Origin of the sequence: Streptomyces sp. VRA16 Mangrove soil (assembly GCF_017377775.1) — a bacterium.
Classification (GTDB): Bacteria; Actinomycetota; Actinomycetes; order Streptomycetales; family Streptomycetaceae; genus Streptomyces.
Window position 1 is genome coordinate 1 of the sequence record NZ_JAFVLN010000024.1, and the last position, 109,425, is coordinate 109,425.

A 109,425-nucleotide genomic window follows, 5' to 3' on the forward strand; every position below is an offset into this window, starting at 1 on the left:
GCCGACCCGGCCCCGGACGCCCGCCCGGCTCCAAGAACCGGCACCCCACAACCCGCTACGACGTCGGCAAGACCCTGAAACGCCCCGCCACCCTCACCGAACGTGACCAGCGATGTTAAGGAACAAGTTCAAGCGGGGACGCCGTCGGCGTCCATGATCATGCGGGCCACGTGCAGCGCCAGGTAGGACACCTCGTCCTCGCTCAGCTGCGCCCCGAGCCGCAGCTCGACGATGGTCGCCAGCCGCTGCGCGGTGTGGGTGGCCTCCGGATAGTGCTGGCGGATGCCCTTGCCGATCGTGGACTCGTGGCCCTTCAGCTGGCGGTGCTGCTGGATCCGTACGAAGAGGTAGCGCACGTGCGTGATGAACCGCGCCGCGCTCAGCGACTTCTGCGAGTTGTCGAGGCCGTACTCCTCCGCCACGATCGCCAGCATCTGCTGGATGACCCCGGTCATCGTGTACGTGAAGGAGAGATCGCCCGACGCGAAGCCGGCGTTGACCAGGTGCAGCGCCAGGGCCGTCGCCTCGGAGGGGTCGAGCTTCGGGTCCACGTGCTCGTTGATGGCCGCCAGCAGCCGCTGCGCCTGGGCGTACTCCGTCGCGTACAGGGCCTGCGCCTCGGCGGCCAGCGGGTACTCGACGACGACGCCGCGCGCGGCCCGGTCGAGGGCGCCCGCGACGTGGTCGGCGACCGCGATGGCCAGCGTGGGGCGGGTGGACTCGCGCCCCTCGACCCCGACCTCGTCGAGCGCGAGCACGACGGCCCGCAGGACGTCCTCACCGATCAGGGAGAACGCCTCGGCGAGATGGTCGGGGTCGCGGCCGTCGGCCGGGACGAAGACACGCACGATCAGCGCGGGGTCGATCGGCTTGCCCTGCCGGGAGCTGAACCCGATGCCGCGCCCGGTGAGGATGACCTCCTGACCCTTGTCGTCACGCGCGAGGACCACGTTGTTGTTGAGGACACGCAGCGCCTCCACCGGCCCTCCTTCCCGTTCATGACCCGACGGCCGTCCGATGTCGTCCATGGACGCCCGCCGACACCTGCCGACGTCTGATTTCTATCGATGATCCCGTATCGTCCGGCGTCCGCGCCAACGCCGCGGGTCACCGACAGGGACGCGCACGCCCCTTTGGGGACGTGCGCGTCTGAGCGGGTGCGGTGGCTACCGGCGGACGGTCACCACCGGGTCGCCGGTCGAGACGTGCACACCGGTGCGCGGCTCGACCGCGGCGAACTCCGCGGTGTTGGTGACGGTCATGAGGGTGACGGTCGGGTGCTCCGCGGCGCGTACGGCGTCGAGGTCGACCTCGACGAGCACGTCACCCGCGGTGACCTTCTGGCCGGTCTCGACGCGCACGTCGAAGCCCTCGCCCTTCATCTTCACCGTGTCGATGCCGACGTGGATGAGCACCTCGATGCCGTCCACGGTGCGGATGCCGAAGGCGTGGCCGGTGTCGACGACGGTGACCAGCTCACCGTCGACCGGGGCGACGACGTGGCCGTCGTCCGGCTCGATGCCCAGACCGCCGCCGAGCACGCCGGAGGCGAAGACCGGGTCGCTGACCTCGTCGAGGCCGATGGTGCGGCCGGCGACCGGCGCCGCGAGCTCGAAGCCCGTACCGGTGGACTCGGCGGCGGGGGCGGCCGGGGCGCTCTCCTCGGTCGCCGGGGCGTCGTCGCCGCGCTCGGCGGCCTCGGCCGCGTCCCGCTCGGCGTTGAACGCGGCGCGCTCCTCCTTGGTGCGGAAGTCGGAGAAGTAGACGAGCGCCATCGAGACGAAGAAGGACGCGGTGATCGCGATGATGTACTTCACCATCGGGTCGAAGACCGGGATGGTCAGCAGCGAGGTGAAGGCGAAGGCGTCGGTGTTCACGCCGCCGAGCACACCCACGATCACACCGCCGACGAGACAGCCGACGAGCATGCGCGGGTAGATCCGCTTGAAGCGCAGGTGGATGCCGTAGAGCGAGGGCTCGGAGATACCGCCGAACAGACCCGCGGCCAGTGCGCCGGTCGCGGTCTGGCGCATCTCCTTCTCACGGTGGCGGAAGGAGAGCAGCAGCACACCGGCGGTGGCGCCGAAGCAGGCGAAGTTCCACGCGCCCATGGGGCCCTGGATGAAGTCGTAGCCGAGGACGCTGATGTTCTGCAGCATGAGCGCGTTCAGCGGCCAGTGCAGGCCCAGCGGCACCAGGAACGGGTACAGCAGCGGAATGATGATCGCGAAGACGATCGGCGCGTTGTTGTTGAGCCAGGACAGGCCGTCGCCGAGGCCGTTGCCGGCCCAGATGCCCAGCGGGCCGATGAGGAAGGCCGTCACCGGGATCATGATCAGCATGCTGAAGAACGGCACGAAGACCATGTGCACGGACTCGGGGAAGATCCGCTGCAGGCCCTTGTAGACCAGGGCGAGCACGGCGACCATCAGCAGCGGCACGAAGACCTGGCCGCCGTAGTCGTTGAGCTGCATCGGCATGCCGAAGACGTGCGCCACGTACTCCGTGGTGCCGAGCGTCTCGTTGGTGTGCGAGGTGACCCCGGGCACCTTGTCGCTCATCATGCCGGTGAAGTTCGGGGTCATCACCGCCGCCATCACGGCGGCGCCGACCCACGGGTCGACCTTCAGCTTCTTGGCCGCGTTGTACGCGACGAAGATCGGCAGGAAGTAGAGCACCGAGCGCCACATGGCGTCGACGAAGACCCAGGTCGCCGACTTGTCCGCGGCGCGGAAGTCGATCACGCCGAAGGCGTCGAGGGCGGAGGCGATCGCGATGATCAGCGAGGAGCCGAGCAGTACGCCCATCAGCGGGCGGAACGAGTCCGAGAGGTACTCGAAGACGTTGTCGACCCAGGCGAAGCGGCCGCGGCCCTTGGCCCGGATCTCGGCCTTGACCTCGGCGTCCGACTTGGCCTGCTGCTTACCGCTGCCGACCATCGCCGGCAGGTTGGTGATCTCGGAGTAGACGCGGGCGACCGCGCCGCCGATCACGATCTGGAAGCGGTCACCGGACTGCGGCACGGTCCCCATGACGCCGTCGAGCTTGTCGAGCGCCTTCTGGTCGACCTTGGCCCCGTCGTGGAGCTGGAAGCGGAGCCGCGTCGCACAGTGCGTGAGGCTCTCGATGTTGTCGGGTCCGCCGACGCCACGGAGGATCTCCTCCGCGAGCGCGTTGCGCCCCTGTACGGGTGTGCTCATGATGCTTCCTCGCATCTCGGGTTCTCGCTGTCTCGCACCGGCCCCGCTCACCGGGTTTCGAGGCAACAAAAAAGGCCCGGGATGCGCCAACGGCGCTTCCCAGGCCTTGCCTCACCTACGAGGACGGCGACGTCCTCGGGGAGTAACAACCCTGTGATCGGAATCGATCGACGCCACCCTAACACCGTGTAAGGAGACCGTGAAGGCCTCTGTGATCAGGCGCACGAAAACACCCCCCTGACCGGGTTTCCCAGGTCAGGGGGGTGTCTCTGGCGGTAGCGGAGGGATTTGAACCCTCGGTGAGTTTCCCCACACTCGCTTTCGAGGCGAGCTCCTTCGGCCGCTCGGACACGCTACCGAGAGGAACTCTAGCCCATGGTGGGCCGTGCTCTGAAATCCGTATCTCTCACCGGTCCCTGAAGAAGCGAGTGAGGGGTTCGGCGCACTCCTCGGGCAGGACTTCGGAGATCACTTCGGGGCGGTGGTTGAGCCGCCGGTCGCGGATCACGTCCCAGAGCGAACCGGCCGCCCCGGCCTTGTCGTCACGGGCTCCGTAGACGACGCGGTCGAGGCGGGACTGGACGATCGCGCCGGCGCACATCGTGCACGGTTCCAGGGTGACGACGAGCGTGCAGCCCGTCAGCCGCCACTCTCCGACGGCCTCGGCCGCCCGCCGGACGGCCAGGACCTCGGCGTGTGCCGTGGGGTCGCCGGTGAGCTCGCGTTCGTTGTGGGCGGTGGCGAGCACCGTCGTGCCGTCCGGGGCGAGCAGGACGGCGCCGACGGGTACGTCGCCGCCCGCCGCGGCGAGCCCGGCCTCGGCCAGGGCCTGCCGCATGGCGGGCTTCCAGGGGTCACGTACGGGATCGGGGATCTCGGGGGGTGTCACGGCGAGGAATGTAACCCCGCGTGCGGTCAGCGCACGGTTTCGAGGACCTCCGCGGCACCCAGTGCGTCGGCGATCTCGCTCAGGGCGTCCGCCCCGTCGAGCGCGAGCAGTTCCTTCTCGGAGACGCCGAGGTCGGCGAGGATCTCGGTGTCCCCGATCGGCCCCGACGGCACGGCGTCGGAGCCCGCGGCCCCGTCGTCGTCCTCCTCCTGGTCGTCGGCGGACGCCTCCGGTTCGCCGTCCTCGGTGCCGTCCAGATCGAGGGCATCGAGTTCGTCGTCGTCGGCGGCGTCCGGATCCTTGCCGAGCAGTTCGTCGGTGAGCAGGATCTCGCCGTAACTGCTGCGGGCTGCGGCGGCGGCGTCCGAGATGTAGATGCGAGGGTCTTCCTCGCCGTCCACCCGGACGACGCCGAACCACGCGTCCTCCTGTTCGATGAAGACGAGGACCGTGTCGTCCTCCGCGTCGGCCTCGGCCGCCGCTTCGCGGGCCAGGTCGGACAGGTCCGACAGGGTCTCCACGTCGTCGAGCTCTGTGTCGCTCGCTTCCCACCCGTCTTCGGTGCGCGCGAGCAGTGCGGCGAAGTACACCGTGACTCTCCCACTGGTCTCAGGTGTGCCGGTCGGGGGTCCCCCCGGCGGAGTCTTTGGCGGACGGAGTGCAGTTCAAGCCCCGCCCACTCGGAATCGTGGCAGAAAGTACGCCGTCAGGAGAGGTCTTCCGTGCGCTGTGTTGGCGTCGCGTCCTCGATCGACCGCGCGCACGGGGGTCTTGTGTGAGGCGCGTCACCTGCGCGGCACTGCTGAGTCGCCGGATGTGCCACCGGGCGGGGCGGGCGTGCGCCGGGCCGTGCACCCGCCGCGCCCCGTCGTGTCACCAGCGGAACGTACGCATCCGCATCTGCTGACGCATCCGCGCCGCCCGCGCGCGGCGCGGCTGGACCCGGGCCCGCAGCTCGCGGGCCTCGGTCAGTTCCCGCAGGAACACCGCGCGGCGGCGCCTTCGTTCGGCGTCCGTCTCGGGCGCGGAACGCTCGGCCGCCGTGTCGTGCCCGGCGTCCGGCTCCTGCTGCTCTCGGCGCTTCTGGTCCGGCATGGGCCACACCACCACCCCAGTCGACGGTCCTTCCCATTGTCCCCCGTCCCTCGGGTTTCCCCCGGGGCGCGCCTTTGATGCCCCGTGCGACGCCTGTGCGCGGGGGAGCCGCCGCCCTGGGGCCCGGTTACTGTTGATGACATGCGGATCCACGTCGTCGACCACCCGCTGGTGGCGCACAAACTCACCACGCTGCGCGACAAGCGCACCGACTCCCCGACCTTCCGGCGCCTGGCCGACGAACTGGTCACCCTGCTCGCCTACGAGGCGACCCGGGACGTGCGCACCGAGCAGGTCGACATCGAGACCCCGGTCTCGCGGACGACCGGCGTCAAGCTGTCGTACCCGCGCCCGCTGGTGGTGCCGATCCTGCGTGCGGGCCTCGGCATGCTCGACGGCATGGTGCGGCTGCTGCCGACCGCCGAGGTGGGCTTCCTCGGCATGGTCCGCAACGAGGAGACGCTGGAGGCGTCCACGTACGCCACGCGCATGCCGGACGACCTCTCCGGCCGCCAGGTCTACGTCCTCGACCCGATGCTCGCCACGGGCGGCACGCTCGTCGCGGCGATCCGCGAGCTCATCAAGCGCGGTGCGGACGACGTCACCGCCGTGGTGCTGCTGGCCGCGCCGGAGGGTGTCGAGATCATGGAGCGCGAGCTGGCGGGGACGCCGGTGACCGTGGTCACCGCCTCCGTCGACGAGCGGCTCAACGAGAGCGGGTACATCGTGCCGGGGCTCGGCGACGCGGGCGACCGCATGTACGGGGCCGCCGAGTAACTCGGCCCCGCCACGACGCGTGAAGCCGCGGACGGGTCTGCTCGATTGCCGAGCGGACCCGTCCGCGGCTTTTGCCTTACGGAGCGCAGCTCGGGGACGCCGAGGCGGACGGGCCGGGGTGGGTCAGGGCCGTGAGGGCCTTGTCGGCGTCCTTCTTCGGGGTCAGGCCCTTGAAGGACGTGCCGATGATCAGGTCCACCTCGGCCGGCTTGGGGCGGGTGTCCGTCTTCAGCTCGGCGCCCGCCAGCTGCGTGCCGAGGACCGGGAGCGCCGCGTCGGACGCGGTCTTCGCGCCGAGCAGTATCCCGATGCCCTTGACCTTCTTGTCGTACGCCTTGGTCGCGTTGCCGACGTCCCCGATCGCGAAGCCGCGCTTCTTCAGTTCGTCGGCGGTGTCCTTGGCCAGGCCGCCGCGCGTCGTCGCGTTGAGGACATTGACCGTGATCTTCGCGGGGGCGGGCAGCTTCGCCGCGGCCTTGCCGGGGGACGGGGACGCGCTCGGCTGCTTCGTGCAGCGGGCGGGGCCGGGGCCTGCGGCGCTGGCCTTGTCGCCGCCCGTGAAGACATCGACGAGCTGGAACGATCCCCAGCCGATCAGGCCGATCGCCGCGACGGACGCGACGACGGCGAGCACGATCCTGGTACGCGAGCGGCCGCGCCGCATCCGGGGGTACTTGTCCCCCGTGATGCGGTATTTGCCGCCCATGCCGGGGGGAGTGAGCATGCTCATGGGCGCAGCGTAGTGCCGCTCGACGGCGATGCCTATTAAATGATCAGCGGAGTCCGCTCAGTCCAACCCGAAAGGGCCAATCGGGACAGCGGGACGCTTTCCGGTGTCAGCCGAGTTCGAGGACGCGGGCGTGCAGCACCTGGCGCTGCTGGAGCGCGGCGCGGACGGCGCGGTGCAGCCCGTCCTCCAGGTACAGATCGCCCTGCCACTTCACGACGTGCGCGAAGAGATCGCCGTAGAACGTCGAGTCCTCGGCGAGCAGGGTCTCCAGGTCGAGCTGGCCCTTGGTCGTCACCAACTGATCGAGGCGGACCGGGCGCGGCGCGACGTCCGCCCACTGCCGGGTGCTTTCCCGGCCGTGGTCGGGGTACGGCCGGCCGTTTCCGATGCGCTTGAAGATCACACGGAAAGCCTACCGGGCGAGGCTCTCCGGGCGCAGCCATGGAGACGGAGTGCAACCCTGGGAAATAACGCCCTGAACCTGGGCGAAATGGGAACACTCAAACCCGGGACAGGGGCCTGAAATGAGTGACAGCGAGCCGATAGCGGGCGGGCAGGAGAGTGGCGCGGACCCGTCCGGGGGAGTGCCGGGCGCCCCGTTGACGGACGGTGCGCCGGGGACGGAGCGGACGGAAGGGGTGAAGGGGACGGTGGGGACGGCCGGGGCGGCGGGGGCGGAAGAAGCGGCCGGGGCGCAGGCGGCGGAGGCCGGGGCCACGCGGACCGCGGCGCCCGTCCACCCCGAGACCGTCACCACAGCCCCCGCACTGCCCGCCGAGGCCCTGGAGATCGCCGCCGGGTACGCGTTCACCGGCCCCGCGCTCGACCTCGGCGCGCTGCTGTGGGACGGCCGATGTCACGCGGACGCCCAGATCCGCATCCCGCTGCCGATGCTCAACCGGCACGGCCTCGTCGCGGGCGCCACCGGCACCGGCAAGACCAAGACCCTCCAGCTGATCGCGGAACAGCTGGCCGCGCAGGGCGTCCCCGTCTTCCTCGCCGACATCAAGGGCGACGTCTCCGGGATCTCGGCGCCCGGCGAGGAGGGCGACAAGGTGCGCGGGCGGGCCACGGAGGTCGGCCAGGACTGGCAGGCCACCGGTTTCCCCTGCGAGTTCTACGCGCTCGGCGGCATCGGCACCGGCATCCCGCTGCGGGCCACCGTCACCAGCTTCGGCCCGGTCCTGCTCTCGAAGGTGCTCCAGCTCAACCAGACCCAGGAGCAGTCGCTCGGCCTGATCTTCCACTACGCGGACCAGAAGGGCCTGGAGCTCGTCGACCTGAAGGATCTGCGGGCCGTCGTCACCTTCCTCACCTCCGACGAGGGCAAGCCCGAGCTGAAGACGATCGGCGGTCTGTCGACCGTGACGGCCGGGGTGATCCTGCGCGCGCTGACCGCGTTCGAGGCGCAGGGCATGGGCGACTTCTTCGGTGAGCCGGAGTTCGACACCAGCGAACTGCTGCGGACCGCTCCCGACGGACGGGGCCTGGTCTCCGTACTGGAGCTGCCCGCCGTGCAGGACAAGCCGCAGTTGTTCTCCACGTTCCTGATGTGGCTGCTGGCCGATCTGTTCCAGCGGCTGCCCGAGGTCGGCGACGTCGAGAAGCCGAAGCTCGTCTTCTTCTTCGACGAGGCGCACCTCCTGTTCAACGGGGCGTCCAAGGCGTTCCTCGAAGCGATCACACAGACCGTGCGGCTGATCCGGTCCAAGGGCGTCGGCATCTTCTTCGTGACGCAGACCCCCAAGGACGTGCCCGGCGACGTCCTCGCCCAGCTCGGCAACCGCGTCCAGCACGCGCTGCGCGCCTTCACGCCCGACGACCAGAAGGCGCTGAAGGCGACCGTGAAGACGTTCCCGAACTCGGCGTACGACCTGGAGGAGGTCCTCACCTCGCTCGGCACCGGTGAGGCCGTGATCACCGTGCTCAGCGAGAAGGGCGCGCCGACCCCGGTCGCGGCGACCCGGCTGCGGGCGCCCGAGTCGCTGATGGGGCCGGTGGCGGCGGGCGCGCTGGACGCGGCGGTGAAGGGGTCGCTGCTGTACTCGCGGTACGCGGACGCGGTGGACCGTGAGTCGGCGTACGAGAAGCTGACCGCCCAGGAGGCGGAGACCGCGGCCCGCAAACAGGCGGAGGCGGAGGCCGTCGAGGCCGAGAAGGCGGCGAAGGCGGCGGCGAGGGCGAAGCCCGCGCAGCAGGACGCGTCCGTCGTCGACCAGGTCGTGGGCAGCGGCATCTTCAAGTCGCTCGCGCGGTCGGTGGGGACCCAGCTGGGGCGGGAGATCTCCCGGTCGATCTTCGGTACGCGCAGGCGCTGAGCCCCGGCCCGCCGTCCGGCGGGCCGGGGCCGTCACTCAGCGGTCGGTCTCCTTTTCCTGCCGGGCCTGGGGCTGAGCGGGCTGCTGAGGCTTCGGCGGCCGCTGTTCGGCGCGTGTGTCGCGGGCCGCTTCCGCGCGCAGCAGGGCGCGCAGTACCGCGTACGGGTCCATGGGCATGGGGAAGTACGTCCTTTCACTGCTGACGGGGGTGGTCCGGGTGGTGGCCGGGACCGTCAGCAGCGCAGGACGACGGTGCGCAGGGCGCGGTGCGGAAGGTGGGCGGAGGGTTCGGCGGCGCCGGAGGCGGGCGGCGCGGTGACGGGCCGCGGGCGGCGCGGCGGCGGGGCCGTGAGCAGCCGGGTGGGATGTCCTGTGGGCAGGCGGAGCGTGGCCGCGGGGGCGTCCTGGTGCGCGTCGCCGGGTTCGCAGGAGGCGATGGCCGCCGGGGGCGGGGCCGCGGCGTCGGCGGGCGGCGCGGCCAGCGGCGCCAGCAGCAGGGCGAGGACGACAAAGACCAGGTGGAGCGCGCGGACCCGGGCGCGGGCACGGGGGCCCGGCGCGGCGGGGGACGGAACGGCGGCGCTCATGCGTCGACTTGTCCCCCGGACACGCCCGTGACGCAATCACCGGCGCGCCTTTTCCGCCCTCATGGGCTACCGGCGCGTCACCGTGCTGACGCGCCGCCCGTCTTCGCGGCCTTGGCGGCGGCCTTCATCTCCTGCTTGTGCGCGCGGACCTTGACGAGGGACTCGGGCCCGGTGATGTCGGCGACGGACCTGAACGCCTTCGCCTCGCCGTAGTCGCCGGCCGCCTCGCGCCAGCCCTTGGGGCGCACGCCGAGCTGCTTGCCGAGCAGGGCCAGGAAGATCTGGGCCTTCTGCTGACCGAAGCCGGGCAGCTCGTTCAGGCGGGCGAGGAGCTCCTTGCCGGTGCCGACGCCCTCCCAGACGGCGGCGGCGTCACCGTCGTAGTGCTCGACGAGGTACGCGCACAGCTGCTGGATCCGCTTGGCCATGGAGCCCGGGTAGCGGTGCACGGCGGGCTTCGCGGAGAGCAGCGCGGCGAACTCCTCGGGGTCCCGGGCGGCGATCTCGTGCGCGTCCAGGTCGTCGGCGCCGAGCCGGTCGGCGATGGTGCGCGGCCCCGCGAACGCCCACTCCATCGGCACCTGCTGGTCGAGGAGCATCCCCACCAGCGCGGCGAGCGGGCTGCGGCCGAGCAGTTCGTCGGCGGCGGGGTCCTGGGCCAGGTGGAGGGTGACGTCCATACGTCGATGATCGCGCGGCGGGTGCCGGGGCGCCCGTCGGCCCCCCCGGGCCGCTCAGGACTGCGCGATGAGCAGCGCGGACGCCGTCACGCCGACCGTCACGATCACCCCGCGCAGCACCAGCGGCGACAGCCGCCGCCCGAGCCGCGCGCCGATCAGGCCGCCCGCCGTGGAGCCGGCGGCGATCAGCGCGGCCACGGTCCAGTCGACGTCGGCGACGGCGATGAAGACGATCGCGGCGACGCCGTTGACGATCGACGCGAGGACGTTCTTGGCGGCGTTCAGTCGCTGCAGGTCGTCGCGGAGCACGGCGCCGAACATGCCCATGAGCAGCACGCCCTGGGCCGCGCCGAAGTAGCCGCCGTAGACGCCGGTGCCCAGCACGCCGAGCCACATGGGCAGCCCGCCGTCGGGGCGGGAGGCGGCCGCACGCTCCCGCCGGTTCTTCATCCACCGGTTGAGGCGCGGCTGGAGCAGGACGAGGACGCACGCGGTGAGGATCAGCACGGGCACGACCGCGCGGAACGCGGCGTCGGGCAGTCGCAGCAGGAGCAGCGCCCCGACGAGCCCGCCGAGCAGCGACGCGGCACCGAAGCGCAGCAACCGCCGCCGCTGGCCGCGCAGTTCGCGCCGGTAGCCGTAGGCGGCGCTGAGCACGCCCGGCACCAGGCCGATGTTGTTCGAGACGTTGGCGAGCACCGGCGGATACCCGAACGCGAGCAGGGTCGGGAAGGTGATCAGGGTGCCGGAGCCGACCACCGCGTTCATGCCGCCCGCGGCCAGTCCCGCGGCGCCGATCGCGACCGCTTCCACCACGTCCACGCAGCTCCACCGATCCTCTTGCAACGGGTCGGCACCCGCCGGGAGTTCGCGACCTCCGAGGCGGGTTGCCGCCCTTGGGGCCGTCCCGCGGACGATGCTCCGCCGTGGAGCGGACCCAAGTCAATCCTCGGGTTTTCTTGCACATCCCCAAGCTGTAGCTTCGCCCTCGTGACCCTCGACGACCTCCGCGTCTTCGTCGCCGTCTGCCGCGCGGGCAGTCTCAGCGCCGTCGCACGCGAGCTCTCCTGCACGCAGTCCGCGGTGAGCCAGCACGTGAAACGGCTGGAGAAGGAGACCGGCGTCGGCCTGCTCGAACGGCACGCGCGCGGGGTCGTGCCCACGGCGGCCGGCCGCATCCTGCGCGCCGCCGCGGCCGACGGGATCGGCGCCCTCGACGAGGCGCTGCGCCGCCTGGACGACCTGGCGCGCGGCGAGAGCGGCTCGGTCCGCGTGACGACCGGCGCCACCTCGGTACGGCACTTCATGGCGCAGGCGATCGTCGCGTACCGGCATGCGAACCCGCAGGTCAGCCTGGAGTTCCAGACGGTCAGCTCCAGCCGCAGCTGCTTCGAGGCGCTGGCCGCGCACGACCTGGACCTGGCGTGGATCACCATGGGGCCCACCGAGCGGGGCATAGAGCTGCGCCCGGTGGTCGAGCTGCCGTGGGTCCTCGCCGTCCAGGAGCACGACCCGCTGGCCGCCGAACCGGCCGTGGCACCCGCGGACCTGGCCGCCTCGGCGCAGCTCATCCTGCCGCCCGAGCACTCCACCTCCCGCTCCCACCTCGACGACCGGTTCGCCGAACTGGGCATCGCGGGCGCGACCGGCGCGGGCACCGGCATCGCCGACTGGGACACCGCCGTGCACCTCGCGGAACTCGGCCTCGGCCACGCCGTCGTCCCCGACCTGCCGGGCCTGCGCGGTCCCGGCCACCCGGGGCTCGCCCTGCTTCCCGTCCCCTGTCTCCCCCCGCTCCAGGTCGGCTGGGCGGTGCGCCGCTGGGCCGCGCTCTCACCGCCCGCCCGCGCCTTCGCCGACCTGGTGGAGCGCACCTGCCCCGGGATTCCGGCGCGTCCGAACGGGTGAGGCCGTCTCGCGCGCTCCGGGTGGCCCGGCCACGCTGACTGCATGACCACCACACACCACCTCACGGCCCTGGCCGAGGACCATCTGGCCGCCGCCCGCACGGCCGACCACGGCCGCAGCGCCGAGCTGATCCTGCACGAGGACCAGCTGCGGCAGAGCGTCATCGCCCTGGTCGAGGGCTCGGCCCTGGAGGAGCACAACGCCCCGCCCGCGGCCGGCCTCCAGGTCCTGACCGGCCGGGTCAGGCTCACCGCCGTCTCCGGTGACGTCGAGCTCGGCCCCGGCGATCTGCACGCGATCCCGCGCGAGCGGCACGGGCTGACGGCGCTGACCGACGCGGTCGTCCTGCTGACCGTGGTGACGGCCTGAGCCCACCGCTCACCGGGCGCGACGACGGGGGCCCGCTCCCGGACGCCGAGCACCTCGACGCCCGGCGTCCGGTCGTACGGATCGTCGGCCGGCACCGCGTCGACCCCGGCCCGGTCCGCGTCGAAGATCAGCAGGGCCCCGCTGTCGTCGGCCCGCGGACCGGCCCTCGGCTCTTCTGGCCCTGAGTCCTACGCCGGCATCACGCCATGGATGCGGGAGAGGGTGAAGACGCGTTCCGCTTCGCGCAGGTGGCACCAGGCGTCGAGGTAGGGCGGGTCGAGTTCCAGGTCGCTGAGGGTACGTACGGTCCGGTTGCCCGAGGCGGCGATGTACTCGACGGTGATGGCCGCACCGGTGTCGATGGCATGGGCGACCTGGCGGACGTCGCTGTACGACAGGTGCTTCGCGTACCCGGCGACGATCTCTTCGGTGTCCGTCGCGAAAGGCACCCCGCTGCCGAACGGGTCGGGTTCCGGCGCGATCGGCGGCGCCTTGAGCAGCCGCTCGGCCAGAACGTCCAGCCCGGCGTCGGCGGGTGTGTCCGGGGTACGGGTGGCGGTGGTCCGGGGGCCGCGCTGCCCGCTGTTCCTTCGCGGGGGCGAGACGGCGGCGGCGGCCCGCTGCGGCGGGAGTTTCTCGATGCGTACGGTTCCCTCGGCGGTCTCGGCGACCGGGGCGTAACCCTCGGAGCGGAGCGCGGCGAGCGTCTTCGCGGGTGGGCTGCTGCTGACCAGAACCGTCGGTGCGAGCTGCCGCAGCCCGAGCCGGGAGAGGGCGCGGTGGGCGGCGAGTTCGGCCAGGAGCGCGGGTTCGTCGCCGTGGATGACGCAGGCCGCGGGGGCGATGCGCACCCGTCCGTGGCCTCGTGCGGTGTCGGCGATGAGATAGGTCAGCGGCTGTGGCAGGGCTGTGGCGGAGCAGTTCGCCAGGTCGGCGGTGATGTCGTCCGGGGTGCGGCCGGCGTCCAGGGCCCGCCGGACACTGCCGGCGCTGAACCGCCAGACCGACGCCGTGCCGCGGGTCTCCAGGTCGGCCACCGAATCCAGGAGCGCGGCGAGTCGGGCGGACGGGGTGCCGGTGACGACGGCGGTGAGGTCGGCGCCGATCCGGGCCGTCGTGGTCGCGGGAGGCAGCAGCCGCCGGGTCGTCATGTCGAGCTCGTCGTCGGCGTGGGCCGCCAGGTGCACGCCGAACGGGGACAGCGCACCCCGTGCCAGCACGCCGAGCAGTTCAGCCTCGCGGATCAAGGCGCTGAACGGGGCCGTGTCCTCGGGCGAGGCATCGTCGGCGAGCGGGCGGTGCCAGCCCACGAGCGGCCCCAGCTCCGAGGCGACCTGCACGCCCTGCCCTGCCGGCAGCCCCGCTGCCGCGGTGAGCAGCCCGTGGCGGGCCTGCACGCAGCCGCCGCAGGGCGGCGCACCGGCGAGCGCGGGGAGTGCTCTGTCGTCTGCGTCGCGGGCCCGGGTGGGGGTGAGCGGCAGGTCCCGCCATACCCGGAGCAGTACGGCGAGTTGTTCTGCGGGCTCCTGCTCGGTCCAGGCGTCGTACGCCTCGGTGGGAGCGATGCGATCGCCGTCGCGGGCCAGCAGCCCGGCGGCGTACGCCGTCTCCAGGGCGATGCGTACGACGGCGTCGTCCGCCTGGGCGGCCTTGCCGAGCCGGGCCAGTTCACGTGCTCCGATCCCGCCTGACTTCAGCCGGGCCAAAGGGGCGGCCGCGCAGATCGACAGGACGCGGGCGGCATGAGCCACGAACGAGGCGCCGGCCACCGCGGCCTCCCGCTCCACCTCCGAGGCGCTGACGGCCGCCGTGCGCGCGACGGGCGGCAGAGGTTCGAACGGAGCGTGCCAGTCCGGGCCCCGCAGAGCCAGGGCCACTTCGGCCGGCATCCGGGCGGGCCCGTACCGGCGACGGTCCTGGAGCAGCAGCCCGCGGTCGAGCGCCCATCGGGCGTCCGGTCGGGGGGTAGGGCCCGGAGACCCGAACACGGTGAACTCCGGCTGACACGACGTGGACCTGGATCGCTCCTCCAGCAACTTCCGGGTGGCCGCCGGTGCCCGAGCCACCAACGCGGCGACCCGTTCCGCGTCACTGTGATGCTCCACCAGGGCCGCGAGCCGCTGCTGTTTGCTGCCGGGCGGCTTGATACCCAGGGACGCCAGCATGCCGCGCAGTTCCTCCGAGGTGGTGCCCGCCAGCAGCTCTTCCAGCGGGGCTTCCAGCCCCAGGGGCGTGCTCCATGCCTGCCGCAGGGGCGACGGCATGTGCAGCGTCCCCTGGCTGTCGTGCCACACGAGCGCCCGGTCCGACAGGGCCTCCAGGGTCGTGTCCAGCGCGTGTCCGGCCGCAGGGGACGTCGAGCCGAGCAACTCCGCGAGGCTGTCCCTGGTCGCTCGCGCACCCAGGGCTGCCAGCGCCTCGGCGACCTGCAGACACGGCAGGGTGAGTTGCGGCAGGACGAGTGCCACGGCCCCCGGGCGTTGGAGACGGTCCGCCAGCTCTCCCAGCGAGCGTGGTTCCGGAGAGGAAGCGGCGTCCTTGCGTGCGGCGAGCACGCGTGCGAGGCGGGAGCTGTCGAGTCGGCTCAGCCAAGTCGCAAGCGTCGATCGGGACTTCATGAGGGATGCACCTCGGCAGACGTGGAACGTGTGACGGGCCGACCGAAGCCGCTTCGGCCGAGCTCAAGAATGGCGCAGTTCCATGATCCGCAGATGCTGTGCCGACCGTAGGCGTCCTGACCTGCGGTGGGTCTGAGGCGGCTCGGTCTGCCGGACGGCCCCGGACGCGCGTGCGCGAGACCAGAACGAAACGGACTACCACCGCTGGAAAGAGCTCCTGGCCGCTGCCGGCGTGCGTGACGGTCGGCTTCACGATGCTCGGCACACCGCCGGGACTGTGAAACTGAGACGGACAACGACGAAGGCCCGAACCGTTCATACGGTCCGGGCCTTCTGCCGGCGGAGGATACGAGATTCGAACTCGTGAGGGGTTGCCCCCAACACGCTTTCCAAGCGTGCGCCCTAGGCCTCTAGGCGAATCCTCCGCTGGAGACATTACATGACCGGAGCGAGTGCTCGCGAACTCGTTCCCACCGGCCAGAGCATGTACTCTGTGCGGAGCCCCTCACGTGGCGCTATCTGACTGAACTCCCCCAGGGCCGGAAGGCAGCAAGGGTAGGTTGGCTCTGGCGGGTGCGTGGGGGGCGTTTGCGTGCCCGGGGGCGCGGGCGGGACCGGTTGTCAGTGGGCGCCTATAACCTCGTATGCGTGTCGTCTCTCGCGCTGTACCGCCGCTATCGCCCGGAGTCGTTCGCCGAGGTCATCGGACAGGAGCATGTCACTGATCCGTTGCAGCAGGCGCTGCGGAACAACCGGGTCAATCACGCGTACCTGTTCAGCGGCCCGCGCGGCTGTGGCAAGACGACCAGCGCGCGCATCCTGGCCCGCTGTCTGAACTGCGAGCAGGGACCCACCCCGACGCCGTGCGGCGCGTGCCAGTCCTGCCAGGACCTCGCGCGCAACGGACCGGGTTCGATCGACGTCATCGAGATCGACGCCGCGTCGCACGGTGGTGTGGACGACGCCCGTGACCTGCGCGAGAAGGCATTCTTCGGGCCCGCGAGCAGCCGGTACAAGATCTACATCATCGACGAGGCCCACATGGTCACGTCGGCGGGGTTCAACGCCCTGCTGAAGGTCGTAGAGGAGCCCCCGGAGCACCTCAAGTTCATCTTCGCGACCACGGAGCCCGAGAAGGTCATCGGGACGATCCGGTCCAGGACCCACCACTACCCCTTCCGGCTCGTGCCGCCCGGCACGCTGCGCGAGTACCTGGGCGAGGTGTGCGGCAAGGAGGACATCCCCGTCGCGGACGGCGTGCTGCCGCTCGTCGTGCGCGCGGGCGCGGGGTCGGTGCGTGACTCCATGTCCGTCATGGACCAGCTCCTCGCCGGCGCCGGCGAGGAGGGTGTGACGTACGCGATGGCCACCGGCCTGCTCGGTTACACCGAGGGATCGCTGCTCGACGCCGTCGTCGAGGCCTTCGCCACCGGGGACGGGGCGGCGGCCTTCGAGGTCGTGGACCGCGTCATCGAGGGCGGCAACGACCCGCGCCGGTTCGTCACGGACCTGCTGGAGCGGCTGCGGGACCTCGTCATCCTGGCCGCCGTTCCGGACGCCGCGGAGAAGGGCCTCATCGATGCCCCGGCCGATGTCGTCGAGCGGATGCAGGCGCAGGCGTCGACGTTCGGCGCCGCCGAGCTCAGCCGCGCCGCCGACCTCGTCAACCAGGGCCTGACCGAGATGCGCGGCGCCAACTCGCCGCGCCTCCAGCTGGAGCTGATCTGCGCGCGCGTGCTGCTGCCCGCCGCGTACGACGACGAGCGCTCCGTCATGGCCCGCCTGGAGCGCATCGAGCGCGGCGGCGTCTTCACACCGGGCGGGCAGGGGCCAGGGCCTTCGATGGCCTACGTTCCCGGGCCCGACGCCCATGCGGCGCCCGCCGCCGCGCCGGGGCCGATGGTGCCGCCGGGCGGCGGTCCCGCGGCGGCCCGCGCGGCCGTGCGGGGCGGCGGCGCTCCTGCCGCACCCCAGGCCCCGGCCCCCCAGACGCCTCAGGCACCCCAGCCTCCCCCAGCTCCCCAGCCTGCTCAGCCGCAGGCCCCGGCGCCCGCTCCCGCCCCGGCCGCGGCGCCCGCCCCCGCTCCCGCGTCCGCCCCGGCTCCGGAAGCCCAGCCTCCGGCCGCCGCGCCGCAGGCCCCGGGCGCCTGGCCGACGGCGGCCCCCGCGGGCGGTGGCCGCAGGCCCGGTGGCTGGCCCACGGCGGCGGCCGCCGGTTCCGGGCAGCCGCCCGCGCCGCAGCAGCCCGCACCCGCCGCCGCACCGGCGCCCGCGCCCGCGGCCCCCGAGCCCGCCCCGGCGGCCGCGCCCGCGCCCATGGCGGCGCCCCCGGCCGGCGGCCCGGACCCCCGCACCCTGTGGCCGAACATCCTGGAGGCGGTCAAGAACAAGCGCCGCTTCACCTGGATGCTGATCAGCCAGAACGCCCAGGTGACAGGCTTCGACGGCACCACCCTCCAGCTCGGGTTCGTGAACGCGGGCGCGCGTGACCGGTTCGCGAGCAGCGGCGGCGAAGAGGTGCTGAAGGCGGCCCTGGCCGAGCAGTTCAACGTCCAGTGGAAGATCGACGCGGTCGTCGACGCCTCGGGCGGCTCCGCGCCCGCCCCGGCCGGTGGCTTCGGCGGCGGCGGTGGCTACGGAGGCGGTGGCTATGGAGGCGGTGGGTACGCCCCCGCTCCCGCGCCCCAGCCCGCAGCCCCGCAGCCCTCGGCGCCCCAGCCCTCGGCCCAGGCATCCGCCCCGGCCGCGGCCGTGTCGGCGCCCGCCGCTCCGGCACCGCCTGCGGCCCCCGTCCGCCAGCCGGTCTCGGTGGAGGACGACACCCCGGAGGACGACGACCCGGACCTGGACGAGAACGCCCTGTCGGGCCACGAGCTGATCGTCCGCGAGCTGGGCGCGACCGTGGTCGAGGAGTTCACGAACGAGTAGCCCGGCGCCCCGCCCGCACAATGCGCCGGGACACCCGCATTCCGGGCCGCTCCCTGGAGAAACGTACGAACGCCGCCCCGCCCCGCCTTGGGAAGCCCCTACAAGGGCACGGTCCCGCGCCGGATAGGCTGACGGTGTGAAGGTCCTCGTCATCGGCAGCGGCGCCCGCGAACACGCCCTGTGCCGCTCTCTGTCCCTCGACCCCGACGTCTCCGCCCTGTACTGCGCTCCCGGCAACGCAGGCATCGCCGAGGTCGCCGAGCTGCACGCGGTCGACGCCCTCGACGGCGCGGCAGTCGCCGCTCTCGCCAAGAAGCTGGAGGCCGACCTCGTCGTCGTGGGCCCGGAGGCCCCGCTGGTGGCGGGCGTCGCCGACGCCGTGCGCGAGGCCGGGATCCCCGTCTTCGGCCCGTCCGGCGAAGCCGCGCAGCTGGAAGGCTCCAAGGCGTTCGCCAAGGACGTCATGGCCGGCGCCGGTGTGCCGACCGCCCGCTCCTACGTCTGCACCACGCCCGCCGAGGTCGACGAGGCGCTGGACGCCTTCGGTGCCCCGTACGTCGTCAAGGACGACGGGCTCGCCGCGGGCAAGGGCGTCGTCGTCACCGACGACATCGAGGCGGCCCGCGCCCACGCGAACGCCTGCGACCGCGTCGTCATCGAGGAGTTCCTCGACGGCCCCGAGGTGTCGCTGTTCGCGATCACCGACGGCACCACGGTCGTCCCGCTCCAGCCCGCCCAGGACTTCAAGCGCGCTCTCGACGGCGACGAGGGTCCCAACACCGGCGGCATGGGCGCGTACTCGCCGCTTCCGTGGGCCGACCCGAAGCTGGTCCAGGAGGTCCTGGAGACGGTTCTGCAGCCGACCGTCGACGAGATGGCGCACCGCGGCACCCCGTTCTCCGGTCTGCTCTACGCGGGCCTGGCGATCACCAGCCGCGGCGTCCGCGTCATCGAGTTCAACGCCCGCTTCGGCGACCCGGAGACCCAGGTCGTCCTGGCCCGCCTCCGCACCCCGCTGGCCGGTGTCCTGCTGGCCTCCGCGAACGGCACGCTGGCCGACCTGGAGCCGCTGCGCTGGAGCGACGACGCGGCCGTCACCGTGGTCGTCGCCTCGCACAACTACCCGGGCACCCCGCGCACCGGTGACCCGATCACCGGGCTCGACGAGGTGGCCGCACAGGATGCCCCGAACGCGTACGTCCTGCACGCCGGGACCAAGCGCGACGGCGAGAACGGGCCGGTCGTGAGCGCGGGTGGCCGTGTGCTCTCCGTCACAGCGGTCGGCGGCGATCTGACGCAGGCCCGCGAGCGCGCGTACGCCGCCGTGGCCCGCATCGGCCTCGACGGTTCCCAGTACCGCACCGACATCGCCGCGAAGGCGGCGGCCGAAAGCTGAAAACAGCTGACGGCAACCGGCGCAGCCACACAGGCGCCGGGCGGGAGTCACCCTCTCCCGCCCGGCGCCTTTGTGTCACCCACCTTTAGCCAAAGCCATTCCATCGGGTGACCGATGGCCCATCCGGCTGACGATGCCCCGTGTCCCAACTAGGGTGCGGCGCACGGAGTTAGGGCATCCGCGTCCGGGGACAGAGCCCGACAGAGGCAGACAGAACCAGACGGACCACCGGCATTGCGATGTCAGTGGTGGGTGCCACAGTGGGGGAGTGAGCAACGCCACCAGTGTTCCGTCGTGGGCCCAGGTCCGCGGCCGGACAAGAGGCAAAGGCAGCAGGGGGTGACATCGGTCGTGTCCGGTTTTGGTGCGGAGGTCGGCGCGCAGACGGCGCGTTCCCGGGCCCTCGCCGTGCTGCGCATCCGCGGCAGGGCGACGGCGCTCGCATTGCTGCCCGCGGCCGCCTCCGTGGTGCTGCTCGCGGGTGGCTCCACCGGCCATCTGACGGGCGGGAGTTGGGACGTCGCGCGCATCGTGGTCTCCGTGGTCGCGGTGGTCGTGCTGCTCGCCGCGGCGGGCGTCGCGCTCGTCGTCGCGCGGGCCCGCCCCGCGGTCAGTCCGACGGTCCCGATCGCCGAGGAGACCGCCCCCGACCTGTACCGGCTGGTGCGCGACCTGGCCGACCGGCTCGATGTGCCGGCACCGTCGGCCATAGCGCTCACCCCGGACTGCGACAGCTGGCTGGAGGACCGGACGCACCCGGCGCACGGCCCGCCCGGCGGCGGCCCCGACATATCCGCGGCCGCTCCGGTCGCCCCTGTTCTCGTCATCGGCTCCCCGTTCCTGTGGTGGATGCGCGTGGGCGAGCTGCGCGCGGTCCTCGCCCCGGTCGTCGCCGGTACGGGCCCCTCGGCCCACCCCGACATAGCCGCGGCCCGGCGCTTCGTGCGCGGTCTGGACGCCGCCGTGGCGGTCGCCGCCGCCCCCGAGCGCGGTCCGCTCGCCCGCACCGTCCTGAAGGGTGTCGGCTGGGTCGCCCGCCGGATGCTGAGCGGCTGCCGGATCCACGCCGCCGAGATGGAGCGCGGTGTCGCCGCGGCCGCCGCCGAGCGTGCCCAGGCTGTGGACTACGGCCTGCGGATCGTCGCCCAGGAGCAGGTCGGGCTCGCGTACGCGGGCTGGGACCGGCTGCTGACCCGGGTCGCGCTGCCCGCCTGGCGGATGGGCCGCTGGCCGTCCCGTCTTGACGCGGGCGTGGTCGCCGCCCTCACCGAGCTCTCCCGCCGCGACCGCCTGGCCGCGCAGAACGGGACGTTCGCCTCCCGGCTCGGCGAGCGCCCCGCCTGCGATCTGCTCGAAGAGCCCGGAGCCGTCGACGAGGCGGCCTCGCTGCTCGCCGCCCGCCTCTTCCACGGCGGCCCCGCCGAGTCAGGACCGGACTGGGCCCCGGTGGACTGGCAGGAGTATCCGGACGAGGTCGTGGACCGTAAGTGGCGCACCGACGCCGCCCGGCTGCACCGGGTCCTGGACGCGCTGGGCGTGCCCGGCGCGGCCACCCCCGCGACGGCCCCCGACGGCCCGACCCTCGCCCGGGTCCTCGACCACCTGACACTCCCCGCCGAGGCGGCGCTTCCCGGTGAGGCCGGGTCGACCGCTGAGGCCGGGTCGACCGCTGAGGCCGGGCTTCCCGGTGAGGTCGGGTCGATCGCTGAGGCCGGGCTTCCCGGTGAGGTCGGGTCGACTGCCGAGGCCGGGGCGACTGCTGAGGCGGCGCTTCCCGGTGAGGCCGGGCTCCTTGGTGAGGTCGGGTCGACCGCTGAGGCCGGGCTTCCCGGCGAGGCCGGGTCGATCGCCGAGGCCGGACCGACCGCTGAGGCCGGGCTCCCTGGTGAGGCCGGACCGACCGCTGAGGCCGGGCTCCTTGGCGAGGTCGGGGCGACCGCCGAGGTCGGGTCGACCGCTGAGGCCGCGCTCCTCGGTGAGGCCGGACCGACGGCAGAGGCCGGGCCGACGGCCGAGGCCACGCGGACCGCCGAAGCCGGGTCGACCGCAGAGGCCACGCTGCCCGCCGGGACCCCGGGCACCGCCGACAGCACGGAGCCCCCCGCTCCGAGCGCCGCCGAGCCCGTCCCCCGCACCGGCGCGGACGGCGTCGACCTCGCCCAGGGCACCGACCTCGCCCCGGGCATCGCCCCCAGCACCGGCCCCGACCTCGCCCCCACCCTCGGCGCCGACCTCGCCCAGGGCACCGACCCCGCCCCCGGCACCGACCCCATCCTCGGCGCCGACCCCACCCTCGGCACTGACCTGGCCGCCGGCGCCGACCTGGCCCCCGCCCCCAACCCCGCCCCCGATCCCGACCCCGACCTCGACCTCGTCGACCCGGACGCCGGGCTCGGGCTGGACGCCGACCTTGACCCCGCGCCCCGCCCCGAGGTCGACACCCTCTCCGCCGGGCTCAGTGCGGAGCTGGCCCGCGAGGAGCTGGAGCGCCCCGCGCCCCCCGTCGCCGCGGCGGGGCAGGGCCCGGACGGCGCACTGTGGGACGAGGGGGCGCTCCCCCTCTTCCCGCTCCAACCCCCGCGCAGCGGGCGCGAGTTGCTGGCCGACCACGTCACCGCGATGGTCTGCTGCGCCGCGGTGGACACGGCCGGCGCGACCCCCGGCCTGGACTGGCTGGACGGCCCGTCGCTGCTGGTCGAGGGCGAGCGGGCGGCCGACCTCGCGCCCCGCGTCGTGAGCCTGGTGGAGGACGGCGACCCCGAGCCGCTCAAGGACTGGCTGGCCCGTCTCGGCATCCGTCCGGAGAAGCCCGTACGCCTGGTATGACCCCGTGCGTGCCGAAGCGCGCCCCGGAGGGAAACGTTCCAGTCTCGTCAATTCACGACGAACGGTGACGGAGTGCGTGCGTAATGTGATGTGCTGGGACCGGTCGCGGACACAACAGACGGGCGCGGCTGAAGGGCGCGGCACCACGACGCGACGAGCGGGCACACGCACCGGTACGCCGGAGCGGGTGCACCGGACGGATGCGCCGGACGGCGACGTCCGCGCGTCGGCTCGGGGGAGCGAGGGAGGGGAACAGGCATGGCGCAGGGGCCGGACAGGGCAGGGCACCCGGAGGACGAGGCGCGGCAGGACGCCGCACCCCCGCCGCAGCCCCCGCGTGCGCGCACACCCCGCTGGGAGTCCGGCGCGATGGCGCACGCCGTCAGCGACCCCTTCGGGCAGGGGCCGCTGCCCTGGCTGCGCAGCAGCGACCACTACTTCGACGACACGGGCCAGGTCGTGCCCTGGTACGTGGACGTGGAGCACGCCCCGCAGCCCGGCTCCACCAACAGCACCACGATCCCCAAGCCCCGTACCACGGGCCCCCGTTCGGCCGACGACGTGCACCGCCAGATCAAGGGCTTCACCTCCACCGGAGCGGCCGCGCCCGGCGAGGCGATCGACTTCCACATCACGGTCGACCCGCCCCAGCAGTTCACCGTGGACATCTACCGGATCGGGCACTACGGCGGCGACGGCGCGGCCAAGATCACCACGAGCCCCCGGCTCTCCGGCATCGTGCAGCCCCCGCCGCTGTCGGCGGACCGCACGGTCTCCTGCCATCACTGGTGGCAGTCCTGGCGTCTGCAGATCCCGTCGTTCTGGAACGTGGGGGCGTACGTGGCGGTCCTGACGACCGCCGACGGGTACCGCTCGCACGTCCCCTTCACGGTCCGCGACACGAACCCCGCCGATCTGCTGCTGCTCCTGCCGGACATCACGTGGCAGGCGTACAACCTCTACCCGGAGGACGGCCGCACCGGCGCCAGCCTCTACCACGCGTGGGACGAGGAAGGCCGGCTGCTCGGCGAGAGCGAGGCCGCGATCACGGTCTCCTTCGACCGCCCGTACGCGGGCGCGGGCCTGCCCCTGCACGTCGGTCACGCCTACGACTTCATCCGCTGGGCCGAGCGGTACGGCTACGACCTGGCGTACGCGGACGCGCGCGATCTGCACGCGGGCCGCATCGACCCGACTCGGTACCGCGGCCTGGTCTTCCCCGGCCACGACGAGTACTGGTCGGCGAACATGCGCCGTACCACCGAGCTGGCCCGCGAGCACGGCACCTCGCTCGTCTTCCTCTCCGCCAACACCATGTACTGGCAGGTGGAGTTGGGCCCGTCCCCGTCCGGCGTCCCGGACCGCCTCCTCACCTGCCGCAAGCGCAGGGGCCCCGGAAAGCCGGCCCTGTGGCGGGAGATCGACAGACCCGAGCAGCAGCTCCTCGGCATCCAGTACGCGGGCCGGGTCCCCGAGCCGCACCCCCTGGTCGTGCGGAACGCGGACCACTGGCTGTGGGAGGCGACGGGGGCGCACGAGGGCGACGAGATCGAGGGCCTGGTCGCCGGTGAGGCCGACCGCTACTTCCCGCGGACGGCGCTGCCCGAGCACCAGGACCGGATACTCCTGGCCCATTCCCCGTACCGCGACGGCGACAAGGTCCGCCGTCATCAGGAGACATCGTTGTACCGGGCGCCGTCCGGCGCCCTGGTCTTCGCGTCCGGGACGTTCGCCTGGTCCCCGGCCCTGGACCGCCCCGGGCACGTGGACCCCCGTATCCAGCGGGCGACGGCCAACCTCCTCGACCGCATCTGCAAACGGGACTGAGGTCACAGACCGCACCGCGACCCGTGGCCAAAATCCATCCCCCTGTACGGGACAATCAGAGGTACTCGTACAGAACCACGGGGAGGAACCATGTCCGGATTCGTCGAAAAGCCCGAGCCGCTTCAGGTGCCGGGCCTGGTGCATCTCCACACCGGCAAGGTGCGGGACCTGTACCGCAACGAGGCGGGCGACCTCGTGATGGTCGCCACCGACCGCATGTCCGCGTACGACTGGGTGCTGCCCAGCCTCATCCCGGACAAGGGCCGGGTCCTCACCCAGCTCTCGCTGTGGTGGTTCGAGCAGCTGCGCGACCTGATCCCGAACCACGTCATCTCCACGGACCTGCCGGCCGGCGCCCCCGCCGACTGGGCGGGCCGCACCATGATCTGCAAGAACCTGGACATGGTCCCGGTCGAGGCGGTCGCCCGCGGCTATCTGACCGGCTCGGGCCTGGTCGAGTACAACGAGTCCCGTACGGTCTGCGGCCTCGCCCTGCCCGAGGGGCTCGAGGACGGCTCGGAGCTGCCCGCGCCGATCTTCACGCCCGCCACGAAGGCCGAGGTCGGCGAGCACGACGAGAACGTCAGCTACGAGGAAGTGGCCCGTCAGGTCGGCGCCGACACGGCCGCCCAGCTGCGCCAGGCCACGCTCGCCGTCTACAGCCGGGCCCGGGACATCGCGCGTGAGCGCGGCATCATCCTCGCGGACACCAAGTTCGAGTTCGGTTTCGACAAGGCGGGCGACGGCGAGCCCACGCTGGTCCTCGCCGACGAGGTGCTCACCCCGGACTCGTCCCGCTTCTGGCCGGCCGACCAGTGGCAGCCGGGCCGCGCCCAGCCGAGCTACGACAAGCAGTTCGTGCGGGACTGGCTGACCTCCCCGGCCTCCGGCTGGGACCGCAAGAGCGAGCAGCCGCCGCCGGCCCTCCCGGACGACGTCGTCGCGGCGACGCGCGGCAAGTACATCGAGGCGTACGAGCTGCTGACCGGCCTGAGCTGGGAATGAGAGAAGGCCCCCGGTCAGTGACCGGGGGCCTTCTTCGTGGAGCGAACGACGAGGTTCGAACTCGCGACCTCAACCTTGGCAAGGTTGCGCTCTACCAACTGAGCTACGTTCGCAAGCGCCGCTTTCGCAGTGCTGCTGCGCCGTGGCGCGACGCCAACTATACCCAACCTCGCTCGCGTGCGAGACGCACCGCCGCGTGACGGTTCTCGGCGCCCAGCTTCGAGACGGCCGACGAGAGGTAGTTGCGGACCGTGCCCGGGGAGAGCGCGGCCCGCTCGGCGATCTCCGCGACGGGCGCCCCGTCGGCCGCGAACTCCAGGACCTCGGCCTCGCGCGCGGTCAGCGGGGAGTCGCCCGCGGAGATCGCGTCGGCCGCCAACTCCGGGTCCACATAACGGTTTCCGGCGTGCACGGTACGGATGATCTCGGCGAGCCGCTGTGCGCTCACCGTCTTCGGCACGAACCCGCGCACCCCCGCGGCCAGGGCTCTCTTCAGATGTCCGGGCCGCCCGTGGCTGGTCACGATCATGGTCCGGCAGCCGGGCAGCTCCTCCCGGATCGATGTGGCCACCCTCACACCGTCGGCCCCCGGCATCTCCAGATCGAGCACGGCGACATCGGGCCGGTGCGCCCGCGCCATGGCGAGCGCCTCGGGCCCGGTGGCGGCCTCGGCGACGACGACGAGATCGTCCTCGAGCGCGAGGAGCGCGGCGAGGGCGCCGCGGATGAGGTGCTCGTCGTCGGCGAGCAGGACGCGCAGAGTCATCGGCGTGCCCCCTGTACGTCTCCCTGCCGCGAGCGGGGGTTCCGCACGGCGAAACGAGCGGACCCAGGCCCAGGCCCATCCCCAGGCCCAGCCCCATCCTCAGGCCCAGGCCCAGGCCCAGCCCCATCCTCAGGCCCAGGCCCAGCCCCATCCTCAGGCCCAGCCCCACCCCCACCGCCCACCACAGGCGCCCCCACCGTCACCGGCACAGCAGCCACCACCCGGAACACCCCTTCTCCGGCGAACCCCGCATCCAGGCTCCCGTCCACCCCGGCGAGCCGCTCCCGCAGCCCGGCGAGCCCGGACCCGACACCGCCCTCGGCGCCGGCCGCGCCCTCGGCCCCGTCGTTCTCCACGGTCAGCACCACTCCTTCGTCCCCGCGCTCCAACGACACCCGGCAGGCCGCCGCGTCCCCGTGCCGCAGCACGTTCGTCGCGGCCTCCCGCACCACCCAGGCCAGCGCCGACTGCACTTCGCCGGGCAGCCCGGCCGGGTCCCCCGTCACCGTGCAGGCGATCCCGGCCGCGTCCAACACCCCTTGCGCTCCGACGAGTTCGACAGCCAGGTCGACCTCGCGGTATCCGCGGACGACATCGCGTACGTCCTTCTGCGACTCCCGCGCGATCCGCTGCACCTCGACCATCTGTGCCACGGCCGCCTCGACGTCGCCGCGCCGCGCGAGCTGCGCCGCCAGCTCGCTCTTCAGCGCGACGACGGAGAGATTGCGGCCCATGACGTCGTGCAGGTCCCGCCCGAACCGCAGCCGCTCCTCGGCGACGGCGAGCCGGGCCTTGGTCTCGCGGGCGCGCTCGGACTCCCACATCACGGAGAGGTTCCAGGCGCTGCAGCGCACGGTGAGCAGTTGCAGCGGCACGCTGAGCACCAGGACGACGGCCACGCCGACGAGTTGGCCGACCTCGGCCCCCGCCGCGGCGAACAGTCCGATCGTCGCGGCGGTGGCGAAAGCCCCGTGCCGGACGAACGTACGGACCGGCACGATCAGCGCGTGGGCGCAGCCGAACGGCATCACGGCGAAGAGCAGCGGCAGCACGAACAGGCCGTCGTCGGAGCTGCCGGTGGCGACGAGCGCAGCGAGCAGCCCGAGCGCGGCGAGGAGGAGCGCCGCCGCCGTCCTGGTGTGCCCGCGCGGCACGGGGCCGCGCCCGAGGTACGCGTCGAGCGCGCTGCTCAGATGGACGTGGCCGACGACGCACTGGGCCACGTTCACCCCGGCCAGGCAGGCGCCGAGGGTGTATGCGAGGCCGTCGTGGCGGAGTGTCCCGGCGAGTGCGGTGCCCGACCAGGCCACCAGGTACAGCCAGTTCATGGCGCGGAGCATGGTCCGGGTCTGCCACTCGACCCGCTCCACCTTGCTGCGGTCCCGCCACCGTCGCCGAACGCGCACCCCTACCGCCCTCCCCGCCTCACCGCCGCGGCTCCCACCGGAACCGCTTCCGCACAGCAAACACGGCGACGGCGATCCAGGCCACCGCCACGGCGGCGGCCCGCACGGCCTCCCCGCCGGACAGCGTGCCGCCCCAGCCGCCCCGCACCAGGGTGAGCGCCGACGTCAGCGGCAGCACCTCGCACACGGAGGCCAGTTTGTCGGGCAGCACCTCCAGGGGCACCACGGCGCCGGAGGCGAACATCGACACGATCAGCATCGGCATCGCGGCGACCTGCGCGCTCTCCACACTGCGGCTGAACACGGTGGTGTACGCGGCGAGCGCGACGCACAACGGAATGCCCAGCACGAGCCCCAGCAGCACCAGTTGGGGCGCCTCGGGCGCGCCCGCGTCCAGCGCCGTCGCGCACACGACGGCCGCCGCCCCGCACTGCGCGAGCCCGATCACGACGGACGGCACCGCGGCCCCGGCGAGGATCTCGGCGTCGCGCAGCTCCCCGGTGCGCAGCCGCTTGAGGACGAGTTCCTCGCGCCGTGCCGCGTACACGCTCACCAGCGAGCTGTATACGGCGAACAGCAGCGAGAAGGCGATCGTCGACGAGATCAGTACGACGCCGAGATTCAGCCCGGCGTCCAACAGATCGGACTCGTCGACGGACCGGGAGACGCTGAACGGCAGCACGAGCGGCACGAACACCGCTGTGAACAGCACGCCCTTGCTCCGCCCGAGCAGGGTGAACTCGGCCCGCGTGAGCGCCTTGAGCCGCCCCGCCGGGGTCGTCGTCATCGTCGTACCGACCGTGCTCACACCGCCACCGCCTCTTCGTGGGTCTGCTCCTGCCGCGCGTCCCGCGCGATCCGCAGGAACGCCTCCTCCAGGGACGCCCCGCGCACATCGAGCCGACGCAGCTCCACGCCCGCGTCCCGCGCCCACACCAGGAGCCCGGTCGCGGCCCGCTGGAGTTCGCCGGTGCGCAGCCGGACGCTCTGTCCCTCGACGGTGTGCCCGGTGACCCCGAGCGGGCCGAGCGGCGGCAGGTCGCCGAGGAGATAGCCGTCGGGCAGGTCGAACGAGATGTGCGCGGGCTGCGCGGCGACGACCTCGGCGACGGTGCCCTCGGCGGCGATCCGCCCCTCGTGCAGGATCGCGAGCCGGTCGGCGAGCTCCTCGGCCTCTTCGAGGTAGTGCGTGGTCAGCAGCACGGTGGTGCCGTCGGCGCGCAGCCGGCGCACCAGCTCCCAGGTGTCCTGGCGGCCCTCGGCGTCGAGCCCGGTCGTCGGCTCGTCGAGGAAGAGCACCTCGGGCCGCCCGATCAGCGCGAGCGCCAGGTCGAGCCGCCGCTTCTCCCCGCCGGACAGCTGCTTGACCCGCACCCGGGTCCGCCCGCCGAGCCCGACCATCTCCAGGGCCTCGCCGGCCGGGCGGGCCCCGCTGGTGCAGCCGGCCCACATCCGGACGGTCTCGGCGACGTTCAGTTCGCCGGGGAACCCGCCCTCCTGGAGCATCACGCCGATCCGCGGGCGCACGGCGTCGCGCTCGGTGCGCGGGTCGTGGCCGAGGACCCGCACCCGCCCGCCGGCCGGGGCCGCGAGTCCTTCGAGGAGTTCGACGGTGGAGGTCTTTCCCGCGCCGTTCGTGCCGAGAAGGGCGAAGAGCTCGCCGCGGCCCACGGAGAAACTCACTCCGCGCACCGCCTCGAACGAGCCCCGTCCGGTGTCCCCGTACACGCGGCGCAGATCAGTGACATCGATCACGCGCTCGTTGCTGGTCATGTCTCCAGCGTTCCGGCGGCCGGGGCCCGGCGGCAGTGCGCGGTGTCATCACCCCGCATGACAAATGTCAGAAGCGGCCCGGGAAACGCCGGAGGCCCGGATCCTCAAGGGATCCGGGCCTCCGGAACTGGAGCGAACGACGAGGTTCGAACTCGCGACCTCAACCTTGGCAAGGTTGCGCTCTACCAACTGAGCTACGTTCGCATTTTCCCGACCGGCACGTATCTGAAAAGACACGGTCCAGGCGGTGCGTGCATCAGCCTACCGCACCCCGAAGAGTGATCGGTACGCGATGCAGAGCGGGTGACAGGAATTGCACACTGCGCCTTCCCCCTGGAAGGGGGATGTTCTGCTACTGAACTACACCCGCATCTCCGTGAGGTTCGGCCTGTCGGCCTCGCCCCTCGGCGTGCTTCAGACTCTAGCCGACCGCCGGGGGTGCAGCGCAAGTCGGTTGCCGCGTGGGGCTTCTGACGGCCGACGGGCGAGGCGGGACTCTCGGCGCACGTCCTAGTGGGCCTTGGCGAACTCCTCGTAGATGCGCTTCGGGATGCGGCCGCGCGGCGGCACGTCCAGCTGGTTCGAGCGGGCCCAGGCGCGGACGGCGGCCGGGTCCGGGCTCACCGCGGTGTGCGTGAACGCCTTGCCGGTGCGGCCCGAGCGCTTGCGTCCGGCCTCCAGGTACGGGGCCAGCGCCTTGCGGAGCTGTTTCGCATTGGCTTGATTGAGGTCGATCTCGTACGACCTGCCGTCGAGACCGAAGGCGACCGTTTCCGCCGCTTCCGAGCCGTCGATGTCGTCAAAGAGAGTGACCACGACACGCTGCGCCACGAATATCGGTCCCTTCGTCCGGCATCCCCGCTTTGACGTGCGGCGATGTCGACTGTTCTGCCCTTGTCCAGCAGTTGTCAGGCAAAGGTCGGGCAATGTTGCGGCCCGGGTTCAGGCCTGTTGCCGGTATCTGCCATTTCCTTTTTACCCTGCCTGACATTGTGCTGGGAAGACCAGTCAAAAACCTCCGCGTGTCCGGCCCGGTTGATATCCGGTGTCTTTCCCTTAATTTTTCGTGCGCGTCTCATGTCGTTGCCGTAACGTGACCCGGCTCTCGTAGATTCCTACCGTCTACGCGAGTAGAAGATTTGGGCGGGTACTCTGAACAGACCTGCTCAGCACCACACACCGGGAGTGCCAGTGGCACGCGTCGTAGTCGACGTCATGCTCAAGCCGGAGATCCTCGACCCCCAGGGCCAGGCGGTGCAGCGTGCGCTGCCGCGCCTCGGTTTCGACGGCATCTCCGACGTACGTCAGGGAAAGCGTTTCGAGCTCGAAGTGGACGGGCCGGTGGATGACGCCGCGCTCGCCCGTATCCACGAGCTGGCGGAAACCTTCCTCGCCAACACAGTGATCGAGAACTTCACGGTCAAGGTCGAAGAAGCCGCGGAGCTCGCGGCGGGAGCCGAAAAGTGACCGCTCGTATTGGCGTCGTCACCTTTCCGGGTTCCCTCGACGATCGGGACACGCAGCGCGCGATCCGCCTGGCGGGCGCCGAGCCGGTTGCTCTCTGGCACAAGGACAAGGACCTGAAGCAGGTCGACGCGGTGGTCCTGCCCGGCGGTTTCTCCTACGGCGATTACCTGCGCGCGGGCGCCATTTCGCGCTTCTCGCCGGTCATGGAGACCGTGATCGACCAGGCGCAGGCCGGCCTTCCGGTGCTGGGTATCTGCAACGGGTTCCAGGTCCTCACCGAGGCCCACCTGCTCCCCGGCGGCATGCTCGGCAACGACCACCTGCACTTCATCTGCCGCGACCAGAAGCTGCGGGTGGAGAACGCGGACACGGCCTGGACGTCCGACTACGAGGCGGGCCAGGAGATCCACATCCCGCTGAAGAACATGGACGGGCGCTACGTCGCCGACGAGTACACGCTCGACAAGCTGGAGGCCGAGGGGCGGGTCGTCTTCCGCTACCTCGACTTCAACCCCAACGGCTCGCTCCGTGACATCGCCGGCATCACGAACGAGGCGGGCAACGTCGTCGGTCTGATGCCGCACCCGGAGCACGCCGTCGAGCCCCTCATCGGGTCGGGCCGCACCGACGGTCTGCCCTTCTTCACCTCGATCCTCAAGAAGCTGGTCGCCGCCTCATGAGCCTCGACACCGTAGAGAACGCAAGCAAGACCCCCGACGTCGAGCTGCCCTGGGCCGAACTCGGTCTGAAGAAGGACGAGTACGAGCGCGTCGTGGAGATCCTCGGTCGCCGCCCGACCGGCGCCGAGCTCGCCATGTACTCGGTCATGTGGTCCGAGCACTGCTCGTACAAGAGCAGCAAGGTGCACCTGCGCCAGTTCGGCGAGAAGGCCCCGCAGTCCGACGCGATGCTCGTCGGCATCGGTGAGAACGCCGGTGTCGTGGACGTCGGCCAGGGCTACGCCGTCACCTTCAAGGTCGAGTCGCACAACCACCCGTCGTACGTCGAGCCCTACCAGGGCGCGGCCACCGGCGTCGGCGGCATCGTGCGCGACATCATCGCGATGGGCGCCCGCCCGGTCGCGGTCGTGGACCCGCTGCGGTTCGGCGCCGCCGACCACCCCGACACCAAGCGCGTGCTGCCCGGCGTCGTCGCCGGCATCGGCGGCTACGGCAACTGCCTGGGCCTGCCGAACATCGGCGGCGAGGTCGTCTTCGACGCCTGCTACCAGGGCAACCCGCTGGTCAACGCCGGTGCCATCGGCGTCATGCGGCACGAGGACATCCACCTCGCGAAGGCGTCCGGCGCGGGCAACAAGGTCATCATGTACGGCGCCCGCACGGGCGGCGACGGCATCGGCGGCGCCTCCATCCTGGCCTCCGAGACCTTCGACGACGCCAAGCCGTCGAAGCGTCCCGCCGTGCAGGTCGGTGACCCGTTCCAGGAGAAGCTCCTCATCGAGTGCACCCTGGAGGCCTTCGCCGAGAAGCTCGTCGTCGGCATCCAGGACCTCGGTGCCGCCGGCATCTCCTGCGCCACCTCCGAGCTGGCGTCCAACGGCTCGGGCGGTATGCGCGTCGAGCTGGACGACGTACCGCTGCGCGACTCCACGCTCTCTCCCGAGGAAATCCTCATGAGCGAGTCGCAGGAGCGCATGTGCGCCGTGGTCGAGCCCTCGAAGGTCGACCGCTTCCTGGAGATCTGCGAGAAGTGGGACGTCATCGCCACCGTCATCGGTGAGGTGACCGACGGCGACCGCCTGGAGATCTTCTGGCACGGCGAGAAGATCGTCGACGTCGACCCGCGCACGGTCGCCCACGACGGTCCGGTCTACGAGCGCCCCTACGCCCGCCCCGCGTGGCAGGACGCGCTGCAGGCCGACGACGCGAACAAGCTGCCCCGGCCCGCTTCGAGCGACGAGCTCAAGCAGCAGGTCCTCGCGCTGGTCGGTTCGCCGAACCAGGCGTCCAAGAAGTGGATCACGCAGCAGTACGACCACTTCGTGCAGGGCAACACGGTGCTGGCCCAGCCCGAGGACTCGGGCATGATCCGCATCGACGAGGAGACCGGCCTCGGTGTCGCCATCGCGACGGACGGCAACGGCCGGTTCGCGAAGCTCGACCCGTACACGGGCGCGCAGCTCGCGCTGGCGGAGGCGTACCGCAACGTCGCCACCACCGGTGCCAAGCCGCTCGCGGTCTCCGACTGCCTGAACTTCGGTTCGCCCGAGGACCCGGCCGTCATGTGGCAGTTCGCCGAGGCCATCCGTGGTCTGGCCGACGGCTGCCTCCAGCTCGGCACCCCGGTCACCGGCGGCAACGTCTCGCTGTACAACCAGACCGGTGAGGCCGCCATCCACCCGACCCCGGTCGTGGCGGTGCTCGGCGTCATCGACGACGTGGCCCGGCGTACGCCCGTCGCCTTCCAGGAAGAGGGCCAGCTCCTCTACCTGCTCGGTGACACCCGTGAGGAGTTCGGTGGTTCGGCCTGGTCGCAGGTCGTGCACGACCACCTCGGCGGCCTGCCGCCGAAGGTCGACCTGGAGCGCGAGCGGCTGCTCGGCGAGATCCTGATCTCGGCCTCCCGCGACGGCATGATCGACGCCGCGCACGACCTGTCCGACGGCGGTCTGGTCCAGGCCGTGGTCGAGTCGGCGCTGCTCGGCGGGAAGGGCGCGCGCCTGGTCGTCCCGGACGGCCTGGACGCGTTCACGTTCCTCTTCTCGGAGTCGGCGGGCCGCGCGGTCGTGGCCGTGCCGCGCAGCGAGGAGCTGCGGTTCAACGACATGTGCGGGGCGCGCGGGCTGCCCGTCACCCGCATCGGTGTCGTGGACGGCTCCGGCCCCGAGGCCCGCGTCGACGTCCAGGGCGAGTTCGCGCTCTCCCTCGACGAGCTGCGGGCGGCGCACGAGGGGACCCTGCCGGGCATCTTCGGCTAGGAAGCCGTTCTGCGTGCCTCTTCCGGTACGCGGTCGAGGGCCCCGTCCGGGAGTGTTCCGGCCGGGGCCTTCGCCTGTGCGCGCGGCAGCCGGGTCGCCAGCAGCGTCGCGAGCAGCATGACCGCCGCCCCGCACCCGAACACCACGTCCGTCGCGTGCACGAAGTCCCGTACGGCGGCGACGTGTTCGGCGCCGTGCAGCGTTGGGATCGCGCTCACGTCACCGTCGACGAGACGGAACAGGACGGTGCCGAAGAGGGCGGCGCCCAGGGCGTTGCCGAGGGTCTGGAAGAAGCGGATGCCCGTGGTGGCCACGCCGAGCAGCGGGCGCGGTGCCGCGTTCTGCACCAGCTCGATGAGCCGGCCGACGAGCTGGCCGAAGCCGGCGCCCGCGAGCAGCAGTTCGGCGCGGATCAGCCACAACGGCGTATCGGGTGTCACGGTCGTCGCGAGCAGGGCGAAGACCGCGGTCATCGTCAGGGTGCCGGTGAGCGTCAGGGTCCGGGCCGACCCGCTCAGGCGGCCCGTGAGGATCCCGACCGCGGTCATCCCGGCCGCCATCGGCAGCAGGAACAGGCCCGCGGCCGAGCTGCTCAGGCCGCGGGCGACCTGGAGATAGACCAGGACGTAGTAGATCGCGCACATCATCGCGGCGCCCGTGATGCCCTGCACCACGAACCCCCAGCGCAGTGCGGGGACGCGGAAGAGCGAGAGCGGCAGGACGGGTTCGGCGGCGCGGCGCTGGCGCCACAGGAACAGGGCGAGCGCCACGACGGCCGCGCAGAGCAGGCCCGTGATCCGCGGCGACGACCACGCGTACGTCCGGCCGCCCCAGTCGGTGACCAGGAGCAGCGCCGTGGAGAACGCGGCGGCCAGGCCCGCGCCCGCCCAGTCCAGGGGGCGGCGCACCGGCTGGTCGGGGAGGTTGAGGACGAGCGCGCCGGCGGCGAGGACGACGATGCCGAGCGGCAGATTCACGTAGAAGATCCAGCGCCAGCCCGCGTGGTCGGCGAGGAAGCCGCCCAGCCAGGGGCCGAGCGCCATGCCGCCGCCCGCGACGACGCCGCCGAGCCCGCCGCCCCGCCCCGGCCCCTGCTCGCCGGGGCCGGCCAGCTGGGCGATCACCACCATCGTCACGCTCATCAGGCCGCCGCCGCCCAGCCCCTGTACGGCGCGCGCCGCGATCAACTCGCCCATGGACCGGGCGAGTCCGCACAGAGCGGAGCCCAGCAGGAAGGTGCCGACGGCGCCGAGGAAGACGCGCTTGGCGCCGAGGGTGTCGCAGAGCTTGCCGTACAGCGGCAGCATCGCGGCCGAGGCGAGCGCGAACGCGCTGACCAGCCAGGGGAAATGATCGATGCCGTGCACCGGGTCGAGGTCGCGGACGATCGGCACGGCCGCCGCCGAGACGATCTGCAGGTCGAGGACGGCGAGGACGATCGCGAAGAGGCAGACGAACATGCCGATCCTGCGCTGAGCCGCACTCATGGACGGCGCGCCGGTGGAAGTCCCGTTCGTGGAAGGAGGCATGGTCCTACGGTGACGAAGAAAATGTACCGAGTCAATATTTAATCCCGGCTCAAATTTCGTCTTGGTACAGTGCGGGCATGGCGGACGACGGGCTCGGGCTGCGCGAGCGCAAGAAGATGCAGACGGCGCGCAAGGTCTGGCGCACGGCCGTCGACCTGTTCCTGGAGCACGGCTACGACCAGGTCTCCGTGGCGCAGATCGCCGAGGCCGCCGAGGTCTCGAAGATGACGGTCTTCAACTACTTCAAGACCAAGGAAGACCTCCTCATGGGCCCCATGGAGGAGCACATCGAGGACCTGGCGAACGCGCTGCGGGAGCGCGCGGCGGGGGAGTCGGCGGTCGTCGCGGCCCACCGGCAGTTCCTCGCCATGGTCGAGGCGCGCGACCCGTCGATCGGCCTGAGCGGCGACCGGCGGCAGCTGGATCTGATCCACCTCGTCACCAGCACACCGGCGTTGACGCGCCGCGCGTACCTGTGGTCGGTGCGCAGCGAGCTGCGGGCGGCCGAGGTGCTCACCGAGGAGACCGGCGACCCGCTGCTGTCCGCCGTAGCCGCGGCCCAACTGGTGGGTGTGCGCAGCGCGTTGATCTCCGATCACCACCGGCGGCTGCTCGCGGGCGAACCGGTGGAGGAGATCGCCGGGGCCGCCGCCGAGCGCGCCGGGCGGGCCTTCGCGCTGGTGGAGCAGGGGCTGAAGGGTTTCGCCGTACGAGCGTAGGCGCGCGTCCGTCATCGGCCGAGGAACACGGGGGAACGGTGCGCATACCGGAGCGCCTGCAGAAGTCCTTCAACGTGCTGCTGTGCCTGGCCGCCGTCGGCGGCATCGGCTGGAGCGGCACGGAGATCTGGCAGGTCGTCGGCGCCCGCCACCGGATCGACGCGGCCTGCGCGGGCCTGGTCCCGCCCGGTCGCGTCCTCGCCCTCTCGCCGGCCGGGGGCACGATCACCCACCGGGCCGCAGACGAGGGCACCATCCAGACCGATGGCCTGACATCGGGTCAGGACTGTGAGCTGTTCAGCTCCGAGGCGGGCGAGAAGTACGGCACGGACGGCGGTGAACGCTGGTTCTTCACCGGCGCGGTGGGCGTGCTCCCGGGGGCGAACGACGTGATCGCCGACGATCCGCTGGAGGAGCTCCTCGACCCGTACGGCGGCCCGACGTACCCGTTCCAGCCGCTCGGCGGCGGCATCGCGGGCCTCGTCGGCGACACCGGTGTCGTGGTCCGACTCCCCCGCCCCGGCGGCAAGGTGGGCACCGAGCGCATCCAGGGACTGTGGGCGCGCGCCGAACTCATGGACCCCGGGCGCCCGTTCACCGTGCGCGGGCAGCTCAGTGACTCCGACCGGAACGTCCTCGCCGAGACCGCCGTCATCACCGCCAACCGCCTCGCCGCACGCGTCGGCTGCGCGCAACGGCTGCCCGACGCCCCCGACGACGTACCGGCCCTGCCCGAGGGCCCGGTGGCCGCCGCCCGCGCCGACGGCACCTGCGCCTGGTACGCCGCGTCGGGCCTCGCCCGCGACAGCCGCTACCCCGACCAGGTCCTGGAGAGCCGCACGGACGCGAAGCTCTGGGACGAACAGTGCGGGCTGCTGCTCAGCGACGGCCGCGCCAGATCCCTCTACGCGGCGCACGCCTCCGAGCACGAGAGCCTCATCGACCCCGGCCGCCCCGGCCAGTACTTCGCGTCCCTGCACACGTACTCCGGGCCCGACGCCACGAAGGTGCAGCTGAGCAGCCCCGGTCACGACGAGGCCCCGGACCCGGCGACCCCCGGGAAGGCGGGCCGCAGCAACGACGAACCCGTCTGGTGGGCCTCCTCCGTGTGCCACGGCCGGCCCCAGATCCACACCATGACCCTCGGCTACGGCTACGACCGGCTGATGGCCCCGCGCCTGGCCAAGGTCTTCCGCGCCTACGTCGCCGACGTCACCGCCCGCCGCGGCTGCACGAAGGTCACTTTTCCTTCCGCCACGGCCTTCCGCGAAAGCTAGGCTCGCGCCCATGCCTTTGGCCAAGAAGCGCGCGCGCAGCTACGACCCCGCCAAGATCCGCACCGCGGTGCGGGCCCAGTTCGGCCACGTACGGACCGCCGTCGAGTCGCTCACGCCCGAGCAGCTCGCCGCGCCGACGAGGCTCGGGGAGTGGACCGTGCGGGAGCTGGCGGCGCACATCACGATGGCGGTGAACGCCGTCGGGCGCGCCCTCGACGCCCCCGCCCCGGCCAAGGCCGATCTCACCCTCGCCGTCTGGCCGACGACCTCGGCCCCGTACGCGCAGGACATCGACGCGTACGTCACCGAGCTCGCCGCGAGCGCGGAGCCCGCGGCGCTGTACGGCGAGGCCGCCGTCCGCCTGGAGCAGGCCCTGGCCGACGAGCCCGGCGACCGGATCGTCGCCACCCGCACCGGCGCCCTCACCCTCGCCGACTACCTGGTCACCCGCACCGTCGAACTGGTCGTCCACACCGACGACCTGAACGACGCGCTGCCCGCGCTCGCGATCCCGTACGACCGGCAGGCGCTCGCCGCCTGCACCCGGCTGCTCGCCGACGCCCTGGCCCTGAAGGCGCCCGGCGCCTCCACCGAGGTCCGCGTCCCGCCGTTCGCCGTCGTGCAGTGCGTCGAGGGCCCCCGGCACACCCGCGGCACCCCGCCCAACGTCGTCGAGACCGAGCCGCTCACCTGGATCCGGCTGGCCACCGGACGGCTGGCCTGGCAGACGGCGCTCGACGACGCGCAGGTCAGCGCCAGCGGCGAACGGGCCGACCTGGAGAGCCTGCTGCCGATCATGGCGTGAATCGATCGGGGCGCGGAACCGATCCCGGGGCCCGTCCCGTCGGATCGACATGTTCACGCAACGCAGCACCCGCGCTCCTGTCCTCGCCGCGCTGACCGTCGCCGCCCTCGCCACGGCCACGGCCTGCGGCAACGAGAAGGCCCACGGCCCGCAGTCCGGCTCCGGCTCCGGTTCGGTGAAGATCGCGGGGGCCTCGGTCGGAGGGGTCCACTGGAGCGTGCGGAGCGTGACGGCGGACGGCACCACGACCAAGGCCCCGGGCGGCGCCTACGTCGAGTTCGTGTCGGACGGGCGGGTGCGCGGCAACTACGGCTGCAACCACTTCGACGCCCACGCCCGGCTGGCCGGCGACACCGTCGACCTGGGCCGGACCTCCGTCACGGAGATGTACTGCGCCGACCAGAAGCAGCGCGCCTTCGAGAAGACCCTCGCCCACGCCCTCGCCGCCGAGAACAGGGTCACGGCGCACGGCAGCGACCGGCTGACCCTCACCGGCGCCGACGGCGCCACGGTCGACCTGGTCAAGGAGAAGGACTCCGCGCTCGTCGGCACCAAGTGGGACGTCACGGGCCTGAGCGCCGACGACGTCACCCGGTCCCTGCCGAAGGCGGCCGAGGGCCGGGCCCGCCTCGTCTTCACCAAGGACGGCCGGGTCGACGCCCGCCTCGGCTGCAACAGCGGCAGCGCCCCGGCCACCGTCAAGGACGGGCACATCACCTTCGGCGCGCTCACCAGCACCAAGATGGGCTGCGTCGGCGAGGCCGCGGACGTCGAGAAGCGGATGCGGGCCGTGCTGCACGGCACGACGGGGTACGACATCCAGGGCGACAGCCTCACCCTCACCGCGGCCGACGGCACCGGGATCACCCTGAGCGCCGGACGGTGACGGAGGGTCCGGCTGCGCCGGCTCCGGCGCCCGTGGCCCGCCCTGTCCGGCCGTCGCGGCAGCGACTTCCGTCACACTCGGCGCGCACGGCGTCCCGCGCGCGCCCCCGTCCGTGACCTACAGGGCATCGCCGCAGGTCAGAGGCGTGTGACCGGGCCGGGGCACGGGGCGCGGAGGCCCTGCGGCGAGGTGCGCGCGACGGGCCGCGGCGCCCCCCGCGCAGGGGCCAGCACGGCCCGTCAACGGCCCAACCCCATATCCCCAATTCGGACCAGTGGTCGATCACGTCTACACTCGGTGCCGTGCCACGTGGTGACGGTCGACTCAATCACGATCTACTCCCCGGCGAGAAAGGCCCCCAGGACGCTTGCGGCGTCTTCGGTGTCTGGGCGCCCGGCGAAGAGGTCGCAAAGCTCACGTACTTCGGGCTCTACGCCCTCCAGCATCGGGGTCAGGAATCCGCGGGAATCGCGGTCAGCAACGGCTCCCAGATCCTCGTCTTCAAGGACATGGGACTTGTCTCCCAGGTCTTCGACGAAACCTCTCTCGGTTCCCTCCAAGGTCATATCGCGGTCGGTCACGCCCGCTACTCGACCACCGGAGCCTCCGTCTGGGAGAACGCCCAGCCGACGTTCCGTGCCACCGCGCACGGCTCGATCGCGCTCGGCCACAACGGCAACCTGGTCAACACGGCGCAGCTCGCCGAGATGGTCGCCGCCCTCCCCAAGGAGAACGGCCGCGCCACGCAGGTGGCGGCCACCAACGACACCGACCTGGTCACGGCGCTGCTCGCCGGCCAGGTCGACGACGACGGCAAGCCGCTGACCGTCGAGGAGGCAGCCGCCAAGGTGCTGCCCCAGGTCAAGGGCGCCTTCTCCCTCGTCTACATGGACGAGCACACGCTGTACGCCGCCCGCGACCCGCAGGGCATCCGCCCGCTGGTCCTCGGCCGCCTGGAGCGCGGCTGGGTCGTCGCCTCGGAGTCCGCCGCCCTCGACATCTGCGGCGCCAGCTTCGTGCGCGAGATCGAGCCGGGCGAGTTCGTCGCCATCGACGAGAACGGCCTGCGAACCTCGCGCTTCGCCGAAGCAAAGCCCAAGGGCTGTGTCTTCGAGTACGTCTATCTGGCCCGTCCCGACACGGACATCGCGGGCCGCAACGTCTATCTCTCGCGTGTGGAGATGGGCCGCCGCCTTGCCAAGGAGGCGCCGGCCGAGGCCGACCTCGTCATAGCGACTCCGGAATCCGGCACCCCCGCCGCGATCGGATACGCGGAGGCGTCCGGCATCCCGTTCGGCGCGGGCCTGGTGAAGAACGCCTATGTGGGCCGCACCTTCATCCAGCCCTCCCAGACGATCCGCCAGCTCGGTATCCGTCTGAAGCTGAACCCGCTCAAGGAAGTCATCAAGGGCAAGCGCCTGGTCGTCGTCGACGACTCGATCGTGCGCGGCAACACCCAGCGCGCCCTGGTCCGCATGCTCCGCGAGGCCGGCGCCGCCGAGGTCCACATCCGGATCTCCTCGCCGCCCGTGAAGTGGCCGTGCTTCTTCGGCATCGACTTCGCGACCCGCGCCGAGCTCATCGCCAACGGCATGACGGTCGACGAGATCGGCACCTCCCTCGGGGCGGACTCCCTCTCGTACATCTCCATCGACGGCATGATCGAGGCCACCACCATCGACAAGCCGAACCTCTGCCGCGCGTGCTTCGACGGCGAGTACCCGATGGAGCTGCCCGACCCCGAGCTGCTGGGCAAGCAGCTCCTGGAGACGGAACTGGCCGCGGGTCCCGCCGCCACGGCTGCGTCCGACGCGATCCGTCGCCCGTAGACCCCGTATCACCAAGCGAAAGATCCCAGGCAATGTCTCCTGTGTCTGATCAGTCGACTCCGTCGACGGGCACCTCCGGTGCTTCCTACGCGTCCGCGGGCGTCGACATCGAAGCCGGTGACCGCGCCGTAGAGCTGATGAAGGAGTGGGTGAAGAAGACGCAGCGCCCCGAGGTCCTCGGTGGCCTCGGCGGCTTCGCCGGACTCTTCGACGCCTCCGCCCTCAAGAAGTACGAGCGTCCGCTCCTGGCCTCCGCGACCGACGGCGTCGGCACGAAGGTCGACATCGCGCGCCAGATGGGCGTCTACGACACGATCGGCCACGACCTCGTGGCGATGGTCATGGACGACATCGTGGTGTGCGGCGCCGAGCCGCTCTTCATGACCGACTACATCTGTGTCGGCAAGGTCCACCCGGAGCGCGTCGCCGCCATCGTGAAGGGCATCGCCGAGGGCTGCGTCCTCGCGGGCTGCGCCCTCGTCGGCGGCGAGACGGCGGAGCACCCGGGTCTGCTCGGCCCGGACGACTTCGACGTCGCGGGCGCCGGTACGGGCGTCGTGGAGTACGACAACCTGCTGGGCCCGGACCGTATCCGTAAGGGTGACGCGGTGATCGCCATGGCGTCCTCCGGTCTTCACTCGAACGGGTACTCGCTGGTCCGCCACGTCCTCTTCGACCGCGCCGGGATGTCCCTGGACCAGCACGTGGACGAGCTCGGCCGCACGCTGGGCGAGGAGCTCCTGGAGCCGACGAAGATCTACTCCCTGGACTGCCTCTCCCTCACCAGCACCACCCAGGTGCACGCCTACAGCCACATCACCGGCGGCGGCCTCGCGGCCAACCTGGCCCGGGTGATCCCGGACGGCCTGCACGCCACGGTCGACCGCGCCACCTGGGCCCCGGACGCGATCTTCGACCTCGTCGGCAAGGCCGGCCAGGTGGAGCGCCTGGAGCTGGAGAAGACGCTGAACATGGGCGTCGGCATGATGGCGATCGTCCCGCAGGAGTCGGTGGACGTGGCCCTCGCGACCCTCGCCGACCGCGGCGTGGACTCCTGGGTGGCCGGCGAGATCACCGACCGCGGCGACCACGCGACCGGTGCCGAGCTCATCGGTGACTACGCGAGCTGAGCCCCTCGGGGCAGCACAAAACCCGGTCCGGCGTGGTGACCACCCCGGACCGGGTGAGTGCAGCAGTAATCAGAAATCAGACCGTAGAAATCAGTTACGTGCTGGAAGTGCTACGAGGTCAAGCGCCGCGGCGCTGCGACGAAGGACCGGACTCGTCGGAGCCGTCGTCCTCATCGTCGTTGTACATATCCGCGTAGCGGGCGTACGGGTCGTCTTCCTCGTCGTCATCCTCGAAAGGCTCGCCGTTCGGCGGCTGATTCGACACTGGATCCGACGTGGATGCGCCCAGCTCGTTGGCCAGACGCGACAGGTCAGTCCCGCCGCTGTTGTACTTCAGCTGGCGGGCGACCTTCGTCTGCTTGGCCTTGGCCCGGCCGCGCCCCATGGCTCGACCCCCTCGGTGATGGGGCTTCATGGCCCCAGAGTCTTGACACGCGTTCATGATCCGGAACGGGCTCTCCGTGGAGAGACCGGTCCGTAGGGCTTCCACGGTACCTGAGCCCACGCCCATACGGTACGTCGCCCGCAGGACGCGCCTGTGCGCAGGACCAGCCAGGAGCCCCGTCCTCGCTGGTCAGCTGCGATTTTAACCTCTTCTTGGCGGGCGACCCGCCGGGGGGAGTGACTCTCGTTACCCCACCGCCGCGATCATGCGCGGCCGCGGGCCTCCGCCATCCGCTGTTCGGCGATCCGGTCGGCCGCCGCGGCCGGCGGAATGCCGTCCGCCTTTGCGCGAGCGAAGATCGAAATCGTGGTGTCGAAGATCTTCGCGGCCTTGGCTTTGCACCGGTCGAAGTCGAAACCGTGCAGCTCGTCGGCGACCTGGATGACCCCGCCCGCGTTGACCACGTAGTCCGGCGCGTAGAGGATCCCGCGGTCGGCGAGGTCCTTCTCGACGCCCGGGTGCGCGAGCTGGTTGTTGGCGGCGCCGCACACCACCTTCGCGGTCAGCACGGGAACGGAGTCGTCGTTGAGGGCGCCGCCCAGCGCGCAGGGAGCGTAGATGTCGAGGTCGCCGACCCCGGCGCCCCTGATCAGCGCGTCCGTGTCGGCGGCGACGGAGACCTCGGGGTGCCGGTCGGTGATCCCGCGCACGGACTCCGCCCGCACATCGGTGATCACGACCTCCGCCCCGTCCTCCAGCAGATGCTCGACGAGGTGGCGGCCGACCTTGCCCACGCCCGCGATGCCGACCCTGCGGCCGCGCAGCGTCGGGTCGCCCCACAGGTGCTGGGCGCTGGCCCGCATGCCCTGGAAGACGCCGAAGGCGGTGAGGACGGACGAGTCGCCGGCCCCGCCGTTCTCGGGGGAGCGGCCGGTGGTCCAGCGGCATTCACGGGCGACGACGTCCATGTCGGCCACGTACGTGCCGACGTCGCAGGCCGTCACGTAGCGCCCGCCGAGCGAGGCGACGAACCGGCCGTAGGCGAGCAGCAGCTCCTCGCTCTTGATCAGGTCCGGGTCCCCGATGATCACGGCCTTGCCGCCGCCGTGGTCGAGCCCGGCCATGGCGTTCTTGTACGACATGCCGCGCGCGAGGTTCAGCGCGTCGGCGACGGCCTCCGCCTCGGAGGCGTACGGGTAGAAACGGGTGCCGCCGAGGGCCGGGCCCAGGGCGGTGTTGTGGAGGGCGATGACGGCCTTGAGGCCGCTGGCCCGGTCCTGGCAGAGAACGACCTGCTCGTGGCCCCCTTGTTCCGAGTGGAAGAGGGTGTGCAGGACGTCTTCAGCAGGCGCGCCGGTCACATCGGTCACTGTGGTGACTCCCAAGTACGTAGCGGCGATTGAGCGGATTCCCGTGCGGGTGGCGGGCGTCCGGGTGGTGCGTGAGCAAGAGATTAGAGCGTGGACGTGCCCGTCATGGCCGCAGTGCCGAGGATCACTCTCTCGCGTCGGAGTGCCGTGGACGTACGGTCGAATCCCGCCGGGCCGTGTCGTGGGACGATTTGCAGTGTTTTCCAGCCTTCGGGCGGGGGAGGGAGCAGCCGTGCCCAAGGTGTCCTCGGTGACCGTCCCGTACGCGGCGTATCTGCGCGTCTACGAACCCCTCGCGGCCTTCCCGCAGCCGGAGCGCGGCCACTGGGAGCGTTACGCGCGCCGTGAGCGGCGTCCGTCGTACCAGGACGAACTCCGCCGCTCTTTGGCCGACTTGCTGCCCACCCCGCCGGTCGCGGTGCCGGTGCACGAGAGCGACGACGCGTTCGTGATCGAGGTGGAGGGCGTGCTGTGCGTCTGCCCGTGGCGGACCCGGCTGCGCGGCTGGCAGGCGCTGGGCGAGCTGCCGGAGCAGCTGCCGTCCCCGGTCCTGGACGCGGTCCTGCCGCCGGTGGTGCGCCGGCAGGCGGCCGCCGACTACGAGCGCTGGCTGGAGCGCAACCCGGACGCCCGGCCGTGGATCCGTACGTCGATCTGGCAGGTGCCGCTGAACTGGTTCGTGCTGGTCGCCGACGAGGAGCGGGAGTACGAGCCGAAGATCGGCGAGGGCGGGGCCGGTGAACCGTATCTGCGCTACCGGACCCCGATGGTGCAGGCCCGGCGCCGGGTGGCGCGCGGGCTGAGGGCGCTGCGGGACGCGATCGACGAGGGGCCGCTCATCGAGGGCCTGGTAGACGTGGGGCGCTGGCTGGAGGAGTTCCACCCCCGTTCGTACGTCGAGCTCGACTACGGCGGACTCGTGCACGCCCTGCCGGCCGGCCACCTCGACGAGGACCACTCGGCGGCGGACGTGGCCGAGGGCATCGCGGCGCTGCGCTCCGGTGACGGGGACGGCGCGGGCGAGGCGTACGCGCGGCTCGTGGAGCGCTGGCGGGCGGTGCGGGACCGGCAGTACGCCAACTGACGGCCTGCGCACGGGTCTTAAGGACCTAGGTCCCGATCCGGGCTTTTGTCTCAAGCGTGACGGACTGCACTTACTGGGCCCTTGCGCCGATCACCCCTCCTCGTGCCAAAATAGGACAAGGAGTCCGGGGAGGGCTCCATCCGTCCAACTAAGTCCAACCATGGACGGATTACTCAGCATTGCACTGTCTGTGGGGGGTCTGATGACTCCTGATCGCTCTGTGACTGATCGTCACTGTGGCGTGACTGTCCGCTATGGCATGGTCCATCGGCTTCCGTCGCTGATGAACACCTGGGAGGGCAATTCCATCGGTTTGGCCGACGCGGCTGGACGGATGGTGTAGTTGTAGTGCCGAGGACAAGCCGTTCGTCCTATAACCGACTCGACCCGTGTCCGCCATATCGGGCAACGCGGGTCAAGGTGCAGAATTTAAAGGAAAGAACCGAGAAGGTTCGGTTCTCCCGAGGAGGCCGCTCATGACCGCTCGCACCCCTGATGCCGAGCCGCTGCTGACCCCCGCCGAGGTCGCCACGATGTTCCGCGTCGACCCCAAGACGGTCACGCGCTGGGCGAAGGCTGGCAAGCTCACGTCGATCCGCACGCTCGGCGGACACCGCCGTTACCGCGAGGCCGAGGTCCGCGCACTGCTGGCGGGTATCCCCCAGCAGCGCAGCGAGGCCTGAGGCACCGCATCACACAGCAATACCGGGCGTTCCGGGTCCCCCAACCCGATCGCGCCCACCCCATAGCTCCACATGACGCGGGACCTGCCCCAACAGGCCCCCTTCTTCTGAAGAGCCCCTGAAGCGTCATCTCCACTGCATCTCGGGCGCGTCGTCGATCGCGCTGGACTCCGCCGGGTCCAGCGCGATCTTTTTTGTGCGCGTCGGGCGCCCTGGAGCGGGGATCTGTGCGTGCTCTTGTCGAACCTTGATCGGTCCCTGGAGGGCACCTGTGAGGGTGGTGCAATTGCACATATTAAATTGAGCAGTTGTAGGAGGGGTGTAAGAAACGGTGTTTCCAAAACTCGTTCGGTGACACCCGTCACACGCCCCGAAGCTTGTTGCAGGTGACGCCCGTGCGCTAGTGGAGTCCGCGGGCCCGCACGCCACCGACTTCTCATCAGTCCTCTTCAGGCTCCCACCAGTTGCGTGCCCCGTGGGTCGGCTTTGGTCACGCCTTCGGGGGACTTTCGTCCCCGTCGCCCTCCAGGGCGCCCTCGCAGCCCTCCAGGGCCTCTGGGGCGGGGTCGGCGGCGGGATCCATGGCGAGCCGCAGCAGGCGGTGGCAGACGGGGCAGTGCCGGGTGAAGTGGCGATGGCCGGAGGCGGCGGCGAGATGGGCGCGCAACAGGGCTCGCGTCTCATGTCGGGGTGCCGCCATGTGTCGCCTCCAGGCCGCTCGCCGGGTTGTCGTTCTGGCGTACCGGGAGGGCCGGGCGGCGTCAAGGCGGGCTGCGGGGGCGGGTTGGGCGGTGCGGCGCAGGGCGGGGGTCCCGTCGGGGGGCGCTCGCGCCCGCGCCCGCGCGGCGCAGCCGTGGATCCGGGGGCCGCGGCCTGGCCCGTGAACGGCAAAGGCCCGCACCGAACGGTGCGGGCCTTCATCTCCTGCGGTCCTGACGGGATGTGCCGTGCCGGCCGTGGCTCCACCACGGGCGCGGCCTCCGGGAACGACCGAGGCCCGCACCGATTCGGTGCGGGCCTCGATCTACTGCGGTCCTGACGGGATTTGAACCCGCGGCCTCCACCTTGACAGGGTGGCGAGCACTCCAAACTGCTCCACAGGACCAGGTTTCGCGGCGCTTTGTTCTTTCCTGCGCTGCGAGAAGGACTGTACAGCAGTGCAGGCCATCCGGTCGAACTCACCGAACGTGCCCGCCCGGACACGGCCCCGCTACGGCACTTGGGCGTCGATCGCCTTCACGATCCGCTTGTCCGAGACGGGGTACGCCGTGCCCAGCGCGTGCGCGAAATAGCTGACGCGGAGCTCCTCGATCATCCAGCGGATGTCCAGGACCTCCTGCGGCACGGGCCGGCCCTGCGGCATCTGCTCAAGGAGCCAGGCGTACTCGTCCTGCATCTCGTGGACCTTCTCCATGCGGGTGGTGTCCCGCTGGGCGCCGGCCGGCATCTGCTGCAGGCGCCGGTCGGCCGCGGTCAGATAGCGCATCAGGTCGCCCAGGCGCCGGATGCCCGTCGCCGTGACGAAGCCGGGCTTCACAAGGGCGTCCAACTGCGTGCGGACGTCCTGGAGGTTGGCGAGCAGCGCCGGGCTCCGCGTGGACTTCAGACGGCGCTCACAGGCCTGCCAGGCGGCCAGCACCTGCTGCACCTGCCCGACCGTGCGCACCGTCGTGTCGACGATCTCCGCGCGCACCTTCTCGTAGAGCTTGCGGTACGACTCCTCGTCCCAGGCCGGGCCGCCGAAGTCCGCGATGAGCTTGTCCGCCGCCGCCGTCGCGCAGTCGTCGAAGAGGGCCTGGACGGAGCCGTGCGGGTTCGCCGACAGGGCGAGCTTCGCCGCGTTGTTCAGCTTGTCCGAGGCGAACTTCGCCGGGTTCACCGGGATGTTGCGCAGGATGAGCCGGCGCGTGCCCTTCCACATGGCCTGCGCCTGCTCGGCCTCGCTGTCGAAGAGCCGTACGGACACGGTGTCCCCGTCGTCGACGAGCGCGGGGAACGCCTTCACCGGCTGGCCCGCCCGGCGCGTCTCGAAGACCTTCGAGAGCGTGCCGATCGTCCAGTCCGTGAGGCCCTTGCGCTCGACGGACGGGCCGCCGGCGCGCTCGGCGGTGGCGGCCGCCGCCTTGGAGATGGCCTGGCGCGCCTTCGGCTTCAGCTGGAGCTTCAGGGCCTCCAGGTCCTTGTCCTCGGCGAGCTTGCGGCGCCGCTCGTCGACGATCCGGAAGGTGATCTTCAGGTGGTCGGGTACGCGTGCGAGGTCGAAGTCGTCGGCCTTCACCGGGACACCGACCATGCGCTGCAACTCGCGGGCGAGCGTCGTGGGCAGCGGCTCCTGCAGGGGCACGGCCCGCTCCAGGAACGCCTTCGCGTAGTTCGGCGCCGGTACGTAGTTGCGGCGGATCGGCTTGGGCAGTGACCGGATCAGCTCGACGACCACGTCCTCGCGCAGGCCCGGGATCTGCCAGTCGAAGCCCTCGTCGGTGACCTGGTTGAGCACCTGGAGCGGGATGTGGACGGTGACACCGTCGGCGTCCGCGCCCGGCTCGAACTGGTACGTCACCCGGAACTTGAGCGCGCCCTGGCGCCACGAGTCCGGGTAGTCGGCCTTGGTGACCGCCTCCGCCGACTCGCGGATCAGCATCGAGCGCTCGAAGTCGAGGAGTTCGGGCTCCTCGCGCTTCTTGTTCTTCCACCAGGAGTCGAAGTGCGCGCCGGACACGACGTCCTGCGGCACCCGCTGGTCGTAGAAGTCGTAGAGGGTGTCGTCGTCCACGACGATGTCGCGGCGGCGCGCCCGGTGCTCCAACTCCTCGACCTCGGTGAGGAGTTTGCGGTTGTCGGCGAAGAACTTGTGGTGCGTACGCCAGTCGCCCTCGACCAGCGCGTTGCGGATGAACAGCTCGCGGGAGATCTCCGGGTCGACGCGACCGTAGTTGATCTTCCGCTGGGCGACGATCGGGACGCCGTACAGCGTGACCTTCTCGTACGCCATCACGGCCGCCTGGTCCTTCTCCCAGTGCGGTTCGCTGTACGTGCGCTTGAGGAGGTGCCCGGCGAGCGGCTCGACCCACTCGGGCTCGATCTTCGCGTTCACGCGCGCCCAGAGCCGGCTGGTCTCCACCAGCTCCGCCGACATCACGAAGCGCGGGGGCTTCTTGAAGAGGGCCGAGCCGGGGAAGATCGCGAACTTCGCGTTGCGGGCGCCGATGTACTCGTTGCGCCCCCGGTCGCGGCCCGCCTGCTTGGGGTCCTTGGCCTGCGACTCCTTGGACTCCTTCACGTCCTTCATCCCGATGTGGGAGAGGAGTCCGGAGAGCAGGGAGACGTGGATCGAGTCGCCGGCGGCGTCGGCGTCGTTGAGATGGATGCCCATCTGCTTGGCGACCGTGCGCAGCTGCGTGTAGATGTCCTGCCACTCGCGGATGCGCAGGAAGTTCAGGTACTCGCGCTTGCACATCCGGCGGAAGGCCGAGGAGCCGAGCTCCTTCTGCTGCTCGCGCACGTACCGCCACAGGTTCAGGAACGCGAGGAAGTCGCTGGTCTCGTCCTTGAAGCGGGCGTGCTGCTGGTCGGCCTGCTGCTGCTTGTCGGACGGGCGCTCGCGCGGGTCCTGGATGGAGAGCGCGGCCGCGATCACCATGACCTCGCGGACGCAGCCGTTCTTGTCGGCCTCCAGGACCATGCGGGCCAGCCGCGGGTCGACGGGCAGCTGGGAGAGCTTGCGCCCCTGCTGGGTGAGCCGCTTGCGTACGTCCTTCTCGCTGGGGTCCAACGCGCCCAGTTCCTGGAGGAGTTGGACGCCGTCGCGGATGTTGCGGTGGTCCGGCGGGTCGATGAAGGGGAACTTCTCGATGTCGCCGAGTCCGGCCGCGGTCATCTGGAGGATGACGGAGGCGAGGTTGGTGCGCAGGATCTCCGCGTCCGTGAACTCCGGGCGGGCGAGGAAGTCGTCCTCGGAGTACAGACGGATGCAGATGCCGTCGCTCGTACGGCCGCAGCGGCCCTTGCGCTGGTTGGCGCTGGCCTGGCTGACGGGCTCGATGGGCAGCCGCTGCACCTTCGTACGGTGCGAGTAGCGGGAGATGCGGGCGGTGCCCGGGTCGATCACGTACTTGATGCCGGGGACGGTCAGGGACGTCTCGGCGACGTTCGTCGCGAGAACGATCCTGCGGACGGTGCCCGCGCCGGGCCGCTGGAACACGCGGTGCTGCTCGGCGTGCGAGAGGCGCGCGTACAGCGGAAGCACTTCGGTGAACCGGAACTTCTTCTTCTCCAGGGCGTCCGCGGTGTCGCGGATCTCGCGCTCGCCGGAGAGGAAGACGAGTATGTCGCCCTGGCCTTCCGCCATGAGCTCCTCGCACGCGTCCGTGATCGCGGTGATCTGGTCGCGGTCGGAGTCGTCCGACTCCTCCTCCAGGAGGGGGCGGTAGCGCACCTCCACCGGGTACGTACGCCCGCTGACCTCGACGATCGGGGCGTCCCCGAAGTGCCGTGCGAAGCGCTCGGGGTCGATGGTCGCCGAGGTGATGACGACCTTGAGGTCGGGGCGCTTCGGCAGCAGCTGGGCCAGATAGCCGAGCAGGAAGTCGATGTTGAGAGACCGCTCGTGGGCCTCGTCGATGATGATCGTGTCGTAGGCGCGCAGCTCGCGGTCCGTCTGGATCTCGGCGAGCAGGATGCCGTCCGTCATCAGCTTCACGAAGGTCGCGTCCTGGTCGACCTGGTCGGTGAAGCGGACCTTCCAGCCGACGGCCTCGCCCAGCGGGGTGTGCAGCTCGTCGGCGACGCGCTCGGCGACCGTACGGGCGGCGATCCGGCGGGGCTGGGTGTGGCCGATCATGCCGCGCACACCGCGCCCGAGGTCGAGACAGATCTTCGGGATCTGCGTCGTCTTTCCGGAACCGGTCTCACCGGCGACGATCACGACCTGGTGGTCGCGGATCGCGTCGGCGATCTCGTCCTTCTTCTGGCTGACCGGGAGCTGGTCCGGGTACGTGACGTCGAGGGCGGCGCGGCGCTCCCGGCGTACGGCCGTGCGGACCCCGGCCTTCTCGGCCTCGGCCTCGATCTCCGCCATGACGGCGGCGCGGGCCTCGGGCTTGCGGATCTTGCGGGCACCTTCGAGTCTGCGCCCGAGCCGGTGCGCGTCACGAAGGGACAGCTCGGACAGCCGCCGCGCTACGGCGGCGAACTGATCGGCGGCGGGAGCAGGCTGCGTAGACATACGTGCTCCAGGATCTCACCTCGGGGAAATCCGTGGCGAACGGTTTTGGCGCGGCCGGGGCGGAGCGGGGTCGCCGGGGCGACTCTCGGGATGTATGCGGCTTATGTCTGTTTTAGCGTGCAGCTATGTCGCCCACGCCCGACGAGGAACAGCCGCGCCCCCATCCGCCGCACGAGGAGAGGGCGGAGCCTGCGGCGCACGGTGCGCACGGCCGGCCGCCGACGCGGGCGGACCGCTGGGCGAACTTCAAGAAGTCCCCGTTCCGGCCCGCGCTCGTGCTCGTCTTCATCCTGGCCGCGGCGGCGGCGCTGTTCGCGGCCTCGTACACGTACTCCATGGCGAACCCGACCCCGCACCACATCCCGACCGGCGTCACCGGCGAGCGGGACGCGGCGCGGCGCAGCCAGTTCGTCGCCGCGATGGAGCAGGCGCTGGACGCGCAGCTCGACCTCAAGCACTACGCGAGCGGGGAGGCGGCCCGGTCCGCCATCGACGAGCAGCGGATCTACGCGGTCCTGGACGTCCGGGACAACGGCGCCCGGGTCGAACTGGACGTCTCCAGCGCCTCCGGCGCCTCGGTCGCCCAGGTCTTCACGGAGTCGGCGCCGCAGGTCGCCCGGGAGACCGGCATCCCGGTGACCGTGAAGGACCTGAAGCCCTTGCAGAGCGGCGACCCGCGGGGCCTGGCGATCTTCTACATCTCGCTCGCGGCCGTGATCATCGGCTTCGTCGGGGCGATCCAGCTGAGCGTGCACGCGCGCGGCCTGAACCCGGCCGAGCGGATCGCGTTCACGATCGCCTACGCACTCCTCGGCGGGTTCGCGGTGGCGGCGGTCGTCGACTGGGGCCTGGGCGCGCTCGATCTGCCGTTCGTGGAGTCGTGGCTGATCCTCGCGCTGACGATGTTCACGTGCGGGATGGTCTTCACGATGTTCAACACGTTCTTCCACCGCTGGGCGATGATCCCGACCTGGGGCCTGCTGGTCCTGGTCGGCAACCCGGCGTCGGGCGGAGCGGTGGCGCCCCCGCTGCTGCCCACGTTCATCGGCCGCCTCGGCCAGTGGCTGCCCCCGGGCGCCTCGGTCAACGCCCAGCACACGGCGGTCTACTTCCAGGGCCACCAGCACGCCTTCCCGTTCCTGGTCCTGACCGGCTGGGCCCTGCTCTCATCGGCCCTGTTCTGGTTCTGGCGCCACCGGCATCCGGGCGGCAGGGGGACGCAGCCGTTGCATGCGGCGGCGGTGTGAGAGGTGCCCAGGTGCCCCGGGTGCCCCCGGAAACGAGAACACCCCCTCCGGGCGAACCCGGAGGGGGTGTTGTTTGTGGCTGGGGCCGGGGTCGAACCGGCGACCTTCCGCTTTTCAGGCGGACGCTCGTACCAACTGAGCTACCCAGCCACGAAGTTCACGAGGAACTTCAGCGGTCCTGACGGGATTTGAACCCGCGGCCTCCACCTTGACAGGGTGGCGAGCACTCCAAACTGCTCCACAGGACCAAGCTGTTGTGTGCGATCTGCGAACAGTGTCGCACACGATCTTGCGTGCCCCCAACGGGATTCGAACCCGTGCTACCGCCTTGAAAGGGCGGCGTCCTAGGCCGCTAGACGATGAGGGCTATCGGCCCGCCTGCGCGCTTCGCAGCGCGTCGGGGACGTGAGAAGCATATGGGATGCGGGGAGCTATCGCCAAAACGGTTTACGGGGACCCCGTCGGAGCGGTCGGGGACGGGGTCGCCCCGGGTTGGTTCTCCTTCGGGAGATGGCGGCTGACCTCGGCCGTCGTCAGGCCGAGGCCGCCGAGACGGATCTCGTCCCAGGCCTGCAGCCGCTTGGTGCCGCGGTCCAGATAGAGGACGGACGCCTCGACCGGGTCGGGGTGGCCGTTCTCGTTGTCGACGGCGCGCAGACCGCTGCCGCCGGTGGAGCCCTCGACGCGCAGCCGGGTGCCGAGCGGGAGGACCTGCGTCTCCTCGTGGTGGATGTGCCCGGCGAGGACGAGCGGGACCGTCCCGTCCACCTCCTTCGCCGCGACCGGCTCGTGTGCGAGGGCGATGTCGACCGGGGTGCCCGCGGCGCGCTGGTCACGGATGGCCGAGGCGAGGCGCAGGCCCGCCATCCGTTCGGCCGGGTCGCCCTGGGCCGCGGTGGAGCGGTCCGGGGTGTACTGCGGGTCGCCGGTGCCGGCGAAGCGCAGGCCCGCGACCGTGGCGGCCTTCCCCTCGTCGAGCACATGGACGTTCGGGAAGCGTGCGCGGTCGGAGAGGTACTTCTGGGTCTGCGTCTTCGAGTCGTGGTTGCCGCGGATCCAGACGTAGGGCGCGCCGAGGTCCTTGATCGGGTCGAGGAAGGCGTTCTCGGCTGCCGAGCCGTGGTCCATGGTGTCGCCGGTGTCGACGATCACCGAGATCTTGTACTGGTCCACGAGCGAGGCGATGATCTTCCACGACGCCGGGTTGAGATGGATGTCCGAGACGTGCAGGACGCGGATGGTCGAGGGGTCGGGGCGGTACGCGGGCAGCGTGGACGTCACGTCGTACAGGCGCGTGACATTGGTGACCAGGCGGGCCAACTCCTCCTGGTAGACGTTGAATTCGGTGACGATCGAGCGGGCGTTGCCGACCACCTGGGGCGCCGAGGAGAGCAGCCCGGAGAACTTCGGCTCCAGGACCGACTTCGGGTTCCAGGTGGCGTACGCGGTCGCGCCCGACGCCGCCAGCAGGGCGAGCGCCAGACCGCCGGCGGCCAGGGCGCGGCCCGGGCGGCGGTAGACCGCGAGGCCGAGCGCCGTCGCGCCGGAGACCACCGCCACGCAGGAGCGGATCGCCAGGTCGGCGGTGCCGTGCTCGACGTCCCGGGCCACCTCGTCCTGGAGCCCCGAGAGCCGCTCGGGGTGGTCGACCAGGGCCTGGGCGCGGACCGGGTCGAGCCGGTCGACGTCGACGTCCAGGCGGATGGGGGCCGTGTGGGAGTCGAGCTCAAGGGCGCCCAGCGGGGACACGTTGATCTTGGTGCCGCCGGTGAGGGAGGGGCGCAGGGTCATCTTGGTGTCCATGGGGCCCACGGGCGCCCGCACGCTGCCGACGATCAGCAGCCCGAGCCAGGCGCCCAGCAGCACCACGGTGATCAGGCCGAGGGCGCGCACGTAGGGGTGGGGCGGGTGGACCAGTTCCAGGACCGGGCGGGGATGGCGCCCCCGGTAATGGCGCAGGACCGCCGACGGGGCGGTGCGTACTCCCCGTACGCGGTGCACGGATCGGCGTATGGCGGCAGCGGGTGAGCGGGCCATTGCTCCCGTATGCCCAAGTGGGCGGGTCGATATGCGGGTTGTGCCGGACAATGGCCGTGTGCTGGAGATGACGCGTGAGGAGTTCGAGGAACTGGTCGCCGAGGCGCTCGACCGGATTCCGCCCGAGTTGACGCGGCTCATGGACAACGTCGCGGTGTTCGTGGAGGACGAACCGCCCTCCGACGATCCCGAGCTGCTCGGGCTCTACGAGGGCACTCCGCTGACCGACCGGGGTGAGTGGTACGCGGGCGTCCTGCCCGACCGGATCACGATCTACCGGGGCCCGACGCTGCGGATGTGCGCGTCGCGCGAGGACGTGGTCGCGGAGACCGAGATCACCGTGGTGCACGAGATCGCGCACCACTTCGGCATCGACGACGCGCGGCTGCACGCCCTGGGGTACGGATGAGGCGGGTGAGGCGGGTGAGCGATGTGGGGGCGGACGGCTCACTGTTCGTTCCTGGGCGATTCGCGGTCGTTGTTTGTGCGGGGATTGTGCGGTGTGCGTGAGGTCTGCGTTCCGCGCGTGTCCTCCTGCGGCGCGCGGGAGTTGGGGACGGTGACCCCGTCTCCTGCCGGACTGCCCGGAGGTGCTCGCCCGTGCGCCAGCTGCCCGTTTCCCTTCGATCGGTCGGACGGCTAGCCGCGACCACGGTGGCCGTCGCGGCGGCCGCCGGGTGCATGAGCGTCGCCGACGACGCCAAGCCGTCGGCCGCCACGCCGTCCGTCTCGCACCGGGGCGCCGGGGCGGGACCCGACGGCGGCACCGTGGTCTCCGGCGGTTCGCACGGGCCCGGGGCGCGGGCCGAAGGGGCGTCACCCCCGGTGAGCGGCTCGGCGGACCCCTCCGCGTCGGCGTCGGCGTCCGCTTCGGGCGCCGCGGCCGCCTCGCCGAGCCGCGGCGCCTCGAAGCCCGTACGCGCCACGCCCTCCGCGAAGCCGTCGTCGTCGCGCCCCACGCCCTCCTCGCAGGCGCCCACGCAGGAGCCGGACACCCCGACGCCGACGCCGTCCCCCACGACCGCCGAGCCGTCGTCGTCCGCGCACGAGCAGTCCGCGCCGCAGGGCGACGGGGTGCCCGCGCCACAGGCCGGGAATCCGGCCTAGAAGCACCGCCGGCGTTCCCCTGTGACCCGAGTCTCAGGGGAACGGTTTGCCTTGGGGGGTGGTGGGTGCGTATGGTGGTAGATCGTTTGATCCCATTTGCCCGGCGCCGCTGAAGAGAGCGCCGCGTGGCGCGTACTCTCCCTTGCCGTGGCTGGACCGCATTGAGGCGGTCGATTTGCGAAAGCGCAATTACACGGAGTTGACGGGCGCGTGCCGAGACTCCGGAAGGTTTCGCATTTCGCATGTCCATTTCTGCTGACAACACCGTAGAGAACTTCGACGAGCAGATCGTCGAGCAGGTCGTCGACGCCGCTGTCGAGACCGACGAGCAGGCGGTCGACACCACCGCCGCCGAGAACGACACGACCGTCGAGCACGACGAGAACGGTGCCGAGGGCGACGAGCCCACCATCACCTTCGCCGACCTCGGTCTCCCCGAGGGCGTCGTGCGCAAGCTCGCGCAGAACGGTGTGACCACCCCGTTCCCGATCCAGGCCGCGACCATCCCGGACGCCCTGGCCGGCAAGGACATCCTCGGCCGTGGCCGCACCGGCTCCGGCAAGACCCTCTCCTTCGGTCTGCCGACGCTGGCCCGCCTCGCGGGCGGCCGCACCGAGAAGCACAAGCCGCGCGCCGTCATCCTCACCCCGACCCGTGAGCTCGCGATGCAGGTCGCGGACGCGCTGCAGCCGTACGGCGACCAGGTCGGCCTGAAGATGAAGGTCGTCTGCGGCGGTACGTCGATGGGCAACCAGATCTACGCCCTGGAGCGCGGCGTCGACATCCTCGTCGCCACCCCGGGCCGACTGCGCGACCTCATCAACCGCGGCGCCGCCGACCTCTCCGAGGTCGAGGTCGCGGTCCTCGACGAGGCCGACCAGATGTCCGACCTGGGCTTCCTGCCCGAGGTCACCGAGCTGCTCGACCAGGTTCCGGCCGGCGGCCAGCGGATGCTCTTCTCCGCCACCATGGAGAACGAGATCAAGACGCTCGTCACCCGCTACCTGAAGGACCCGGTCAGCCACGAGGTCGACGCCGCCCAGGGCGCCGTCACGACCATGTCGCACCACATCCTGATCGTGAAGCCGAAGGACAAGGCGCCGGTCACCGCGGCCATCGCCGCCCGCAAGGGCCGCACGATCATCTTCGTCCGCACCCAGCTGGGCGCCGACCGCATCGCCGAGCAGCTCCGCGAGGCCGGCGTGAAGGCCGACGCGCTGCACGGCGGCATGACGCAGGGCGCGCGTACCCGCACCCTCGCCGACTTCAAGGACGGTTACGTCAACGCGCTGGTCGCCACCGACGTCGCCGCCCGCGGCATCCACGTCGACGGCATCGACCTGGTCCTGAACGTGGACCCGGCCGGCGACCACAAGGACTACCTGCACCGCGCGGGCCGCACGGCGCGTGCCGGCCGCACGGGTACGGTCGTCTCCCTCTCGCTGCCGCACCAGCGCCGCCAGATCTTCCGGCTGATGGAGGACGCGGGCGTCGACGCCGGGCGTCACATCATCCAGGGCGGTTCCGCCTTCGACCCGGAGGTCGCCGAGATCACCGGCGCCCGTTCCATGACCGAGGTCCAGGCCGAGTCCGCGGGCAACGCCGCGCAGCAGGCCGAGCGCGAGGTCGCCTCCCTGACCAAGCAGCTGGAGCGGGCGACGCGTCGCGCCGCCGAGCTGCGCGACGAGGCCGACCGCCTCACCGCCCGCGCCGCCCGTGACCGCGGCGAGGACGAGGAGGGTGTGGCCGCGGCCGTCGCCGCCGCGACCGAGGCCGCCGCCGAGGCCGTCGCCGCTGCCGCCGCCGAGGTGCCGCGTCAGGAGGAGCGCACCGAGCGTTCGTCCTCGTACGAGCCGCGTCAGCGGCGTGACGACCGCGGCAACTACGAGCGCCGTGACCGTCGTGACGACCGCGGTGGCGACCGTGGCGGCTTCCGCCGGGACAACGACCGTGGTGGCCGTTCCTTCGAGCGCCGTGACGACCGTGGCGGCTTCGAGCGTCGTGACAACGACCGTGGTGGCCGTTCTTTCGAGCGTCGTGACGACCGCGGTGGCGACCGTGGCGGCTTCCGCCGCGACGACCGTCGTGACAACGACCGTGGTGGCCGTTCTTTCGAGCGCCGTGACAACGACCGCGGTGGCTTCGAGCGTCGTGACAACGACCGTGGTGGCCGTTCTTTCGAGCGTCGTGACGACCGCGGTGGCGACCGTGGCGGCTTCCGCCGCGACGACCGTCGTGACAACGACCGTGGCGGTTTCCGCCGGGACAACGACCGTGGTGGCCGTTCCTTCGAGCGCCGTGACGACCGTGGCGGCTTCCGCCGCGACGACCGTCCCGCCGGCGGTCACCGGGGCAGCGACCGCCCGTTCAACCGCGACCGCCGCGACGACCGCCCCTCCGGCGGCCACCGTCCCTACGGCCGCCGCGACGACCACCGTGGCGCCGGTTCCGGTTCCGGTTCCGGTTCCGGTTCCTCCTTCGGCCGTCGTGACGACAAGCCGCGTTGGAAGCGCAACGGCTGACATCTGATCAGCACCGATCACTGAAGCGGGCCCATCCCTTTGGGGGTGGGCCCGCTTTGTCGTGCCCGGAAATCCCAAGTGGGTTGTCAGAGGCGGTTGTTAAGGTCCGCAGGCCGGAGCCGGATCTTCGTCGTCCGGTGGACCGGCAAGTGGATGAGACCGGCGGGGAGCCGGTCTCCAGGGGAGGGAGAACACATGCCACGCCCGTATCTGGTGCGCTCCGCGATCGCGGCCGTACTCGCGTCGTCAGCCGTCGTCGCCGTTCCGTGGAGCGCGTCGGCCGCGGACAATCAGCCGCCGGCGCAGCCGCAGACGTCCGAGCTGAACACCGACAACCAGGCATGCGCGGCGGGACCGGACCGCCCCTTCGTCCGCAACCGGCCGACGATGAGCGCGGTGCTGCGCGACCCGGAGAGCAGACCGGTGACCGCCGAGTTCGAGGTGTCCTGGACGGACGCGGCGGGCGACCCGCAGGTGCGGACACTCACGGACATCGGGCCCAAGGCCAGTGGCAGCACGTTCAGCACGGTCGTGCCGAACGACGTGCCCGCCTTCACCGAGGTGAGCTGGCGGGTTCGGGCGTACGACGGGGCCCTGTGGGGGCAGTGGAGCTCCGCGGGCGGGCAGTCGCCGTGCGAGTTCGTGTACGACTACTAGGCGCCCGCGATACCGACCGTGACGTCGCAGGAGTACCCGGACGACGACACATGGCGGGACGGGGTGGGCCGGTACGGCACGTTCACCGTTGATTCCACGTCCGACGACACCGTCTCGTACGTCTACAACTTTCTCGGCGGCAGCCAGCACACGGTCCGTCCGGACAAGCCGGGCGGTCCCGTGACCCTGTCCTGGCTGCCTGAGTCGGACGGTGTCAAGAGACTCACGGTCCAGTCGGTGGACCGGGCGGGCAATGTGAGCGCCCCTGCGAACTACGACTTCCTGGTCTCGGACGGACGGGCCCCGGTCGCCGCCTGGAAGCTGGCCGACGCCGCCGGGAGCGGCGCGGCCGCGGCCGACGCGGGCGGTCACTCCGCGACGGCCGGCGCAGGCGTCACCTTCGGTGTGCCGGGCCCGGCCCGGACCTCGGTCACCGCCGCCGCCGAGCTGGACGGCTCCGACGCGGCGTACCTGGCGAGCGACGCCCCGGCGGTCGCCACGGACCGGGCGTTCTCCGTGAGCGCCTGGGTGCGGCCGGACTCGCTGGACAAGGACAGGGCCGCCGCCAGCCAGGACGGGGCGTCCTCGGCCGCGTTCCGGCTGGGTACGGCGACCGATGGCGAAGGACGCCGGGTCTGGTCGTTCGGCCTCGGCGCGCCGGGAGCCGTCGTGCGGGCCGAAGGCGGCAGCCCGCAGGAGGGGGAGTGGGCCCACCTCGTCGGGGTGTACGACCCGGTGGCGGGGACCGCGCGGCTCTACGTGAACGGGACCGCGGTCGCCACCACCGAGGGCGCCGTCGGCACGGCCTCCTCCGGCGCGTTCCAGCTCGGCCGTGCGCTCGGCGCCGACGGCCAGGGCGAGAACTGGGACGGGGCGGTCGCCGACGTACAGGTGTGGGACCGGATCGTCGTCGCCGACGAGGCGGCCCAGCAGGCGCGGCGGAAGGCCGTGAGCCAGGGCTACTGGGCGCTGGACGAGTCCGCCGGCGGGAGCAGCCCGGAGCGGGACGGCGGCCCCGCGCTGGCCCTCGGCGGCGACGCGTCGGTGTACCGGGCGGACAGCTCCTGCGACCCGACCATGGACCCCGATTGCGTCCCCGGCGAGGAGCCGATCGTCGGTTCGGGCCACCTCCTCCTGGACGGCGACGGTGACTACGCGGCCACGCAGAACCCGGTCGTGGACACGTCCGACAGCTTCTCCCTGGCGGCGTACGTGAAGCTGGACGAGGACGCGCAGGACACGTCGGCGACGGTGTACTCGCTGCCGGGAGAGCACAACACCCTGGTCTCCGTGGGCTACTCGGCCGACACGCACCGCTGGCAGGCCACCGTCGCGCAGTCCGACGAGGCCGGGGCGCCGACGACGACCCTCACCGCGGAGGGGCGGTCGGTCTCGTACGGCTCGGCACAGCACCTCGCCTTCGTGTACGACGACGAGGCGGACGAGATCAGGCTCTACGTCGACGGACAGCCGGCCGCCGAGGCCGCGTTGCCGGACTCCTGGCGTGCGACGGGTGGCCTGCAGATCGGGCGCGCTCCTGCGCAGGACGGCGGCTGGAGCGGGTACCTGAGGGGGGCCGTCGACGAAGTGCACGCCTACGAGGGTGCTCTGACACCGAACCAGGTGCTGTTTCTGAGCTCGGGGCAGACGGACGTCTGACGGGAAAGACGGTGCCGGGCGGCCTGGCGGACTGGTACCCTCCGGACGCCCGTGTAGTGGGCAATTACTTTGTCGAGGGGCCCCACACCCTCCTCCGTACTGTTCCCCAGGAGGAGCTGTGTCCCGTCGGGCCCGCCTGCTGCACGTTTCGCTGGCCGCGTTGATCGCGCTGGGCGGTGTCGGCCTCACCACTGCCGCGCCGGCCGGTGCCGTCGGCGCCGACACCGTCGTTCCGACGGATGGCGTCTGGGGCCTCGATCTCGCCGGCGGTGTCCTCAGCACCGTGGAGAAGGCGCCGAACGGCGACCAGGAAGTCACCAACCGGACCGTGTCGGCGGACGGCGCCACGGTCGGCGCCGTCTCACGGCGTGGCTTCGCGGGGACGCTCGCGAACGGCACGCATGCCGAACGCGTGCCGTGCGAGGCGCCGGGCGGCTGTGTGCCGCTGAGGGCGACGGGGAACGGGAACGTCGGCTACTACGTCGTCGCGGCCGACGGCACCGAGCGTGCCCAGGTGTGGACGGCCCCCAATGCCTACGCCATGGTCTCCGCGACGTCCCTCACCGGGGGCCGGTTCATGGACGCGAGCGGCCGGTTCTACGTCCACGCCGCCGCGTCCACCGGCAAGGAGTACGCCGGCGCGGTCAACCGGTACCGCTCGGAGGACGTCGGGCTGACCCGCGCGGCGACCGCCGCCGCCGTGTGGGGTACGCGGCTGTGGACGCCGGGGTCCGGCGCGGGCGTCGTCACCTCGTACGACCTGAAGACGAAGAAGACCGTGACGACGGTGTCCACCGGGGCGCCGTGTACGGTCGCCGAGCTGCAGGTGGCGGGGCGCTGGCTGTACTGGAACTGCGGGGCGGACGGTGCCGCCGGGGTCTACGACCTCACCGCGCAGAAGAACATCGCCGTGCCGTCGGGGCCCGCTCTGCTCGGCGACGGCTATCTGGTCCAGCACGATCGCACGGCCGGAAAGCTGCTGCTCACCGACTTCCACACGGGCACCGCCCAGCCCGCCCGCACCGTCGCCGATCTGCCCGCGGGCAGTACCGCGGACCAGCGGAGGCTGACCTGGGCCGTGGACCGGTTCGGCGGCGACATCGCGTACGTGGGCCAGGACAAGGCCGTCCACATCGTGCAGAGCGGGGTGCCGTCCCAGCCGCTCGCGAAGATCGAGTCGGATGTCGACGGGCCCACCGTCGACCCCGGCGGCCACGACTACGGGTCGACCACCTGGCACAGCACGTTCCAGTACAGCAAGCCGGCCTCCTGGAGCTTCACGCTCAAGGACTCCCTCGGCCGGGCCGTGCGCACTGTCACGGGCAGTGGCGCCGAGGCCGACGTCGCCTGGGACGGGAAGACGGACGCGGGCACGTACGCCTACAACGGCGCCTACACCTGGACGCTGACCGCGACGGCGGCCGACGGCGCCGGCACCTCCACCACCACGGGCGCCGTCACGCTCTACGGCGGCCTCCAGGGCCACCACGACCAGGGCGGCGACCGCCTCGGTGAACTGCTCACCCTGAACTCCTCCGGCGGTCTGACCCTGCACTACGGCGACGGCACGGGCACCTTCGTGCGCAAGCAGTCCGGGTCCGGGTGGGCGGCGGGGACGGTGGCCGTGCCGTTCGGCGACATGGGTAGCGACCGCTGCGCCGACCTGCTGGTGCGCACCCCTGCGGGGGAACTGCGCCGGTACGCGGGCAAGTGCGGCACCAGCGCCTACGTCCCCGGCTCCAGCCACACCTCGCTCGGCACGGGCTGGAACGCGTACAACGTCCTGACCGCCCCAGGCGACCTCACCGGCGACGGCCGCGTCGACCTCCTTGCCCGCAAGGCGTCCACCGGCGACATCTACGTCTTCGCCAACGACGGCCACGGCAAGCTGCTCGCCGGCAAGAAGATCCGCTCCGCCTGGACCACCTACACCCACATCGTCGGCGTCGGCGACCTCAACGGTGACGGGATCGGGGACGTGCTCGCGCGGCGCAAGGACGGGACGGTGTTCCGGTACGACGGTGCCGGTGACGGGACGCTCAAGGACCGGGTCACCGTGTTCACCGCCTGGGGGGCCACGTACAACACGCTCGTCGGCGTCGGCGACATCACCGGCGACGGCAAGGCCGACCTGGTGGTGCGGGACTCGTCCGGGAATCTGTACCGCAACGACGGCAAGGGGAACGGGTCGTTCACGTCGCGCACGAAGATCGCGACGGGATGGAACGTGTACAAGGGCGTTTTCTAGCCCTCGGTCGAGGCGGTCGGTCCTTGATCGACCGCATGTCGCGCCCCCACCGAGGGAATCGCTGGGGGCATGACAAGCGAAGCGAACGATGCCACCGCGCGGCGGTCCTCCGTGGAGGGGGCCGTCGCCGGGTCCGACGAGGAACGGCTCGCCCAGCTCGGGTACACGCAGGTCCTCGCCCGCCGGATGTCGGCGTTCTCGAACTACGCCGTCTCCTTCACGATCATCTCGGTGCTCTCGGGCTGCCTGACGATGTATCTGTTCGGGATGAACACCGGTGGCCCGGTGCTGATCACCTGGGGCTGGGTCGCGGTGGGGCTGATGACCCTGTTCGTGGGGCTCGCGATGGCCGAGATCTGTTCGGCCTATCCGACGTCGGCCGGGCTCTACTTCTGGGCGCACCGGCTGGCCCCGGCGCGGTCGGCGGCGGCCTGGGCCTGGTTCACGGGCTGGTTCAACGTGCTGGGGCAGGTCGCGGTGACCGCCGGCATCGACTTCGGGGCGGCGTCCTTCCTGGGCGCCTATCTGAACCTCCAGTTCGACTTCGGGGTGACCCCGGGCCGGACCATCCTGCTGTTCGCCGCGATCCTCCTGCTGCACGGACTGCTGAACACCTTCGGCGTGCGCATCGTCGCCTTCCTGAACTCGGTGAGCGTGTGGTGGCACGTCCTCGGTGTCGCGGTCATCGTGGGCGCGCTGGCCTTCGCGCCGGACAGCCACCAGTCGGCCTCGTTCGTCTTCGGCGAGTTCGTGAACAACACCGGCTGGGGCAGCGGCGCGTACGTCGTCCTCATCGGGCTGCTCATGGCGCAGTACACCTTCACCGGCTACGACGCCTCCGCCCATATGACCGAGGAGACGCACGACGCGTCCACGGCCGGGCCGAAGGGCATCGTCCGTTCCATCTGGACCTCGTGGATCGCGGGCTTCGTGCTGCTGCTCGGCTTCACCTTCGCCATCCAGTCCTACGACGGCGCGCTGAAGTCGCCGACGGGCGCGCCGCCCGCCCAGATCCTGCTCGACGCGCTCGGCGCCACGGCCGGCAAGCTGCTCCTGCTCGTCGTCATCGGGGCGCAGCTGTTCTGCGGCATGGCGTCCGTCACCGCCAACTCCCGCATGATCTACGCCTTCTCGCGCGACGGCGCCCTGCCGCTGTCCCGGCTGTGGCGGACGGTCAGCCCGCGCACCCGGACGCCGGTCGCGGCGGTGTGGCTGGCGGCGGCGGGCGCGCTGGTGCTCGGCCTGCCGTATCTGATCAATGTGACGGCGTACACGGCCGTCACATCGATCGCGGTCATCGGGCTCTACATCGCGTACGTCATCCCGACGCTGCTGAGGCTGCGCAAGGGCGACTCCTTCGAGCGCGGGCCGTGGCACCTGGGCCGCTGGTCGACGGTGATCGGTGTGGTGGCGGTGACCTGGGTGGCCGTCATCACCGTGCTGTTCATGCTGCCGCAGGTGTCGCCGGTGACCTGGGAGACGTTCAACTACGCGCCGATCGCGGTGCTCGTGGTGCTCGGTTTCGCCGGGATCTGGTGGCTGGTGTCGGCCCGCCGCTGGTTCCTGCGCTGAGCCCGCTCCCCGCTGCTTTTCGGTGTGCACAACACCGGGATGCCGATACTCGATCGGTGTTCCGGGCACGTCGGGCTATGCTCAGGGGTGCGTCGGCGTGGGCCGGCGCGTGGACCCTTAGCTCAATTGGCAGAGCAGTGGACTTTTAATCCATTGGTTGTGGGTTCGAGTCCCACAGGGTCTACGGACTCGGAAGCGCTCTCACCTGCGGCGGAAGCTGTGGGGTGGGGGCGCTTTCGTGTGTGCGGGGCGCGGGTGATCGATTGCTGGCCCGCTGCTGGCCCGAGAGGTAGACGATCAAGCTCCGGCTCGGTGTGGTGGTGCGCTGTGAGCGTCTGCCGTCGGCGCGGAGGGGTGCCGCGTGGGCATTCGTCTCCCACGCCCTTCTCATGGGGCCCGAGGGCGGGACGGGTGAAGGGTGGGAAGGCTCCGGGGCGGATGGATCGGAATACGGGGCTGAGCCCGGCGGGGCCTGTGCCGCACGTGGCCCCCAAACAGCCCGGAAGGCGGCCTGTGCTGCTTCTCCTGACCCGGCCAGGGCGTGCGCGAGGCAGGCCCGGTACCGGGTCTTGTCGCGCCGGTAATCGCACGCCAACTCATCACCTTCAACGCGGCCGAACACGTCGAACTCGCTTCGGGCAAGCGGCCGAAAGCCCTGCTGTGGACCGACGACCGGGTACGCCGCCGGCAGGCGGCCGGGCAGAAGCCGAGCCCCGTGACGGTCTGGACACCGGCCCGACTCGGCCGCTTCCTGGACGAGTCCGAGGGGGAGCGTCTGTACGCCCTTTTCCACCTCATCGCCTTCCGCGGGCTGCGTCGCGGCGAAGCAGTCGGCCAGAACTGGACGGACGTCGTAAGCAGCAGCTTGCCGAGCGTCTCGCGCGGGGCGAGGCGTGGGCGGACACGGACAAGGTCTTCACCCGGGAAGACGGCAGCTGGCTCCACCCGGAGACGGTCTCCGACACCTTCCGCAGGATCGTGCAGAAGGCCGACCTGCCGCCCATCAACCTCCGCGATCTCCGCCACGGCACGGCCGCGCTCGCGCATGCGGATGGTGGCGACCTCCATGCCATCAAGGAGACGCTGCGGCACTCGACCATCACGCTGACCTCCGACACGTACACCTCGCTCTTGCCGGAGATCGACATGGAGATCGCCGAGAAGGCTGCGGCGTTGGTGCCGCGGGCGCGGAGGAACTTGGACTGAGTGCGGGCGCCGCCCCGGTGCCTCGGTCCCGGAACCGATCCCATAGGTTCCGAGGCCGACATGCATCTCCGGGAGGGCACGTGAACGAGAATCCGCAGGTTGCGGCGCTGATGGCAGTCATGCCCGCGACGCACGGCGTGAACGAGAACATCGACTGGGCGGCCGTGGAAGGGATCTGGGGGACTCGCTTTCCGGCCGACTACATGGCCTTCATGGAGACCTACGGGGCGGGCGACATCGGTGAGGAGGTGGGAGTGCTGTTGCCCGTCCCACGCCCCGATGTCTATCGGGACTGGGACGGTCTCCACGGGGAGACGGAGAACGCCCGACTGACCTGGGAGATGGAGAGGGATCTGTCGGACCTGGACATCGATCCCGGCTCCATCCTGGCCTGGGGCGTCACCTCCGGCGCCGACATCTACTGCTGGCTCACCACGGACAGCGACCCGGACCGCTGGCCGGTGTTCGTCTGCGGGCGTCATACGGACCCCACCTTCCAGGTGCATCCGTTCGGGATGGCGGAGTTCCTGCGCAGGCTCCTTGCGGACGAGGAGTTCCAGGAGGAGACGATCAGTGTCTATATGGAGGGGGAGCCGCGCTTCGCCAACTGGCGCAAGGGTGCTGGCGCTGAATAGTGCCAGATGGCTGGTCCCTTTTGCTGGCCCCGTGCTGGCCCGAAGGCCCTGGCACGGCGCGATGAGAGACGGTCCGGCGTAGTCGGTCCTGATCGCAGGACTGCTCTGTGACCTGCCGCGACGGCCATGGTCCGGCACGGTGCGGCAGGGCGTGAATCGCCCTGGAGCAAGCCGGTTCGCTGGCATCCCAGACTTTTGATCCATTGGTTGTGGGTTCGAGTCCCACAGGGTCTACGGGACGCAGGCCGGGCGGAAAGTCACCGCCGACCTGCTGTGCGGCGCCCGGGCCGGCTTCGGTCGGCTCGGGCGCCGTGCCGCTTTCGGGCCGCTGGGCGGCGGGGCGGCCGGCCCGTGCGCCCCTGGCCGCCGGGCCCGCGGCCCGGCCCCTATCGTGATCGGTATGCAGTCCTACACCATCGGCCAGGCCGCCCGGCTCCTCGGCGTGAGTCCCGACACCGCGCGCCGCTGGGCCGACGCCGGGCGGATGGCCACCCACCGCGACGAGGGCGGGCGGCGCCTCATCGACGGCAAGGACCTGGCCGCCTTCTCCGTGGAGCTGGCCAAGAGCGGCGGCGCCGACGGGGAGACGTCGTACACGTCCGTCCGTAACGCCTTCCCCGGCATCGTGACCGCCGTGAAGCTCGGCGACGTGGCCGCCCAGGTGGAGATCCAGGCAGGTCCGCACCGGCTGGTGTCGCTGCTCACGCGGGAGGCCGTGGAGGAGCTGGGCCTGGAGGTCGGGGTGGAGGCCACGGCCCGGGTGAAGTCGACGAACGTGCACATCGACCGGGCCTGAGCGCTCCGGGCGGGTGGTCCTCGGTCCCGGCCTGCCGCCTATCGGCCGTTGCGAGGTCCTCGGTTCCGGCCGCCCGCCGCCTACCGGCCGTTGCGCGGTCCTCGGCCGACCTGAGCGCTGCGCCCGGGTGGTCCTCGGTTCCGGCCCGCCGCCAATCGGCCGCTGCGCGGCGCCCGTTCGACGGCCTCACGAGGGGGCGGGTCGTCCGGCGGCGCGGTAGCCGCCGTTCCCATGGGCCGCGGTGATGGCACTGATGTGCCGGGCGCCGCAGCGGTCCTGCGGCGGCACGAGCTGGGCGCCCGCGCGGGGTGCCGTCCATGGTGATGTGACCGCGAGCAGGACGCGGGGTGCCGTCGCGCAGCCGGTCCTTGCGGCGGACACGTCGAACGCGGGGCCGGCCGCCGACAGGACGTCGTGCAGCAGCGGTCCCGTGAAGCGGTGGTGCCGGATGCCGTTGGTCGCGCACTCGAAGCTGAGGTCGGCCGCCCGCTGCGGCCGGCCGAGCAGGTCCGGCACCGTCAGGCGGCCCGGCGGGTCGGATCACCGGTGAGATCGAGTTCCGCCTCCGGTCCGGCCGGCTGGCCGGTGGCGAGGGTCCGGCTCACGGCTGCCGCCTCCCCAAGGACCGTACCCGCAGCCGCACACCGTAGAAACGCACATGCCACCTTGGCTGATCATTATCCCGGCTCATGCAAAGCAACAGGAGACTTCCCCTGGCATCTGCGGCATTATCATCAGCGCCGGGTCCGGCCGGGCCCATGGGATGGTGTCCGTGAGGACCAGAGGGAGTGGACCCGTGATGACTCGTACCGCGCGCCGTGACCGTCGGCCCCTTCGGGCGGCCGGGGTCGGCGTGGTCGCACTGCTGACGCTGAGCGCCTGTTCGTCGTCGGACGGCTCGTCATCGGCGGGCTCGGACCAGCTGTCCGGCACGGTGACGGTCTTCGCCGCGGCCTCGCTGACGGAGAGCTTCACGACGCTGGGCAAGCAGTTCGAGAAGGAACACCCCGGCACGAAGGTGAAGTTCAGCTTCGGCGGCAGCGACTCGCTCGCCGCGAGCATCACCGGGGGAGCCCCGGCCGACGTCTTCGCCTCGGCCAGCCCCAAGACGATGAAGATCGTTACGGACGCCGGTGACGCCGCGGGCGATGCGAGCACCTTCGTCCGCAACCAGCTGGAGATCGCCACCCTGCCGGGCAACCCCGACAAGGTCGGCTCCCTCAAGGACCTGACGGACTCCGGCCTGAAGGTCGTCCTCTGCGACAAGACGGTGCCGTGCGGCGCCGCCGCGCAGACGGCCCTGGACGCGAGCGAGCTGAAGCTCACCCCGGTCTCCTACGAGCAGGACGTCAAGAGCGCCCTGACGAAGGTGGAGCTGAAGGAGGCCGACGCCGCAGTCGTCTACCGGACGGATGTGAAGGCGGCGGGTGACAAGGTGGAGGGCGTGAACTTCCCCGAGGCCGCCGACGCCATCAACGACTACCCGATCGCCCGGCTCAAGGACTCGAAGAACGCGGCCGCCGCCAAGGCGTTCATCGAGCTGGTCAAGTCCGCCGACGGCCAGAAGGTGCTGAACGCGGCCGGGTTCCTCAAGCCGTGACCTCGCTCGACAAGCGCGCCGCCGCGGCCGACGTCCTCCAGGGCGGGCCGCCGCGCCGGCGTGTACGGACCCGCGGCGGCAGGGGCGCGCCCCTGCCGCTGCTCGCCCCCGCGCTGATCGGTCTCGCGTTCCTGACCGTGCCGCTGCTCGCGCTGCTCGTCCGCGCCCCCTGGCGCAGCCTGCCCGACCTGCTCACCAGCACCGAGGTGTGGCAGGCGCTCCAGCTCTCGCTGGTCTGCGCGACCCTGGCGACGCTGGTGAGCATGGTGCTCGGCGTGCCGCTGGCCTGGCTGCTGGCGCGGGTCGAGTTTCCCGGGCGGGGCCTGGTCCGCGCCCTGGTCACCCTGCCGCTGGTGCTGCCGCCGGTCGTCGGCGGTGTGGCGCTGCTGATGGCGCTCGGCCGCAACGGCATCGTCGGGCAGTGGCTCGACTCCTGGTTCGGCGTCACGCTGCCGTTCACCACGACCGGCGTGGTGATCGCCGAGGCGTTCGTCGCGATGCCGTTCCTCGTCATCAGCGTCGAGGGCACCCTGCGGGCCGCCGACCCGCGCTTCGAGGAGGCCGCCGCCACCCTCGGCGCCTCCCGCTTCACCGCGTTCCGCCGGGTCACGCTGCCGCTGATCGCCCCCGGCGTCGCGGCCGGCGCCGTGCTCGCCTGGGCCCGCGCGCTCGGCGAGTTCGGGGCGACGATCACCTTCGCGGGCAACTTCCCCGGCCGCACCCAGACCATGCCGCTCGCCGTGTACCTGGCTCTGCAGAGCGACCCGGACGCCGCCATCGCGCTCAGCCTGGTGCTGCTCGTGGTGTCGGTCGCGGTCCTGGCCGGCCTGCGCGACCGATGGATGACCGCAGGATGACCGAGACGCCTCCCCCTGCCGCCCCTGCCGCCCCCGTCGCCCCCGCCGACGGGCTCGACGCCCGGCTCGTCGTGGACCGCGGCGCCTTCCGGCTCGACGTGTCCCTGTCCGCCGCGCCCGGCGAGGTCGTCGCCCTGCTCGGTCCGAACGGCGCGGGCAAGACCACCGCCCTGCGCGCCCTCGCGGGCCTTGTACCGCTCACCGACGGCCATCTGCGGCTCGACGGCGCGGCGTTGGAGCGTACGCGGCCTGAGGCCCGGCCCGTCGGCGTCGTCTTCCAGGACTATCTGCTCTTCCCGCACCTCACCGCCCTCGACAACGTGGCCTTCGGGCCGCGCTGCCAGGGGGCCACCAGGGCGGAGGCCCGCGCGCAGGCCGCCCGGTGGCTGGAGCGGATGGGCCTCGCCGCTCACGCGGGTGTCAGGCCCCGCCGTCTCTCCGGCGGCCAGGCCCAGCGCGTCGCCCTGGCCCGCGCGCTCGCCACCCGCCCGCGGCTGCTGCTGCTCGACGAGCCGCTGGCCGCGCTCGACGCCCGTACGCGCCTTGAGGTGCGGGCCGAACTGCGGCGCCATCTGGCCGAGTTCGAGGCGGTCGCCGTCCTGGTCACCCATGACCCGCTGGACGCCATGGTGCTCGCGGACCGGCTGGTCGTCGTCGAGCACGGCACGGTCGTCCAGGAGGGCGGCCCGTCCGACATCGCACGGCATCCCCGTACGGACTACATCGCGCAACTGGTCGGCCTGAACCTGTACCGGGGCGAGGCCGAGGGGCACACCGTGCGGCTCGACGCGGGGCCGGACATCGCGACCACGGAGGAGCTGACGGGCCCGGTCTTCGTGGCGTTCCCGCCGAGCGCGGTCACCCTGCACCGGGACCGGCCGACCGGCTCCAGCGCGCGCAACGTCTGGCGCTGCGCGATCCGCGGCCTGGAGACTCACGGCGACCAGATCCGCGCCGATCTCACCGGCGAACTCCCGCTCGCCGCGGATCTCACCACGGTCGGCGCCGCGGAGCTCGAACTCCGTCCCGGGGTCGAGGTCTGGGCGACGGTGAAGGCCACGCAGACGCACGCCTACCCCGTCTGAGAGCGTGCCGCGAGCGGGTCGGGGGCGCTTTGGCACGCGTTCGCCGCCGGTGGTGACACCGGCGGCGAACACACCGACATGCTGGGCCCGTCGGGCCCTGGAGCGGCGGGACCTAGCCGTTCATGCAGGAGTTGCCGACCGCCGGGTTGAGCAGGCTGATCAGGCCGATCGAGTTGCCACAGGCGTTGATCGGCACGTCGACCGGGACCTGGACGATGTTGCCGGAGAGCACCCCGGGGCTGTGCTCGGCGACCGCGGAGGCGCTGGCCCCGTCGGGGCCGTCATGCGCGGAGGCGACGGCAGCGGAACCCAGAACGGCGGTTCCGGCGAGCACCGTGGCGGCTGCGAATGCGCGAAGACGCATCGTTTCTCCCTGATAGACGAGGGAATATGACTCGCCTATCAGATCGTCACTCGGTGCCCGGGGCGACGAATTGGGCCGTCAGGGGGCGTGTCCCGGCGCGGCGGAGCGGGCGCCCGCATCAGTGCCGGTGCTGCTCCGCCCGGTCCACGCGCACCCAGCCACCCGTCGCCCGTTGCGGTCGCGAGGGCCGGGCGGGCCGTGGGGTGTCCCGGCCGTACGCATGCCAGAGGCGCACCAGCGCTTCGTAGATCGGAGTCTCCGAGGCGGGCCGCGACCTGCCTGTCGGATCGTTTCCCTTCATCTCCATGTCCTGTTCAACCGCGCACGGGAGCCCTGGGTCACTTGTTCTGCAGGATCCGCGCCACGCGGGGCCCGAGCCAGCGCTTCAGCGACCGCAGGGCCTGCGTCCGGTCCACCGCCCGGTCCACCCGGTAGTACAGCTGCGGCGGAACGTAGGGCAGCAGCGGGGAGTGGCGCTGGCCGAGCAGCGCGAACATCTGGTGCGGCGCCAGATCGACGTAACGCGTCAGGTTCTCGTACCAGTTGGCGCTGTGGCGCGCCGCGCTCTGGTGCGGCAGCAGCTCACGGCGCCGGGTCCGCTCGTAGTGCCCGAGCGCGGCCGGGAGCGGGCCGGGGTCCCGCAGGGCGCGGGCCAGCGCCATGGCGTCCTGCATCGCCAGGGTGGTCCCGGCGCCGATCGAGTAGTGCGTGGTGTGGGCGGCGTCGCCGAGCAGCACCAGATTGCCGCGGGACCAGACGCGGTTGGTGACGGTGCGGAACTGCTGCCAGGGGAGCGGCCCGTCCGACTCCGTACGGTCGATGAGCGGATGCCCCCGCAGCGGCTTTGCGAGCAGGCTCTCCAGCAGTTTCAGGGTGTCGGCCCGCGCCATGGAGCCGAGGCCGAGCCCCGCCCAGGTCTCGGGCGAGCACTCGACGACGCACGTGCTGTGGGTGCCGTCGAAGCCGTACGCGTAGCACCAGAGCCAGCCGTGGCCGGTGTCCACGAAGGCGAAGGTGAAGGAGGTGAACACCCGGGTCGTGCCGAGCCAGACGAACCGGTTGTTGCCCAGTTCGACCCGGGTACCGAAGTGCTCCCGGTGCTCGTCGCGCAGCGCACTGCGGGAGCCGTCCCCCGCCACGACCAGGTCGCCGTCCAGCGCGGGGTCCCCCGGCAGGACCGGGTGGCCGTACCGCACGTCGACCCCGAGGCCGGTGGCCCGCTCGGCCAGGATCTCCAGCAGCCGGTGGCGGCCGATCGCGAAGCCCTCGTCGCCGTCGTGGGACGTGGTCCGGTCGCGGATGTGGGCCACGCCGCCGCTCCAGCACACCGACTCCTTCTCGATGGTGTGCGCGGACACCTCGTCGCAGGCGGCGAGCCTGGCGAGCATCTCGGGCCAGTAGGTGACGCCCCATCCGTAGGTCGCGCCCGCGGGGTCCCTCTCGTGCACGCGGACGTCCCGGCCGGGGTCCTGGAGCTTCAGAAGGATGGCCAGGTACAACGACGCCGGACCGCCACCGGCGCAGACCACCTGCATGTTGCTCTCCCTCGCTGCACGGGGCGGACGGGGTGCCGGTCGGCACCACTGGGCAAACGACGGCGCGGCCGTCCGGTTCTTGACCGGCTTCGGCTTTCCGGCGCCGAACGCCCCGTTCGGTCCTCCCCGCCTGCGCGCGAGCGGGGACGCGACCAGGCTTGGACGTGCCCGTCCGCTCGGCGGAACAGGCGACCGAAAGGCGACGTCATGTCCTTCACGCGTACCGCGGTTCTGCTCGGTGCGGTGCCCCTCGCCTGGCTCTGCGGGCCGCACGCGGTGGCCGACACCCCGGATCCGCCCGTGCTGTTGACCGTGCAGCAGTGCCGCTCGGAGGGCGGCGTCCCCGCGTTCCGCGTCTACGGGGGCGGCGACGCCTACCGGTGCGTCAGGCAGGTGGCCGGGGCGGGCCCCGGAACCGGTGGGGCGGACCCGGGGTTCGCCTTCGTACGCCGCCCGCACTTCGACCTCGACTACCTGGCGCCTGCCGAGTGCCAGGCCGGCGGCGGCGTCATGCGCTGGGAGGACGGAGCGGAGGCCGGGGGCGGCTCACAGGTGTGCTCCGGAGGCGTGTACGACGGGGGCACCGTCGCCCCTGCCTTCGAGGAGACGGACTGAGGGCTTTGGATCATCTATTCCAGCTATATTCCTACCCTTTTCAGGATGTATCCCCGCATAAGCCGTGACTGACGGCCCGGCCCGCCGTTGAGCAGGTCGACGGCTGCGACCACGTGGCCGCACTGCCAAGCAAAAGGAGAACGTGATGTCTCGCATCGCGAAGGCAGCCGCTGTCGCCATCGGCACGGGCGCTGTGGTGCTCAGCGGCGCTGGTCTGGCCATGGCCGACGCGGGCGCTCAGGGCGAAGCCACCAACTCGCCGGGCGTCCTGTCGGGCAACCTGATCCAGGCCCCCATTCACGTCCCGGTCAACGCCTGCGGCAACACCGTGGATGTCATCGGTGTGCTGAACCCGGCCTTCGGCAACACCTGCGTCAACAGCGACGGTGGCGACGCCGGTTACGGCGGCTGAAACCCCGTGCCTCGGGGCGTCACCGCAGACGGGACTGGTGAATCCCCGTAGTCATCCCTGAACGGGTGGCCCCCCGGCATGCCATGCCGGGGGGCCACCCGTTCGTGTGCGGGCGCTCACGCGTACCGGTAGAGCGAGGCGTGCTCCAGCATGTCCCGCAGCGGGATGTCCCACGGGGGCATCGTGTCGCCCGCGGCCAGCACCCGGCCGTGCTGCGAGCTGCCGAGCCCCGGCGGCTGCACGGGCAGGTACGGATCGGCCTTCGGGTTCCGCCCCCGCCACCGTGACCAGCACAGGTCGACGAAGGCGTGGTGCAACCAGAAGACCGGGTCGTTCACCGAGCCCGCGCCCAGCATGTGGCCGCTCACCCAGCGGTGCACCCGGTTGTGGTTGAACCAGGTGCGGTCACCGCGCCGGAGCGGCCAGCCCTCCAGCTTGTTGCGGAAGCCGCTGGTGGCCAGCGAGTTCCAGGGCTCGGCGTCGTAGCGCGGTTCGGCCATGGCGTCGGCGAGTTCGGCCTTGCTCGGCAGTTCGACCGGTGCCTGCGGCCGGCCGAAGTCCCGCATCAGGAAGTCCCCGTCCGTGACGGCCTCCGTGATGTTCCAGTGGCCGTGGCGGTGCGCGAACGGTCCGGTGGTCACCTGCCGGTCGGCGGAGCGGCCGTTGCCGCCCAGGAAGTCGTCGCCCCACAGGGAGACGGCGGGCGTCCGGTCCACGGTCCAGTCCCAGTACGGGACCGTCACGCCCGAATCGACCTTCTGCAGCGCCCGTTCGAACTCCAGCAGGAACTTCCGGTGCCAGGGGAAGAAGGACGGGGTCATGTGGGCCACGCGTAAGCCGCCGTCACCGTCGCCCACGTAGAACTCGATGTGCGTCCGTACGAACTCGTCGTACCGGCCCGAGCGTTTGAGGGCGAGCACCGCGTCCACGAAGCGTCTCTTCTGCGCCTTGGTGAGCGTGTTCTGATTCTGGCGCGTGTGCACCATCGGGCCTCACACCTCTCGGTCGGGGGAGCGCAGCTCCTGGGTGCCGAGCTCGCGCACGGCGCCCCGGGCGGCGTCGAGGGGGGTCGGGTACGACGCGTAGTGGTCGACCATGCTGAGGTACGAGCCGTCGGCCCGGCGCATGAGATGCAGCGGGCGCCCGTCGACGGCGACCTGCCACGTGCCCCCTCCGCCGGCCGTGGCACCGGGCACCCGGATGCCGGTGATCCGCCGCCCGAGATACGTCTCGTCGAACGTCTCGTCGCCGGGCCCCTTCGCGTCCTGCCCCTGGAACGGGCGGACCTGAAGCACCGTCGCGGTGACGGCGGGGACGACCCCGAGGAGGATCAGACCGGCGCTGCGTCTGGTGAGGAGACGGGCCCCGCCGGGCGCCCGCGCACCGCCCTCCGCCGTCCGTACGCCGGTCACGGTCACGTCAGGATGCACGGCCATCTCCTCCTTCAGGTCCGGCAGCCCCGGGTCGTGGTGAGGGGGTGGGCCGAGCCGGGGCTGCGTGACTGCGGGAGGCCGGCCCACCCCGCGGGTCAGTCGAGCGCCACGTCCGCGCCCGGCCGGGCCTGGAGGTCCGGCACGATGACGCCGGCCTGCGGGGCGGACACCTGGGGCAGCCCGAGCTTCTCGGCCCGGGGGCCGGTCAGGGGAGGGTTCACCGAGGCGCCGGGCGTGACGGTCCGCACGGGGGACGACTCCGTCCTGAGCCCCAGCCGGTCGACGTCCTGGGTGGCCGGCACCTGAGGGAGCGGCACATCGGCCTCGGTGGCGGGCAGTTCACCGGTGAGCGGGAGCTGCGGCACCGCCTGCTGCGGAAGGACGTGGCCGCGTGCGTAGCGCGGGCCGCGCGGGGTGCCGGGCAGTGGGATGGGCGCGGCGGTGCTGAGGGTGGGGACGTCCATGTGCAGGGCGCTTTCCACGCCGTCGAGCGGCACTTCGACGGGCACCTGGCTCGACGCGACGGCGGGGGTGACGCCGCCCACGGCGGCGGTGAAGCAGCCTGCCAGTACGGCGATGGTTCCTCTGACCTTGATGCTCATGGTGCGGGTGGGCCCTTCATCTCAGGAGTATGACGCATCAGGCATAACGATCCTCTTCCTGACATCACAGCAGATGTCCCCCGGCGGGCCTAATCCAACCGGCCCTGCCTGCACGGAGGTTGAGGCTCAGCTCGTCCACAAGTCCCACCACCGGGTCAGGATCGGCATGCCGACGGCGCCGATGTGCAGCACGGGCACAGGGAGTTGACGCGGTACAGCGACTGGAACCGGAGCCAGGTCACGAAGCTGGGTTCAGGCTGCAGCCCGGCGTGAAGCCCGGGTCCTCCGGCAGCCTGAACTCGTCGAGGGTGATGACCCAGGAGGCGAGCAGACCCGCGGCGCCGGTGAGGACGAGCACGAGCGCGAGGCCCGGCGGTGCGGCCGCGGTGGGCACGTCCCGGGCCACCGGCGCCACGGGCGCGGCGACTTCCCTGCGGTAGTCGGTACGCACACGGCTCTCCTCCGGTCGGCGAGCAGGCGTGATTACGCATGGTGCTCACTCGGTCACTCTCAGCGCGACAAGTCCGGGTGGCGGCATTAGCGTCAGTGAAGTCCCACAAGCACACAGATAGGACATCTCGTGAAGCGCATCGTCCGACGGGCTTCCGTCACGGCTCTGCTCGCCGCCACCGCGTTCCTGCCTCTCGCCGGCGCGGCCCAGGCCGCCACGCCGCAGCAGACGCCCACCGCGTCCACGGTCGCGCACCCCTGCGGCGACGACTGGGAGTGCTGGCACCACTGGCACCACGACGGCATCGGCCTCGGTCTCGGCCTGGGTCTCGGCATCGGCTGACCAGGCGTCAGGGATCCATCCGCCCGTGCGTGGCGCTACGAGCGGATGCGCCGGATGGGCAGGAGGCAGTGCGCGGCGGCGGTCAGGGTCTCCTCGGCGCCCGCGAACTGCGCCAACTGCTCCTCGGTCACCGGGCGGCCGGGGGTCGCCGTGGGCCAGGGGCGGGTGGTGAAGACGAAGTACGCGTTCCCGCGGGCCTCCGCTGCCACCAGCCACTCCGGCGGCACCGGGCACTGGGCGTTCAGCAGCGGCATGGAGACCACGGCCTGGCCCGCTTCCACGAGCAGGGAGACGGGGAAGCTCGGATGCCGCGCCCCGTCGTGGACGGTGGTGCCGATCGTCAGGCCGTTGTTGAGCAGCAGGGCCCGCACGGCTTGCTCCGATGCGTCGGGACCTGCCGGGGAATCCCCCATGGAGTAGGCGAGCAGGAAAGGCATGTCCCCTTCCTCTCCGGCGCGCTCGCCACTCCAGGCGATGACAGCGAGAGTCCCCAGATCCGCTGCCCGAAACGTGGTGTCAATGCTCGACGTTGAGGTCACCCGTGAACCCTAGCCAGACCTCGTCCGGACACCGGCGCACCGTTCACTCGTCCGGCGGAAATCCATGCCCCCGATCGTGGAATGCTCACACCGTCGTTTGACGTTTTCCGCGGTTCCGCGAGGGAAATGCCGAAGGCCGGTTCGGGAACGTGGAGTTCTCGAACCGGCCTTCGAATGCGTGGCCTGCGCGTGGCGAAGAATCGGCGCCGCTCAGTCGTTGACGGCGGTGTTGCCGAAAGCCGGGTTGAGGCCGGCGATGCCGTCGACCGTGTTGCCGGAGACGTTGACCGGCACGTGCACCGGGAGCTGGCCGACGTTGCCGGAGGCGACACCCGGGGACTGCACGGCGGCACCCTCGGCGCTGGCACCGTCGCCACCGTCGGCGAAGGCGGCGCCCGAGGCGGCACCGGCGGCGAGACCGGCGGCGGCGAGGACCATGGCGGCCTTCTTGGCAGTGTTCATTTTCACGAACCTCTTTCTTCGGGGGTTCTTGGATCGTATGAGGGGCTTCTGCGCGTTCAGTGCCAAAGACACACGTGCGGCCCCACCCCGATGAGTCCTTCGCCCATTCGGTTCAATAGGCGGAGTAAAGGACTTACTTGGCGAGCGGAAGGCCGCCGAGCAGGTTCGTGGGGGCCTGGGCAGCGGCACCCGGCTGCAGGCTGTCGGCCGCGCCGGAGACGGTGTCGACGAGACCGTTGTCGCCCTTCGGGTCGAGGATGTTGCTGTCCAGCGGCTTCACATCGAGCGTCGGCTGGCTGGTCACGGTCTCCAGGGCGCCGTTCAGGCTCGTCGGCGTGAGGTCCGAAGCAAAGGCGGGAGCGGCGGCACCGGCGATCACCATGGATCCGGCGACAACGGCAGCGGTCTTCAAAGCCTTCATCATTTACCCTTTCTTCGACAGACGGCGCTGTCGGTGTGTAAAACGGCCGGTGAGGCATTCCGAATGCCCGGCGTTTCGCTTCTCCCTGAACAACGACCGCCTCCGCCCGTGGAAACTCCGGAGTGTCGGGGTTTGCCGATCCCCACTCGAAAGAACGGTGCTGCGGCGTAGATATGAATTTTGCCGGGCACGCGGAAGCCCGCCGGGGTCAGGACCACGGCGGGCTTCTGGCGTCCGCTGATGCCGGACGGCGGTCCGGTCAGGTGCCCGGCAGCGTCGGCGTCTGGGGCAGCGCGGGCGTCTGCGGCAGGGACGGGGTCTGCGGCAGGGACGGGGTCTGCGGCAGCGACGGCGTCTGGGGAAGGGACGGCGTGGTCGGCAGCGTCGGCGTGGTCGGCAGGCCGGACGTCGGGAGCGTCGGCAGCGCCGGGAGGCCGGGCAGGTTCGGGGCCGGCAGCGCGCCGCTCAGCAGCGTGGCCGCGACAAAGTTGACCAGGCCGGTCACGACGACGGGCGCCTGCGTGGCCACCGCGGTGACATCGCCCGCCGTCGCCGCCTTCACCAGCGCGTCGACCGCGGACTGCAGCGCCGTCAGGGCGTCACCCTTCACGTCGAGCGGCGCCTTCGCGTCGTTCGGCACGGCTTCCTCGGCGGCGTCGGGCACCGGGACGGCCGGGGCCTGTTCCTTCGCGGCGTCGATGGCCGCCTTGATCGCGTCGGCGTGTTTCTGGGCCTCGTCGGTGGGGAGCTTGCCGTCCTTCGACTTGAGGACGGCGTCGACCAGATCGGTGACCGGTGTCAGGACTCCACCGGTGTCGTGCAGTGTCTTGACCTGACTCAGCAGGGCCGCGGGGTCGGGAGCGGGAGCGGAGGAGACAACCGTGCGGCTGGCGTGCTCATCGGCGGAGTTGGCGGCGAAGACCGGGGCGGCCGCGCCGATCAGGAGGGACGCGCAGAGAGCGGAAGTCGCGAGGCGCCGTACGGGCAAAGCGGGCATTGTTTTCCCTTTCGAGGGCGTGTCGGTGCTTGTGCTCACCGTCAAACGCGCTATTACGAAGCGCAACTGAGCGAACGCGTTCCGTAGGGGTGCGAGGTGCGCGTGCATGCCGTTTTGCCTGGTGAAGCACCGTGTGGCTGCTCCGGGCCCGGTACCCCCATACGGCGCAAGGCCGCCCTGCGGACACCTCGGGGAAAACAGACAGCCGCCCCCTGGTTCAGGGGGCGGCCGTGGAAGAGTCAGACCACGCTGTTCAGCTGTTGGTGCAGCTGTTGCCGAAGGCCGGGTTCAGCAGGCCGATGACGTTGACGGTGTTGCCGCAGACGTTGACCGGCACGTGCACGGGCACCTGGACGACGTTGCCCGAGATGACACCGGGGGAGTGGGTGGCGGCGCCCTGCGCGCCACTGTCGGCGGCGGCGACACCGGCGGTGCCGGCCAGGGCGGCGGCGGCAACGGCGGAGAAGGCGAAGGCCTTCACGGTACGCGACATGAACATGCTCCTTGGATCGTTCTGATTCACCGGGACATACGCCCGGCGCGTGGTGCAACGGAACGGCCGTACAAGGAGTTTCGGCTCCGAATGGGTGAATATACGTTCGGTCATTGAAGTGTGCGGCGGAGCGTTGCCGCGCCGGGTCCCGGAATTTCACAACTCCGACACACATCGTGTATTAAGTGAAACTCGCCCTCAGGCAGATAATCTTGGCCGCTCTCGCTCGGGAAGGTGCGCGCCGCGGAGAGTCCGTGCGCAGGTACCGCTTTCCCCTTCTTTCGCCTGTCGCTGAAGAGCGTCTGCTCATTCCTGAAAGGGAAGCCGACCGTGCGTAATTTTCGAGGCTCTCTCCTGCGCCGCATGACGGTGGGTCTGCTGGCGTCGGCGGCCGTGGTGCTGCCCTGCCAGGCGGTGGGGGCGTCCGCGCCGAACGCCGAGAAGCCCGCCATCCCGTTCACGGCGCGCTACGACGCCGTGCTGCACGGGGGGTTCGTCCGCGCGGCGAACGCGGCCATCACCTGCCGGGGCACCGACTCGCTGCACCACGTGGGCTGCGCCGCGGCCCGCGCGGGCTCGGTGGCGAGCAACGGCGACTTCGACATGTTCTACACGGACATCGACCGTGACCCCAACACGTACAACTCCTCCAGCGCGGAGGTCCGGTTGCCGGAGGGCGCGCGTCTGACGTACGCGCGTCTGTACTGGGGCGGGAACCTCCGCGTCGGGGAGCAGAAGCCGCCGCGGGACAACGGGCGGGTGCTGATCGCGGAGCCCGGCGGCCAGTACAAGGCGGTGCTCGCCGACACCGTGATCGGGCACCGCGTCGCCAACGGCGCGGACGGCTACCAGGCTTCGGCGGACGTCACGGATCTGGTGCGGGCCAGCGGATCCGGCATGTACACCGTGGCGCAGCTGAACGTCGCCATGGGGCGCACGCCCGCGGGCGCCTGGGGCGGCTGGACGCTCGTGGCCGCGTACGAGAAGGAGTCCGAGCCGCTCCGGCACCTCTTCCTGCGCGACGGGTTCGGCACCTTCACCCGGCAGCACTCCGCCGAGGAGTTCCAGGTCAAGGACGCGGTCCCGCGCGGCGCCCGCGGTTACGCCGGGCTCGTCGCCTACAACGGCGACCGCGGCCGCACAGGCGACTCGCTGATGGTCTCCACCGGCCGCGGCGCCCCCATCGCGCTCTCGGACCCGGCCAATCCCGCGCAGGACATTCTCAACTCGACCATCACCCAGCCGGGGGGACAGCCGTTGAAGCGGACGCCGGACCACGCCAACACGCTCGGGTACGACTCCGACGTGTTCGCGCTGGACAAGGCCGTGGCCCGGGGCGGCAGGGCGCTGCAGTTCCGGCTGTCCGCCACCCGGGACACGGCCTGGATCGGGGTGCTCTTCGGCGCCGTCGACGCCCGGTCCTAGCTGCTTTTTCGTACAGCCAAGTAAGAGGCGATGCATGTGACGTCCGCACCCTTGCCACCGCGCGTACTCCACGTGACACAACCGGTCGACGGCGGGGTGGCGCGCGTGGTGGCCGACCTCGTGCGGATGCAGTGCGCCGCGGGGATGGAGGTCGCGGTGGCCTGCCCCGGCTCCGGCGTCCTGCCTCAGAGCCTGGCCGGCCTCGGCTGCACGGTCCTGGAGTGGGAGGCGTCGCGCTCTCCCGGCACGGGCCTGCTCCGCGAGGGGCGACGGCTCGCCCGGGTGGTGTCGAGGGTGCGCCCCGATGTCATCCACGCGCACAGCTCCAAGGCGGGCATGGTCACCCGGCTCGTGGTGCGCGGCCGCGTCCCGACCGTCTTCCAGCCGCACGCCTGGTCGTTCGAGGCCGTCGGCGGCGCCGCCGCACTGCTGGCCCGGAGCTGGGAACGGCGCGGTGCCCGCTGGGCCACCCGGCTGCTCTGTGTGAGCCGGGCCGAGCAGCGCACCGGCGAGCGCCACGGCATCGAGGCGCCTTGGCGGCTGGTCCCCAACGGCGTGGATCTGGAGCATTTCTGCCCGGAAGACCGGGCCGGGCCGACCGGGCCGCCCCTCCTCCCGCCGGGCCCCGCAGGGCCGTTGGTGGTGTGCGTGGGCCGGCTGTGCCGGCAGAAGGGCCAGGACGTCCTCATCGAGGCGTGGCGGCACGTCGTCCGTGAGGTGCCGCGGGCCCGGCTGGCCCTCGTGGGCGACGGGCCGGACGCGGAACGGCTGCGGGCCGCCGCCCCCTCCTCGGTCTCCTTCGCGGGCGCGGTCGACGACCCGGCCCCGTGGTACCGGGCCGCGGATCTCGTGGTGCTGCCCTCCCGATGGGAGGGGATGGCGCTCGCCCCCCTGGAGGCCATGGCCTGTGAGAGCCCGGTGCTGGTCACGGACGTGGACGGAGCCGGCGAGAGCCTGCCGCCCCAGCTGGCACCACGGTGCCTCATCCCACCGGACGACCCCGTGTCCCTGGCACGAGCGCTCGTCCGCCTCCTGAGCGACTCGGCAGACCTTCGCGAGATGGGCCGGGTCGCCGGCCGCCATGTGCGTACGCACCACGACGTGCGCCGCACCGCGGCCGCGATCGTGGACGTGTACGGCGAACTGCTGGGCCTGGAGACCATCGATTGCAGAGAGCCGATCACGAAGTGACCCAGGAACGAACCGTCTCCACCCCCGGCCGGCACCTCGCCAGGGACGAACCAGGCGCATCCACCACCGTCATCGCCCAGCGGGCCGCGGACGGCTCCCGGGCCATCCTGGCCGGTGCCTCGGCACCGGGCCGGTCCGTGCGGGGCCTGCTGCTGGTGACGGACGCCGCGGCCGCGGTGCTGGCCGCCGCGTCCCTCACCCCGCTGGCGCGCGACCCGCTGCTGCTCGCCGCGTTCGCCGTCCTCGTCCAGGCGCTGTACCGGAACGCCGGTCTCTACCGCCTCGGCCACGAGCAGTACCTGCTGGAGGACTGCCCCGCGCTCCTCGGCCGGACCGCGGCCGCCTGGTGCGTGGTCGTGGTCGCCGCCGCGGGTCTCCCGGCCGTCCACGCGATCGGACCGCGGGCGGCGCTCCTGGGCTGCGTGACCCAGACCGTACTCGCCCTGCTGGCACGGGCGTTGGTGCACTGGCGGCGGCGCGCGGCCCTGGTGCGACGCCCCTGCACCACCCTGCTGGTCGGCCCCGAACAGACCGCCCTGCGGGTCGCCGCCGCCCTGCAGCGGCACCGGGCCAGCGGCATCCGCGTGGTGGGTGTCGTCGGCGACGGCGCCGCGGAGCGCGAGCGCACGGACGGCGGCCCCGCCGTCCCGGTGCTGACGACGCCCGGCGACATGCGGCGCGCGGTGATCCAGAACGGGGTGCGGCGGGCGATCGTGCTGGGCAGTTCCAGCGCCGCGGAGTACCAGGCGTGGCTGCGCAGCCTGGCCGAACTGCGCTGCGAGATCTGGGAGCTGGACCCGGAGCCGTCCCCGTACGTGCCCCGGCCGCACCGGACGGTGAGCCACCTCGCCGGGTACCGCTGCCTGCCCGTGGCGGCCCCGCCGTTCCGGGTGCGCCCCGCCAAACGCGCCCTGGACCTCGTGGTCTCCGCCCTGCTCCTGACGCTGGCCGGTCCTGTGCTGCTCACCTGCGCCCTGTGGCTGCGGATCAGCGAGGGGCCCGGCGTCGTCTTCCGGCAGGAGCGCATCGGCAAGGACGGCCGGCCGTTCACGCTGCTGAAGTTCCGCACGCACCGGCCCGCCGACCCGATCGAGTCCGCCACCCGGTGGAGCGTCGCCAACGAGCAGGACATGTCGCGCTTCTGCCGCTTCCTGCGGCGCACCTCGCTCGACGAGCTGCTCCAGCTGTGGAACGTCTTCCGCGGCGACATGAGCCTGGTCGGACCGCGTCCCGAACGCCCGTACTTCGTCGTGCAGTTCGGCGAGCGGTACCCCGGCTACAGCGCCCGCCACCGGGTGCCGACCGGGATCACCGGGCTCGCCCAGATCAACGGGCTGCGCGGCGACACCTCCATCGAGGACCGCTGCCGGTTCGACAACGCGTACATCGACAACTGGTCGCTGTGGCAGGACATCAGCATTCTGCTGCGCACGGCCACCGAGTTCTTCCGGCCCACGGGGAGCTGACCACGTGACCGTCCTGCCCCTTCCCGCCGACCTGCGCCCCGGCCCGCTCGCGGCCGGTCTGCGCGCCCTGCGCCGGGCCGGGCCCGCGCTCCCCGTCGTGCTCCTGGTCGCCATGCTCGGCCTGCCGCTGGGCAGCCACGGCGAGGGCAGCGGCGGGACCCCGGCCGACGCCGTCTCCGGGCTCGTCGTGCTCTTCTGCGCCGTGCGGGCCGTCCGGACACGGCAACGCGCCCTGACCCGTACCGCGTTCGTCGTGTTCGCGCTGCCCGTCGTCACCGTCGCGGTGTCCGCGCTCGGCGCGGACTCGGCGGCGAACGCCGTCGGGGGACTGGTGCGGTACTACCAGATCCTCGTCCTTGTCCCGGCCGCCGTGCTGCTGCTCGTCCGCGACCGCGGCGACTTCCGGCTCGTCGCCTGGTCGCTGGTGGCGCTGGGCCTGTGGCAGGGCGGGATCGGCGTGCACCAGTACCTGACCGGGACCGGTGCCTCGTACGCGGGCGAGGACATCCGGGCCGTCGGCACCTTCGGCGCCACCGACGTGATGGGCATGTCCACCGTCGTCGCGTACGGCCTGGTCTGCGCCGTGGCGCTGGCCCTCGGCGGCGAGGCCGCGCGGACCCGGATCACCGCGGCCGCCTGCGCGGCGGGGCTCGTGGTGCCGCTCGCGCTGTCCTTCAGCCGCGGCGCGTGGATCGCCACGGCGGTGGTCTGCGCGGCGCAGATCGTCCTCGCGGGCCTGCGCCGGGCCCTGCGGCTGCTGGCCGCGGGGCTGGCCACCGCGGTCGTCCTGATCGGCGGGTTCGGCGTGGGTACGTCGATGCTGGAGGAGCGGCTGAGCAGCATCACGCAGGTCACGGCCGCGCCGGACCAGTCGGTCACCGACCGGTACACGATGTGGGCCGCGGCGATCGACATGTGGGAGGAGCACCCGGCCACCGGCGTGGGGCTCAAGAACTTCCCCGCCTACCGCGACGGGCACGCCTCGATCGCCCTGTCCGCGGGCAGCGACGTGGCCGGCGCCGGGGCCGCCTTCCGCCGGCAGCCGCTGCTGTCGCCGCACAACATGTACCTGCTGGTCCTCAGCGAGCAGGGGCTGCTGAGCCTGTGCGCCGTCGCGGGCGGCTGGGCCGCGCTGCTGGTGGCCGGCGCGCGCCGGATGGCGGGGGCGCACCGCGGCGCCCGCGGCCTCGACTGCGCGCTCATCGCCTGCGGACTGCTCACCTGGCAGATGATCGACTTCGTCTACGCGGACATCGGCGGCCCCTCCACCGTGCTCACCGCGGTCGTGCTCGGCCTCGCCGCCTGGTGGGCGCTGTCCCCCGCGGCGCTCGCCAGGGCGGCGGACGCACGGTGAAACCGGCCCCGCCCGCGAGCGGCGACGAGACCCTGGCCGCGCCCGTCGTACCGGCCCAGCAGTCGGCCGGGGAATCCGGCACGTCGGGCACGTTCCTGGCCCGCGCCGCACTGCTGACCGCCCTGCTCTCCGCCGCCGGATCGCTCCTCGGCCTGGGCCGCGACCAGGCGCTGGCGCACCTCTTCGGAGCCGGCAGCGAGACGGACGCCTTCCTCGTGGCGTGGACCGTGCCCGAGGTGGCGGCGACCCTGCTCATCGAGGACGGCCTCGCGTTCATGCTCGTCCCCGCCTTCAGCGCGGCGATCGCCGCCCGTGCCGCCTCGGCACCGGGGCCGGGGGAGCAGGATCCGGTACGCGCCCTGGTGGCCGTCTCCCTGCCCCGGCTCACCCTGGCCTTCCTGGCCTGCTCCCTGCTCCTGATGGTCGGCGCCCCGCAGCTGGTCGAACTCCTTGCGCCGGGCCTGCCGGACCCGCAACTCGCCGTCGACTGCACGCGGCTGACGGCGACCTGCATCCTGACGTTCGGCCTCGCCGGGTACTGCAGCGCGGCCCTGCGCGCCCACAGCAGCTACGTCGCTCCCGCGGCGATCTACGTCGCGTACAACGCCGGCATCATCGCCACGCTGCTGGTGCTGGCCGACCGCTGGGGAGTGCGGGCCGCGGCCGCGGGCGTCGCGGCGGGCGGCTGTCTGATGGTGCTGGTGCAGGCGCCCTCGCTGCGGCGCCGCCTGTCCAGGACCGGGACCGCGGCCGTCGCGGCCGCCCGGGGCGCGAAGGCGCCGAAGCGGCAGTCGATGAACCTGGCGCTGATCGCGACGGTGCTGCTCTTCGCGCTGTGCCGACAGGCACAGGTCTTCATCGAGCGCTTCCTCGCCTCCTCGCTGCCGTCCGGGGCCATCTCCCACCTCAACTACGCGCAGAAGATCGCGCAGTTGCCCATGGTGCTCTCGCTCATGCTGTGCACGGTCACCTTCCCCGTGGTGGCGCAGGCCCTGGCGCGGGGGGACACCGAGCGGGCGCGGCACCGGGTCGAGCGCGACCTCGCCTTCGCCGCCTGCACGGTCCTGCTCGGCGCGGCCGTGGTGTTCGCGTGCGCCCCGCAGATCGTGCAACTCCTGTTCCAGCGCGGTGCGTTCACCGCGGCCGACACCGCCGCCACCGCGTCCATCATGCGCGTCTACTCGCTGGGCCTGCTGGGGCACTGCCTCGTCGGCGCGCTCGTGCGGTCCTACTTCTCCGCGGGGCGCGCCACCTGGTATCCGGTGGCCTGCATGGCCGCCGGGATGACGCTCACCGCAGGCGCCGGGACCTGGGCCGTCGCCGCCTGGGGCGTCGACGGCATCGCCGGGGCCAACGCCCTCGGCATCACGTTCACCGCGGTGCTGCTGCTGACCGCGATGGACAAGCGCAGCGTCCCCGTGCGGATCCCCGGGGTGCTGGCCGAGCTCGCCAAGACACTGCTCGGCGCGGTGGCCGCCGCCGCTGCCGGGGTGGTGTGCGCGGCCCGCTTCGCGCAGCCCCTCGTCTCTCTCACCGTCGGCTGCCTGGCCGTCGGGGCCGTCTTCGCCCTGCTCCTGTGGGCCCTGCGCGTCCAGGTGTTCCTGCCCGCCCTCCACATCGCGACCAGAAAGCTCCGGAATGCCCGTTGAAACTGCGCTCAAGGAATCACGCGGCCCCAGAACGAGAGCACTGCTGCCCGGGGGTTCGCCGTGGGTGGCGATGTACCACTCCGTCGACGACTGCACCGACGACCCGTACAACGTCACCGTCACACCGGACCGCCTCCAGCAGCAGCTGCGCTGGCTGCGGGCGCGCGGGCTGCGCGGGGTCAGCGTCGGGGAGCTGCTCGACCGGCACGGCCGCGGGGACGCGCGCGGCCTGGTCGGCCTGACCTTCGACGACGGGTACGGGGACTTCGTCGAGAACGCCGTACCGCTGCTCAGGCACTACGACTGCTCGGCCACGGTGTTCGTGCTGCCGGGCCGGCTCGGCGGGCAGAACGACTGGGACGCCGAGGGCCCGCGCAAGCCGCTGCTGACCGCGCAGGGGATCAGGGCGGCAGCGGCGGCCGGCATGGAGATCGGCTCGCACGGCCTCACGCACGTGGACCTCACCCGCGCGGACGAGGAGCAGCGCCGGGCCGAGATCCAGCGCAGCAAGGCGCAGCTCGAAGAGCTCACCGGCGGTGCGGTGCACGGCTTCTGCTACCCGTACGGATGTGTGGACCCGGCGACCGTGGCGGCCGTCCGGGGGGCCGGTTACCGGTACGGCTGCGCCATCTCCCCGGGCCCGCTGGCGGGCGTGCACGCCATGCCGCGCGTGTTCGTCGGCCAGCGGGACACCCCGTGGCGGCTCGAAGTCAAGCGCCGGGCGCACCGGGTGCGGCGTCGTGCCCTGACGGTCCTGGAGGGCGCGCGGTGAAGGTCCTCCATGTGATCACCGGCCTGGGGGCCGGCGGCGCGGAGCAGCAACTGCGGCTGCTCGTACGGCATCTGCCGGGAACGCACGAGGTCGTGACGCTGACCAACCCCGGACAGGTCGCCGAGGGACTGCGCAGCGACGGGGTGCGGGTCGCCCATCTCGGCATGGCGGGCAACCGGGACGTCGGGGCGCTCCCCCGCCTCGTACGCCTCATCGGGAACGGGCGCTACGACGTCGTCCACACCCACCTCTACCGGGCCTGCCTGTACGGCCGGGTCGCGGCGCGGATGGCGGGCGTGCGGGCGGTCGTCGCCACGGAGCACTCCCTGGGCGAGGCCCAGATCGAGGGGCGCCCGCTCACCTCCGGGGTGCGCGCGCTCTATCTGGCGGGGGAGCGGCTGGGCCGCGCCACCATCGCCGTCTCGCCCGCGGTGGCCGGACGGTTGCGCCGCTGGGGCGTGCCGGGGCAGCGCGTGCACGTCGTCCCGAACGGCGTCGACACCGCCCGCTTCGCCTTCGACCCGGCCGCCCGGGGCGCGGTGCGCGCCGAACTCGGCCTGCCCGCCGACGCCTTCGTGATCGGCGGCGTCGGGCGGCTGGTGCCGGGCAAGCGGTTCGACGTACTGATCGCCGCGCTGCGCGAGCTTCCGGCGGACGTGCGCCTCCTCCTCGTGGGAACGGGACCGCAGGAGCAGTCCCTGCGGCGGGCGGCGGGCCGCGCCGGGGTGCTCGACCGGGTCGTCCTCGCCGGGGAGCGCCCGCACACCGCGGCGGCGGGCACCGATCTGCCCGCGCTGATGTCCGCCATGGACATCCTCGCCTCGCCGTCCGTCGACGAGGCGTTCGGCCTGGCCGTGGTGGAGGCGCAGGCCGCCGGTCTGCCCGTCCTCTACGTCACCTGCCCGGCGGTCGACGACCTGCCCGCGGGGACGGACGCCGACGCGGTCCGTGTCCCGTGCGAACCCGGGTCGTTCGTCCGTGAAGTCCTCAGGATCCGCGAAGAGCCCGGGACGGCCAGAACGCCGTCACCCGCGGCCCTCCACTACAGCATCGCCCGCAGCGCCGTACGGCACCAAGAGGTGTACGCGACGGCCACGGGCGCCCAGACGCCAGGAGTGATGACGTGATGCCCGATTCCGCGCAGGACAAGTCCGCGTCCCGCACCCCGTTCGCCCGGCGCACGGGACGGCTGCCCCGCTGGTGGCCACTGCCGCTGGGGCTCGTGGCAGGCGCGCTCGCCGGGGGCACGTACGGGGCGGTGAGCCCGCCGCAGTACACGGCGACGAGTTATGTGATCGCGGTGCCGACGGACCAGGCCGACTCGATGTCCGCGCTCGGCTTCGCGCAGGCGTACAGCCGGGTGGCCACGCAGGTGGCGGTGCTGAGCGACGCGCAGGTCGCGGCCGGTGTCCCGGTGGAGACCCTGAAGTCGCAGGTCCGCGCCGAGACCTCGCCGGACGCCCCGATGGTCGCGATCTCGGCGGTGTCGGACCGGCCCGCCCAGGCCATGGAGATGGCCAACGCCGTCGCCCGCGCGCTCACCACCAACGCCGGCCACACCAAGGACGACACGCACGTGAAGCTGCTGCGCTTCACGCGGGCCGTGAAGCCGACCGAGCCGTCCTCGGCGTCCGCCGCCCTGACCACCCTCGTCGGGGCCTGCGCCGGAGGGCTGCTGGGCGGGCTCGCGCTGCTGCTGCGCCCGCGCCGGACGGCCGACGCGGCCGTTCCCACGGTGCCGGCCCCGGCCACCGCGGCGGCCGGCCTGCGGGGCGGCGCCTGATGACAGGGGACGCGTCCGGTGCGGTCGTCACGGTGTGCGCGGACCCGGCCGAGTTCGGGGCGCTGCGCGCGGAGTGGAACCGGCTGCACGCGGCCTCCCCGACCGCCACTCCGTTCCAGAGCCACGCCTGGCTCCACTCGTGGTGGCTCTCCTACGGCAGCACGGGCCGGCTGTGCGTCGTGCTCGTGCGCCGGGAGGGCCGGCTCGTCGCGGCGGCCCCGCTGATGCGGCGGTTGCGTCCCTTCCCGGTGCTGACGCCGCTCGGCGCGGGGATCTCCGACTTCAGCGACGTCCTGGTCGACGCGGCGGCCGACGGGGCGGCCGGAGGGACGGGGTGCCGGGCCGTGGACGCCCTCGGCGCCGGGCTGTGGAAGCTCGCCGGGACGGCGGTGATCGACCTCAGGGAGGTCCGGCCGGGCAGCGCCGCGGAGGGCATCCACGACAACTGGCCCGGTCTGCGCCGGGGCTTCGACGACTCGGCCTGTCTCGAACTGCCCGTCCTGCCGATGGACGACCTCGTGGGGCGGCTGCCGCGGCCCCGGGCGCAGCGGGCGCGGGCCAAGATGCGCAAGCTCGACGCCGCGGGCATCGAGCGCCGGGTGGTGCCCGCGCCCGAGGCCGGGGCGTCGGTCCGCCGCCTGCTCGATCTGCATCAACTGCAGTGGCAGGAGCGGCGGGTGACGACCGAGCACATGAAGCCGCGGTTCGCCGAGCATCTGTCCCGCTCGGTGGCCCTGATGGCGCAGACGGGTGACGCGGTCGTCACCGAGTTCACGCTGGACGGTTCCGTCGTCGCCGCCGACCTGACCTTCGTCTCCCCCCGGCTCGCGGGCGGCTATCTCTACGGCGCCCACCCGCAGTTGCGGGAACGGAAGATCGACGTGGCCACGATGCTGCTGCGCTCGTGCACCGAGCACCTGCAGAACGGGCGGCGGGCCGAGGTGCTGAGCCTGCTGCGCGGCACCGAGCCCTACAAGATGCACTGGCGCCCCGAGCACGTCGTCAACCGCCGGCTGCTCCTGGCCCGCGCGGGCTCCGCACCCCAGTTCACCGCACTCGTCACCGCGGTCCGGGCCCGTTCCCGCGCCAAGCAGGTGCGGCGCGCGTGGAAGGAGCGCGGTGGAGATCCGGCCTAGGGGCCGGACCGCCACCATGAGTTCGGTCCCGGCCGGCGGCTCAGGAGAACCGCTGCCACCAGTCGAACCGCAGGCACAGCTTGCCGCCGATCCAGTGCTCGACCCAGTCGCCCAGGTCGACGGGGGAACACTGCGGAGGCTGCGTCGGGCCGGTCGGCTGCGTCGGCTCGGTGGGCACCGTCGGCTGGGTCGGCTCCGTGGGCTGCGTCGGCTTGTCGCGGCCGGTCAGCGCGGTGCGGTAGACCTTCGACGCCTTCGGGTTCTCGTCGCACTGCCACACCCCGTGCGGGCAGTAGTCCGTCAGGGTGTTGTAGAGCGGCTTGTGCTGGTCCATCCAGGCCAGCATGCGCTGCATGTACTGCGCGTTGTCGCCGTTACGGAACAGACCCCACTCAGGGTAGGAGACCGGCTTATCGTGCTTCGCCGCGAAGTCGACCTGGGCCTGGAGCCCGTACGGCTCGGTGATCTGTTCGTCGAAGGACCTGCCCTCGGGCTGGTCGTACGAGTCCATGCCGACGATGTCGACCACGTCGTCGCCCGGATAGCAGTCGGTCCACGGCACGGCGTCACGGCCCCGGCTGGGCGTGAAGTCGAAGCGGAACTTCTGCCCCGGCACGGACCGCATCGTGGTGACGATCCGCGTCCAGTACTTCTTCCAGGCCGCGGGGTCGGGGCCGCACCGGTGGGTGTAGGTGATGCCGTTCATCTCCCAGCCCAGCACCACGATCGTGTCCGGGATCTTCAGGTCGACCAGGCGCTCGGCCAGGGCCCGGAAGTGCTGGTCGAAGTCGCCGGCCGCGCCCTGCCGCAGCAGCGTGCGCACCTCGGCGTCCGGCACCCCTTCCTCGTTCCGCTCCAGCATGGGCACGTTGAGCACGAAGAGCCGGTCGTCGCGCTCCCGTCGCCAGGTCGCCCAGTCGTCGAGGAACGACGGCGTGCCCTCGATGTTCCGCCAGCGGTCGCCGGGCAGGTAGGTGTGGCCCACCCGCAGGTCCGCCCCGCCGAGCCAGTCCGACAGCTTCGCCATCCGGGTCACGCCCCGGGGCCCGAAGTCCAGATAGGCACCGAACGCGGGGAACCTGTCCTGCGCACCGGGGGTCGCGGAGTCGGTGGGGCTCGGCACGGGCGTGGTCGCCGAAGGAGTGGCCGTCGGGGCCGACGGCTCCGGGCTCACTGACCCCGACGGCGTCGGATCCGGTACCTCGGTCGGCCACCACGGGACGGGGTTCGTGGGTGTGGACGGGGCGGGGGGCGGGTCGATCCGAGGATGGGCGTCCGCCCGGTCGATCGACACGGTCTCCATGGCGAACACCAGTGAGATCAGGGCGCTCGCCGCGACCACTGGAAGTCGTCCGCGCTTCGCCCATCGGCGTTTTCCGGCCATGCCTTCTCCTCGTCCCGCACTCGCTCCCTTTCTGACACTCAGTCATATGAATGCTTATGGCGCCAATCGTGGACCGGCCGATGGCTGTCCTCCGTCACCCTGACGGGTTACTCCCTGGAAGGAATCGACACATGCTCGACCCCTGTGTCCCGGTCGTGCTGCTGCGGATCGATCGCAACCCCTTTCACCACGGAACGCTCGGGGCGATCAGATCTCTCGGCCGCGCCGGCGTAAAGGTCCACGTGGCGGCCTCGGCGGACGGCAGCCCGGTCGCCCGCTCGCGCTACGTCAGCCGGATGCACGCGCCGCCGCCCCCGGGTTCGTCGCCGGACGAGGTCGTCGAGACCCTGCGGCAGATCGCGGCACGGATCGCCCGGCCGGCGGTATTGATCCCGATGGATGACGCCGGTGCCGTCGCGGTGGGCCGGATGCGTGAGGCACTGTCCGGTACGTACCTCCTCCCGGAGCAGCCGGAGGGCCTCGCGGAGCACGTCGCGGACAAGGCGCGGCTGCCCGAGCTGTGCCGGGCGGCCGGGATCGGGCACCCCGAGGTGGTGCTGCCGCGCAGCGAGCAGGAGGCGTACGCGGCCGCCCTCGACCTGGGACTTCCGGTGGTGGCGAAGTGGAGCCGCCCCTGGTGCCTGCCCCCGGGCTCCGGCCTGCGCAGCACCTGCGTGGTCACCTCTCCGGAGGAGGCGAGGAACCTCTATCTGCTGGGCCGGTGCGGCGGCGGCGAACTGCTGCTCCAGAAGTACCTGGCCGCGGCGCGGGGCAGTGACTGGTTCTTCCACGGGTACGTCGACCGGCACGGCCGGCTGCACGGCGGCGGGGCCGGGAACAAGCACCACGCGTGGCCCCGCGGCGCGGGACTGACCGCGGTGGGCCGCTGGTCCCCGCTCCCGGAGCTGGAGGCCCTGGTCGAGCGCCTCGTCGGGACGCTGGGCTACCGGGGCATCTTCGACATCGACTTCCGGGTGGACGCGGAGACCGGCCAGTACTGCCTGCTGGACTTCAACCCCCGGCCGGGCGCCCAGTTCCGGCTGTTCGCGGACGGCAACGGCCTGGACGTCGTACGCGCCCAGCACCTCGACCTGACGCACCGGCCGCTGCCCGCCGCCCACGTGCTGCCGGGCCGCACCTTCGTCGTCGAGAACTACGCGCCGCTGTCCGTGCTCAGGACCCTGCTGACGCGCTCCCTGCCACTCCAACGCAGCGCCGCCGCACGGGAGTTCGCCTGGCACGCCCGCGACGATCTCTCGCCCGCCTGGGGGATGGCCACCGAGTGGTCCCAGCACGCGGCCCGGCAGCTGATGGCCCGGGCCAGGCCGGCCGGACGCGGCACCGTGCCCGCCCCCCTGGAATCCCCGGTCGACGCCCCGACCGCAGCCGCACGAGAGGTGAACTGCTGATGTACGACCTGCTGATTGTGGGAGCCGGCCCCTACGGCCTGTCCATCGCCGCGCACGCCGAGGCCCGGGGGCTCGCGACCCGGGTCTTCGGCAGGCCGATGGAGTCGTGGCGGGACCACATGCCGCGCGGCATGTTCCTCAAGTCGGAGCCGTGGGCCTCCAACCTCTCCGCGCCCGGCTCGCGGTACCGCCTCGACCAGTACTGCGGCGGGCGCGGCCTGCCCGCGGAGCACGGGAACCCCATCCCCATCGAGACGTTCGCCTCGTACGGGCTGTGGTTCGCCGAGCAGGCGGTGCCGCAGCTGGACGAGCGGATGGTCACGCGCGTCGACGCGGCCCCCACCGGGTTCACGGTCGAGGCCGAGGACGGCCAGACGCTGCGGTGCAGAGCGGTGGCCCTGGCCACCGGCGTCCTGCCCTACATGCGGATCCCGGAGGCCCTGCGCCCGCTGTCCGAGGAGCACGTGACCCACTCCAGCCGGCACAGCGACCTGAGCAGGTTCAGCGGGGCGGACGTCACGGTGGTGGGGGCCGGTCAGGCGGCGCTGGAGACCGCCGCGCTCCTCGCCGAGTCGCAGGCCCGCGTACGCATCGTCGCCCGCGCGCCCGAACTGGCCTGGAACAGCGTGCCCCCGCCGTGGGAGCGCCCCTGGTGGCAGACCCTGCGCGCGCCGCACAGCGGCCTGGGCTGCGGCTGGCGCAACTGGTTCTACGCGCAGCGGCCTGGCCTCTTCCGCAGACTGCCCGAGCACACCCGGATGTCCGTCGCACAGTCCGCGCTGGGCCCGGCCGGGGCCTGGTGGATCAGGGACCGTGTGGCGGCGGGCGGCATCGACATCCGCATGGGGCGGGCCGTCGTGGACGCGCGGCTCTCGGCGGGCCGGATCCGGGTGCGCACGGCCGGACCGGCGGTGGGGACGGAGGACTTCGAGACCGACCACGTCATCGCGGCGACCGGGTTCGAGGCGAGCTGTGCGCGGATGACGGTGCTGTCACCGCGGCTGCGCGGCGTGCTCGCCCAGGGCGTCGGCGGGGCACCCCGGGTGGGCCGGGCGTTCGAGTCCTCCTATCCGGGACTCTTCCTCGCGGGCCTCGTGACGGCCGCCGACTTCGGGCCGGCCATGCGCTTCGTGCACGGTGCCTCGTACACCGCGCCGACGCTGGTCGCAGGGGTCGAGGGCCATCTGACGCGGCAGCAGCGGGGCGGCGGACCCGAGGTTCCCCGGGGCAGGAGGCCCGTTCAGGGCCCGGTGCCGGCGCGCGCCGAGGGCTGAGACGGGATGCTCGGAGCCCGCGACTCGTTGGGGTGACGTCGCGGGCGAACGGGTGAACAGCGGCTCGGGGGCGTACCCGTCGGTGGTCCACTGGGACGCCGGGGCAGAGGCCGTGAGCGGCTGCGCTGTCTTCCTCCCAGCCGTCGGCGCCACGCCGTGGGAAGCAGCTTCGGGCTGCGGCATCCTCTGTGGTCGGGAAGAGCTTTTGCGTGGCTCTTCCCGACCTGGTGCTCAGCGCCCCGCGGCGCTGGACCTGCGGTACAGGATCCCGCCGCCCACCAGCAGCCCGGCCGCGGCCGACGCGGCGGCCAGCACGTTCTGGTCGGCGCCCGTCTCGGCGAGCCGGCCGTGTGCCTCCGGCGGGTGAAGGACGGTCCGGGGCGCGGGGGACTCGTGCTGATGCCGGACCGGACGGGGCATCTCGTGGCTCTGCGGGAGGGACTGGGAGACCGGCGGGTGCACCGGCGGAAGGACCCTGCCCGTCGGCGGCGGGACGGGGGTGTCCTGCCCGGCGGGGGGCATCTCGGAGAGCACCGGGGGCATGGCGTGGGAGGCGCCCGTGGACGTACACGCGTTGTTCGCGGCGGGGTTGAGCGCGCTCGCCGCGTCGACGGTGTCACCGCACAGGTTCAGCCCGATGTCCAAGGGGGTCTGCACGGTGTTCCCGGACAGCAGCCCGCCGGACTGCGACGTGCTCTCAGCCTGAGGCGCCTGCGTCCCGCCGTACTCGGAGCCGTACTCGGAGCCGCCGTACTCCGAGCCGCCGTGGTCCGTGCCTGCTTCCTCGCCGTACCCCGGACCGTCCTGCGACCGCGTGTCGGCCGCCGCGGTGGTGGCGGCGGTCGCGGCCGACTCGCTGGAACAGCTGTTGCCCGACGCGGGATTGGCCGCGGACAGCGCATCGACGGTGTTGCCGCAGAGATTCACCGGAACCGACAGCGGAACCTCGACCGCGTTGCCCGACAGCAGGCCGGCCGAACCGCTCGGCTGCTCGTGGTCACCGCTCATGGCGGCCGCGCCGGACACCGGCATGGACAGAAAGCCCGTCGCGGCAGCAGCGGCCACCGCACCGATCCTCAGTGCTTGCCTCAATGCATTTCCCTTCGGTGTGGACAGGTGAAACCGGCCCCGGATCCCTCGGGATCCGGGGCCGGCCGGAAGCGAACTGCGTTACCTGCGTCAGGCGTTGGTGCAGGAGTTGCCGAACGTGGGGTTCAGCGCGGCGATGCCGTCGATGCTGTTGCCGCAGAAGTTGACGGGCACGTGCACGGGGACCTGCACGACGTTGCCCGACAGGACGCCCGGGGAACCGGCGGCCATGCCCTCGGCACCGGCGTCGGCGAACGCGGGCGTCGCCATGCCGAGAGCCATGACGGCACCGGCCACGAGCGTGACGCTCCTCTTCAGAGACATGTTTCTCTCCTTTTTCTGAAAAGTGACTACAGGAAGAGGGCAAATGGATCCACGCGGGCACGCTCGCCCTCACTGAAATTCAAACGATCCGGGGCGAGGTGAAGAAACTGTGCAGCCGGACATGGCCAGCGGATTCACCCGGATGAAGTGACGTCGAAATGGGTGATGTGTAAATACCGGAACAAGGGGTGCGGGAATCCGCTCGCCCCGGATTAATCGCCCGCAATGGCCCATGAAAAAAGCTTGGGCCGCCGACACGCAATGGTCGGCGGCCCAAGCTGCGGGTGGCGAACGATCAGCCGTTCTGCGCACCGTTGCCGGAGAGAACCGGGATGTCGTCCAGGATGTGCGACAGCGGCTCGTCGCCCTTGGCCTGGGTGGAGTTCTCGGTGCACTGCTGGTTCTGCGGCGCCGACAGGACGGGGATGTCCTGGACGGCGATCGGCACGAGGCCGACCAGGGAACCGGCGTTGGCCTTGGCGGGGAGACCGATGCAGGGCTTGTTCAGCGAACCCTGGACCAGGCCGAGCTGCGGGCTCATGTCGCCCTCGGTCATCGAGTTGCCGAAGGCCTGCTTCGCGTCGTTGCCGCTGGAGGAGGTGGTTCCGCCGTCGTCGCCGATCGCGAGCGCCTGCGGGGCGGCCGCGGCCGAGACGCCGACAACGGACACGGCGACTGCTGCTGCAGCCATCGCCTTCTTGAGCATGGTGTGTTCCTTTTCTGACGGGCACCGGTCACTGCGAATGAAATAACTCCGGATGGGGCGGCATGGTTCTGCTCATTCACTCGATTGGCCACCCTGGAAGTGCGCCCCCGGCGCTCAGCGCGTCGGGGGAGATTCTTCACATGGATCGGATTATCCTCACGACTCGTTGGCGCGGAGAAGGGTGAAAAGGGTGGCCAATCAGGCATGGCGAGAAGGCGATCTTCGGTTGGTGGATCGTTTCGCCGAGCTGCAGGAGGAAATCGTGACCTTGAAAAAGGAGCGGGCAGCTCTTGTCGCTTACGTGTTTCGCCTCCATGCGGGCCGGATCAGCCCTCCCGACGGTCTGGGGCGGCGGGTCGTGTGCGTGGACACGGCGGCCGGGGAACTGAACTGGAGTCTCGATGCCGAGGAAGCCGCACTGATGATTGATTCCGGCGACGCTGAACGCGGGTCAGGGCGGCGGGACGCGTCCGTGGACACACTTCTGCGATTGTCATTTCTTCATCTGCATCGGCGCCCCAATCGGCCCTACCGGCGCAGATCCCCGTCTGAGTGAACGTGGGCAACCGATTCGCAGAAAAGCAGTTGTTCCCAGTGTTCTCAGACAACCAGTGAAGGGGAACCCCTCATGATCAAGAAGGCTGTGGCTGCGGCCGCTGTCACCGCGTCCCTCGTCGGTGTTTCGGCCGCGGCTGCCCCGCAGGCCCTGGCCATCGGCAACGACAGCGGCACGACGTCCAACAGTGGCAACGGTGCGGAGCAGGCGTACGGCAACTCCGCCACGTACGGGAACATGAGCCCGCAGATGGCTCTGATCCAGGGCTCGCTGAACAAGCCGTGTGTGGGGCTGCCGGCCAAGGCCAACCTCGGCTCGCTCGTCGGTGTCGTGCCGATCTCCGTCCAGGACATCCCCGTCCTGTCGGCGCCGCAGAACCAGCAGTGCGTCGAGAACTCCACCCAGGCCAAGGGTGACGAGCCGCTGTCGCACGTCCTGGACCAGATCCCGGTGCTGTCCGGGAACGGTGTCGGCAACAACTGACGCTGACGGACGTGCAGTGCGATGGGCCGCCCGGTCGGGCGGCCCATTTCTCTTCTTCGGGCCGGGTTCACTCCTGCCAGGGCCACAGGTCCCGGGAGACCGCGTCGTTCCACTCGGTGTCGAACTGGCCCGGAAGCGTCTTCCCCAGTGCGCGCCACTCGGCGGCGAGGGAGGAGTAAATGGGCGACGGGTTGGGGGTGTCGGGGGGTGTCCGGCTCCCCGGGATCAACGACTTACGGCCCTCGGGTTCGAAATGAGAACTCATGGCATCGCCTCTTGATGTCTAGCGGTCGCTTGCAACTCTGCATACCGATGAGCAGGGGCAATTGAACCTCTGATGGGGCGAAAGGGTTATCCCTTGTTTTCCCGTTGCGAGCCGCCTGGCCATAAATCCTGATCGGTCTACTCTCGTGCTGCACCTACCTCTCTGCAGTGGAGTGACGTGATGAGGAAGAGCTTCCTTCGTGCCCGCCGTGGAGGGGTTGCGTTCGGCGTACTGGCTTTTGGGCTCGCGGCCTTCTCCAGCATTGCCATCGGGCAGGCGGCGGCCACGCTCCCGCACCGCGTCGATGCTTTCCACGGGCTGAAGAACCGCCCGGAGGGCGGCGCCGGGACCAATATCCTGCTGCTCGGCACCGACAGCCGTGCCACCATCTCCCGCGCGGAGAAGGAGAAATTCCACGCGGGCGGAGTCGCCTGCAACTGCAGTGATTCGATGATGGTGATTCATCTTTCGCAGAAGCATGACCGGGTCAGTGTGGTGAGCCTGCCGCGGGATTCCTACGCGGAAATCCCGGAGTACGCGCCCGACGGCTCGGTGGCCGGCAGGCATCCGGCGAAGATCAATGCCGCGTACGCCGAGGGCGGACCGGTGCTCGCGGTGCAGACGGTCGAGGAGATGACCGGGCTGCGCATCGACCATTTCCTGCAGGTGGATTTCCGCCGGTTCATCGACAGCGTGAACGCCGTCGACGGGGTGACGGTGTGCACGGCCCGCAAGTTGTCGGACTCGGCGACGAAGCTCGATCTCAAGCCGGGGCGGCACCGCCTCTCCGGAGGGCCCGCGCTGCAGTACGTGCGTTCACGGCACGTGGACACCAGCGCGGATCTGGGGCGGATTCAGCGGCAGCAGCGTTTTCTCGTCAACGCGCTGCGGGGCTCCGGCGTGCGCAAGGCCATGGCCGACCCGGTCCGGGCGGCGAAGCTGGCGCGGACCGTGCTCGGTTCCGCCTCGGTCGACCAAGGGTTCACGGCGGGCGATCTCGTCTCCCTGACCAAGGATCTGTCGCGCATCCCGCTGTCGAAGACGGAGTTCGGGACGGTGCCCATCGGCGGCTTCAACCCGCTGATCGAGAACGTCGGCTCCACGCTGCGCTGGGACCAGGGCAAGGCCGAGCAGGTCTTCTCGGCGCTGAAGGCGGACCGTGCCCTGACGAAGGCGAATTCCCGGACCGAGCCGCTGGATCCGCCGCGGCTCGCCGTCCAGACGTTCGTGCGCGGCGACCGGCTGGTTTGTGGTTGACCTGAACGGCAGTGGTCCAAACGGGTCTTGCTCCGCAACCGTCCGAAAGCTGTGCAGTTGATCAAGCGCAACTCGTATTCAGAGTTCATTCAGTGAAGGGAAACACCATGAAGAAGCTGTGGGCAACCGCAACGATCGCCGCTTCCGTCGCCGGTCTGTCGGCGGTCGCCGCTCCGCAGGCCCTGGCCATCGGTGACGACGGCGGCACGACGTCCAACAGTGGCAACGGTGCGGAGCAGGCGTACGGCAACTCCGCCACCCACGGCGACATGAGCCCGCAGCTCGGTCTCGTGCAGGGCTCGCTGAACAAGCCGTGTGTCGGCCTGCCCGCGAAGGTCAACGCCGGTTCCCTCGTGGGTGTCGTGCCGATCGCCGCCCAGGACATCCCGATCCTGTCGGCGCCGCAGAACCAGCAGTGCACCGAGAACTCCACCCAGGCCAAGGGCGACGAGCCGCTGTCGCACATCCTGGACGACATCCCGGTTCTGTCCGGCAACGGCGCCGACAACCACTGAAACACCGGAGGGGCAGTCGCTGAGTGCGACTGCCCCTCCGTCGTGTCCGGGGTCCGGGGGCCGGCGTGGACGCTACTGGACCGAGGGAATCGCGTTGGTGACGGGCGCCACCAGGTCCGTCGCCTGGTGCAGTTCGTTCAGCCGGTTGAGCCCGGAGAGCTGCTGGGCGGTGCTGGGCAGCTGCCCCTGGTACTCGTCCGGGACGGCCATGCCGGAGACCGAGTCGAGCGCCGTGGTCGGCGAGATCGGCTCGCCCCCCAGCGGAAGGGGGGCCGCACCCGCGGTCGGCACGGCGATGGCGGTGGCTCCGGCGGCGAGCAGGACCGCGGTGAGGACGCGTCGAGTTGAGTTCATGCCCGTACAACGCCCGCGCACGGACCACGGATACGGGATCCCCGCGCCACCACTCGTCGGGCCTAGGGGCGGCCCCCGGCGGGTCCGGAGACGGTGAGCGTGGTGGTGCAGCAGCCGCCCTGCGCCGAGGTGCCGGGTTCGGGGGTGGCAGGGGTGGCAGGGGTGGCAGGGGTGTCGAAGAGGCCCGCGCCGCCGCAGACGCCTGTTTCGGGGAGGGTGAGTTCGACACGGTCGGCCGCGGCGAGGTCGCCGGCGAGGGCGGCGGTCACCGAGCGGGCCTGCTCGTAGCCGGTCAGGGCGAGGAAGGTGGGGGCGCGGCCGTAGGACTTCATGCCGAGCAGGTAGATGCCCGGTTCGGGGTGGGACAGCTCGTGGTGGCCGTGCGGGTAGACGGTGCCGCACGAGTGCTGGTTGGGGTCGATCAGCGGGGCCAGGGCGACGGGCGCTTCGAGCCGCTCGTCGAGGCGCAGGCGGACCTCGGAGAGGAACGACAGGTCGGGGCGGAAGCCGGTCAGGACGATGACCTCGTCGACCGGGTCGAGGCGGCGGCCGTCCTCGGCGACGAGGACGAGGCGGCCGTCCGCGGCCCGTTCGACGGCCTCGGTGCGGAAGCCGGTGACCGCGTCCGCGTGGCCGTCGTCCACGGCGGCCTTCGCGGCGAGGCCGAGCGCGCCGCGGGCGGGCAGTTGGTCGGCCGCGCCACCGCCGAAGGTGGAACCGGAGATGCCGCGCCGCGAGATCCACAGGGTGTGGGTGCCCGCGCCCTCCTCGGTCCCGGCCAGGGCCGCGAGCTGGGCGAGGGCGGTGAAGGCGGAGGCGCCGGAGCCGATGACGGCGGTGCGGCGGCCCGCGTACCGGGCCCGCACGGACGGTTCACCGAGGTCCGGGACCCGGTAGGAGATCCGGTCGGCGGCGGCCCGCTCGCCCAGGGCCGGGAGGCCGTCGGCGCCCGCCGGGGACGGGGTGGACCAGGTGCCGGAGGCGTCGATCACGGCGCGGGCCAGGAGGCGCTCCTCGCGGCCGTCGGCGTGGGTGACGTGCACGGTGAAGGGCCGGCTCTCGCGGTCCGCGTCGACGATGCGGTCGCGGCCCGCGCGGGAGACGCCGGTGACGCGGGCACCGGTGCGGACCCGGTCGCCCAGGGCGTCGGCCAGCGGCTGGAGGTAGTGCTCGGCCCAGTCCCCGCCGGAGGGGTACGCCGTCGGGTCGGGGCGGGTCCAGCCGGTCGGGGCGAGGAGCTTCTCGGCGGCCGGGTCGACGAGCTCGGCCCAGGTGGAGAAGAGCCGCACGTGCGCCCACTCGCGCACGGCCGCGCCGGCCCGCGGCCCGGCCTCCAGGACCAGCGGTTCGATGCCCCGCTCGACCAGATGGGCGGCGGCGGCCAGGCCGATGGGTCCGGCGCCGATCACGGCGACGGGCAGTGGGTCGGTGGCGGCGGTGCTGGTGGCCCTGGAGGTCACGTCGGTGGTCACGTCGGTCCCCTTTGTTTCGACATCTGTCGATGGCTTGCTCCGCCAGCCTGGCATCTGATTCGACAAACGTCAACATAGACGTTTGTCGAATTCAGAGGTGCCTACGGCCCTCTACCTGTCTGTTTCGATGTGTGTCAACATAGACGTATGTCGAATACGAAGGTGGCACCCTGCTGCCCGCCGCTGACGGAGCGGCCGTTCACCGCGGACGAGGCGGAGACGGCGGCCCGGATGTTCAAGGCGCTCGGCGACCCGGTGCGCCTGCGCCTGTTCTCGCTCGTCGCCTCCCACGAGGGCGGCGAGGCCTGTGTCTGCGACATCTCCGACGTGGGGGTCTCCCAGCCGACCGTCTCCCACCACCTGAAGAAGCTCAAGGATGCCGGGCTGCTCACCTCCGAGCGGCGCGGCACCTGGGTCTACTACCGGGTGGAGCCGTCCGCGCTCGCGGGCATGGGCCAGTTGCTGGCCCTGCGCCAGGCCAGTGCCACGTAGACCAGTCCGATCAGGACCGGCACCTCGATGAGCGGGCCGACGACACCGGCCAGCGCCTGCCCGGAGGTGACGCCGAAGGTGGCGATGCAGACGGCGATGGCCAGCTCGAAGTTGTTGCCCGCGGCCGTGAAGGCGAGCGTCGCGGTGCGGTCGTAGGCCAGGCCGGTCGCCTTGCCGAGCAGGAAGCTCCCGAAGAACATCACCGCGAAGTAGGCGAGGAGCGGGAGGGCGATGCGTACGACGTCGACCGGCTGCGAGGTGATCGCGTCGCCCTGGAGGGCGAAGAGGACGACGATCGTGAAGAGCAGGCCGTACAGCGCCCAGGGCCCGATCTTCGGCAGGAAACCGGACTCGTACGCCTCGCGGCCCATCCGGCGCTCGCCGACGCGGCGGGTGAGGTAGCCGCCGATCAGCGGGACGCCGAGGAAGACGATCACGTTGAGGGCGATGTGCCAGACCGGGACGTCCAGGCCCTGGCCGTCGCCGAGGCCCAGCCATTGCGGCAGCAGGTCGAGGTAGAACCAGCCGAGCAGGCTGAACGCCAGCACCTGGAACACCGAGTTGAGCGCCACCAGGACCGCCGCCGCCTCGCGGTCGCCGCACGCCAGGTCGTTCCAGATGATCACCATGGCGATGCAGCGGGCCAGGCCGACGATGATGAGGCCCGTGCGGTACTCGGGCAGGTCGGGCAGGAAGATCCAGGCCAGGGCGAACATCACGGCCGGGCCGACGATCCAGTTGACGACCAGCGACGAGACCATGAGCCTCTTGTCGCCGGTGACGGTGTCGAGCCGGTCGTAGCGGACCTTGGCCAGGACCGGGTACATCATCACGAGCAGACCGATCGCGATCGGCAGCGAGATGCCGCCGACCTCGACCTTCGCGAGCGCGTCGTTCAGGCCGGGGATCAGCCGGCCGAGCCCGAGGCCGACCGCCATGGCCAGCAGGATCCAGACGGCGAGGTAGCGGTCGAGCGTGGACAGCTTGGCGACGACCGAGGCGTCGCCGGGTGCCTCCGCCTGCGCGGGGGTCCTGCTGCCGGGTCGCGTCGTGGCCATCAGCAGGCCCGCTTCCGGCCGGTCTCGGCGGTCGTGCGGGCGGTCGCCGCGAGCTCGGAGAACTGGCCGGCCAGGGTGGCGATGACGTCGGGGCGGAGCCGGTAGTAGGTGAACCGGCCGCACGGCTCGGTCTCCACGACCCCGGCCTCGCGCAGCACCTTGAGGTGGTTGGAGAGGTTGGTCTGCCTGGCCCCCGTCTCCTCGACGAGGTGCGTGGTGCAGAGGGTCTCGTGGGCGAGCAGGGTCACGATCTTGAGCCTGAGCGGGTCGGCGAGGACCCTGATCAGATCAGTGTCGACTGACGTCATCATGGACTGATACTTTCACATCATGTCAGCGTCCCAGTCCGCATCCCCCGCATCCCCCTCGTCGGCGCCGCTCGCCTCCGTGCTCTTCGTCTGCGTCCACAACGCAGGCCGCTCGCAGATGGCCGCCGGATTCCTCACCCACCTCGCGGGCGACCGCGTCGAGGTCCGCTCGGCCGGCTCGCTCCCCGGCGAGCGGGTCAACCCGGCCGCCGTCGAGGCCATGAAGGAGGTCGGGGTCGACATCTCCGCCGCCACCCCCAAGGTGCTGACCACGGAGGCGGTCCAGGCGTCCGACTACGTCATCACGATGGGCTGCGGCGATGCCTGCCCGGTCTTCCCCGGCAAGCAGTACCTGGACTGGGTGCTCGACGACCCGGCGGGCCGGGGCGTCGAGGCCGTGCGCCCGATCCGCGACCGCATCAGGGCCCGCGTCGAGGCGCTGATCGCCGAGATCGACTCCGTCCGGCCGGCCTGAGCGCACCGGGACCGGCTCAGGTCTTCGGGACATGGGCCAGGCGGGTGCGGATCGCGTCCGCGTTGAACGTCAGCGCCTCGGGGGACGCCGCGTCGACCGCGAGCGAGACGTCGCCCGGTGGCCAGTGGTCCGCGAGGTCGTGCAGCGGCATCCGCCGGTAGTGGGTGATGAAGGGCAGCAGCTCGTTCAGGCGCTCCTCGGACGTGAACACCGGCACCATCTGCTGTCCGTCGGGCTCCTGGAGCACCGGCAGCACGACGTCGTCCGGGTGCCCGCGCTGGGCGTCCGTCGCCTCGTCGGCCACGGGCAGCAGGACGTAGCAGTCCGCCAGTTTCTTCAGTGCCGCCTCGTTCCCGGTGTCCTCGGCCAGGGCGCTGAGCGCCTGTTGGGCCGCGTTGCGGTTCGCGTTCGGCATTTTCCTCTTCATGATGGATCCGTCCGTCGGGTCCCTGTGCCCGTCCCGTGTTCCCTCATCCGGCCGTGTCGCACTCGAACCACACGGTCTTTCCCGGGCCGGGCTGCGGGCGCGGGCCGACACCCCAGCGCGACGCGAGGGCGTCCAGGATCACCAGCCCCCTTCCGTCCTCCGCCGGTTCGGCCTGGCACGTGCGCCGCTTCGGCAGCTCCGGGTGGGCGTCCTCCACCTCCACCCTGACCCCCTTCCCGTCCTCCGTTCGGAAGATCCGTACGCCGCATCTGCGGTCCGGGACGTGCCGTACGACGTTCGCCACCAGTTCCGTCAGCGCCAGGCCCGCGTCGTCCGTCAGGCCCGGCAGCCCCCACTCCGTCAGATGCAGGGCCAGGATCCGCCTCAGGTGCCGGGCGCTGTGCTCACTCACGGTGAGACTCAGGCCGTAGAACTCGCCAAGTCCCGGGCCCCTGTGGTCAGTTACGTGATTCATGTCACCAGCGTGAAGCCGTCCGGCTACGCTCGGCTACGGAGCGACCGGAACGCCGCCCGCTGTTGCACGCAAGGGGTGACCGCCCATGCCGTCCGTCCGCCGAGACCTCGACCCGAGCGCATCGCCGCTCGACTACTACGGGTACGAGTTGCGCCGCCGACGGGAGGCGGCGGGCCTCACCCTGGGGCAGTTGGGGGACTGCATCTTCTGTACGGGTTCCCTGGTGGGCCAGATCGAGTGCGCGAAGAAGGTGCCGACCCGCGATTTCAGTGAGCGGGTGGACGCGGCGCTCGGCACGGAGGGGTTCTTCTCGGGGCTGGTCGGTCTGGTGCTGCGGTCGCAACTGCCGTACTGGTTTCAGGCATTCGCCGAGATGGAGGCCAGGGCCACGTACATCTCCACGTACCAGTGTCAGGTTGTGTACGGGCTTCTGCAGACGGAGGAGTACGCACGGGCCGTCCTGTCCGTGGAGGAGCACGACGACCTGGAGGCCAAGGTCGCCGCGCGTCTGGAGCGGCAGCGGGTGCTGGAGCGGGCCGAACCGCCCGCGCTGTGGGTGGTGCTCGACGAGGCGGTGTTGCACCGTGAGATCGGTGGCCCGAACGTCATGCGGCGACAACTGGCCCGGTTGTTGGACTTCCGGGATGTACAGGTTCTGCCGTTCTCCGCAGGCCAACACGCGGGAATGATGGGGACGTTCACCATGTTGCGCTTCACCGGCGACCCGGATCTCTACTACAGCGAGAGCTATGCCTCGGGCCATATGACCGCCAACCCGCAAGTGATCAGGGAGCGTTCGGTCGGCTACGCTCGGCTGCAGGCGGACGCCCTCTCCCCCAAAGAGTCGGCGGCTCTGATCGCTCGCGTCATGGAGGGCAACTATGGGCACCAAAGCATGGACGTGGCGTAAGTCGTCGTACAGCGGCAGCAGCGGCGGCGAGTGCCTCGAAGTCGCCGAAACCCCCACCGCCCACATCGCCATCCGCGACTCCAAGGACCCGGGCCGTGGGTACCTCCGGGTCGGACCCGTGGCGTTCACCCTGTTCGTCGAGGCCGCTCGGGGTCGTTCGTAACGGGTGCCGCCTCCGTCGCTCCCAGGCTCGCCAGCAGGCGCAGGCCGTCGTGGGCGGGGGTGCCGGGGGCCGCCGACTGGACGATGAGCTCGGTGCCCGAACCGTCGGGCAGCGCGAAGTTCTCCTGGTGCAGGTCCAGGCGGCCCACCTGCGGGTGCCGGTAGGACTTGCGGCCGTGCGTGCGGGTCCGTACGTCCGCGCGTGCCCACAGCGTCCGGAACGACTCGCTGCGCATCGCCAACTCCCCGATGAGGGAGGCCAGTTCCGGGTCGTCCTGGTGGCGGCCCGCCGACAGGCGCAGCGTGCCGACGACGTCCAGCGAGCAGCCCTCCCAGTCGGCGAAGAGCGCGCGGCCCTCCTCGGTGAGGAAGACGTGCCGCGCGAGGTTGAGCCCCTCGGCGCAGCCCCCGTAGAGGAGATCGCCGAGCCGGTTCGCGGCCAGCACCGTCATGCGGTGGTCGATCAGGAACGCGGGGGCGTCCACCACCAGATTCAGGACCTGCAGCAGCTCCGGGCGCACGCCCCGGCCCGCGGGGGCGGCGGTGCGGCGCGGCGCGGGGGAGGGGCGCTGGGCGAGCCGGTGCAGATGCTCGCGCTCCACCTCGTCCAGGCCGAGCGCGCGGGCCAGCGCGTCGAGGACCTGCGCCGACGGCTGACGGGCCCGGCCCTGCTCCAGCCGCACGTAGTAGTCGACGCTCACCCCTGACAGGTGGGCGACCTCCTCGCGCCGCAGCCCGCTCACCCGGCGGCGCGCGTCGGTGGGGATGCCGACGGACTCCGGGCGGACCCGGGCCCGGCGTGTGCGCAGGAAGTCGGCGAGATCGTCCATCGGTCCAGTATCGGGGCGCGGCGGCGGGCCAGGGTGGTCCTGCCGATACCAGGAAGTCCGGACCTACGGAGACAGCGCCCCTGAACGGCGACGGCGTATCCCGCGAGGATCGGAGCACAGCGATCCCACCGCACCGCAACCCCAGGAGCGATCCGCCATGAAGGTCTTCATCGTCCACGCCCACCCCGAGCGCCGGTCCCTGAACGGCGCCCTCACCGATATCGCCGTCGAGACCCTGACGGGCGCCGGTCACGAGGTGCGGGTCAGCGACCTGTACGCGATGAAGTGGAAGGCGAACGTCGACGCCGACGACTTCGGCGACGCCGCGTCGAGCCCGCTGGACGTGGTCCACGACTCGGGCCGCGCCTACGCGGGCGGCACGCTCACCCCCGACGTGCTGGCCGAACAGGAGAAGCTGCGCTGGGCCGACACCGTGATCCTCCAGTTCCCGCTGTGGTGGTACTCGATGCCGGCCGTCCTCAAGGGCTGGGTCGACCGCGTCTTCAGCTACGGCTTCGGGTACGGGGTCGGCGAGCACAACGCGACCCGTTACGGGGACCGCTTCGGTGAGGGCGCGCTCCAGGGCAGGCGGGCCATGCTGTCCGTGACCGTCGGCGGCCCCGAGGGCCACTACTCGGACCGCGGCATCAACGGCCCCGTCGACGACCTCCTCTACCCGATCCAGCACGGCATCCTCTTCCACCCCGGCATGGAGGTCCTGCCGCCGTACGTGCTGTACCGCGCGGGCCGGCTGACCCCCGAGGCGTTCGCGGCGGCGGCCGACAGCTGGCGCGAGCGGCTGCTGACCCTGGAGACCACCGCCCCCGTCCCGTACCGGGTACAGAACGCGGGCGACTACGAGCTGCCGGAGGGGCGGCTGCGCGAGGGCCTGGAGGCGCCGGGGCGCAGCGGGTTCGGGCTGCACGTGCGCGCCGCCTGACCGGCCGGGACCGCGGCCCTCAACTCCCGCTTCCCGTTCACGCGTTGATCATCGACCGGCCACGCCCCGACCACCCCCGGGCGCGACGCTCCGGCCATGCCGAGCATGCTCATGACGCGCCGCGCCGCGTCCACCGCCGTCGCCCTGTCCGCCGCCCTGGTCCTCGCCGCCCAGGCCGCGCCGGCGCAGGCCGCGTCCAACGCCGTACCGACGTACGAGGTGAAGATCAATCTCACCTCGGCGGCCCTCGATTCCGCGCACGCGCCGCTGGCCGCCGTGAAGTCCGCGTTCGGGATCACCGGCTCGGCGAGCAGCCGCAGCTACGCGTACTACGACACCGACGCCCAGGCCCTGGGGGCGCAGGGCTGGGACGTGCGGCTGCGGCACAAGAGCGGCAAGGACTTCGAGGAGACGTACAAGAAGCGGTTCCCGGTGACCGGCGGGGACATCGACGCCGCCCTCGACGCGGCGAACGACGCCGGGTTCGACAGCGGTGACACCAACTACGACGCCGAGGTCGACTGGGGCTACAGCAAGCAGACGCTGAGCTTCAGCAACGAGAAGAGCCACAGCGCCAGCGGCTACAGCGGCACCGCGATGCCGACCGCGGCCACCGGGCTCGGCTGGGTCGTCAAAGACATCCCCGGCAAGCTCGCCGACTGGGGCTCCGACGGCTGGGGCACGGGCGTGCTGAAGGCGTCGCGGATCCACGGCCCCGTCACGTCGAGCGTGTACGCGGGTGCGTGGGAGTCGTCCGACGACGCGAGCATCGAGGTGCTGCCGGTCGTCGGGGCGGGCGGCACCGGGACCACCGAATACATCGTCGAGCTGTCGTTCAAGACGGACAGCTACAGCGACGCCGCGCAGCTGCACGCCGACGCCATCTCGGTGGCCGACGCCCACGGGTGGCTGTACAAGGGCGACATCCTCAAGACCCAGACCATCCTCGACCGTTACTGAGTTCCCGTACTGAGGTCCTGTACCGAGTTCTTGGTCGCTTTCGGTCGTTCTTGAGATCGCCGCAGCTCGCTGCGGCAGGCTGAGGACATGACAACGATCGGGATCATCCTCGGCAGCACCCGACCCGGCCGCGTGGGGCCGCAGATCGGGGAGTGGGTCGAGAAGGCGGCGCGTGCGCGCACCGACGCGGAGTTCGAGGTCGTGGACATCGCCGCGTACGCGCTGCCCCTCTTCGACGAGCCGCGCTCGCCGCGCATGGGGCAGTACGAACACGAGCACACCCGCGCCTGGGCGGCGCGGATCGACTCGCTCGACGGGTTCGTGTTCGTCACGCCCGAGTACAACCGGTCGATCCCGGCCGCACTGAAGAACGCGATCGACTTCGTGTACGGCGAGTGGAACAACAAGGCCGCCGGTTTCATCGGGTACGGCAGCAACGTCGGCGGCGCCCGCGCCGTCGACCACCTGCGGCACATCGCGGGCGGCGTCCAACTCGTCGCCGTACACACCCAGTTGCACCTCTCCCTGGGGACCGACTTCGAGTCGTACACGACCTTCGCGCCCGCCGCGCGGCACGAGACGGCGCTGCGGCAGCTGCTCGACGAGGTCGTCGCCCTGTCCGAGGCGCTGGCCCCGATGCGGCGCCCGCGTCAGGACTGAGGCGCGCGCCGTCCCGGGCGGACGATCACCTCGCTCCCGACCGGCACGAAACCGCAGGCCAGGAAGGCGCGCAGGGAGCGGGCGTTGCCGGGGGAGACCGCGGCGAAGACCGGTTCGCCGCGCGGTACGAGCGTGAGGGCGTCGGCGATGAAGGCCCGGCCGCGCCCCGGGCTCCCGGCGTCGGGCGCGTGCAGCTCCACGCCGATCTCGCGCCGCCCGGCGAGCCCGGTGCCGAACGTGACCAGGCCCCGCTCGTCCCCGAACACCCGTACCGAGGTGCGCAGTTCGCGGGCGTGCCGGACGCGCGGGTGGTCGTCCGCGGTGCCGGACAGGTCCGCGAGACGGGGTGCGCCGCCGGTGCCGCGGGCCACGAGCACGGCGTCCGTGCAGCCGATCCAGCCGTCGGGGCCCGCCAGCGCGCGCAGCAGATCAGGGGCGAGGGACGCGCCGAAGCCGTCCGGGCGCAGGGCGTGCACCGCGGCCGCGGGCAGCGCCGTCGCGATCACGGCGTGCCCGGTGAAGGCCACCGAGCTCTCAAGGCCGTGCGGCAGCGGCGGCAGCAGGGTCACGCCGCCGTCGCAGGGCGGGAAACGCCCCTCGGCCGCGGCGGTGAACAGGGCGAGAAGAGGGTGCGGGTCCGGCACGGCGAACGCTCCTTTACCCCACGGTGGTTGTCCGCCCGCGCGGCCCGGAGGTACTGATCAACGTAAAGGATCTTGAGGGAGCGCGAGATCGGAACCAGCGAGGTGCGCTCCCGGCGGTTGCCGCGTCCGCTCCGTCGCATGGGCAGGACGTACGCTCCGCCACATGATCGAAGACATAGGTCTCGCTCTGGTGGTGGCGGTCGCGGGATGCGTGCAGTGGCTGACGGGCATGGGGTTCGCGCTCGTCGCCGCGCCCGCCCTGGTGCTGCTGCTCGGCCCCGGCGACGGGGTACTGCTCGCCAACTGCGCGGCGGGCGTGGTGAGTCTGGCCGGTCTCGCGGGCGGCTGGCGGCGGGTGCGGCCGCGCGACATGGTGCCGTTCGTGGCGGCGGCCGTGTGCACGGTGCCGGTCGGCACGTGGACCGCGGCGCGGCTGCCCGAACCGGTCCTGATGGTCGTCTTCGGCTCCCTCGTGTGCGTGGCCGTCACGCTGGTCGCCCGGGGGATGCGGATGCCGGGGCTCGGCGGGCCCGGCGGGGCGCTCGTCGCCGGCGGCGCGGGCGGGTTCATGAACGCGGCCGCCGGGGTGGGCGGTCCGCCGTTCTCCCTGTACGCGGTGAACGCGGGCTGGCCGATGCGGGAGTTCGTGCCCAACGCCCAGTTCTACGGGGTCGTGGTGAACGTGGTGTCCGTCGCCGCGGGCGGGTTTCCGCGCTTGGGCGTACGGGCGTGGAGTGTCGCCGGGGCGGCCCTGTTCACCGGGGCGGTGGTGGGGGCGGTGCTGACCGGGCGGGTGCCGGACCGGGGGATGCGGCGGTTGGTTCTGGGGTTGGCGTTGGTGGGCGGGGTGGTGGCGGTGGGGAAAGGGGTGGCGGGGTTGTAGTGCGGGTGGGGGTGTGGGG

The 109,425-nt window shown here is 71.7% G+C and carries 106 protein-coding genes, 10 tRNA genes, 1 other RNA gene and 2 pseudogenes; 62 read left to right on the forward strand and 57 right to left on the reverse strand.

Translation table 11 applies throughout. The annotated features are described in order from the left end of the window. Positions 1–128: 128 nt before the first annotated feature. The 6 genes from J3486_RS39610 to J3486_RS39635 form a co-directional block, all read right to left on the reverse strand. Positions 129–980 carry a PRD domain-containing protein gene (locus J3486_RS39610; protein WP_207828869.1) on the reverse strand — a complete coding sequence of 284 codons (852 nt, stop codon included), beginning with the start codon at positions 978–980 and terminating at the stop codon, positions 129–131. Positions 981–1,166: 186 nt separating this feature from the next. Then, a complete protein-coding gene (locus tag J3486_RS39615) occupies positions 1,167–3,200 on the reverse strand; it encodes a glucose PTS transporter subunit IIA (RefSeq protein WP_207828871.1) in 2,034 nt (677 codons plus the stop codon). A gap of 270 nt (positions 3,201–3,470) precedes the next feature. Further along, positions 3,471–3,558, reverse strand: a tRNA-Ser gene (locus J3486_RS39620). A 48-nt stretch (positions 3,559–3,606) separates the two neighbouring features. After that, entirely contained in the window at positions 3,607–4,038 is a 432-nt protein-coding gene (gene tadA / locus J3486_RS39625) for a tRNA adenosine(34) deaminase TadA (protein WP_229379360.1), read from the reverse strand. Positions 4,039–4,115: 77 nt separating this feature from the next. Next, positions 4,116–4,679, reverse strand: a complete 564-nt coding sequence (locus J3486_RS39630) for a hypothetical protein (protein WP_207828872.1) — start codon at positions 4,677–4,679, stop codon at positions 4,116–4,118. 283 nt (positions 4,680–4,962) lie between these two features. Continuing rightward, positions 4,963–5,184, reverse strand: a complete 222-nt coding sequence (locus J3486_RS39635; RefSeq protein ID WP_207828874.1) for a hypothetical protein — start codon at positions 5,182–5,184, stop codon at positions 4,963–4,965. A 141-nt stretch (positions 5,185–5,325) separates the two neighbouring features. Between J3486_RS39635 and upp the strand changes: the two genes are divergently transcribed. Further along, the gene (upp, locus tag J3486_RS39640; RefSeq protein WP_207828875.1) at positions 5,326–5,961 is read left to right on the forward strand and encodes a uracil phosphoribosyltransferase; all 636 of its coding nucleotides are present in this window, start codon (positions 5,326–5,328) and stop codon (positions 5,959–5,961) included. A gap of 76 nt (positions 5,962–6,037) precedes the next feature. Here upp and J3486_RS39645 read toward each other — a convergent pair whose 3' ends face one another. Further along, positions 6,038–6,691 (reverse strand): LytR C-terminal domain-containing protein, encoded by a 654-nt coding sequence (locus J3486_RS39645; protein WP_229379348.1) that lies wholly within the window; start codon positions 6,689–6,691, stop codon positions 6,038–6,040. Positions 6,692–6,797: 106 nt separating this feature from the next. Next, positions 6,798–7,094: a type II toxin-antitoxin system VapB family antitoxin gene (locus J3486_RS39650; protein WP_003955420.1), complete on the reverse strand. Its 297-nt coding sequence runs from the start codon at positions 7,092–7,094 to the stop codon at positions 6,798–6,800. Between the two features lie 121 nt (positions 7,095–7,215). Here J3486_RS39650 and J3486_RS39655 point away from each other — a divergent pair, with 121 nt between their 5' ends. Beyond that, on the forward strand, positions 7,216–9,009 hold the full coding sequence (locus J3486_RS39655; protein ID WP_229379349.1) for a helicase HerA-like domain-containing protein: 1,794 nt from the start codon (positions 7,216–7,218) through the stop codon (positions 9,007–9,009). Between the two features lie 36 nt (positions 9,010–9,045). On the opposite strand, the gene J3486_RS39660 is transcribed toward J3486_RS39655, so the two are convergent. The 4 genes from J3486_RS39660 to J3486_RS39675 form a co-directional block, all read right to left on the reverse strand. Continuing rightward, positions 9,046–9,186 (reverse strand): hypothetical protein, encoded by a 141-nt coding sequence (locus J3486_RS39660; protein WP_207828876.1) that lies wholly within the window; start codon positions 9,184–9,186, stop codon positions 9,046–9,048. A gap of 56 nt (positions 9,187–9,242) precedes the next feature. Continuing rightward, positions 9,243–9,596 (reverse strand): hypothetical protein, encoded by a 354-nt coding sequence (locus tag J3486_RS39665; protein ID WP_207828877.1) that lies wholly within the window; start codon positions 9,594–9,596, stop codon positions 9,243–9,245. Positions 9,597–9,673: 77 nt separating this feature from the next. Beyond that, entirely contained in the window at positions 9,674–10,276 is a 603-nt protein-coding gene (locus J3486_RS39670) for an HhH-GPD-type base excision DNA repair protein (RefSeq protein WP_207828878.1), read from the reverse strand. A 54-nt stretch (positions 10,277–10,330) separates the two neighbouring features. Continuing rightward, positions 10,331–11,044, reverse strand: a complete 714-nt coding sequence (locus J3486_RS39675) for a sulfite exporter TauE/SafE family protein (protein WP_229379362.1) — start codon at positions 11,042–11,044, stop codon at positions 10,331–10,333. Positions 11,045–11,266: 222 nt separating this feature from the next. Between J3486_RS39675 and J3486_RS39680 the strand changes: the two genes are divergently transcribed. Together J3486_RS39680 and J3486_RS39685 are read left to right on the forward strand one after the other, a co-directional pair. After that, entirely contained in the window at positions 11,267–12,184 is a 918-nt protein-coding gene (locus J3486_RS39680) for a LysR family transcriptional regulator (protein ID WP_207828882.1), read from the forward strand. A gap of 42 nt (positions 12,185–12,226) precedes the next feature. Continuing rightward, positions 12,227–12,553 (forward strand): cupin, encoded by a 327-nt coding sequence (locus tag J3486_RS39685; RefSeq protein ID WP_207828884.1) that lies wholly within the window; start codon positions 12,227–12,229, stop codon positions 12,551–12,553. A gap of 188 nt (positions 12,554–12,741) precedes the next feature. On the opposite strand, the gene J3486_RS39690 is transcribed toward J3486_RS39685, so the two are convergent. Together J3486_RS39690 and J3486_RS39695 are read right to left on the reverse strand one after the other, a co-directional pair. Beyond that, entirely contained in the window at positions 12,742–15,171 is a 2,430-nt protein-coding gene (locus J3486_RS39690) for a helicase-associated domain-containing protein (RefSeq protein ID WP_207828886.1), read from the reverse strand. A gap of 340 nt (positions 15,172–15,511) precedes the next feature. Beyond that, positions 15,512–15,596, reverse strand: a tRNA-Ser gene (locus tag J3486_RS39695). 72 nt (positions 15,597–15,668) lie between these two features. Here J3486_RS39695 and ffs point away from each other — a divergent pair. The 6 genes from ffs (at position 15,669) to J3486_RS39725 (ending at position 25,153) form a co-directional block, all read left to right on the forward strand. Further along, positions 15,669–15,763, forward strand: an RNA gene (gene ffs, locus J3486_RS39700) — signal recognition particle sRNA small type. Between the two features lie 56 nt (positions 15,764–15,819). Further along, positions 15,820–18,099, forward strand: coding sequence for a DNA polymerase III subunit gamma and tau (locus J3486_RS39705; RefSeq protein WP_207828888.1), 2,280 nt, complete (start codon positions 15,820–15,822; stop codon positions 18,097–18,099). A 136-nt stretch (positions 18,100–18,235) separates the two neighbouring features. Beyond that, complete coding sequence (gene purD / locus J3486_RS39710) at positions 18,236–19,495, forward strand: phosphoribosylamine--glycine ligase (RefSeq protein ID WP_207828889.1); 1,260 nt, start codon at positions 18,236–18,238, stop codon at positions 19,493–19,495. Positions 19,496–19,846: 351 nt separating this feature from the next. Then, positions 19,847–22,321 carry a hypothetical protein gene (locus J3486_RS39715; protein ID WP_207828891.1) on the forward strand — a complete coding sequence of 825 codons (2,475 nt, stop codon included), beginning with the start codon at positions 19,847–19,849 and terminating at the stop codon, positions 22,319–22,321. 369 nt (positions 22,322–22,690) lie between these two features. Continuing rightward, positions 22,691–24,148, forward strand: coding sequence for a N,N-dimethylformamidase beta subunit family domain-containing protein (locus J3486_RS39720; protein ID WP_207828982.1), 1,458 nt, complete (start codon positions 22,691–22,693; stop codon positions 24,146–24,148). Between the two features lie 90 nt (positions 24,149–24,238). Beyond that, complete coding sequence (locus J3486_RS39725) at positions 24,239–25,153, forward strand: phosphoribosylaminoimidazolesuccinocarboxamide synthase (protein WP_207828892.1); 915 nt, start codon at positions 24,239–24,241, stop codon at positions 25,151–25,153. A 37-nt stretch (positions 25,154–25,190) separates the two neighbouring features. Here J3486_RS39725 and J3486_RS39730 read toward each other — a convergent pair. The 8 genes from J3486_RS39730 to J3486_RS39765 all read right to left on the reverse strand — a co-directional run bounded on the left by J3486_RS39730 (position 25,191) and on the right by J3486_RS39765 (position 29,929). Next, a tRNA-Gly gene (locus J3486_RS39730) sits at positions 25,191–25,266 on the reverse strand. 44 nt (positions 25,267–25,310) lie between these two features. Beyond that, a complete protein-coding gene (locus J3486_RS39735) occupies positions 25,311–25,919 on the reverse strand; it encodes a response regulator transcription factor (RefSeq protein ID WP_207828893.1) in 609 nt (202 codons plus the stop codon). Beyond that, entirely contained in the window at positions 25,916–27,325 is a 1,410-nt protein-coding gene (locus J3486_RS39740; RefSeq protein ID WP_307805136.1) for a histidine kinase, read from the reverse strand. The genes J3486_RS39735 and J3486_RS39740 overlap by 4 nt, the downstream gene beginning before the upstream one ends. 19 nt (positions 27,326–27,344) lie before the next feature. After that, on the reverse strand, positions 27,345–28,112 hold the full coding sequence (locus tag J3486_RS39745; RefSeq protein ID WP_207828984.1) for an ABC transporter permease: 768 nt from the start codon (positions 28,110–28,112) through the stop codon (positions 27,345–27,347). A 17-nt stretch (positions 28,113–28,129) separates the two neighbouring features. Then, positions 28,130–29,098: an ABC transporter ATP-binding protein gene (locus J3486_RS39750; protein WP_207828894.1), complete on the reverse strand. Its 969-nt coding sequence runs from the start codon at positions 29,096–29,098 to the stop codon at positions 28,130–28,132. A gap of 128 nt (positions 29,099–29,226) precedes the next feature. Further along, positions 29,227–29,302: transfer RNA gene (locus J3486_RS39755), tRNA-Gly, on the reverse strand. Between the two features lie 94 nt (positions 29,303–29,396). Beyond that, positions 29,397–29,468 (reverse strand) — tRNA-Gly (locus J3486_RS39760). Between the two features lie 140 nt (positions 29,469–29,608). Further along, positions 29,609–29,929 (reverse strand): Lsr2 family protein, encoded by a 321-nt coding sequence (locus J3486_RS39765; RefSeq protein ID WP_207828895.1) that lies wholly within the window; start codon positions 29,927–29,929, stop codon positions 29,609–29,611. A gap of 360 nt (positions 29,930–30,289) precedes the next feature. Between J3486_RS39765 and purS the strand changes: the two genes are divergently transcribed. Genes purS through purL form a run of 3 tightly spaced genes read left to right on the forward strand, consistent with a single transcriptional unit; the run spans position 30,290 to position 33,503 of the window. Continuing rightward, positions 30,290–30,565: a phosphoribosylformylglycinamidine synthase subunit PurS gene (gene purS, locus J3486_RS39770; RefSeq protein ID WP_207828896.1), complete on the forward strand. Its 276-nt coding sequence runs from the start codon at positions 30,290–30,292 to the stop codon at positions 30,563–30,565. After that, the gene (gene purQ, locus J3486_RS39775; RefSeq protein WP_207828897.1) at positions 30,562–31,245 is read left to right on the forward strand and encodes a phosphoribosylformylglycinamidine synthase subunit PurQ; all 684 of its coding nucleotides are present in this window, start codon (positions 30,562–30,564) and stop codon (positions 31,243–31,245) included. The genes purS and purQ overlap by 4 nt, the downstream gene beginning before the upstream one ends. Continuing rightward, positions 31,242–33,503, forward strand: a complete 2,262-nt coding sequence (gene purL / locus J3486_RS39780; RefSeq protein WP_207828898.1) for a phosphoribosylformylglycinamidine synthase subunit PurL — start codon at positions 31,242–31,244, stop codon at positions 33,501–33,503. Before purQ ends, purL begins: the two co-directional genes overlap by 4 nt. On the opposite strand, the gene J3486_RS39785 is transcribed toward purL, so the two are convergent. Continuing rightward, positions 33,500–34,990 carry an MFS transporter gene (locus tag J3486_RS39785; RefSeq protein ID WP_207828985.1) on the reverse strand — a complete coding sequence of 497 codons (1,491 nt, stop codon included), beginning with the start codon at positions 34,988–34,990 and terminating at the stop codon, positions 33,500–33,502. The two genes, purL and J3486_RS39785, sit on opposite strands and share 4 nt — an antisense overlap. 119 nt (positions 34,991–35,109) lie before the next feature. Here J3486_RS39785 and J3486_RS39790 point away from each other — a divergent pair, with 119 nt between their 5' ends. From J3486_RS39790 to purM, 6 genes are all read left to right on the forward strand, one after another. Then, positions 35,110–35,751 carry a TetR/AcrR family transcriptional regulator gene (locus tag J3486_RS39790; RefSeq protein WP_207828900.1) on the forward strand — a complete coding sequence of 214 codons (642 nt, stop codon included), beginning with the start codon at positions 35,110–35,112 and terminating at the stop codon, positions 35,749–35,751. A gap of 38 nt (positions 35,752–35,789) precedes the next feature. Next, positions 35,790–37,028, forward strand: a complete 1,239-nt coding sequence (locus J3486_RS39795) for a hypothetical protein (protein ID WP_307805138.1) — start codon at positions 35,790–35,792, stop codon at positions 37,026–37,028. Between the two features lie 10 nt (positions 37,029–37,038). Then, a complete protein-coding gene (locus tag J3486_RS39800; RefSeq protein WP_207828901.1) occupies positions 37,039–37,833 on the forward strand; it encodes a maleylpyruvate isomerase family mycothiol-dependent enzyme in 795 nt (264 codons plus the stop codon). A gap of 49 nt (positions 37,834–37,882) precedes the next feature. After that, complete coding sequence (locus J3486_RS39805; protein ID WP_207828902.1) at positions 37,883–38,719, forward strand: META domain-containing protein; 837 nt, start codon at positions 37,883–37,885, stop codon at positions 38,717–38,719. A 302-nt stretch (positions 38,720–39,021) separates the two neighbouring features. After that, entirely contained in the window at positions 39,022–40,548 is a 1,527-nt protein-coding gene (purF, locus tag J3486_RS39810) for an amidophosphoribosyltransferase (protein ID WP_207828903.1), read from the forward strand. Between the two features lie 32 nt (positions 40,549–40,580). Further along, on the forward strand, positions 40,581–41,678 hold the full coding sequence (purM, locus tag J3486_RS39815; protein ID WP_207828904.1) for a phosphoribosylformylglycinamidine cyclo-ligase: 1,098 nt from the start codon (positions 40,581–40,583) through the stop codon (positions 41,676–41,678). 118 nt (positions 41,679–41,796) lie between these two features. On the opposite strand, the gene J3486_RS39820 is transcribed toward purM, so the two are convergent. After that, positions 41,797–42,063, reverse strand: coding sequence for a DUF3073 domain-containing protein (locus J3486_RS39820; protein WP_207828905.1), 267 nt, complete (start codon positions 42,061–42,063; stop codon positions 41,797–41,799). Between the two features lie 263 nt (positions 42,064–42,326). Beyond that, entirely contained in the window at positions 42,327–43,433 is a 1,107-nt protein-coding gene (locus J3486_RS39825; RefSeq protein WP_207828906.1) for a Glu/Leu/Phe/Val dehydrogenase, read from the reverse strand. Between the two features lie 232 nt (positions 43,434–43,665). Here J3486_RS39825 and J3486_RS39830 point away from each other — a divergent pair, with 232 nt between their 5' ends. Beyond that, a complete protein-coding gene (locus J3486_RS39830; protein WP_207828907.1) occupies positions 43,666–44,517 on the forward strand; it encodes a hypothetical protein in 852 nt (283 codons plus the stop codon). Between the two features lie 476 nt (positions 44,518–44,993). Then, entirely contained in the window at positions 44,994–45,200 is a 207-nt protein-coding gene (bldC, locus tag J3486_RS39835) for a developmental transcriptional regulator BldC (RefSeq protein ID WP_003949541.1), read from the forward strand. Between the two features lie 490 nt (positions 45,201–45,690). Here the strand turns inward: bldC and J3486_RS39840 are convergent, their stop codons facing one another. The 3 genes from J3486_RS39840 to hrpA form a co-directional block, all read right to left on the reverse strand. Beyond that, positions 45,691–45,900, reverse strand: a complete 210-nt coding sequence (locus J3486_RS39840) for a DUF6274 family protein (protein WP_207829000.1) — start codon at positions 45,898–45,900, stop codon at positions 45,691–45,693. Between the two features lie 330 nt (positions 45,901–46,230). After that, positions 46,231–46,305 (reverse strand) — tRNA-Asp (locus J3486_RS39845). 105 nt (positions 46,306–46,410) lie between these two features. Then, positions 46,411–50,424: an ATP-dependent RNA helicase HrpA gene (gene hrpA, locus J3486_RS39850; protein ID WP_207828909.1), complete on the reverse strand. Its 4,014-nt coding sequence runs from the start codon at positions 50,422–50,424 to the stop codon at positions 46,411–46,413. 125 nt (positions 50,425–50,549) lie between these two features. On the opposite strand from hrpA, the gene J3486_RS39855 reads away from it, so the two are divergent. After that, positions 50,550–51,671, forward strand: coding sequence for an ABC transporter permease (locus tag J3486_RS39855; RefSeq protein WP_207828911.1), 1,122 nt, complete (start codon positions 50,550–50,552; stop codon positions 51,669–51,671). A 76-nt stretch (positions 51,672–51,747) separates the two neighbouring features. On the opposite strand, the gene J3486_RS39860 is transcribed toward J3486_RS39855, so the two are convergent. From J3486_RS39860 to J3486_RS39875, 4 genes are all read right to left on the reverse strand, one after another. After that, a tRNA-Phe gene (locus J3486_RS39860) sits at positions 51,748–51,821 on the reverse strand. 23 nt (positions 51,822–51,844) lie between these two features. Then, positions 51,845–51,919 (reverse strand) — tRNA-Asp (locus J3486_RS39865). A 46-nt stretch (positions 51,920–51,965) separates the two neighbouring features. Beyond that, positions 51,966–52,038: transfer RNA gene (locus tag J3486_RS39870), tRNA-Glu, on the reverse strand. Between the two features lie 80 nt (positions 52,039–52,118). Continuing rightward, complete coding sequence (locus J3486_RS39875) at positions 52,119–53,708, reverse strand: metallophosphoesterase (protein WP_207828912.1); 1,590 nt, start codon at positions 53,706–53,708, stop codon at positions 52,119–52,121. Positions 53,709–53,766: 58 nt separating this feature from the next. On the opposite strand from J3486_RS39875, the gene J3486_RS39880 reads away from it, so the two are divergent. The 11 genes and pseudogenes from J3486_RS39880 to J3486_RS39930 all read left to right on the forward strand — a co-directional run bounded on the left by J3486_RS39880 (position 53,767) and on the right by J3486_RS39930 (position 66,110). After that, complete coding sequence (locus J3486_RS39880; protein ID WP_018529533.1) at positions 53,767–54,117, forward strand: metallopeptidase family protein; 351 nt, start codon at positions 53,767–53,769, stop codon at positions 54,115–54,117. A gap of 191 nt (positions 54,118–54,308) precedes the next feature. Further along, positions 54,309–54,815 carry a hypothetical protein gene (locus tag J3486_RS39885; protein ID WP_307805139.1) on the forward strand — a complete coding sequence of 169 codons (507 nt, stop codon included), beginning with the start codon at positions 54,309–54,311 and terminating at the stop codon, positions 54,813–54,815. A gap of 242 nt (positions 54,816–55,057) precedes the next feature. Then, complete coding sequence (locus tag J3486_RS39890; RefSeq protein ID WP_207828914.1) at positions 55,058–57,337, forward strand: DEAD/DEAH box helicase; 2,280 nt, start codon at positions 55,058–55,060, stop codon at positions 57,335–57,337. Positions 57,338–57,532: 195 nt separating this feature from the next. Further along, positions 57,533–57,994 (forward strand): hypothetical protein, encoded by a 462-nt coding sequence (locus J3486_RS39895; RefSeq protein WP_207828915.1) that lies wholly within the window; start codon positions 57,533–57,535, stop codon positions 57,992–57,994. A gap of 18 nt (positions 57,995–58,012) precedes the next feature. Beyond that, positions 58,013–59,653, forward strand: a complete 1,641-nt coding sequence (locus J3486_RS39900; protein ID WP_207828916.1) for a LamG domain-containing protein — start codon at positions 58,013–58,015, stop codon at positions 59,651–59,653. A gap of 118 nt (positions 59,654–59,771) precedes the next feature. Beyond that, positions 59,772–61,901: an FG-GAP-like repeat-containing protein gene (locus J3486_RS39905; protein WP_207828917.1), complete on the forward strand. Its 2,130-nt coding sequence runs from the start codon at positions 59,772–59,774 to the stop codon at positions 61,899–61,901. Between the two features lie 69 nt (positions 61,902–61,970). Next, positions 61,971–63,473, forward strand: a complete 1,503-nt coding sequence (locus J3486_RS39910) for an amino acid permease (RefSeq protein WP_229379353.1) — start codon at positions 61,971–61,973, stop codon at positions 63,471–63,473. A gap of 111 nt (positions 63,474–63,584) precedes the next feature. Beyond that, positions 63,585–63,657: transfer RNA gene (locus J3486_RS39915), tRNA-Lys, on the forward strand. A gap of 399 nt (positions 63,658–64,056) precedes the next feature. Further along, positions 64,057–64,679, forward strand: a pseudogene (gene xerC / locus J3486_RS39920) (tyrosine recombinase XerC); the annotation flags it as partial. An 80-nt stretch (positions 64,680–64,759) separates the two neighbouring features. Continuing rightward, positions 64,760–65,314: an SMI1/KNR4 family protein gene (locus J3486_RS39925; RefSeq protein ID WP_307805141.1), complete on the forward strand. Its 555-nt coding sequence runs from the start codon at positions 64,760–64,762 to the stop codon at positions 65,312–65,314. A gap of 400 nt (positions 65,315–65,714) precedes the next feature. Beyond that, a complete protein-coding gene (locus J3486_RS39930) occupies positions 65,715–66,110 on the forward strand; it encodes a molybdopterin-binding protein (protein ID WP_207828918.1) in 396 nt (131 codons plus the stop codon). Positions 66,111–66,296: 186 nt separating this feature from the next. On the opposite strand, the gene J3486_RS39935 is transcribed toward J3486_RS39930, so the two are convergent. Further along, positions 66,297–66,626 carry a hypothetical protein gene (locus J3486_RS39935; protein ID WP_307805142.1) on the reverse strand — a complete coding sequence of 110 codons (330 nt, stop codon included), beginning with the start codon at positions 66,624–66,626 and terminating at the stop codon, positions 66,297–66,299. Positions 66,627–66,909: 283 nt separating this feature from the next. Here J3486_RS39935 and modA point away from each other — a divergent pair, with 283 nt between their 5' ends. From modA to J3486_RS39950, 3 genes are read left to right on the forward strand one after another with little or no spacing between them, the layout of a single operon-like run. Further along, a complete protein-coding gene (gene modA, locus J3486_RS39940; protein ID WP_207828919.1) occupies positions 66,910–67,710 on the forward strand; it encodes a molybdate ABC transporter substrate-binding protein in 801 nt (266 codons plus the stop codon). After that, a complete protein-coding gene (modB, locus tag J3486_RS39945) occupies positions 67,707–68,567 on the forward strand; it encodes a molybdate ABC transporter permease subunit (RefSeq protein WP_207828920.1) in 861 nt (286 codons plus the stop codon). The genes modA and modB overlap by 4 nt, the downstream gene beginning before the upstream one ends. Then, positions 68,564–69,652 (forward strand): ABC transporter ATP-binding protein, encoded by a 1,089-nt coding sequence (locus J3486_RS39950; RefSeq protein WP_229379354.1) that lies wholly within the window; start codon positions 68,564–68,566, stop codon positions 69,650–69,652. The genes modB and J3486_RS39950 overlap by 4 nt, the downstream gene beginning before the upstream one ends. A gap of 112 nt (positions 69,653–69,764) precedes the next feature. Here J3486_RS39950 and J3486_RS39955 read toward each other — a convergent pair whose 3' ends face one another. Together J3486_RS39955 and J3486_RS39960 are read right to left on the reverse strand one after the other, a co-directional pair. Continuing rightward, positions 69,765–70,016 carry a chaplin gene (locus tag J3486_RS39955; protein ID WP_207828922.1) on the reverse strand — a complete coding sequence of 84 codons (252 nt, stop codon included), beginning with the start codon at positions 70,014–70,016 and terminating at the stop codon, positions 69,765–69,767. Between the two features lie 338 nt (positions 70,017–70,354). Continuing rightward, entirely contained in the window at positions 70,355–71,551 is a 1,197-nt protein-coding gene (locus J3486_RS39960) for an FAD-dependent monooxygenase (RefSeq protein WP_207828924.1), read from the reverse strand. 207 nt (positions 71,552–71,758) lie between these two features. Between J3486_RS39960 and J3486_RS39965 the strand changes: the two genes are divergently transcribed. Both J3486_RS39965 and J3486_RS39970 read left to right on the forward strand, forming a co-directional pair. Next, entirely contained in the window at positions 71,759–72,166 is a 408-nt protein-coding gene (locus J3486_RS39965) for a hypothetical protein (RefSeq protein WP_207828926.1), read from the forward strand. Positions 72,167–72,311: 145 nt separating this feature from the next. Next, on the forward strand, positions 72,312–72,578 hold the full coding sequence (locus tag J3486_RS39970) for a chaplin (protein ID WP_207828927.1): 267 nt from the start codon (positions 72,312–72,314) through the stop codon (positions 72,576–72,578). 116 nt (positions 72,579–72,694) lie between these two features. Here J3486_RS39970 and J3486_RS39975 read toward each other — a convergent pair whose 3' ends face one another. From J3486_RS39975 to J3486_RS39990, 4 genes and pseudogenes are all read right to left on the reverse strand, one after another. Next, a complete protein-coding gene (locus J3486_RS39975) occupies positions 72,695–73,564 on the reverse strand; it encodes a tyrosinase family protein (RefSeq protein WP_207828928.1) in 870 nt (289 codons plus the stop codon). 6 nt (positions 73,565–73,570) lie between these two features. Beyond that, positions 73,571–74,008, reverse strand: a complete 438-nt coding sequence (locus J3486_RS39980; RefSeq protein ID WP_374194828.1) for a tyrosinase family oxidase copper chaperone — start codon at positions 74,006–74,008, stop codon at positions 73,571–73,573. 98 nt (positions 74,009–74,106) lie between these two features. Beyond that, the gene (locus tag J3486_RS39985; protein WP_207828930.1) at positions 74,107–74,613 is read right to left on the reverse strand and encodes a hypothetical protein; all 507 of its coding nucleotides are present in this window, start codon (positions 74,611–74,613) and stop codon (positions 74,107–74,109) included. 126 nt (positions 74,614–74,739) lie between these two features. Continuing rightward, positions 74,740–75,028, reverse strand: a pseudogene (locus J3486_RS39990) (hypothetical protein). Positions 75,029–75,193: 165 nt separating this feature from the next. Here J3486_RS39990 and J3486_RS39995 point away from each other — a divergent pair. Further along, the gene (locus J3486_RS39995) at positions 75,194–75,406 is read left to right on the forward strand and encodes a hypothetical protein (protein WP_207828931.1); all 213 of its coding nucleotides are present in this window, start codon (positions 75,194–75,196) and stop codon (positions 75,404–75,406) included. 35 nt (positions 75,407–75,441) lie between these two features. On the opposite strand, the gene J3486_RS40000 is transcribed toward J3486_RS39995, so the two are convergent. The 5 genes from J3486_RS40000 to J3486_RS40020 all read right to left on the reverse strand — a co-directional run bounded on the left by J3486_RS40000 (position 75,442) and on the right by J3486_RS40020 (position 78,318). Then, positions 75,442–75,945 carry a DUF5949 family protein gene (locus J3486_RS40000; RefSeq protein WP_207828932.1) on the reverse strand — a complete coding sequence of 168 codons (504 nt, stop codon included), beginning with the start codon at positions 75,943–75,945 and terminating at the stop codon, positions 75,442–75,444. Positions 75,946–76,155: 210 nt separating this feature from the next. Continuing rightward, positions 76,156–76,407 (reverse strand): chaplin, encoded by a 252-nt coding sequence (locus tag J3486_RS40005; RefSeq protein WP_207828933.1) that lies wholly within the window; start codon positions 76,405–76,407, stop codon positions 76,156–76,158. Between the two features lie 133 nt (positions 76,408–76,540). Further along, positions 76,541–76,828, reverse strand: coding sequence for a hypothetical protein (locus J3486_RS40010; RefSeq protein ID WP_207828993.1), 288 nt, complete (start codon positions 76,826–76,828; stop codon positions 76,541–76,543). A gap of 259 nt (positions 76,829–77,087) precedes the next feature. Further along, entirely contained in the window at positions 77,088–77,825 is a 738-nt protein-coding gene (locus J3486_RS40015; protein ID WP_307805144.1) for a hypothetical protein, read from the reverse strand. 253 nt (positions 77,826–78,078) lie between these two features. Further along, a complete protein-coding gene (locus J3486_RS40020; RefSeq protein WP_207828934.1) occupies positions 78,079–78,318 on the reverse strand; it encodes a chaplin in 240 nt (79 codons plus the stop codon). A 363-nt stretch (positions 78,319–78,681) separates the two neighbouring features. Between J3486_RS40020 and J3486_RS40025 the strand changes: the two genes are divergently transcribed. The 9 genes from J3486_RS40025 to J3486_RS40065 are packed head-to-tail and all read left to right on the forward strand — an operon-like array spanning position 78,682 to position 89,094. Next, positions 78,682–79,743 (forward strand): DUF3344 domain-containing protein, encoded by a 1,062-nt coding sequence (locus J3486_RS40025; RefSeq protein ID WP_229379355.1) that lies wholly within the window; start codon positions 78,682–78,684, stop codon positions 79,741–79,743. A gap of 30 nt (positions 79,744–79,773) precedes the next feature. Next, positions 79,774–80,934 carry a glycosyltransferase gene (locus tag J3486_RS40030; protein ID WP_207828936.1) on the forward strand — a complete coding sequence of 387 codons (1,161 nt, stop codon included), beginning with the start codon at positions 79,774–79,776 and terminating at the stop codon, positions 80,932–80,934. Next, positions 80,931–82,400, forward strand: coding sequence for a sugar transferase (locus J3486_RS40035; protein WP_207828937.1), 1,470 nt, complete (start codon positions 80,931–80,933; stop codon positions 82,398–82,400). Before J3486_RS40030 ends, J3486_RS40035 begins: the two co-directional genes overlap by 4 nt. 4 nt (positions 82,401–82,404) lie before the next feature. Beyond that, complete coding sequence (locus tag J3486_RS40040) at positions 82,405–83,754, forward strand: O-antigen ligase family protein (RefSeq protein WP_374194829.1); 1,350 nt, start codon at positions 82,405–82,407, stop codon at positions 83,752–83,754. Beyond that, positions 83,751–85,403: a lipid II flippase MurJ gene (murJ, locus tag J3486_RS40045; protein ID WP_207828939.1), complete on the forward strand. Its 1,653-nt coding sequence runs from the start codon at positions 83,751–83,753 to the stop codon at positions 85,401–85,403. The genes J3486_RS40040 and murJ overlap by 4 nt, the downstream gene beginning before the upstream one ends. After that, positions 85,393–86,175 (forward strand): polysaccharide deacetylase family protein, encoded by a 783-nt coding sequence (locus J3486_RS40050; RefSeq protein WP_229379357.1) that lies wholly within the window; start codon positions 85,393–85,395, stop codon positions 86,173–86,175. The genes murJ and J3486_RS40050 overlap by 11 nt, the downstream gene beginning before the upstream one ends. Beyond that, positions 86,172–87,302: a glycosyltransferase gene (locus J3486_RS40055; RefSeq protein WP_207828940.1), complete on the forward strand. Its 1,131-nt coding sequence runs from the start codon at positions 86,172–86,174 to the stop codon at positions 87,300–87,302. The genes J3486_RS40050 and J3486_RS40055 overlap by 4 nt, the downstream gene beginning before the upstream one ends. Then, the gene (locus tag J3486_RS40060) at positions 87,302–87,958 is read left to right on the forward strand and encodes a lipopolysaccharide biosynthesis protein (RefSeq protein WP_207828942.1); all 657 of its coding nucleotides are present in this window, start codon (positions 87,302–87,304) and stop codon (positions 87,956–87,958) included. The genes J3486_RS40055 and J3486_RS40060 overlap by 1 nt, the downstream gene beginning before the upstream one ends. Beyond that, positions 87,958–89,094 (forward strand): GNAT family N-acetyltransferase, encoded by a 1,137-nt coding sequence (locus J3486_RS40065; RefSeq protein WP_207828944.1) that lies wholly within the window; start codon positions 87,958–87,960, stop codon positions 89,092–89,094. The genes J3486_RS40060 and J3486_RS40065 overlap by 1 nt, the downstream gene beginning before the upstream one ends. 40 nt (positions 89,095–89,134) lie before the next feature. Here the strand turns inward: J3486_RS40065 and J3486_RS40070 are convergent, their stop codons facing one another. Next, a complete protein-coding gene (locus J3486_RS40070) occupies positions 89,135–90,478 on the reverse strand; it encodes a glycoside hydrolase family 26 protein (protein WP_207828945.1) in 1,344 nt (447 codons plus the stop codon). Positions 90,479–90,609: 131 nt separating this feature from the next. Between J3486_RS40070 and J3486_RS40075 the strand changes: the two genes are divergently transcribed. Together J3486_RS40075 and J3486_RS40080 are read left to right on the forward strand one after the other, a co-directional pair. Continuing rightward, positions 90,610–91,887 carry an ATP-grasp domain-containing protein gene (locus J3486_RS40075; RefSeq protein ID WP_207828946.1) on the forward strand — a complete coding sequence of 426 codons (1,278 nt, stop codon included), beginning with the start codon at positions 90,610–90,612 and terminating at the stop codon, positions 91,885–91,887. Beyond that, positions 91,887–93,161, forward strand: coding sequence for an NAD(P)-binding domain-containing protein (locus tag J3486_RS40080; protein WP_207828947.1), 1,275 nt, complete (start codon positions 91,887–91,889; stop codon positions 93,159–93,161). Before J3486_RS40075 ends, J3486_RS40080 begins: the two co-directional genes overlap by 1 nt. A gap of 231 nt (positions 93,162–93,392) precedes the next feature. Here J3486_RS40080 and J3486_RS45075 read toward each other — a convergent pair whose 3' ends face one another. From J3486_RS45075 to J3486_RS40095, 3 genes are all read right to left on the reverse strand, one after another. After that, positions 93,393–94,226 carry a chaplin gene (locus J3486_RS45075; RefSeq protein ID WP_307805145.1) on the reverse strand — a complete coding sequence of 278 codons (834 nt, stop codon included), beginning with the start codon at positions 94,224–94,226 and terminating at the stop codon, positions 93,393–93,395. Between the two features lie 114 nt (positions 94,227–94,340). Next, positions 94,341–94,574, reverse strand: coding sequence for a chaplin (locus tag J3486_RS40090; protein WP_207828948.1), 234 nt, complete (start codon positions 94,572–94,574; stop codon positions 94,341–94,343). 295 nt (positions 94,575–94,869) lie between these two features. Continuing rightward, on the reverse strand, positions 94,870–95,280 hold the full coding sequence (locus J3486_RS40095) for a rodlin (protein WP_207828949.1): 411 nt from the start codon (positions 95,278–95,280) through the stop codon (positions 94,870–94,872). A 190-nt stretch (positions 95,281–95,470) separates the two neighbouring features. Here J3486_RS40095 and J3486_RS40100 point away from each other — a divergent pair, with 190 nt between their 5' ends. Both J3486_RS40100 and J3486_RS40105 read left to right on the forward strand, forming a co-directional pair. Further along, positions 95,471–95,836, forward strand: a complete 366-nt coding sequence (locus J3486_RS40100) for a hypothetical protein (RefSeq protein ID WP_207828950.1) — start codon at positions 95,471–95,473, stop codon at positions 95,834–95,836. A gap of 72 nt (positions 95,837–95,908) precedes the next feature. After that, positions 95,909–96,319, forward strand: a complete 411-nt coding sequence (locus J3486_RS40105; RefSeq protein WP_207828951.1) for a rodlin — start codon at positions 95,909–95,911, stop codon at positions 96,317–96,319. Positions 96,320–96,386: 67 nt separating this feature from the next. Here J3486_RS40105 and J3486_RS40110 read toward each other — a convergent pair whose 3' ends face one another. Then, a complete protein-coding gene (locus J3486_RS40110; RefSeq protein ID WP_207828952.1) occupies positions 96,387–96,584 on the reverse strand; it encodes a hypothetical protein in 198 nt (65 codons plus the stop codon). Between the two features lie 180 nt (positions 96,585–96,764). On the opposite strand from J3486_RS40110, the gene J3486_RS40115 reads away from it, so the two are divergent. Both J3486_RS40115 and J3486_RS40120 read left to right on the forward strand, forming a co-directional pair. Then, positions 96,765–97,841: an LCP family protein gene (locus tag J3486_RS40115; protein WP_207828954.1), complete on the forward strand. Its 1,077-nt coding sequence runs from the start codon at positions 96,765–96,767 to the stop codon at positions 97,839–97,841. A gap of 107 nt (positions 97,842–97,948) precedes the next feature. Then, positions 97,949–98,356: a rodlin gene (locus tag J3486_RS40120; RefSeq protein WP_207828956.1), complete on the forward strand. Its 408-nt coding sequence runs from the start codon at positions 97,949–97,951 to the stop codon at positions 98,354–98,356. A gap of 72 nt (positions 98,357–98,428) precedes the next feature. Here the strand turns inward: J3486_RS40120 and J3486_RS40125 are convergent, their stop codons facing one another. Continuing rightward, positions 98,429–98,710 (reverse strand): hypothetical protein, encoded by a 282-nt coding sequence (locus J3486_RS40125; RefSeq protein WP_207828958.1) that lies wholly within the window; start codon positions 98,708–98,710, stop codon positions 98,429–98,431. 62 nt (positions 98,711–98,772) lie between these two features. Further along, positions 98,773–100,182, reverse strand: coding sequence for an NAD(P)-binding domain-containing protein (locus J3486_RS40130; RefSeq protein ID WP_307805146.1), 1,410 nt, complete (start codon positions 100,180–100,182; stop codon positions 98,773–98,775). A 147-nt stretch (positions 100,183–100,329) separates the two neighbouring features. Here J3486_RS40130 and J3486_RS40135 point away from each other — a divergent pair, with 147 nt between their 5' ends. Next, positions 100,330–100,674, forward strand: coding sequence for a helix-turn-helix transcriptional regulator (locus J3486_RS40135; protein WP_207828961.1), 345 nt, complete (start codon positions 100,330–100,332; stop codon positions 100,672–100,674). Here the strand turns inward: J3486_RS40135 and arsB are convergent. Both arsB and J3486_RS40145 read right to left on the reverse strand, forming a co-directional pair. Beyond that, the gene (gene arsB, locus J3486_RS40140) at positions 100,602–101,732 is read right to left on the reverse strand and encodes an ACR3 family arsenite efflux transporter (protein ID WP_207828962.1); all 1,131 of its coding nucleotides are present in this window, start codon (positions 101,730–101,732) and stop codon (positions 100,602–100,604) included. The genes J3486_RS40135 and arsB overlap by 73 nt on opposite strands. Further along, complete coding sequence (locus tag J3486_RS40145) at positions 101,732–102,043, reverse strand: helix-turn-helix transcriptional regulator (protein WP_207828964.1); 312 nt, start codon at positions 102,041–102,043, stop codon at positions 101,732–101,734. Before J3486_RS40145 ends, arsB begins: the two co-directional genes overlap by 1 nt. A gap of 19 nt (positions 102,044–102,062) precedes the next feature. Between J3486_RS40145 and J3486_RS40150 the strand changes: the two genes are divergently transcribed. Further along, positions 102,063–102,515, forward strand: coding sequence for an arsenate reductase ArsC (locus J3486_RS40150; RefSeq protein WP_207828966.1), 453 nt, complete (start codon positions 102,063–102,065; stop codon positions 102,513–102,515). Positions 102,516–102,531: 16 nt separating this feature from the next. On the opposite strand, the gene J3486_RS40155 is transcribed toward J3486_RS40150, so the two are convergent. Continuing rightward, entirely contained in the window at positions 102,532–102,942 is a 411-nt protein-coding gene (locus J3486_RS40155; protein ID WP_207828968.1) for an SseB family protein, read from the reverse strand. Between the two features lie 43 nt (positions 102,943–102,985). Further along, entirely contained in the window at positions 102,986–103,354 is a 369-nt protein-coding gene (locus J3486_RS40160; RefSeq protein ID WP_207828969.1) for an ATP-binding protein, read from the reverse strand. A gap of 148 nt (positions 103,355–103,502) precedes the next feature. Here J3486_RS40160 and J3486_RS40165 point away from each other — a divergent pair, with 148 nt between their 5' ends. Both J3486_RS40165 and J3486_RS40170 read left to right on the forward strand, forming a co-directional pair. Continuing rightward, on the forward strand, positions 103,503–104,327 hold the full coding sequence (locus J3486_RS40165) for a helix-turn-helix transcriptional regulator (RefSeq protein WP_207828971.1): 825 nt from the start codon (positions 103,503–103,505) through the stop codon (positions 104,325–104,327). Next, entirely contained in the window at positions 104,299–104,490 is a 192-nt protein-coding gene (locus J3486_RS40170) for a DUF397 domain-containing protein (protein ID WP_207828972.1), read from the forward strand. Before J3486_RS40165 ends, J3486_RS40170 begins: the two co-directional genes overlap by 29 nt. Here the strand turns inward: J3486_RS40170 and J3486_RS40175 are convergent. Continuing rightward, positions 104,453–105,319: a helix-turn-helix transcriptional regulator gene (locus J3486_RS40175; protein ID WP_207828973.1), complete on the reverse strand. Its 867-nt coding sequence runs from the start codon at positions 105,317–105,319 to the stop codon at positions 104,453–104,455. The genes J3486_RS40170 and J3486_RS40175 overlap by 38 nt on opposite strands. Before the next feature lie 157 nt (positions 105,320–105,476). On the opposite strand from J3486_RS40175, the gene J3486_RS40180 reads away from it, so the two are divergent. The 3 genes from J3486_RS40180 to J3486_RS40190 all read left to right on the forward strand — a co-directional run bounded on the left by J3486_RS40180 (position 105,477) and on the right by J3486_RS40190 (position 107,879). Further along, entirely contained in the window at positions 105,477–106,259 is a 783-nt protein-coding gene (locus tag J3486_RS40180; protein WP_207828974.1) for an NAD(P)H-dependent oxidoreductase, read from the forward strand. Between the two features lie 96 nt (positions 106,260–106,355). Then, positions 106,356–107,219 carry a hypothetical protein gene (locus J3486_RS40185; RefSeq protein WP_207828975.1) on the forward strand — a complete coding sequence of 288 codons (864 nt, stop codon included), beginning with the start codon at positions 106,356–106,358 and terminating at the stop codon, positions 107,217–107,219. Between the two features lie 87 nt (positions 107,220–107,306). After that, entirely contained in the window at positions 107,307–107,879 is a 573-nt protein-coding gene (locus J3486_RS40190; protein WP_207828976.1) for an NADPH-dependent FMN reductase, read from the forward strand. Here the strand turns inward: J3486_RS40190 and J3486_RS40195 are convergent. Further along, complete coding sequence (locus tag J3486_RS40195) at positions 107,870–108,523, reverse strand: hypothetical protein (protein ID WP_207828977.1); 654 nt, start codon at positions 108,521–108,523, stop codon at positions 107,870–107,872. The genes J3486_RS40190 and J3486_RS40195 overlap by 10 nt on opposite strands. Positions 108,524–108,686: 163 nt before the next feature. On the opposite strand from J3486_RS40195, the gene J3486_RS40200 reads away from it, so the two are divergent. Next, positions 108,687–109,406, forward strand: coding sequence for a sulfite exporter TauE/SafE family protein (locus tag J3486_RS40200; protein ID WP_207828978.1), 720 nt, complete (start codon positions 108,687–108,689; stop codon positions 109,404–109,406). The last annotated feature ends 19 nt before the right edge of the window (positions 109,407–109,425 follow it).

Excerpts from the sequence above, each read along its gene's own strand:
- J3486_RS39735 (WP_207828893.1), bottom strand. The coding sequence starts at position 25,919 with ATGACTCTGCGCGTCCTGCTCGCCGACGACGAGCACCTCATCCGCGGC.
- J3486_RS39685 (WP_207828884.1), top strand. The coding sequence starts at position 12,227 with ATGACCACCACACACCACCTCACGGCCCTGGCCGAGGACCATCTGGCC.
- J3486_RS39675 (WP_229379362.1), bottom strand. The coding sequence starts at position 11,044 with ATGAACGCGGTGGTCGGCTCCGGCACCCTGATCACCTTCCCGACCCTG.
- J3486_RS39965 (WP_207828926.1), top strand. The coding sequence starts at position 71,759 with ATGTCCTTCACGCGTACCGCGGTTCTGCTCGGTGCGGTGCCCCTCGCC.
- J3486_RS39750 (WP_207828894.1), bottom strand. The coding sequence starts at position 29,098 with ATGACCAGCAACGAGCGCGTGATCGATGTCACTGATCTGCGCCGCGTG.
- J3486_RS40175 (WP_207828973.1), bottom strand. The coding sequence starts at position 105,319 with ATGGACGATCTCGCCGACTTCCTGCGCACACGCCGGGCCCGGGTCCGC.
- J3486_RS40190 (WP_207828976.1), top strand. The coding sequence starts at position 107,307 with ATGACAACGATCGGGATCATCCTCGGCAGCACCCGACCCGGCCGCGTG.
- J3486_RS40115 (WP_207828954.1), top strand. The coding sequence starts at position 96,765 with ATGAGGAAGAGCTTCCTTCGTGCCCGCCGTGGAGGGGTTGCGTTCGGC.
- bldC (WP_003949541.1), top strand. The coding sequence starts at position 44,994 with ATGACCGCTCGCACCCCTGATGCCGAGCCGCTGCTGACCCCCGCCGAG.
- J3486_RS40070 (WP_207828945.1), bottom strand. The coding sequence starts at position 90,478 with ATGGCCGGAAAACGCCGATGGGCGAAGCGCGGACGACTTCCAGTGGTC.
- J3486_RS39910 (WP_229379353.1), top strand. The coding sequence starts at position 61,971 with ATGACAAGCGAAGCGAACGATGCCACCGCGCGGCGGTCCTCCGTGGAG.
- J3486_RS39655 (WP_229379349.1), top strand. The coding sequence starts at position 7,216 with ATGAGTGACAGCGAGCCGATAGCGGGCGGGCAGGAGAGTGGCGCGGAC.
- J3486_RS39720 (WP_207828982.1), top strand. The coding sequence starts at position 22,691 with ATGGCGCACGCCGTCAGCGACCCCTTCGGGCAGGGGCCGCTGCCCTGG.
- J3486_RS40015 (WP_307805144.1), bottom strand. The coding sequence starts at position 77,825 with ATGCCCGCTTTGCCCGTACGGCGCCTCGCGACTTCCGCTCTCTGCGCG.
- purM (WP_207828904.1), top strand. The coding sequence starts at position 40,581 with ATGTCTCCTGTGTCTGATCAGTCGACTCCGTCGACGGGCACCTCCGGT.
- J3486_RS39955 (WP_207828922.1), bottom strand. The coding sequence starts at position 70,016 with ATGCGTCTTCGCGCATTCGCAGCCGCCACGGTGCTCGCCGGAACCGCC.
- modA (WP_207828919.1), top strand. The coding sequence starts at position 66,910 with ATGACTCGTACCGCGCGCCGTGACCGTCGGCCCCTTCGGGCGGCCGGG.
- J3486_RS40110 (WP_207828952.1), bottom strand. The coding sequence starts at position 96,584 with ATGAGTTCTCATTTCGAACCCGAGGGCCGTAAGTCGTTGATCCCGGGG.
- upp (WP_207828875.1), top strand. The coding sequence starts at position 5,326 with ATGCGGATCCACGTCGTCGACCACCCGCTGGTGGCGCACAAACTCACC.
- J3486_RS40010 (WP_207828993.1), bottom strand. The coding sequence starts at position 76,828 with ATGAAGGCTTTGAAGACCGCTGCCGTTGTCGCCGGATCCATGGTGATC.
- J3486_RS39985 (WP_207828930.1), bottom strand. The coding sequence starts at position 74,613 with ATGAGCATCAAGGTCAGAGGAACCATCGCCGTACTGGCAGGCTGCTTC.
- J3486_RS40060 (WP_207828942.1), top strand. The coding sequence starts at position 87,302 with ATGCCCGATTCCGCGCAGGACAAGTCCGCGTCCCGCACCCCGTTCGCC.
- arsB (WP_207828962.1), bottom strand. The coding sequence starts at position 101,732 with ATGGCCACGACGCGACCCGGCAGCAGGACCCCCGCGCAGGCGGAGGCA.
- purL (WP_207828898.1), top strand. The coding sequence starts at position 31,242 with ATGAGCCTCGACACCGTAGAGAACGCAAGCAAGACCCCCGACGTCGAG.
- hrpA (WP_207828909.1), bottom strand. The coding sequence starts at position 50,424 with ATGTCTACGCAGCCTGCTCCCGCCGCCGATCAGTTCGCCGCCGTAGCG.
- J3486_RS39855 (WP_207828911.1), top strand. The coding sequence starts at position 50,550 with ATGTCGCCCACGCCCGACGAGGAACAGCCGCGCCCCCATCCGCCGCAC.
- J3486_RS40180 (WP_207828974.1), top strand. The coding sequence starts at position 105,477 with ATGAAGGTCTTCATCGTCCACGCCCACCCCGAGCGCCGGTCCCTGAAC.
- J3486_RS40095 (WP_207828949.1), bottom strand. The coding sequence starts at position 95,280 with ATGCTCAAGAAGGCGATGGCTGCAGCAGCAGTCGCCGTGTCCGTTGTC.
- J3486_RS39790 (WP_207828900.1), top strand. The coding sequence starts at position 35,110 with ATGGCGGACGACGGGCTCGGGCTGCGCGAGCGCAAGAAGATGCAGACG.
- J3486_RS40170 (WP_207828972.1), top strand. The coding sequence starts at position 104,299 with ATGGGCACCAAAGCATGGACGTGGCGTAAGTCGTCGTACAGCGGCAGC.
- J3486_RS40155 (WP_207828968.1), bottom strand. The coding sequence starts at position 102,942 with ATGAAGAGGAAAATGCCGAACGCGAACCGCAACGCGGCCCAACAGGCG.
- J3486_RS40020 (WP_207828934.1), bottom strand. The coding sequence starts at position 78,318 with ATGTCGCGTACCGTGAAGGCCTTCGCCTTCTCCGCCGTTGCCGCCGCC.
- J3486_RS40030 (WP_207828936.1), top strand. The coding sequence starts at position 79,774 with ATGCATGTGACGTCCGCACCCTTGCCACCGCGCGTACTCCACGTGACA.
- J3486_RS40065 (WP_207828944.1), top strand. The coding sequence starts at position 87,958 with ATGACAGGGGACGCGTCCGGTGCGGTCGTCACGGTGTGCGCGGACCCG.
- J3486_RS40185 (WP_207828975.1), top strand. The coding sequence starts at position 106,356 with ATGCCGAGCATGCTCATGACGCGCCGCGCCGCGTCCACCGCCGTCGCC.
- J3486_RS39950 (WP_229379354.1), top strand. The coding sequence starts at position 68,564 with ATGACCGAGACGCCTCCCCCTGCCGCCCCTGCCGCCCCCGTCGCCCCC.
- J3486_RS39615 (WP_207828871.1), bottom strand. The coding sequence starts at position 3,200 with ATGAGCACACCCGTACAGGGGCGCAACGCGCTCGCGGAGGAGATCCTC.
- J3486_RS39645 (WP_229379348.1), bottom strand. The coding sequence starts at position 6,691 with ATGAGCATGCTCACTCCCCCCGGCATGGGCGGCAAATACCGCATCACG.
- J3486_RS40120 (WP_207828956.1), top strand. The coding sequence starts at position 97,949 with ATGAAGAAGCTGTGGGCAACCGCAACGATCGCCGCTTCCGTCGCCGGT.
- tadA (WP_229379360.1), bottom strand. The coding sequence starts at position 4,038 with ATGCGGCAGGCCCTGGCCGAGGCCGGGCTCGCCGCGGCGGGCGGCGAC.
- J3486_RS39895 (WP_207828915.1), top strand. The coding sequence starts at position 57,533 with ATGCCACGCCCGTATCTGGTGCGCTCCGCGATCGCGGCCGTACTCGCG.
- J3486_RS39840 (WP_207829000.1), bottom strand. The coding sequence starts at position 45,900 with ATGGCGGCACCCCGACATGAGACGCGAGCCCTGTTGCGCGCCCATCTC.
- J3486_RS39670 (WP_207828878.1), bottom strand. The coding sequence starts at position 10,276 with ATGGACGTCACCCTCCACCTGGCCCAGGACCCCGCCGCCGACGAACTG.
- J3486_RS40145 (WP_207828964.1), bottom strand. The coding sequence starts at position 102,043 with ATGATGACGTCAGTCGACACTGATCTGATCAGGGTCCTCGCCGACCCG.
- J3486_RS39660 (WP_207828876.1), bottom strand. The coding sequence starts at position 9,186 with ATGCCCATGGACCCGTACGCGGTACTGCGCGCCCTGCTGCGCGCGGAA.
- J3486_RS40165 (WP_207828971.1), top strand. The coding sequence starts at position 103,503 with ATGCCGTCCGTCCGCCGAGACCTCGACCCGAGCGCATCGCCGCTCGAC.
- J3486_RS39805 (WP_207828902.1), top strand. The coding sequence starts at position 37,883 with ATGTTCACGCAACGCAGCACCCGCGCTCCTGTCCTCGCCGCGCTGACC.
- J3486_RS40135 (WP_207828961.1), top strand. The coding sequence starts at position 100,330 with ATGTCGAATACGAAGGTGGCACCCTGCTGCCCGCCGCTGACGGAGCGG.
- J3486_RS39635 (WP_207828874.1), bottom strand. The coding sequence starts at position 5,184 with ATGCCGGACCAGAAGCGCCGAGAGCAGCAGGAGCCGGACGCCGGGCAC.
- J3486_RS40075 (WP_207828946.1), top strand. The coding sequence starts at position 90,610 with ATGCTCGACCCCTGTGTCCCGGTCGTGCTGCTGCGGATCGATCGCAAC.
- J3486_RS40150 (WP_207828966.1), top strand. The coding sequence starts at position 102,063 with ATGTCAGCGTCCCAGTCCGCATCCCCCGCATCCCCCTCGTCGGCGCCG.
- J3486_RS40025 (WP_229379355.1), top strand. The coding sequence starts at position 78,682 with ATGACGGTGGGTCTGCTGGCGTCGGCGGCCGTGGTGCTGCCCTGCCAG.
- J3486_RS39745 (WP_207828984.1), bottom strand. The coding sequence starts at position 28,112 with ATGACGACGACCCCGGCGGGGCGGCTCAAGGCGCTCACGCGGGCCGAG.
- J3486_RS40200 (WP_207828978.1), top strand. The coding sequence starts at position 108,687 with ATGATCGAAGACATAGGTCTCGCTCTGGTGGTGGCGGTCGCGGGATGC.
- J3486_RS39875 (WP_207828912.1), bottom strand. The coding sequence starts at position 53,708 with ATGGCCCGCTCACCCGCTGCCGCCATACGCCGATCCGTGCACCGCGTA.
- J3486_RS39800 (WP_207828901.1), top strand. The coding sequence starts at position 37,039 with ATGCCTTTGGCCAAGAAGCGCGCGCGCAGCTACGACCCCGCCAAGATC.
- J3486_RS40005 (WP_207828933.1), bottom strand. The coding sequence starts at position 76,407 with ATGAACACTGCCAAGAAGGCCGCCATGGTCCTCGCCGCCGCCGGTCTC.
- J3486_RS40080 (WP_207828947.1), top strand. The coding sequence starts at position 91,887 with ATGTACGACCTGCTGATTGTGGGAGCCGGCCCCTACGGCCTGTCCATC.
- J3486_RS39725 (WP_207828892.1), top strand. The coding sequence starts at position 24,239 with ATGTCCGGATTCGTCGAAAAGCCCGAGCCGCTTCAGGTGCCGGGCCTG.
- J3486_RS40090 (WP_207828948.1), bottom strand. The coding sequence starts at position 94,574 with ATGTCTCTGAAGAGGAGCGTCACGCTCGTGGCCGGTGCCGTCATGGCT.
- J3486_RS40050 (WP_229379357.1), top strand. The coding sequence starts at position 85,393 with ATGCCCGTTGAAACTGCGCTCAAGGAATCACGCGGCCCCAGAACGAGA.
- J3486_RS39820 (WP_207828905.1), bottom strand. The coding sequence starts at position 42,063 with ATGGGGCGCGGCCGGGCCAAGGCCAAGCAGACGAAGGTCGCCCGCCAG.
- J3486_RS39975 (WP_207828928.1), bottom strand. The coding sequence starts at position 73,564 with ATGGTGCACACGCGCCAGAATCAGAACACGCTCACCAAGGCGCAGAAG.
- J3486_RS39960 (WP_207828924.1), bottom strand. The coding sequence starts at position 71,551 with ATGCAGGTGGTCTGCGCCGGTGGCGGTCCGGCGTCGTTGTACCTGGCC.
- J3486_RS39690 (WP_207828886.1), bottom strand. The coding sequence starts at position 15,171 with ATGAAGTCCCGATCGACGCTTGCGACTTGGCTGAGCCGACTCGACAGC.
- J3486_RS39970 (WP_207828927.1), top strand. The coding sequence starts at position 72,312 with ATGTCTCGCATCGCGAAGGCAGCCGCTGTCGCCATCGGCACGGGCGCT.
- J3486_RS39785 (WP_207828985.1), bottom strand. The coding sequence starts at position 34,990 with ATGAGTGCGGCTCAGCGCAGGATCGGCATGTTCGTCTGCCTCTTCGCG.
- J3486_RS40125 (WP_207828958.1), bottom strand. The coding sequence starts at position 98,710 with ATGAACTCAACTCGACGCGTCCTCACCGCGGTCCTGCTCGCCGCCGGA.
- J3486_RS39930 (WP_207828918.1), top strand. The coding sequence starts at position 65,715 with ATGCAGTCCTACACCATCGGCCAGGCCGCCCGGCTCCTCGGCGTGAGT.
- J3486_RS39890 (WP_207828914.1), top strand. The coding sequence starts at position 55,058 with ATGTCCATTTCTGCTGACAACACCGTAGAGAACTTCGACGAGCAGATC.
- J3486_RS40105 (WP_207828951.1), top strand. The coding sequence starts at position 95,909 with ATGATCAAGAAGGCTGTGGCTGCGGCCGCTGTCACCGCGTCCCTCGTC.
- J3486_RS39665 (WP_207828877.1), bottom strand. The coding sequence starts at position 9,596 with ATGAGCGCCGCCGTTCCGTCCCCCGCCGCGCCGGGCCCCCGTGCCCGC.